Origin of the sequence: Corallococcus sp. AB011P, from assembly GCF_003611605.1 — a bacterium.
Taxonomy (GTDB): domain Bacteria; phylum Myxococcota; class Myxococcia; order Myxococcales; family Myxococcaceae; genus Corallococcus; species Corallococcus coralloides.
This window is the reverse complement of sequence record NZ_RAVX01000013.1, coordinates 1-115,343: the sequence shown is the minus strand read 5'-3', so window position 1 is coordinate 115,343 and position 115,343 is coordinate 1. Positions and strand designations below refer to the sequence as shown.

The 115,343-nt window shown below is 69.3% G+C and carries 87 protein-coding genes and 1 other RNA gene (1 of these 88 running past the window's edge); 36 read left to right on the top strand and 52 right to left on the bottom strand.

The annotated features are described in order from the left end of the window. Both D7X30_RS27645 and D7X30_RS27640 read left to right on the top strand, forming a co-directional pair. Positions 1 to 757: the 3' portion of a bifunctional oligoribonuclease/PAP phosphatase NrnA gene (locus D7X30_RS27645; protein WP_120565969.1), read on the top strand. It extends 365 nt beyond the left edge of the window; the window shows 757 of its 1,122 coding nt (coding positions 366-1,122); its start codon lies off the left edge, out of view; the stop codon is at positions 755 to 757. Beyond that, positions 754 to 1,896, top strand: coding sequence for a cysteine desulfurase family protein (locus tag D7X30_RS27640; RefSeq protein ID WP_120565968.1), 1,143 nt, complete (start codon positions 754 to 756; stop codon positions 1,894 to 1,896). The genes D7X30_RS27645 and D7X30_RS27640 overlap by 4 nt, the downstream gene beginning before the upstream one ends. Here the strand turns inward: D7X30_RS27640 and D7X30_RS42410 are convergent, their stop codons facing one another. From D7X30_RS42410 to D7X30_RS27625, 3 genes are all read right to left on the bottom strand, one after another. Beyond that, positions 1,897 to 2,070, bottom strand: a complete 174-nt coding sequence (locus tag D7X30_RS42410) for a hypothetical protein (RefSeq protein WP_199724561.1) — start codon at positions 2,068 to 2,070, stop codon at positions 1,897 to 1,899. It lies immediately after the preceding gene. A gap of 108 nt (positions 2,071 to 2,178) precedes the next feature. Continuing rightward, positions 2,179 to 3,171 carry a serine/threonine-protein kinase gene (locus D7X30_RS27630; protein ID WP_120565966.1) on the bottom strand — a complete coding sequence of 331 codons (993 nt, stop codon included), beginning with the start codon at positions 3,169 to 3,171 and terminating at the stop codon, positions 2,179 to 2,181. Beyond that, complete coding sequence (locus D7X30_RS27625; protein ID WP_120565965.1) at positions 3,168 to 4,082, bottom strand: type IV pilus biogenesis/stability protein PilW; 915 nt, start codon at positions 4,080 to 4,082, stop codon at positions 3,168 to 3,170. Before D7X30_RS27625 ends, D7X30_RS27630 begins: the two co-directional genes overlap by 4 nt. A gap of 236 nt (positions 4,083 to 4,318) precedes the next feature. Here D7X30_RS27625 and ssrS point away from each other — a divergent pair. From ssrS to tyrS, 3 genes are all read left to right on the top strand, one after another. Further along, positions 4,319 to 4,511, top strand: a non-coding RNA gene (gene ssrS / locus D7X30_RS27620) — 6S RNA. Positions 4,512 to 4,530: 19 nt separating this feature from the next. Beyond that, on the top strand, positions 4,531 to 5,163 hold the full coding sequence (locus tag D7X30_RS27615) for a 5-formyltetrahydrofolate cyclo-ligase (RefSeq protein WP_199724560.1): 633 nt from the start codon (positions 4,531 to 4,533) through the stop codon (positions 5,161 to 5,163). A 103-nt stretch (positions 5,164 to 5,266) separates the two neighbouring features. Further along, positions 5,267 to 6,529: a tyrosine--tRNA ligase gene (gene tyrS, locus D7X30_RS27610; RefSeq protein WP_120565964.1), complete on the top strand. Its 1,263-nt coding sequence runs from the start codon at positions 5,267 to 5,269 to the stop codon at positions 6,527 to 6,529. Between the two features lie 31 nt (positions 6,530 to 6,560). Here tyrS and D7X30_RS27605 read toward each other — a convergent pair whose 3' ends face one another. Next, positions 6,561 to 7,385 (bottom strand): SDR family oxidoreductase, encoded by an 825-nt coding sequence (locus D7X30_RS27605; RefSeq protein ID WP_120565963.1) that lies wholly within the window; start codon positions 7,383 to 7,385, stop codon positions 6,561 to 6,563. An 85-nt stretch (positions 7,386 to 7,470) separates the two neighbouring features. Here D7X30_RS27605 and D7X30_RS27600 point away from each other — a divergent pair, with 85 nt between their 5' ends. Beyond that, the gene (locus D7X30_RS27600) at positions 7,471 to 8,637 is read left to right on the top strand and encodes an EndoU domain-containing protein (RefSeq protein ID WP_120565962.1); all 1,167 of its coding nucleotides are present in this window, start codon (positions 7,471 to 7,473) and stop codon (positions 8,635 to 8,637) included. 46 nt (positions 8,638 to 8,683) lie between these two features. On the opposite strand, the gene D7X30_RS27595 is transcribed toward D7X30_RS27600, so the two are convergent. Continuing rightward, on the bottom strand, positions 8,684 to 14,743 hold the full coding sequence (locus D7X30_RS27595) for an alpha-2-macroglobulin (protein ID WP_120565961.1): 6,060 nt from the start codon (positions 14,741 to 14,743) through the stop codon (positions 8,684 to 8,686). A 51-nt stretch (positions 14,744 to 14,794) separates the two neighbouring features. Next, positions 14,795 to 15,436 (bottom strand): RlmE family RNA methyltransferase, encoded by a 642-nt coding sequence (locus D7X30_RS27590; RefSeq protein ID WP_120565960.1) that lies wholly within the window; start codon positions 15,434 to 15,436, stop codon positions 14,795 to 14,797. Positions 15,437 to 15,516: 80 nt separating this feature from the next. Between D7X30_RS27590 and D7X30_RS27585 the strand changes: the two genes are divergently transcribed. Together D7X30_RS27585 and D7X30_RS27580 are read left to right on the top strand one after the other, a co-directional pair. Beyond that, positions 15,517 to 15,924 (top strand): hypothetical protein, encoded by a 408-nt coding sequence (locus D7X30_RS27585; RefSeq protein ID WP_120565959.1) that lies wholly within the window; start codon positions 15,517 to 15,519, stop codon positions 15,922 to 15,924. A gap of 51 nt (positions 15,925 to 15,975) precedes the next feature. After that, complete coding sequence (locus tag D7X30_RS27580; RefSeq protein WP_120565958.1) at positions 15,976 to 16,263, top strand: hypothetical protein; 288 nt, start codon at positions 15,976 to 15,978, stop codon at positions 16,261 to 16,263. Here the strand turns inward: D7X30_RS27580 and D7X30_RS27575 are convergent, their stop codons facing one another. Beyond that, complete coding sequence (locus tag D7X30_RS27575; RefSeq protein ID WP_120565957.1) at positions 16,264 to 17,403, bottom strand: acyl-CoA dehydrogenase family protein; 1,140 nt, start codon at positions 17,401 to 17,403, stop codon at positions 16,264 to 16,266. Positions 17,404 to 17,735: 332 nt separating this feature from the next. Here D7X30_RS27575 and D7X30_RS27570 point away from each other — a divergent pair, with 332 nt between their 5' ends. From D7X30_RS27570 to D7X30_RS27555, 4 genes are read left to right on the top strand one after another with little or no spacing between them, the layout of a single operon-like run. After that, positions 17,736 to 18,836, top strand: a complete 1,101-nt coding sequence (locus D7X30_RS27570; RefSeq protein ID WP_120565956.1) for an efflux RND transporter periplasmic adaptor subunit — start codon at positions 17,736 to 17,738, stop codon at positions 18,834 to 18,836. A gap of 36 nt (positions 18,837 to 18,872) precedes the next feature. After that, positions 18,873 to 22,022, top strand: coding sequence for an efflux RND transporter permease subunit (locus tag D7X30_RS27565; protein ID WP_120565955.1), 3,150 nt, complete (start codon positions 18,873 to 18,875; stop codon positions 22,020 to 22,022). Then, complete coding sequence (locus tag D7X30_RS27560) at positions 22,022 to 22,585, top strand: MarR family winged helix-turn-helix transcriptional regulator (RefSeq protein ID WP_120565954.1); 564 nt, start codon at positions 22,022 to 22,024, stop codon at positions 22,583 to 22,585. The genes D7X30_RS27565 and D7X30_RS27560 overlap by 1 nt, the downstream gene beginning before the upstream one ends. 53 nt (positions 22,586 to 22,638) lie before the next feature. Further along, positions 22,639 to 23,748, top strand: a complete 1,110-nt coding sequence (locus tag D7X30_RS27555) for a hypothetical protein (protein ID WP_120565953.1) — start codon at positions 22,639 to 22,641, stop codon at positions 23,746 to 23,748. A 30-nt stretch (positions 23,749 to 23,778) separates the two neighbouring features. On the opposite strand, the gene D7X30_RS27550 is transcribed toward D7X30_RS27555, so the two are convergent. From D7X30_RS27550 to D7X30_RS27510, 9 genes are all read right to left on the bottom strand, one after another. Next, the gene (locus tag D7X30_RS27550; protein WP_120565952.1) at positions 23,779 to 25,530 is read right to left on the bottom strand and encodes an AMP-binding protein; all 1,752 of its coding nucleotides are present in this window, start codon (positions 25,528 to 25,530) and stop codon (positions 23,779 to 23,781) included. 36 nt (positions 25,531 to 25,566) lie between these two features. Further along, positions 25,567 to 26,484, bottom strand: a complete 918-nt coding sequence (locus D7X30_RS27545) for an alpha/beta fold hydrolase (RefSeq protein ID WP_120565951.1) — start codon at positions 26,482 to 26,484, stop codon at positions 25,567 to 25,569. Next, positions 26,481 to 26,927 carry a thioesterase family protein gene (locus tag D7X30_RS27540; RefSeq protein ID WP_120565950.1) on the bottom strand — a complete coding sequence of 149 codons (447 nt, stop codon included), beginning with the start codon at positions 26,925 to 26,927 and terminating at the stop codon, positions 26,481 to 26,483. The genes D7X30_RS27545 and D7X30_RS27540 overlap by 4 nt, the downstream gene beginning before the upstream one ends. Before the next feature lie 40 nt (positions 26,928 to 26,967). Then, complete coding sequence (locus D7X30_RS27535) at positions 26,968 to 27,333, bottom strand: holo-ACP synthase (protein ID WP_120565949.1); 366 nt, start codon at positions 27,331 to 27,333, stop codon at positions 26,968 to 26,970. Continuing rightward, positions 27,333 to 28,292, bottom strand: coding sequence for a ferritin-like domain-containing protein (locus tag D7X30_RS27530; protein WP_120565948.1), 960 nt, complete (start codon positions 28,290 to 28,292; stop codon positions 27,333 to 27,335). Before D7X30_RS27530 ends, D7X30_RS27535 begins: the two co-directional genes overlap by 1 nt. Continuing rightward, entirely contained in the window at positions 28,289 to 28,585 is a 297-nt protein-coding gene (locus D7X30_RS27525) for a hypothetical protein (protein WP_120565947.1), read from the bottom strand. The genes D7X30_RS27530 and D7X30_RS27525 overlap by 4 nt, the downstream gene beginning before the upstream one ends. A gap of 146 nt (positions 28,586 to 28,731) precedes the next feature. After that, on the bottom strand, positions 28,732 to 29,910 hold the full coding sequence (locus D7X30_RS27520; RefSeq protein ID WP_120565946.1) for a CaiB/BaiF CoA-transferase family protein: 1,179 nt from the start codon (positions 29,908 to 29,910) through the stop codon (positions 28,732 to 28,734). 91 nt (positions 29,911 to 30,001) lie between these two features. Continuing rightward, entirely contained in the window at positions 30,002 to 30,331 is a 330-nt protein-coding gene (locus D7X30_RS27515) for an SCP2 sterol-binding domain-containing protein (RefSeq protein WP_120565945.1), read from the bottom strand. 99 nt (positions 30,332 to 30,430) lie between these two features. Continuing rightward, on the bottom strand, positions 30,431 to 30,805 hold the full coding sequence (locus D7X30_RS27510; protein WP_120565944.1) for a response regulator: 375 nt from the start codon (positions 30,803 to 30,805) through the stop codon (positions 30,431 to 30,433). 208 nt (positions 30,806 to 31,013) lie between these two features. On the opposite strand from D7X30_RS27510, the gene D7X30_RS27505 reads away from it, so the two are divergent. After that, positions 31,014 to 32,063 carry a sensor histidine kinase KdpD gene (locus D7X30_RS27505; protein ID WP_120565943.1) on the top strand — a complete coding sequence of 350 codons (1,050 nt, stop codon included), beginning with the start codon at positions 31,014 to 31,016 and terminating at the stop codon, positions 32,061 to 32,063. 78 nt (positions 32,064 to 32,141) lie between these two features. Further along, positions 32,142 to 32,378: a twin-arginine translocase TatA/TatE family subunit gene (locus D7X30_RS27500; protein ID WP_120565942.1), complete on the top strand. Its 237-nt coding sequence runs from the start codon at positions 32,142 to 32,144 to the stop codon at positions 32,376 to 32,378. 131 nt (positions 32,379 to 32,509) lie between these two features. Here the strand turns inward: D7X30_RS27500 and D7X30_RS27495 are convergent, their stop codons facing one another. The 5 genes from D7X30_RS27495 to folE all read right to left on the bottom strand — a co-directional run bounded on the left by D7X30_RS27495 (position 32,510) and on the right by folE (position 38,227). Further along, on the bottom strand, positions 32,510 to 34,378 hold the full coding sequence (locus D7X30_RS27495; protein WP_120565941.1) for a long-chain fatty acid--CoA ligase: 1,869 nt from the start codon (positions 34,376 to 34,378) through the stop codon (positions 32,510 to 32,512). Next, the gene (locus tag D7X30_RS27490; protein WP_120565940.1) at positions 34,375 to 35,115 is read right to left on the bottom strand and encodes a tetratricopeptide repeat protein; all 741 of its coding nucleotides are present in this window, start codon (positions 35,113 to 35,115) and stop codon (positions 34,375 to 34,377) included. Before D7X30_RS27490 ends, D7X30_RS27495 begins: the two co-directional genes overlap by 4 nt. 147 nt (positions 35,116 to 35,262) lie before the next feature. Beyond that, positions 35,263 to 36,003, bottom strand: a complete 741-nt coding sequence (locus D7X30_RS27485) for an RNA polymerase sigma factor RpoD/SigA (protein WP_120565939.1) — start codon at positions 36,001 to 36,003, stop codon at positions 35,263 to 35,265. Between the two features lie 230 nt (positions 36,004 to 36,233). Continuing rightward, complete coding sequence (locus D7X30_RS27480; RefSeq protein WP_120566060.1) at positions 36,234 to 37,661, bottom strand: FAD-binding oxidoreductase; 1,428 nt, start codon at positions 37,659 to 37,661, stop codon at positions 36,234 to 36,236. Continuing rightward, positions 37,658 to 38,227 (bottom strand): GTP cyclohydrolase I, encoded by a 570-nt coding sequence (folE, locus tag D7X30_RS27475; protein WP_370051717.1) that lies wholly within the window; start codon positions 38,225 to 38,227, stop codon positions 37,658 to 37,660. The genes D7X30_RS27480 and folE overlap by 4 nt, the downstream gene beginning before the upstream one ends. Positions 38,228 to 38,484: 257 nt before the next feature. On the opposite strand from folE, the gene D7X30_RS27470 reads away from it, so the two are divergent. The 6 genes from D7X30_RS27470 to D7X30_RS27445 all read left to right on the top strand — a co-directional run bounded on the left by D7X30_RS27470 (position 38,485) and on the right by D7X30_RS27445 (position 43,836). Next, on the top strand, positions 38,485 to 38,904 hold the full coding sequence (locus D7X30_RS27470; RefSeq protein WP_120565937.1) for a hypothetical protein: 420 nt from the start codon (positions 38,485 to 38,487) through the stop codon (positions 38,902 to 38,904). Between the two features lie 101 nt (positions 38,905 to 39,005). Further along, positions 39,006 to 40,364 carry a zinc-regulated TonB-dependent outer membrane receptor gene (locus tag D7X30_RS27465; RefSeq protein ID WP_120565936.1) on the top strand — a complete coding sequence of 453 codons (1,359 nt, stop codon included), beginning with the start codon at positions 39,006 to 39,008 and terminating at the stop codon, positions 40,362 to 40,364. 22 nt (positions 40,365 to 40,386) lie between these two features. Further along, a complete protein-coding gene (locus tag D7X30_RS27460; RefSeq protein ID WP_120566059.1) occupies positions 40,387 to 41,310 on the top strand; it encodes a metal ABC transporter solute-binding protein, Zn/Mn family in 924 nt (307 codons plus the stop codon). Between the two features lie 4 nt (positions 41,311 to 41,314). Then, a complete protein-coding gene (locus D7X30_RS27455; protein WP_120565935.1) occupies positions 41,315 to 42,175 on the top strand; it encodes a hypothetical protein in 861 nt (286 codons plus the stop codon). A gap of 13 nt (positions 42,176 to 42,188) precedes the next feature. After that, on the top strand, positions 42,189 to 42,983 hold the full coding sequence (locus D7X30_RS27450; RefSeq protein WP_120566058.1) for a metal ABC transporter ATP-binding protein: 795 nt from the start codon (positions 42,189 to 42,191) through the stop codon (positions 42,981 to 42,983). Beyond that, positions 42,964 to 43,836: a metal ABC transporter permease gene (locus tag D7X30_RS27445; RefSeq protein WP_120565934.1), complete on the top strand. Its 873-nt coding sequence runs from the start codon at positions 42,964 to 42,966 to the stop codon at positions 43,834 to 43,836. The genes D7X30_RS27450 and D7X30_RS27445 overlap by 20 nt, the downstream gene beginning before the upstream one ends. A 24-nt stretch (positions 43,837 to 43,860) precedes the next feature. Here D7X30_RS27445 and D7X30_RS27440 read toward each other — a convergent pair whose 3' ends face one another. The 6 genes from D7X30_RS27440 to D7X30_RS27415 form a co-directional block, all read right to left on the bottom strand. Next, positions 43,861 to 44,409, bottom strand: a complete 549-nt coding sequence (locus D7X30_RS27440; protein ID WP_120565933.1) for an isochorismatase family protein — start codon at positions 44,407 to 44,409, stop codon at positions 43,861 to 43,863. Positions 44,410 to 44,482: 73 nt separating this feature from the next. After that, positions 44,483 to 46,225: a hypothetical protein gene (locus D7X30_RS27435; protein ID WP_120565932.1), complete on the bottom strand. Its 1,743-nt coding sequence runs from the start codon at positions 46,223 to 46,225 to the stop codon at positions 44,483 to 44,485. A 10-nt stretch (positions 46,226 to 46,235) separates the two neighbouring features. Further along, a complete protein-coding gene (locus D7X30_RS27430) occupies positions 46,236 to 46,847 on the bottom strand; it encodes a hypothetical protein (RefSeq protein WP_120565931.1) in 612 nt (203 codons plus the stop codon). A gap of 18 nt (positions 46,848 to 46,865) precedes the next feature. Then, a complete protein-coding gene (locus D7X30_RS27425) occupies positions 46,866 to 47,243 on the bottom strand; it encodes a hypothetical protein (RefSeq protein WP_120565930.1) in 378 nt (125 codons plus the stop codon). Positions 47,244 to 47,267: 24 nt separating this feature from the next. Beyond that, positions 47,268 to 47,759: a hypothetical protein gene (locus D7X30_RS27420; protein ID WP_120565929.1), complete on the bottom strand. Its 492-nt coding sequence runs from the start codon at positions 47,757 to 47,759 to the stop codon at positions 47,268 to 47,270. 282 nt (positions 47,760 to 48,041) lie between these two features. Then, entirely contained in the window at positions 48,042 to 48,482 is a 441-nt protein-coding gene (locus D7X30_RS27415; protein WP_337459942.1) for a hypothetical protein, read from the bottom strand. 180 nt (positions 48,483 to 48,662) lie between these two features. Here D7X30_RS27415 and D7X30_RS27410 point away from each other — a divergent pair, with 180 nt between their 5' ends. Beyond that, positions 48,663 to 50,120: a hypothetical protein gene (locus tag D7X30_RS27410; protein ID WP_370051715.1), complete on the top strand. Its 1,458-nt coding sequence runs from the start codon at positions 48,663 to 48,665 to the stop codon at positions 50,118 to 50,120. 74 nt (positions 50,121 to 50,194) lie between these two features. Next, a complete protein-coding gene (locus D7X30_RS27405; RefSeq protein WP_120565927.1) occupies positions 50,195 to 50,911 on the top strand; it encodes a Bax inhibitor-1/YccA family protein in 717 nt (238 codons plus the stop codon). A gap of 60 nt (positions 50,912 to 50,971) precedes the next feature. On the opposite strand, the gene D7X30_RS27400 is transcribed toward D7X30_RS27405, so the two are convergent. Next, positions 50,972 to 51,307, bottom strand: a complete 336-nt coding sequence (locus tag D7X30_RS27400) for a ferredoxin (RefSeq protein ID WP_120530529.1) — start codon at positions 51,305 to 51,307, stop codon at positions 50,972 to 50,974. A 582-nt stretch (positions 51,308 to 51,889) separates the two neighbouring features. On the opposite strand from D7X30_RS27400, the gene D7X30_RS27395 reads away from it, so the two are divergent. Further along, entirely contained in the window at positions 51,890 to 54,694 is a 2,805-nt protein-coding gene (locus D7X30_RS27395; RefSeq protein WP_120565926.1) for a vitamin B12-dependent ribonucleotide reductase, read from the top strand. A gap of 88 nt (positions 54,695 to 54,782) precedes the next feature. On the opposite strand, the gene D7X30_RS43675 is transcribed toward D7X30_RS27395, so the two are convergent. The 4 genes from D7X30_RS43675 to D7X30_RS27375 form a co-directional block, all read right to left on the bottom strand. Beyond that, on the bottom strand, positions 54,783 to 58,952 hold the full coding sequence (locus tag D7X30_RS43675) for a hypothetical protein (protein WP_120565925.1): 4,170 nt from the start codon (positions 58,950 to 58,952) through the stop codon (positions 54,783 to 54,785). Positions 58,953 to 59,105: 153 nt separating this feature from the next. Next, positions 59,106 to 61,478, bottom strand: coding sequence for a kelch repeat-containing protein (locus tag D7X30_RS27385; protein ID WP_120565924.1), 2,373 nt, complete (start codon positions 61,476 to 61,478; stop codon positions 59,106 to 59,108). Positions 61,479 to 61,526: 48 nt separating this feature from the next. Further along, positions 61,527 to 62,921 (bottom strand): undecaprenyl-phosphate glucose phosphotransferase, encoded by a 1,395-nt coding sequence (locus D7X30_RS27380; RefSeq protein ID WP_120565923.1) that lies wholly within the window; start codon positions 62,919 to 62,921, stop codon positions 61,527 to 61,529. Positions 62,922 to 63,139: 218 nt separating this feature from the next. Next, positions 63,140 to 64,270: a glycosyltransferase gene (locus D7X30_RS27375; protein ID WP_120565922.1), complete on the bottom strand. Its 1,131-nt coding sequence runs from the start codon at positions 64,268 to 64,270 to the stop codon at positions 63,140 to 63,142. 92 nt (positions 64,271 to 64,362) lie between these two features. On the opposite strand from D7X30_RS27375, the gene D7X30_RS27370 reads away from it, so the two are divergent. From D7X30_RS27370 to D7X30_RS27360, 3 genes are all read left to right on the top strand, one after another. Next, positions 64,363 to 65,439, top strand: a complete 1,077-nt coding sequence (locus D7X30_RS27370; protein ID WP_233591820.1) for a glycosyltransferase family 1 protein — start codon at positions 64,363 to 64,365, stop codon at positions 65,437 to 65,439. Positions 65,440 to 65,668: 229 nt separating this feature from the next. Beyond that, positions 65,669 to 67,999 (top strand): GGDEF domain-containing protein, encoded by a 2,331-nt coding sequence (locus tag D7X30_RS27365; protein WP_120566057.1) that lies wholly within the window; start codon positions 65,669 to 65,671, stop codon positions 67,997 to 67,999. 279 nt (positions 68,000 to 68,278) lie between these two features. Beyond that, positions 68,279 to 70,456, top strand: coding sequence for a patatin-like phospholipase family protein (locus tag D7X30_RS27360; RefSeq protein WP_233591808.1), 2,178 nt, complete (start codon positions 68,279 to 68,281; stop codon positions 70,454 to 70,456). 12 nt (positions 70,457 to 70,468) lie between these two features. Here D7X30_RS27360 and D7X30_RS27355 read toward each other — a convergent pair whose 3' ends face one another. Next, positions 70,469 to 71,653 (bottom strand): MFS transporter, encoded by a 1,185-nt coding sequence (locus tag D7X30_RS27355; protein WP_120565920.1) that lies wholly within the window; start codon positions 71,651 to 71,653, stop codon positions 70,469 to 70,471. A 122-nt stretch (positions 71,654 to 71,775) separates the two neighbouring features. On the opposite strand from D7X30_RS27355, the gene D7X30_RS27350 reads away from it, so the two are divergent. Next, positions 71,776 to 72,684, top strand: coding sequence for a LysR substrate-binding domain-containing protein (locus D7X30_RS27350; protein ID WP_120565919.1), 909 nt, complete (start codon positions 71,776 to 71,778; stop codon positions 72,682 to 72,684). A gap of 150 nt (positions 72,685 to 72,834) precedes the next feature. After that, on the top strand, positions 72,835 to 74,007 hold the full coding sequence (locus D7X30_RS27345) for a hypothetical protein (protein WP_120565918.1): 1,173 nt from the start codon (positions 72,835 to 72,837) through the stop codon (positions 74,005 to 74,007). 39 nt (positions 74,008 to 74,046) lie between these two features. On the opposite strand, the gene D7X30_RS27340 is transcribed toward D7X30_RS27345, so the two are convergent. The 3 genes from D7X30_RS27340 to D7X30_RS27330 all read right to left on the bottom strand — a co-directional run bounded on the left by D7X30_RS27340 (position 74,047) and on the right by D7X30_RS27330 (position 77,631). Further along, on the bottom strand, positions 74,047 to 74,913 hold the full coding sequence (locus D7X30_RS27340) for a GNAT family N-acetyltransferase (protein ID WP_120566056.1): 867 nt from the start codon (positions 74,911 to 74,913) through the stop codon (positions 74,047 to 74,049). A 60-nt stretch (positions 74,914 to 74,973) separates the two neighbouring features. After that, positions 74,974 to 75,837, bottom strand: coding sequence for a hypothetical protein (locus D7X30_RS27335; protein WP_147443333.1), 864 nt, complete (start codon positions 75,835 to 75,837; stop codon positions 74,974 to 74,976). A 540-nt stretch (positions 75,838 to 76,377) separates the two neighbouring features. Further along, the gene (locus D7X30_RS27330) at positions 76,378 to 77,631 is read right to left on the bottom strand and encodes an O-antigen ligase (RefSeq protein ID WP_120565916.1); all 1,254 of its coding nucleotides are present in this window, start codon (positions 77,629 to 77,631) and stop codon (positions 76,378 to 76,380) included. Positions 77,632 to 77,810: 179 nt separating this feature from the next. Between D7X30_RS27330 and D7X30_RS27325 the strand changes: the two genes are divergently transcribed. Beyond that, a complete protein-coding gene (locus D7X30_RS27325; protein WP_120565915.1) occupies positions 77,811 to 79,280 on the top strand; it encodes an MDR family MFS transporter in 1,470 nt (489 codons plus the stop codon). Between the two features lie 15 nt (positions 79,281 to 79,295). On the opposite strand, the gene D7X30_RS27320 is transcribed toward D7X30_RS27325, so the two are convergent. Then, a complete protein-coding gene (locus D7X30_RS27320; RefSeq protein ID WP_199724558.1) occupies positions 79,296 to 80,765 on the bottom strand; it encodes an ELWxxDGT repeat protein in 1,470 nt (489 codons plus the stop codon). A 234-nt stretch (positions 80,766 to 80,999) separates the two neighbouring features. Between D7X30_RS27320 and D7X30_RS27315 the strand changes: the two genes are divergently transcribed. Together D7X30_RS27315 and D7X30_RS27310 are read left to right on the top strand one after the other, a co-directional pair. Then, entirely contained in the window at positions 81,000 to 83,360 is a 2,361-nt protein-coding gene (locus D7X30_RS27315; RefSeq protein ID WP_120565914.1) for a phosphoketolase, read from the top strand. Next, positions 83,357 to 84,532 carry an acetate/propionate family kinase gene (locus D7X30_RS27310; RefSeq protein ID WP_120565913.1) on the top strand — a complete coding sequence of 392 codons (1,176 nt, stop codon included), beginning with the start codon at positions 83,357 to 83,359 and terminating at the stop codon, positions 84,530 to 84,532. Before D7X30_RS27315 ends, D7X30_RS27310 begins: the two co-directional genes overlap by 4 nt. Before the next feature lie 639 nt (positions 84,533 to 85,171). Here D7X30_RS27310 and D7X30_RS27305 read toward each other — a convergent pair. The 12 genes from D7X30_RS27305 to D7X30_RS27245 all read right to left on the bottom strand — a co-directional run bounded on the left by D7X30_RS27305 (position 85,172) and on the right by D7X30_RS27245 (position 103,910). Then, on the bottom strand, positions 85,172 to 86,290 hold the full coding sequence (locus tag D7X30_RS27305) for an LptF/LptG family permease (RefSeq protein WP_120565912.1): 1,119 nt from the start codon (positions 86,288 to 86,290) through the stop codon (positions 85,172 to 85,174). After that, positions 86,287 to 87,399, bottom strand: coding sequence for an LptF/LptG family permease (locus tag D7X30_RS27300; protein ID WP_120565911.1), 1,113 nt, complete (start codon positions 87,397 to 87,399; stop codon positions 86,287 to 86,289). Before D7X30_RS27300 ends, D7X30_RS27305 begins: the two co-directional genes overlap by 4 nt. Further along, positions 87,396 to 88,655 carry a phosphoribosylamine--glycine ligase gene (gene purD, locus D7X30_RS27295; protein WP_120565910.1) on the bottom strand — a complete coding sequence of 420 codons (1,260 nt, stop codon included), beginning with the start codon at positions 88,653 to 88,655 and terminating at the stop codon, positions 87,396 to 87,398. Before purD ends, D7X30_RS27300 begins: the two co-directional genes overlap by 4 nt. Before the next feature lies 1 nt (position 88,656). Further along, positions 88,657 to 91,635, bottom strand: a complete 2,979-nt coding sequence (locus D7X30_RS43670; RefSeq protein WP_120565909.1) for a zinc-ribbon domain-containing protein — start codon at positions 91,633 to 91,635, stop codon at positions 88,657 to 88,659. A gap of 4 nt (positions 91,636 to 91,639) precedes the next feature. Continuing rightward, a complete protein-coding gene (gene purH, locus D7X30_RS27285) occupies positions 91,640 to 93,184 on the bottom strand; it encodes a bifunctional phosphoribosylaminoimidazolecarboxamide formyltransferase/IMP cyclohydrolase (protein WP_120565908.1) in 1,545 nt (514 codons plus the stop codon). Between the two features lie 106 nt (positions 93,185 to 93,290). Then, positions 93,291 to 93,782 carry a sigma factor-like helix-turn-helix DNA-binding protein gene (locus D7X30_RS27280; protein WP_014397952.1) on the bottom strand — a complete coding sequence of 164 codons (492 nt, stop codon included), beginning with the start codon at positions 93,780 to 93,782 and terminating at the stop codon, positions 93,291 to 93,293. A 57-nt stretch (positions 93,783 to 93,839) separates the two neighbouring features. Beyond that, positions 93,840 to 94,364, bottom strand: coding sequence for a MerR family transcriptional regulator (locus D7X30_RS27275; RefSeq protein WP_014397953.1), 525 nt, complete (start codon positions 94,362 to 94,364; stop codon positions 93,840 to 93,842). 159 nt (positions 94,365 to 94,523) lie between these two features. After that, entirely contained in the window at positions 94,524 to 96,611 is a 2,088-nt protein-coding gene (locus tag D7X30_RS27270; protein WP_120566055.1) for a serine/threonine-protein kinase, read from the bottom strand. A gap of 20 nt (positions 96,612 to 96,631) precedes the next feature. Further along, complete coding sequence (locus D7X30_RS42045) at positions 96,632 to 99,481, bottom strand: serine/threonine-protein kinase (protein ID WP_158619405.1); 2,850 nt, start codon at positions 99,479 to 99,481, stop codon at positions 96,632 to 96,634. A 100-nt stretch (positions 99,482 to 99,581) separates the two neighbouring features. Beyond that, positions 99,582 to 99,890, bottom strand: coding sequence for a hypothetical protein (locus D7X30_RS27255; protein ID WP_120565907.1), 309 nt, complete (start codon positions 99,888 to 99,890; stop codon positions 99,582 to 99,584). Positions 99,891 to 100,095: 205 nt separating this feature from the next. Further along, complete coding sequence (locus D7X30_RS27250) at positions 100,096 to 103,050, bottom strand: choice-of-anchor D domain-containing protein (protein WP_120565906.1); 2,955 nt, start codon at positions 103,048 to 103,050, stop codon at positions 100,096 to 100,098. A 206-nt stretch (positions 103,051 to 103,256) separates the two neighbouring features. After that, positions 103,257 to 103,910, bottom strand: coding sequence for a phosphatidylcholine/phosphatidylserine synthase (locus D7X30_RS27245; protein WP_120565905.1), 654 nt, complete (start codon positions 103,908 to 103,910; stop codon positions 103,257 to 103,259). A gap of 239 nt (positions 103,911 to 104,149) precedes the next feature. Between D7X30_RS27245 and D7X30_RS27240 the strand changes: the two genes are divergently transcribed. After that, positions 104,150 to 106,618 (top strand): penicillin acylase family protein, encoded by a 2,469-nt coding sequence (locus D7X30_RS27240; protein WP_304984724.1) that lies wholly within the window; start codon positions 104,150 to 104,152, stop codon positions 106,616 to 106,618. Positions 106,619 to 106,988: 370 nt separating this feature from the next. Then, a complete protein-coding gene (locus D7X30_RS27235) occupies positions 106,989 to 107,441 on the top strand; it encodes a hypothetical protein (protein ID WP_014397960.1) in 453 nt (150 codons plus the stop codon). 74 nt (positions 107,442 to 107,515) lie between these two features. On the opposite strand, the gene D7X30_RS27230 is transcribed toward D7X30_RS27235, so the two are convergent. Both D7X30_RS27230 and D7X30_RS27225 read right to left on the bottom strand, forming a co-directional pair. Beyond that, a complete protein-coding gene (locus tag D7X30_RS27230) occupies positions 107,516 to 108,349 on the bottom strand; it encodes a ThiF family adenylyltransferase (RefSeq protein ID WP_120565903.1) in 834 nt (277 codons plus the stop codon). Positions 108,350 to 108,360: 11 nt separating this feature from the next. After that, positions 108,361 to 109,077: a class I SAM-dependent methyltransferase gene (locus D7X30_RS27225; protein ID WP_120565902.1), complete on the bottom strand. Its 717-nt coding sequence runs from the start codon at positions 109,075 to 109,077 to the stop codon at positions 108,361 to 108,363. A gap of 440 nt (positions 109,078 to 109,517) precedes the next feature. Between D7X30_RS27225 and D7X30_RS27220 the strand changes: the two genes are divergently transcribed. Beyond that, positions 109,518 to 110,894 carry a hypothetical protein gene (locus D7X30_RS27220; protein WP_120565901.1) on the top strand — a complete coding sequence of 459 codons (1,377 nt, stop codon included), beginning with the start codon at positions 109,518 to 109,520 and terminating at the stop codon, positions 110,892 to 110,894. 21 nt (positions 110,895 to 110,915) lie between these two features. Here D7X30_RS27220 and D7X30_RS27215 read toward each other — a convergent pair whose 3' ends face one another. Further along, positions 110,916 to 112,709 (bottom strand): sigma 54-interacting transcriptional regulator, encoded by a 1,794-nt coding sequence (locus D7X30_RS27215; protein ID WP_120566054.1) that lies wholly within the window; start codon positions 112,707 to 112,709, stop codon positions 110,916 to 110,918. Between the two features lie 621 nt (positions 112,710 to 113,330). Between D7X30_RS27215 and D7X30_RS27210 the strand changes: the two genes are divergently transcribed. Then, positions 113,331 to 114,560 carry a heparin lyase I family protein gene (locus D7X30_RS27210; protein ID WP_120565900.1) on the top strand — a complete coding sequence of 410 codons (1,230 nt, stop codon included), beginning with the start codon at positions 113,331 to 113,333 and terminating at the stop codon, positions 114,558 to 114,560. 79 nt (positions 114,561 to 114,639) lie between these two features. Further along, positions 114,640 to 115,209, top strand: coding sequence for a hypothetical protein (locus D7X30_RS27205; protein WP_120565899.1), 570 nt, complete (start codon positions 114,640 to 114,642; stop codon positions 115,207 to 115,209). Positions 115,210 to 115,343 lie beyond the last annotated feature (134 nt).

Here is a 115,343-nt window from a genome sequence, read left to right as displayed (position 1 = left end):
GGACACGCAGCCGCCGGTGCGCAACCACTCGCTGCCGGCGCGCTACCGCGCGGACCTGGTGGTGGACCACCACCCGCTGCGCGAGGAGAGCCTGCTGGCCCCCTTCGCGGACGTGGGCGGCGACTTCGGCGCCACCTCCACCATGCTGGCGGAGTACCTGCGGGCCGCCCGGCTGGAGCCGTCCGTCGAAATCGCCACCGCGCTCTTCTACGGCATCAAGGCGGACACGCGGGACCTGGGCCGTGAGACGACCCAGACGGACGTGGACAGCTACCTGTGGCTGTTCCCCCGCTGTGACAAGCAACTGCTGGGACAGATTGAGCACCCGGAGCTGCCGGCGCGCTTCTTCCAGCTGTTCCACACGTCCATCGAGAAGGCCAAGGTCTACGGCACCGCCATCATCACCGACCTGGAGGAGGTCTACTCCCCGGACATGGTCGCGGAGGTGGCCGAGCGGATGATGTACCTGGAAGGGATGAAGTGGTCCCTGGCGTACGGGACGTTCCGCAACCAGCTCTTCCTGAGCCTGCGGGTGAAGGACCGGCGCATGAACGCGGGCCGCCTCATCCGCGAGCTGTGCGAGGACCTGGGTGGTTCGTCCGGCGGCCACGGCAGCATGGCGGGCGCGCGGCTGCCCCTGTCCGGCAGCGCGGCCAAGCGCAAGGCGCTCAAGCGCGAGGTGGTGTCGCGCTTCCTCGAAGCCTTTGGGGTCTCCGAGGAGCGGCCGGTGTCGCTGCTGTCCGCGCAGGACACGTGATCTACTGGGACCACAACGCCGCCGCGCCGGTGCGCGCGGAGGTCGGCGCGCTGCTCGCCAGGGCCTTCACGGAGGGCGGCTTCGGCAACGCATCCAGCGTGCACGGTGGCGGGCGCGAGGCCCGGGCCCGGCTGGACGCGGCGCGAGCGAAGGTGGCGCGCGTCCTGGGCTGCGAGCCGAAGGAGCTCACCTTCACCGCGTCGGGCAGCGAGGCGGATGCGCTCGCGCTGATGGGGGCGTACGCGGCCCGCCCGCTGAAGGACCGCCGCCGCGTGGTGTCCACCACGGTGGAGCACCCGTCGGCGCTGGGCGCGCTCGCGCAGCTGGAGAAGGACGGCGCCCAGGTGGTGCGGCTGTCCCCTGATTCCAACGGCCGGGTGCCGCTGGAGGCCGTGCTGGAGGCGCTCACGCCGGACACCGCGCTGTGTTCGCTGATGTGGGCCAACAACGAGACGGGCGTGCTGCAGCCGGTGGCGGAGGCCGCGCGCGCGTGCCGTCAGCGCGGCATCCTCTTCCACACTGACGCCGTGCAGGCCGCGGGCAAGGTGCCGCTCACCTTGCGCGAAGTGGACGCGGACCTCCTCTCCCTCTCCGCGCACAAGTTCGGGGGCCCCCAGGGCGTGGGCGTGCTCGTGGTGCGCAAGGGCGTGGACGTGCGGGCGCTGACGCCCGGACACCAGGAGGGAGGCCGGCGCGGAGGCACGCAGAACGTGCCCTACGCCGAGGCCCTGGCCCTGGCCCTGGAGCTGGCCGCCGCGGATCAGCCCAGCACCGCCGCGAGGGTGACGGCCCTGCGCGACACCTTCGAGGAGCAGGTGCTCCAGCGGCTGCCCGGCGTGACGGTGAACGGCGCTGGCGCGCCCCGGGTGCCCAACACCAGCAACCTGCGCTTCGACGGAGTGGAGGGGGAGGCGCTGCTGATGGCGCTGGACCTGGAGGACATCCGCGTCTCGTCGGGTGCGGCCTGCGCGTCCGGCACGCTGTCCCCGTCCCACGTGCTTCGCGCCATGGGCCTCTCCCCCGCCGAGGCGCGCGGCAGCCTGCGCTTCAGCCTGGGCCCCACCACCACACCGGCGGAGGTGGAGCGCGTGGTGGAAGCGCTCTGTACCCACGTTCCCCGCGTGCGCGCGCTGGGCTGATCACCACTTCTGGTCCGGCAGGTTCTTCTCGCGGACCTCCGGATCCGGCTGCCCGTATCCGGGGATGCCCTCCTTGGCCTCGTCAGGCTTGGGCGGAAGCCGCTCGTCGCCCCGCCTTGTCTCTCGGGTGGGGTGGTCCTGTTCGGGCTGTTGCTGCTTTCGCTCGGTCGCCATGGATTCCTCCCGGTGCATGTTCGCGGGAGGAAAGGTCATCATCCGGGGCAGGCGCCGCAGCGGGCTCCACCGGCTGGGAGCCCACGCGACAGGGCCCTGCCCGCCCGGCTACCCGTTGTCGTCGGAGGGGCCGTTGGGCGGCGAGCCCCGGTACGCGGGCATCTCGTCCGTGGTGCCGAACAGACCGCGCACCACCGCCGCGATGGCCAGCGGCGTCCCCACGTTCTCGTCGAAGTGCGGCGACAGGGCCTTCGCGTACTCCTCCGCGGACGGGAAGCGGTCCTCGGGGTTCTCCGCGAACGCGCGCGCCAGCACGTCGTCCAGCGCCTGCGGGATGTCCGGACGCACCGAGCGCAGGAGCCGGTACTTGCGCGACAGGATGCCCGCGAAGACCTCTTCCGGCGTCGAGCCCACGAAGGGCCGGCCCAGCGTGAGCAGCTCGTAGAGCACCACGCTCGCGGCCCACAGGTCCGCCTCCGGCGTGACGGCGCCCTGCAGCGACTCCGGGGACAGGTAGTACGGCTTGCCCAGCACCTCGCCGCCCTGGAGCTTGCCGTCCACCAGCACGCGCGACACGCCGAAGTCGCCCAGCTTGATCTCCCCCACGCGGGAGATGAACAGGTTGGACGGGGACACGTCGCAGTGGACGATGCCCAGCGGCTTCCCGTCCGGGCCGGTGGCGGTGTGCGCGTACGCGAGCGCCTCCAGCAGCACCTTCGCCAGGTACACCGCGAAGTCGACGGGGAGCGGAATCCCGCGCGCCTTGCACCGGCGCAGGATGTGGCCCAGGTCGCGCCCGTCCACCAAGTCCATCACCAGGAAGGACACGTCGTCCAGCATCCCGGCGTCCAGCACCTTCACGATGTTCGGGTGGTCCAGCTGGCGCGACAGCTGCGCCTCGCGGCGGAACAGGTCCACCGACGCCGGGTCACGGGTGAGCGCGGGCAACAGCCGCTTGAGCGCGACCGTCCAGCCTTCGTAGGGACCGGAGCGCACGCGCGCGCGGTACACCTCGGCCATGCCGCCCTTGCCCAGCAGCGACTGGATTTCGTAGTTGCCGAAGACGCGGATGGGCTTCGACACGGGAGTCGGCGCGTTCACGGGCTGGCGCTGCCAGCTCCTTGCGGATCACGGCCCTGGACCCGCTTACGACCGCGGGCCTGCTTCACCTGCGCCTCGTACAACGTTCCCTCATTGGCGAACTGCTGGAGCTCGCGCTCCACCAGCGCGTTGCCCTCCGGCGGGGACCACCCCTCCGCCAGCGCACGCCGCAGCGCGACCTGGGCGAACCCCGACTCCTGCGCCGCCCGCTTCACGCACGCCGTCCAGAAGAAGGCCTCCGCCTTGGCCGCGCCGCTGCCCACGTTGCGCGCCTGCTCCAGGTACTTGAGCGCCTCCGGCTGCTGCTTGCGCAGGTAGTGCGACACGCCCATGCCCGTCAGCGCCCAGGCGTTGTTCTTCTCCTTCTCCTGGGACAGCACCAGTTGGAACTGCTGCGACGCCGCGATGGGGTTCTGGGCCAGCAGCGACTGCCCCAGCTTCAGGGTGGCCGCCACGTCCAGCGGCTCCAACCGGCGCTGCGCCGCCACCTGCGCGGCCCCACCGGACGGAGGAGGAGGCACGGGAGCCTGCGCCTGGCGCTGCTCCGGGGCCTGCGCCGTCGCGGGCGTCAGCGAGGCCCCCTGCTCCGCCGCCCGGAGCACCAGCATCCGGCTCTTGGGCAGCGCCGGGGACTCGCAGCTGTCCTCGAGCTTCACCACGCCACCCAGCGCCCGCTCCTCCACGTTGTAGACGAGCATCACCGGGAAGCTGCGGGACGGGGTGCAGGTGTCGCCCGTCTGACAGAGCGTAAGCTCCCCCAGGAAGACGTTGCCCTGGAAGTCCCCCGTCAGGATCTGCTCGGCGACCGGGCGCTGGCAGGGCCCCCCGGCCGGCGCCGTGCCGACGAGGTGTTCCCCGTCCGAGCGCAACTCGATGGGGCCGAAGGCATCTGCCTGATAGGTACTGTTCATCTGCGGACCCGCCCAGGCGAATCCGGAGGTGAGGCAGGCTACCGCCGCGAGAGCCAATGTTGGGGTCGGGAGCGACATGTCGGGGACCCGGGCATCATAGAAGTCCACGGGGCGGCTTGTAAACGCGCGAGGACGGCTTGACCGCACGCTTCTCCATCCTTATCATTTTCCCAGAACGCCCTGGGATTTTCCCAGTGATTCTAAGGACTTGCAGCAGGATTTGAGTGGTAAAGGTCTGTTCCCTGCGGGGTGCGTGATGCCCAGCAGAAATTCGAACCGATACGTCCATTCCGGGGTCCGTTTCGGTCGCCATGTGCAAGCCCTCCCCCTTCACCGGGGATGAGGGAAGCCTGCGGTGACATGATTTCGGTCCCCACCTGGCTTCTAAGGGTTCAATGGACGCTGGACACACGGCTCGGCGGGGGACTCTTTCTTTGGAGCGGCGGCGGTGAGCGAGACGGCGGCGGATACGGTGGCGGCGGCGGCGGAAAAGAAGGTAACGCTTCGTGAGGAACTGACGGCGCGCCGCAAGGCGATGACCAATGACCTCATCGACGAGCGTGGCCTCAAGGTCCAGTCTCGATTCCTGGCATCGCCCTACTATCAGAATGCGCGGACGGTAGCGCTCTACGCCCCCATCCGGGGCGAGGTGCCTACCCGGGACATCCTCATCGCGGCGTTGCAGGACGAGAAGATCGTCTGCTACCCGCTGTCCCACGTGCACGGGCGCATCCTGGCCTTCCGGGCCATCAAGTCGGAGAGCGAGCTGGAGCCGGGACGCCTGGGCGTCCGTGAGCCCACGAACTCCTCGGACCTGATTCCGGTGGACCAAATCGACCTGTTCGTGGTGCCCGGTCTGGGCTTCAGCCCGGACGGCAAGCGGCTGGGGCGCGGCGGTGGCTACTACGACGCCACCCTCAAGGCGGCCAGTTCGCGCAGCCGCCGGGTGGGTCTGGCCTTCAACGACCAGATCGTCCAGGTGCTGCCCACGACGATCGACGACGTGGACATGGACCAGGTCGTCACGGAGAGCCAGACGCTGCGCGGCCTGTGCCGCAGCTTCGACTTCCTGGACACCTGAGCGGGGCCTGAGCCTCGGGGAGCCGGGCGAACATCCACGGGTGGGGCGGACATGGAAGTCCCGCCCTGCCCGTCGTCTTTTTTGGGCTAGTGTCCGCGGCGCCATGAACCCGGACGCACTGCGCAAGGCGACCCCCGAAGAACAGTTCGAAGAAGTCACTCGCGGCACCGTGGATTTGCACGTGCCGGAGGACCTGAAGAAGAAGCTCCAGCGCTCGTATGACAAGGGCAAGCCGCTCGTCATCAAGGCGGGCTTCGACCCCAGCCGTCCCGACCTGCACCTGGGCCACACGCTGCTGCTCACGCGCATGCGGCGCTTCCAGGAGTTCGGCCACACGGTGGTGTTCCTCATCGGTGACTTCACCGCCCTCATCGGGGACCCGTCCGGCAAGAACGCGGCCCGGCCTCCGCTCACGCGCGAGCAGGTGAAGGTCAACTCGGAGACGTACAAGCAGCAGGTCTTCAAGGTCCTGGACCCGGACAAGACGGTGGTGAAGTTCAACTCGGAGTGGCTCGACGCGCTGGGCACCGAGGGGATGATCCGCCTGGCGGCGCGCTACTCCGTGCAGCGCATGCTGGAGCGCGACGACTTCAAGAAGCGCTACCGGGAGAACACCTCCATCGCCATCCACGAGTTCCTCTACCCGCTCTTGCAGGGCTACGACTCCGTGGCGCTGAAGGCGGACGTGGAGCTGGGCGCGACGGATCAGCTCTTCAACCTGCTCGTCGGCCGTCAGCTGATGAAGGAAGAGGGCATGGAGCCGCAGGTCATCATGACCGGCCCCATCCTGGAGGGCCTGGACGCGAAGCTGGTGGACGGCGTCATCACCGGCTCCAAGATGTCCAAGAGCCTGGACAACTACGTGGGCATCGACGAGCCGGCGGACAACATCTTCGGCAAGTTGATGAGCATCACGGACGACCTGATGTGGCGGTACTACAAGCTGCTCTCCGCCATGCCGCTCAAGCAGGTGCTGGAGCTGGAGGAGCAGACGAAGTCCGGCGCGGCGCACCCCAAGGCCGCGAAGGTCGCCTTCGCGCAGGAGATGGCCGCGCGCTTCCAGGGTGAGGAGGCCGGCCGCAAGGCGGCGGAGGACTTCGAGAAGCGCTTCGCCAAGAAGGAGCTGTCCACGGAGGACCTGCCGCTCGTGGAGGTGTCGCTCGCGGGCGCGGAGAAGCTGCTCGTCACGAAGCTGCTGCCGGAGACGAAGTTCGTCGCCTCCGCCACCGAGGCTCGCAAGATGATGGGCCAGGGCGGCGTGAAGGTGAACGGTGAGAAGGTCACCGACCCCAAGGCGGAGCTGGGGGCCGGCGAGTACACCGTGCAGGTGGGCAAGCTGAAGGTCACGCGGGTGAAGCTGTCCTGAGCCGCCGCGACGGACGCCGCCCGGGCCTGATTCAGGGCGCGGGCGGCTCCTTCGGCAGCGCGCCTTCGTACAGCGCGGCCGAGCGCCCCATCATGAAGCCGTGGGGCAACAGCTTCATCATCGTCGCGAGGAAGCGGTTGAGGACGCCGGGCACGGAGAGCTCGCGGCGGTGCACGAACGCCTCCACGGCGGTGCGCGCGCAGGCCTCCGCGGACATGATGCCCACGTCGCCCGCCTTGAACTTCCGGTCCAGGCCGGACACCGACAGCATCTCCGTGGCGATGCCGCCGGGCGCGAAGACGGTGACGGACACGCCCGCCTTGCGCAGCTCGTAGGCCAGGCCGCGTCCGTAGCTGATGACGAACGACTTCGTGGCCGCGTAGGCCGTCTGGTACGGCAGCGGCGCGAAGCCCGCCGTGCTGGCGACGAGCATCAGCGCCCCGCCCCCGTCCTGCTTCGCGAAGTGCGCGCCGAAGAGCTGGGACATGCGCACCACGCTGGTGATGTTGGTGGCGAGCATCGCGTCGAAGGACTCGGGCTGCTGCTCCAGCGCGTGGCCGAAGTAGGTGACGCCTGCGTTGAGGATGACGCCGTCGACGGTGCGGCCGGACGTGGCGGTCTCGAAGACGCGCGCGGCGTCGCCGGGCCGGGTGAGGTCCGCGGAGAGGGGCAGCACCTGCACGCCGTGCGCGGACTCCAGCTCCGCCTTGAGCGCGGTGAGCCGGTCCTCGCGGCGGGCGACGGCGATGATGTGGGCGCCGTGCTCCTTCGCGAGCAGGCGGGCCATCTCCAGCCCCAGGCCGGACGACGCGCCGGTAATGAGCACCCAGCGGCCTCGGAAATTCATCGGTTTCATATCGGGCGCGTTTATTTCGCGGTGTGGCGCCGGGCGCAACCGGGGAACAGCGGGCTTCGGGCACCCCTGTTAGAGTCCGGCCACCATGCGCCTCTCCGGGTCGCTCGCCTGCTTCTTCCTGGCCCTCTCCACTGCCCCCGTCGCCTTCGCGGGGAGCGGCGTTTTCGTCACCGAAGAGGCCGTGGACGCGGTGGACCAGCCCGAGTCCTCCAAGGTCGTCTTCTCCGTGCAGCCGGGCGTGTCCTATCCGCTCATGAAGAAGGGAGGCCCCGACCGCGCGTGGTGCAAGCTCCAGGGGCCCAAGGCGGAGGGCTGGGTGCTCTGCGATGGCACGCCCACGGATGCCGTCCAGAAGGCACCGGGCACGGACGCGCTCGTGCGCGCGGACCATGAGAACACGCGCCAGCAGCAGGCGTCGCGAGGGGGTGGAGTGTCCCTCGCGGAGGCGAAGCCCATCGGGAGCGGAGCCGGTGCGGGTGCTCCCGCGGCGGAGCCGGACGACGAGGAGGAAGTCACCGTGGCGGTGCGCGCACCCGCGAGCCGCGCTCCGGCTCCGGGCGACGCGGCGGCTTGCGCGAACACGTGTGATCAACCGCCCCTCTTCGCCAAGGCCCCGGCGCTGTCCGCGATGGACCGCGAGGTGCTGGACCTGTGCCCCGCGCGTCCCGACGCGAGCGTGAGCGCCGGAGACGTGCAGCGCTTCTTCGCGAAGCACTACGACGACGCGCGGGTGCAGCGCGCGCTGTCCGCGGCGGGCCGTCCGGGCTCGCGGCAGGCGAACATCGAATGGCTCACGAGCCTGTGGGTGAGCACCGGCCCGCGCAACGCGTTCACGCACGTCTTCTGCGGGGACGACTGGCAGCGCGGCCCGATTGGCGGCCTCCACTTCCTGCCCCGCTACGCGCAGCTCGAGGCGGAGGGAAAGGTCTGCTACCAGGGCCCGGTCAGGGGTGAGGACGCGGTGCGCGGCGAGCAGTACCTCATCCGCTTCAAGGGCCTGTCCCCGTGGTCCTGCGGCGTGAAGCGGACGGGCGGCTTCTCGACGTCGCAGGACGCGGTCTCCATCGCCGCCATCGGAACCCGGGCGTTCGCGCGCTGCTGTGCGCGCGGCGGGGCGAAGAAGGAAGGCGGCGTGTACTCGGCGCCGGACGTGGGTGGCGGCAACTGGCGCATCTGGTGCGGCACGCGCAACGGCACCTACGGCATCGCCACGCTGCACCCCACCGACGAAGCCGCCACCTGCGCGGAGTAGCGGACCGGCGCCACGACGGAGCGCCGGTCCCCTGCCCTGCTGAAACCTACTGCGCCTTGTCCACGGTGAGCACCGTGCCCGTGGAGTAGGCGGTGAACTCCGGCGCGTACATGGACTGCACCGTCGCCGGGCCCACGCGGAAGGTGCCCGCCATGTTCGCGCGCAGCCGGTACTTGAAGTTGTACTCACCGGCCGGCAGCGACTCGAAGAAGAAGTTCGTCCCCGAGTCGCGCGTCTCCTCGTACCAGACGATGCCCAGGTCCCACTTGTGGCGGGACTGCGCGTTCTCCGGCTCCAGGCCCGCGGCGCGCGGGTCCCTCAGGTGCACGTACTCCGCCGCGTGCTTCGTGCGCAGCGACAGCTGCACCTCCACCTCGTCGCCGGGGCGCAGCCTCGCGCCGTCCGACAGTGGGCGCAGCAGCGTCTGGTTGCCTTCGCGGATCCGCACGAAGTAACGGCGCGACACCTGGAAGAAGTCACCGCGCTCCTCCTTGGGCAGCTGCTCCGTGGAGAAGTGCCACGTGGCGGACGCGATGGCGAAGCCCGGCGTCGTCTTCTCCACCACCGTGGTCGCCGTGGTCGCGTTCACCTCCGGGCCGGGGACGACCACCTGGTTCTTCTTCCCCGTGTACACGTCCGGCGAGAAGCGCATGGTCACCGCCTTGGAGCCCACCGTCACCTTCAGCTCCTCGTGCGCGGACAGCGAACCCTCCGCCTCCATGTAGTTGACGAGCGCGTAGAGCGCCTCCGCCGTGGCGCGCGTGGACTTCCAGTGGTTCACCTTCTTGTCCAGGAGCAGGTACTGCACCAGGCCCGCGCGCCGGGGGTCCTTCGGGCGCAGCTCCGACAGCGTGCGCAGCGCGAAGGCGTGCGTCTCCGTGGAGTCGTTGTACCAGAGCCAGCTCCGGTCCTCCGGCTGCCAGTACGTGCCCAGGTCCTGCGTCGTCTTCGCGGAGTCCATCACGCTGTCCCAGACCTTCTGCGCGTCCTTCGTGCGCTTCGACCGGTTCAACGTGAGCGCCAGGTACCCCTTGAGGTACGGCGAGTGCTCCCTCCAGTGCTTGAAGGAGAAGTCGAGCATGCGCTGCCGCTCGGCGGCCGTGAGCGCCTCGCCCGTGTAGCGCGCATCCGGATACGCCGACGCCACGAAGTTGAGGAACGTGAGGAATTCCCAGCCCAGGTCCTTCTTCATCAGCCGGTTCGCGTAGTCGTCCCGGAAGTGCTTCGCCAGGTAGCCCCACGCGGGCTCCGTCATGGAGGGAGACACCTCCACCCCGTGCTCCATGGCGCGCGACAGGCCATGCAGGATGTAGAGCGTCATGTACGGCGACGACGGGCCGCCCGGCCACCAGGGGAAACCACCGTCCGCGTTCTGCGCCTTGCGCAGCTTCGCCTGCGAGGACACGCGCTGGGCCTGGGCCACCTTCGGATCCAACACGCGCAGGAGCGCCTGGTCGGACTCCGCCCCGCCCTTCGCCTCGTTGAGCCAGGGCGTCTCCTCCAGCGTCATCTTCCGGTTCGGATCCACGTCGTCGAAGGTCTCGAAGCGAGTGCTGCGCTCGCTCAGGTCCTTGGCCACCTTCGCCACCGCCGGATACTTGTTGAAGAGGCTGGAGACGATGCCCGTGGACACGAAGCGGTTGAGCGTCTGCTCCGTGCACTCATAGGGGTAGTCCACCAGGTACGGCAGCGCCTGGAGCACGGAGTAGAAGAGCTGCGCGTCCACCGTCACGACGAGCTGCTCGTTCACCCGCGTGGGGTCGTCCGACTTCTTCAGGTCATCGAACGTCAGTGTCCGGCGGTCATTGTTGTTCAGCATGGCGAAGCGCGACTGCGACAGGTGCATGCGGCCGGGCAGCACCGGCAGGGGCCGCAGCTCGCCGTCACTGAACGCGCCCGTCTTCGCGACGACGCGGAAGGCCACCGGCCCCACCCGCGCGGGCGTGGTGATGGGGAAGCGCAGGTTCGTGCCCTTCCCCGCCGCCACCGTGAAGGCCTGCGAGGCCGTCTTCACGCCGAACTCCGAGAGCAGGCTCTTCTGCGTGTCCGGATCCACGATGTCGAACGTGAGCTGGCCCTGCTGCGTCTGGGCCCCCGCGTTGTTCACCACGACCTCCAGCTCCGCGCGGTCGCCCTCGCGCAGGAAGCGCGGCAGGTACGGGCGCACCATCAGCTCCTTCACGCTGCGGGTGGAGCGCTGCGTGGAGCCCCCACGCAAGTCCCTCGTGAGCGCGTGCACCCAGACGTCCCACGCCGTCACCGAGTCCGGCACCGTGAACTCCAGCACCGCCGCTCCATCCGGTCCGGTGAGCAGCTGCGGAATCCAGAACGCCGTCTCCGCGAAGTTGGAGCGCAGCGGCTCCTCCGACCCTTCCCCCGGTTCCGGGGGGCCGGGTTCCCCCTTGATGATCTGGATGATCTCTCGCCGCTTCTGCTCCAGCACCCGGCCGGGCTTCGGCGCGGATTCCGCGGCGGACGGCGCGGGCGACGGCGGTGGTGGCGGAGGCGGTGCAGCGTCAGCTTCCCGCCGGACGGCCCCGGGCTTCATCGCGCGCAGGCGTTGGCCGCCGTAGTAATTGCGGTAGCCCGGACCGCCCAGCCCGTAGCCGTCCTCGAACTTCAGCGTGTCGTCGCTGAGCTCCGGCGCGGAGGGTCCCTCCCGGACGAACTCATCGAAGAGCCAGTCCGCGCCGAAGACGCCACCGGATGCCCGGAAGTCCACGTACACCGTCTGCTGCGGATACAGCTGTGCCACCTGCGGCGGCGTGTGCGGTCCGAAGACGTTGAGTGACTGATCGTACATGTACGCGAGCAGCTCCGCGGCCCCCGCCTCCAGCTTCGCGCCCTTCGGCCCCTTCACCGTCACGCGGAAGGTCTCCTTCGCGCCGGGCCGCAGCGTGTCGCGGAACGTGGCGAACTCCAGGCTGAGCTCCTTGTCATCGAAGGGCACGGCCACCGTCTGCTGGAAGCTCAGCGTCTGCCAGTCGCGCACCATCGAGAGCACCACCGTGAAGCCGCCACGCAGGGACTCCGTCACCGGAAGCTCCACCACCGCGCGCCCCTGCCCCGCCGTCAGCTGGCGGTGCTCGACGCGCTGGTGCCCCTGGTACACGTCCATCACCAGCGGCTGGCCCTCGAAGCCGGAGGCCACCATCAGCCGCGCCACCTCGCCCACGCGCACCGAAGCGCGCTCCGCCGCCAGCACCGCGGGCAACCCCGCCGGGGCGTGGGCCCCCGCCACCACGAAGTCCCGTTGCGCGGTGGCCTTCTGGCCGAACGCATCCGTCGTCTCGTAGCGCAGGCGGTACGTCCCCGCGCGCAGCGCCGGCAGCTTCACGGTGGCGACACCGTCCGCGCCATGCGTCACGGCCGCCTGCGCCACCTCCGCGCCGTCGTCCCAGCGTCGCAGCGTCTGCTCCACGTCGTAGTTCGTGTCCCAGCGGCCCCTCTGCGCGTCACCCGGCGTGGGCGAGGCCTCCTTGAGCGACTGCACGTCCGCGTCCAGGGGCTTGGGATTCTCCACCGGAACCTCCGACGGCATCAGCGGACGGCTCGGAGCCTTCAAGGCGATGAGCCGCCAGCGGCCCGCTCCAGCCTGCGGCGCGCCATCCAGGTTCGAGCGCACGAGCCGCACCTCCGACGGGAAGTCCTCGCGGACGAAGCCCACGTCGGAGTCCACGCGGCCCTCCACCGACACGAAGCCCAGGCGGAAGGAACGGCTCGCGGAGCGCGTCTCGCCGCCCTCGTCCGTCAGGTCCGCCTCCACGCGGTAGCGCCACGACATGCCCTGCGCCTTCGCGAGCCGCTCGTCCGCTTCCGGGGTGAACGCCACGGTGAAGCCGCCGTCCTCACCCACCGTGGCCGTACCGGAGGCCACCAGCTCCGTGGTGGCCGGGATGCGCTCCCAGAACCACCAGCGCGGCAGCACCGGCTCGCGCGACACGCGCCACTTCACCGCGCCGCGCGTCACCGGCAGGCCGAAGTAGTAGCGGGCCTCGCCCTTGAACGTCGCACGCCGGTTGAGCCGCAGCGCTTCCGGCGCGTCCTTCAGCGTCACCTCGAAGGTGGGCCGCTTGTACTCCTCCACACGCACGCTCGCGTAGCCGTTGGGGCGCGTGCGAACCGTCCACTGGCCCAGGGGCCGCCCCGAGGGAATGTCGAACTCGCCCGCCACCGACCCGAACGTGTTGGTGCGGGCCTCGCGCTTGGCCACCTCCTGGCCGTTGGGGTCGACGAGCGACACCGTCACCGCCGAATCCGGCAGGACGCGGTAGCGCTTCGACGCCTCCTCCGGACGGTAGGCCACCACCTTCCACAGCAGCTTCTGCTGGGGACGGTAGACGGCGCGGTCCGTGTAGATGAGCGTCTGGTCCTGCGGGGTCGACTCATAGAGGGGGGACAGGTACACCGAGCCCGGGAGCACCATCACGCCCTTGCCCCGGCCCAACACCAACTGCATGTCCTCGTAGCGGTTGGCGTCCGTGCCCTTGAGCAACAGGTCGCCGTTCGCGTCCGTGCGGCGGCTGACGACGTTGAAGCGGCGGGTGCCGTAGTCCGACCTCACCAACCGCACCTCCACGTTCGGAGCGGCCGCCCCCGTGGCGCCGTCCACCACGTGGACCTCCGCCAGGTTGGGGTTCGCCTTGCGCACCGTCACCGCCCAGGGCGACACGGACATCGGCAGGGAGAGGATCCGGCTGTTCTTCTTCGCGAAGTCCTCTCGCGTGGACATGACGATGGTGTACGCGCCCGCCTTGAGCGCCGGCGGCGTCACGAACGTCTGGTGCCGCTGGAAGTCCGGCGTGGGCGGCAGCGCCATGCTCCACGCGGCCTCCGGCTTGCGCGATGCCACCATGCGGAGCATCTCCGCGGTGGAGGGGAGCAGCGACAGGTCCTCGTCGGGCTTCGCGAGCCGTGCCTCCACATCCAGCGCGTACGCCCGGAAGTACACCGTGCCCACGTTGCGGTGGCCCACCAGGATGGAGCGCTTGCCCGGCCCGTCCACCTGCATCCCGGTCGCGTACAGCTCCGGCGCCTCCAGCCTCGCCACCAGCGCCGCGCACTGCATGCCGCCCACCGACTTCGGCCACGCCTCCGCGCCCGCCTTCGCCAGGGCATGCGCGGTGATGGCGCGGCCCCCCTGTGCCTCCATCTCCGCCAGCTGGTTCTGCCCCTTGGACCACCACGGCACGTCCCGGAAGCCCTTCAGGTGCGCGGCCAGGTGCTCCCGGATGCGCCGCTTGTCCGCGGCTTCGGTGAACGACGCTGACAGCACTTCGTAGCGCCGCAGCCGCGCCTCCAGCGCCGCCTCACGCCGGCCCGCCGCCAGGTGCCACGCCTCCAGGTCCCCCAGCACCGCCACCACCTTCATCAGCGGGTGCACGGAAGGGTCCTTCAGCTCCACCTTCGGCGTGCTGTCCAGGAGCGCGCCCAGGTCCAGCCGGTACACGCCCTGCTCCTGCTCCGGCCGCCACAGGCCCGTGTCGTCCAGCGAGCCCACCCACAGGTACGTCACCGCGTCGCGCACCGTGGAGCGGATGCCCTCCGGATACGTGTTGGGCTGGATGTACTCGGACAGCCCCTTCACCGGCTCGGTGCCGAACTTCTGCCGCGACTCCCAGACGCTGGCGTACGTGCGCTGGATCTCCGCTGAAATCTGATCCTTCGTCCACGCCTTCAGGTCCACCGGCCCCGTGGACACCACCTGCTCGCGCTGGCCAATCTCGTAGCTGTACGACCGCTGGTAGTTCGCGAGCACCGCCGCGTAGAACAGGTGGAGCGTGGCCTGCTGCCGCAACCCCTGCGGCCAGGGCTGTTCACGCAGGAAGCGCACCGTCGTCTCATAGCCATGCAGCCGCGTGCGCAGCTGCACCGTGCGGATCAGCGCGCGCGTCCACTCGTCGGCGTCACCCTGGGCCTTCGCCGCGGCGAGCCGGGCCTCGGCTCCCTGCGCGGCGGACTCGACCTTGTCGTCCTCGACGAGCGCGTCGATGGCCTTCCACGTCGGGGGCGCCTTCGCGGGCGCCGCCACGGACACGGAGGACAGCACCAGGGACAGCAGGCACAACACGACGACGGAAGCACGCGAGCGTGGTGGAGAAGACATAGGGGCGGCACTCTAGACGCCGCCCGCGTCCCTGGCGTTCCCTTCTCTGTTTCAAGTGGCCGAGGGCGCCGGGGCCCGGCGCCGCAGACCCACCACGTAGACCTCCATGCTGGCGCCGCGCGTGGCCTCCGGACGGACGATCTTCACCTCTTCGAAGTGCTGCCGCACCTCGTCACGGAAGGCCTCGAAGTCGCCCCCCATGAAGACCTTGGCCACGAACGTGCCGCCGGGCCGGCCGCGCGTGGCGGCCACCTCCAGCGCCTTGCCCGCGAGCCGCAGGCTGCGCGCCTCGTCCGTGCCCTTGATGCCGGACGTCTTGGGCGCCATGTCGGAGATGACCGCGTCGTAGGGGCCGTCGTACAGCGCGGCCAGCTTCGCGTCGAAGTCGTCCGCGAGCACGTCCAGCACCGCCGTCGTCACCCACTTCTGGGAGAAGGGACGGATGGCCGAGATGTCCACGCCGATGACGCGCCCGTGCATCCCCACCGCGTCCGCCAATATCTGGAGGAACCCGCCGGGCGCCGCGCCCAGATCCAGCACCGCCGCGCCCTTCTTCACGGACGAGGGGAAGCGCTTGAGGATCTCATCGACCTTGAACGCGGAACGCGCTCGCAGTCCCTCTTGCTTGGCTTTCTGGAAATAGTGGTCTTTAGGACGGTAGGGCTTGCCCATGTCAGAAGCCGTCCCTAGCATCCGCTACTGTCTTCGGAAAGCCGGAGCAGTCGCGGCCTGTCGGCTGGCCGCGCCCACGGATTTGCCGGAGGGTTGGTGGCATGGGCACCCGGAGCGTGACAGCGGCCTTGTGCATCTCCCTGCTCTTCGCGGGTGGGGCGGCGTTCTGCTACGCGCGCGCCGAGGCCCTGCAGGCGGAGGGGCGCTGGCTGATGGCCCGGGGCAGCGCCCAGGCCTCCGACTTCGCCCAGAAGCTGGACGGCACCTCCGTGGACGCCCAGCTGAAGACCTTCAAGGAACGCCGCGGCGTGATGGAGAAGGCCCACCGCTGGCAGCGCGGCATGCTGCTGGGCATCATGGCCGCCGTCCTGTCCGGCCTGTCCGCCTACGTCCTCTTCCTCCTCAAGCGGCTGGACGACCAGCTCCTGGACGCCACCGGCGAGCTGCGCCGGCCCCAGGAAGCCTCCTCCCTGCCCACCCCGGCGTTCGCACCCAGCGTCCAGCGTTAAACCGGACTCTGGCAGGATGCCCCCGTTACCGTCCTGACGGGGAGGACCGCCATGCCCGGCTGCGCGCACTGCGGACACGCACTCGACATCATCGCGAATCAAGTCGGCCGGCGCGACACGTGTCCCGGCTGTGAGGAGGACCTGCGCTCGTGCCGCAACTGCCGGCACTTCGACGAGTCCGTGGCCAAGGCCTGCAAGGAGCCCTTCGCGGAGGCGCCCCGCGACAAGGACGAGGCCAACTTCTGCGAACTCTTCCAGCTGGGCGAAGGCGGCCTGCACCAGAAGGCCTCACGCGACGCGATGCTCAGCGCCGCGGAGGCCCTCTTCGGCAGGAAGTAGCTAGAAGCCGTACAGCTTGGAGATGATCTCCTTCATCACCTCGGACGTGCCGCCGCCGATGGTGATGAGCCGCACGTCGCGCCACATGCGCGCGATGGGCGTCTCCTCGATGTAGCCCATGCCGCCGAAGAACTGCTGGCAGTCGTAGGCCACGCGCTGGGCCAGGTCTCCGGCGAACAGCTTCGCCATGGAGATCTCCTTCACCGGGTTCTCCTTCCGGTCGTAGAGGTCCACCGCGTAGTAGTTGAGCCGCCGCGCCGCCTCCACCGCCGTCAGGTGCTCCACGAACTTGTGGCGCCACACCTGGAACTTGATGAGCGGCCGGCCGAACGCCTCGCGCTCGTTGCCGTACTGGAGGGCGTCCTCCAGCATCCGGTCCATGCCACCCACCGTGGTGATGGCGCCCACCAGGCGCTCACCCTGGAAGTTGGTCATGATGTGGTAGAAGCCCTGGTTCTCCTCGCCCAGCACGTAGCGCGCGGGGATGCGGCAGTCCTCGAAGTAGAGGATGGCCGTGTCCGAGGACAGGTTGCCAATCTTGTCCAGCTTCTTGGAGACGCCGAACCCCTTCACATCCGTGGGGAACGTCACCAGCGAGATGCCGCCGTAGCCATCCTCACCGGTGCGCACCGCCAGCGTGATGAAGTCCGCGCGCGTGCCGTTGGTGATCCACATCTTGGAGCCGTTGATGACGTAGTCGTCGCCGTCCCTGCGCGCCGTCGTCTTGATGCTCGCCACGTCCGAGCCGCACCCCGGCTCGCTCACGCCCAGCGCCGCGATGCGGTCACCCTTGAGCGCGGGCTCCAGGAACTCGCGCTTCTGCTCGTCGGTGCCGATCTCGTTGATGATGGGCGTGGCCATCTGGCTCTGCACCAGCAGCGCCATGTTCACGCCCGCGTTGCGGCTGCGCGACAGCTCCTCCGCGAACGCCGTCACGTACCAGTAGTCCAGGCCGCTGCCGCCGAACTTCGGGTCGTGGTTGATGCCCAGGAAGCCCAGCTCGCCGCACTTCTTGAACAGCTCGCGGGGGAAGATGCCTGCCCGGTCCCACTCCAGACCGTAGGGCGCCATCTCCTTCTCCACGAAGGCGCGCACCGTCCTGCGAAACGCCTCGTGCTCCTCGGTGAACGGGTTGAGCATCGCGAGTCCTTGGGGGTTGTCCCGCTGCGGGTTGATTCGCGAGTCAATAACAGGCGCCCGCCGTCAGCCACAAGCGACGCGCCCCGTCCCCTCCCTGCCCGGCGCCCGCCTTCCTGGTGACGCAGCGCGCTGGCCCCGGTGTTGTGAAGAAGATTGAAGGCCTGGAGGGCAGGCGGCCAACCCCGCGGGATGACTGGGGAGTGGATAGTCCGCACTCCGGAGTATCCTCTTGACAGATAATCGAGCGTCGGTAATTTCTAGCCCACAAAGAATTAGCCGGAGCAGGTGCCAGGGCGGGTGTCCCGCCGGCGACCCGGCAGGAGTTCGGACGCGTGAATCAGCGAATCTTGGCTGCCGTGGTGGCCGTGGCGGTGTCGACGGCGGGGTGCTCGAAGGCGGGCGCGGAGAAGGCGCAGCTTCCGACTCAGCAGGAAGGCTCCAACGCGCTGGGCGTCAAGGCGATCACCCCGGCCACGGAGCTGGAGCAGAACGTGACGCGCGTGACGGGCCAGGTCCGCTCCAAGCAGGAGGCCGTGCTGGGCCCCCAGGCAACGGGCACGCTCGCGAAGGTGAACGTCCGGGTGGGCGACAAGGTGAAGAAGGGCGACGTGCTGGCGCAGCTGGACACGTCCAACGTGTCCATCGCGGTGGACCAGGCGAAGGCGGCCAAGGACATGGCGGAGGCCGCGCTGCAGCTGGCCACCAGCAACCTGGAGCGCACGCGCAAGGTGGCCGAGTCCGGCGGCGTCGCGGCCAACGCGCTGGAGCAGGTGGAGATCGGCCAGAAGCAGGCCGCGGCCCAGGCGGCGCAGGCCGGCGCGGCGTACCGGCTGGCGGTGGAGAACCTGCGCGACCACAGCATCATCGCGCCCTTCAACGGCATCATCACCGCGCGCACGAAGAACGTGGGTGACTCGGTGGCGATGACGCCCTCCACCCCGGTGTTCTCCATCGTGGACACGGACGGGCTGGAGATCCGGATGATGGTGCCGGAGTCCGTCATCGACAACGTGACGCCGGGCATCGTGACGCCGGGCACCGTGAACCCCAGCGGCATGCGCTTCGAGGCGAAGGTGGCCAACGTGGGCGCCGTCATCGACGCGCAGAGCCGCACGGTGGAGGTGCTGGCGGACGTGACGGGCAAGACGGAGCACCCGCTGCGCCCCGGCGCGCTGGTGGAGATGGACTTCTCCAAGGCCGCGGGCGACGCGGGCAACGGCCTGTTCCTGCCGGCGCAGGCCGTCAGCAGCAAGGGCCAGGACGGCTTCGTGTGGGTGGTGCAGGACGGCACCGTGCGCAAGCGCGACGTGCGCGTGCAGCGCGTGCTGCCCGGTTACGTGAAGGTGCTGCAGGGCCTGACGGCGGAGGAGCGCGTGCTCGCCGACGCCTCGCTGGACGTCAAGGAGGGGACCGCCGTGCGCGTCGCGCAGTAGCGGTCCCTCCTCCCCTCTTCTTCCCTGGGTACCTGAATGCTCAAGACCTTCATTTCACGGCCCATCTTCACCGCCATGCTGATGCTGGCGGTGGTGGTGTTCGGCCTGTTCGCCTATCCGAAGATCGGCGTGGACCAGTTCCCCGACGTCGACTTCCCCGTCGTCACCGTGACGACCATCCTCCCGGGCGCGGACCCGGAGACCATCGAGAAGAACGTCTCCGACCCGCTGGAGGAGGCGCTCAACACGCTCAACGGCGTGGACACGCTCAAGTCCATCAACGTCGAAAGCGTTTCGCAGATCGTCGTGCAGTTCAAGCTGTCCACCAAGGTGGACATCGCGGCGCAGGATGTGCGCGACCGCGTGCAGGCCACGTTGAGCAAGCTGCCGGACGAGGTGGAGACGCCCGTCGTGGAGAAGTTCGACATCGGCGCGGCCCCCATCATCACGCTGGCGCTCGCGGGCGCCCTGCCGGTGGAGGAGCTGACGCGCGTCGCGGATGACATCGTGAAGCCGGCCCTCCAGCGTCAGCAGGGCGTGGGCAGCATCGACATCGTCGGTGGCCGGGAGCGGGAGATCCAGCTCGTGGTGGACCCGAACCGGCTGCGCGGCTTTGGCCTGGCCATCAGCGACGTCAGCCAGGCGCTCAAGGCCCAGAGCCTGGACGTCCCCGGCGGCCGCAGCATGGACAGCGGCCGTGAGCGCATCGTGCGCCTCACGTCCGAAGCGAAGAGCGTGGACGACATCCGGAACATCATCATCACCAGCACGGGCGGCTCTCCCATCCGCGTGCGCGACATCGCGGAGGTGGTGGACGGCCCCGCGGAGCAGCGCTCGGGCGCGAAGAGCGGCGAGCGCAGCGCGGTGGCGCTGGTGGTGCGCAAGCAGTCCGGCTCCAACACGGTGCAGGTGGCGGACCTGGTGCAGGAGTCGCTGGCGGACATCAACAAGTCGCTGCCCGCCGGCGTCCAGGTGGAGACGGTGACGGACAACGCGCGGTTCATCCGCTCGTCCATCCACGCCGTGCAGGAGGACCTCATCCTGGGCGGCGTGCTCGCCGTCCTCATCGTGCTGGTGTTCCTGCGCAACCTGCGCTCCACCATCGTGGCGGCCATCGCGCTGCCGGTGTCCGTGGTCGGCACGTTCGCGGTGATGGCGGCGCTGGGCTTCACCTTCAACATGATCACGATGCTCGCGCTGACCCTGTCCATCGGTCTGCTCATCGACGACGCCATCGTGGTCATCGAGAACATCGTCCGTCACATGGAAGAGGGCGCCTCGCCCATGCAGGCCGCGCTGGAGGGCGCCGGACAGATTGCCCTCGCGGTGCTCGCGGTGACGCTGGCCATCGTGGCGGTGTTCATCCCGGTGGCCTTCATGGACGGCATGATCGGCAAGTTCTTCTACCAGTTCGGCGTCACGGTGGCGGTGGCCACGCTCATCTCCTACGTGGTGTCCATGACGCTCACGCCGATGCTGTCCTCGCGCCTGTTGCGTGAGCACGGGCACCCGACGGGCATCTCCGCCGCGGTGGAGAAGGTGCTGGTGGGCATGGAGAACGGCTACCGGAAGATCCTGGGTGGCATCCTCCGTCACCGCGCCCTGACGATGCTCGTCGCGGTGGTGGTGCTCTTCGCGACCTTCGGCCTGGCCCGCTTCCTCAAGTTCACGTTCATCCCGGAGCAGGACAACGGCAACATCAAGCTGACGGTGGAGCTGCCCATCGGGTCCACCATCCAAGAGACCCAGACGCAGCTGGACACCTTCGCGGCCCAGGTCCGGGCGCTGCCGGGCATCTCCTCCACGTTCACCACCGCGGGCGGCGGCGTGCAGGAAGAGGTCCACAAGGGCGAGGTCCTCATCAACCTGATGCCGGTGAAGGACCGCGCCTTCAAGCAGAGCGAGCTCAAGGCCTACCTGCGCCAGAACATCCACCCGCCCAAGGGCATCACCGTGGCGGTGCAGGACGTGACCGCGGTGTCCGGTGGTGGCGCGCGCTCGCAGCAGGTGCAGTTCAACCTGCGCGGCGACAACTGGAAGGAGCTGACCGAGTCCGCGGAGAAGATGCGCCAGGCGATGCTCCAGAACCCGGGCCTCACCGACGTGGACATGACGTACCGCTCCGGCAAGCCGCAGTACGACGTGCAGGTGGACCGCGACCGCGCGGCCACGCTGGGCGTGCCGGCCGCGTCCCTGGGCGCCACCCTGCGCTCCTACCTGGGCCGCGACAAGGTGCTGGACTACCGCGAGGGCGGTGAGACGTACGAGGTGAAGCTGCGCCTGCCTCCGGAGACGCTGGCCTCCGCGGACGCGCTCGGTCAGCTGGCCGTGCGCGCCCCCACGGGGCAGCTGGTGGAGCTGCGCAACCTGGCCCGCATCGTCCCCGCGGAGGGGCCGGTGCAGATTGACCGGCAGGCGCAGAAGCGGCAGGTCACCATGCTGGCGAACCTGAAGGAGGGCTACGCGCTCTCCGACGCCATCACCTACATGCAGGGCTACGCCGCCAAGGAGCTGCCCAAGAGCGTCACGGGCGAGCTGGAAGGCAACGCGAAGGAGCTGGGCAAGTCCGTGGCCGCGTTCGGAACCGCGCTGCTCCTGGGCATCATCCTCATCTACATGATCCTCGCGGCGCAGTTCGAAAGCCTCATCCACCCGTTCACGATCATGCTGTCCCTGCCCTTCGCCTTCATCGGAGCGATTGGCGGCTTGCTCATCACCGGCCAGTACATGTCCATGTTCGCCCTCATCGGCGTCATCATGCTCATGGGTCTGGTGGTGAAGAACGGCATCCTCCTGGTGGACTTCACGCTGCAGGTCCGTGAGAAGGGCCGCACGGCGCACGAGGCGCTCCTCGAGGCCGCTCCGGTGCGTCTGCGCCCGATTCTGATGACGACCATCGCGATGATCGCCGGCATGATCCCGGTGGCCATCGCCAAGGGCGACGGCGCGGAGACGCGCGCGCCCATGGCCATCACCATCATCGGCGGCCTCATCACCTCCACGTTCCTCACGCTGGGCGTGGTGCCGGTGGTGTACTCGCTGCTGGATCAGCTGGCCGCGCGCTTCAAGCGCAACAAGGGCAGCGACCCCGGCTTCGCGGGTGGCTCCGGCACGGCGCACGGTCCGTCCAACCAGGACCGTGAGCGGGAGGCCGCGGCGGCCGCGGCCCGAGTGGAGACGGCCTGATGCGCCGCCCCACCTCCATCACCTCCCCCTCGGAGTCCGAAGTGCGCTCCGAGGGGAAGGACGAGGCCGCCGACGAGAAGGCCGTGATGGAGCGCCTGCTCCAGGAAGGGGACCAGTCCACGCCGGACTCACGCCGCTTCATGGGGCTCATCCGGGAGCTGGCCCACTTCCGCTCCCTGAGAGATCCGCTGGCGAGCCTCTGCGACGACATGCGGCTGACCCCCACCCAGGTGCACGCGCTTGGGTGGCTGGGCATGGACGGCCCCATCCAGGTGGGGGTGCTGGCCCAGCGCATCGGCATCACCAAGAAGACCATCACCGGCGTGGTGGACCGCCTGGAGGACATGGGCATGGTGGAGCGCGGCCGGGACGCGGAGGACCGCCGCGCCGTCACCGCGAAGCTCACCGACCGGGGCTGTGAAATCTACAAGGTCATCCAGCTGATGACGGACGCGGGCATCCGGCGGTTGATGGGCCTGCTTCCCGACGATGACCGCGAGGCGCTGTTCGGCATCATCGAGCGGATGCTCGCCCGGATGAAGGCCGCCGCTCCGCCGCGCTGAAAAGGGCGCCACAGGTGCGTGGATGGGCGCGGGCTGCGACACTGCCCGCGCCCATGCTCCCCTCCTTCGTGGCCCTGCTCGGGCTTGGCCTGAGCGCCGCTCCCCCGCCCTCCCCCGCTGCCCCTTCCGCGTCCGCGGTGCTCCACGCGCAGTGCCGCACGCACGCGTCGGATGCGTCCAGACCCTGGGCGCTCGCGCACGGCATGGACCTGGACGGCAAGGCCTTCCGCGCGCGGGATGGCCGCGCGGCCTCGGACGCCATCGTCGCCGGGTTCCTGCGCCGCGACGCGCCCGACGCGGGAGGCACGGCCCGCTACTTCTTCGACGCCTTCACCCCGGACGGCACGCCCGTGGAGCCCCACCCGGCGCTCCAGGTGAAGACCTTCCTGCTCGCGGGATACCCGCGCTCGCAGGTGTTCCCCACCGCGTGGGGCAAGGTGACGCTGCGGGAGTTGGTGGCATCACTCCAGCACGACTTCCGCCCCGCGCTCGCCGCGTCGCCGGACGGAGCGTGGGCGCTGGACGCGCTGTCGCATGTGCTGGAGCCCGGGGGCTCGTTCGTCAACGGCGCGGGGGAGACGGTGCGCATGGACGCGGTGATGGACACCGCGCTCGCCACGCTGGAGTCCGCGAACGCGGAGCTGCTCCGGGGCATGAAGGCGGGCCTTCCCCAGGTGCCCAAGAACAAGCAGGGCATCTACGCGCACCCGTGTGGCGGGCTCCACTTCTTCCAGGCCGTCGCGGGCTGGGCGCGCTTCCCCGCGGTGCGCAAGGCGTGGGGCCCGCGGCTGGACGCGCAGGTGGACGTGCTGGTGTACCGGCTGGGTTCGGAGGCGAAGCAGTACGAGGCCGCGCTCACCGCGGCGCCCGCGTACCGCGTCCCGGTGCTGGTGCAGATGGTGAAGTTCTACGGCCACTTCCTGGAGGCGCTGGGGCGCTACCGGGACCAGACGGGCTGGAGGCCCACGCCCGCGCAGGCCCGGGCGGTGGCGGAGGCGAAGGCCGCGCTGGAGCACGCCACGCTCCGCCTGGAGGCCACGGGCGCCTTCCGCGACACGGAGGCGCTGTCCCGGACGCAGCCCCAGCTCGCCCTGGACCTGGTGGGCGATGCGTGCCACGCGGCGCGCGGCTGGGACCTGTGGGCCTCCACGAAGGTCCGTTGAGGCCCGAGGCTCCCGAGGCTCGGAACCCGCTCAGGGCCCGTCCTGACGCTGGCCTCCCGGCCGGAGCCGCCGGAGTCCCGCGGAGAGCGCCGCCTTCCCGGAGGCCATCCACCGGCGGCCCCGCTGCCGCGCGACCATCACCGAGCCCAGCACGAGCCGCTGCGCGCGCATCTGGAGCAGGTCCGCGCGCAGCTCCATGGGCGTCACGGTGCGGATGCGGCCCTGCTCGTAGGCCTCCGTGATGGCGCGGCGCTGGAGCTTGCCGCTGCTCGTCTTCTGGAGTTGGCCGTAACGGATGAAGAGGACGTCCTCTTTCGGGAGCGTCACGCCTACCGTCTCCAACACCGACTGGCAGACCTGCTTGCGGCTGTCCTCCAGACGCTCCAACGCGGCCGGGTGGTTCACCTCCGCCAGCACCACGAGACGGCCCTTCACCTGGATGACGGCGGTGCGGCCCGGGCGGATGAAGCCCAGCCGCTCCACGGCCTGCTCGAAGTCCGCGGAGAAGAAGCTCTGGCCGTTCACCTTGATGCGGTCGTTGATCCGCCCGGTGATGAAGAGCTCGCCCTCCTTCTGGAAGCCCAGATCGCCCGTGGCGTAGTAGCCGTCGTCGCCGCGCAGGGGCCGGTCATCCAGGAAGTACGACGGCGCCAGGCTGCCGCCGCGCAGCTCGATTTCTCCCAGCTCGCCCTCGCCGCACAACCGGCCGTCCTCCGCGCGCAGCCGCACCTCGAACTCCGTCAGCGGGCGGCCCACGGAGATGGCCGGCTGACCGTTGGGCGCGGTGATGACGCGCACCGTCTGGCGCGGCGGCACGCTCGCGACCATCAGCACCGTCTCCGCCATGCCGTAGCAGGGCATGAACACGTCGCGCCGCAGACCGCACGGGGCGAGGATGTCCAGGAACTGCTCCAGGTTGGGGATGTTGATGGGCTCGCTGCCCAGGTAGATGCTCTGCACGCGCGACAGGTCCAACCGCTTCAGGTCAGCCGCGTCCGCCGACTTGAGCGACTTCAGTGCGTAGTCGATGGCGAAGTTGGGGATGACGGAGCCCATCACCTTCTCGGAGGAGATGAGCTCCAGCCAGCCCATGGGGTCCATCAGGAACGACGCGGGCTGGGCCAACAGCAGATCATTGCCCACCGTGATGCAGGTGAGCAGCCCGCCGATGAGCCCCATGTCGTGGTACAGCGGCAGCCAGCTCGTCACCCGGTCCTCGGACGTGCGGCTGTCGTGCCGGATGATCATCCGCAGGTTCGCGGCCAGGTTCTCCTGGGTGATGGGCACGCCCTTGGGGAACGACGTGGACCCCGACGAGAACTGCACGAACGCCAGCTCCCCGGGAGCCACCTCGCGCAGCTTCACACCGGGACGCTTCGCGCCCGTGGGCGGCCGCGGCAGGCGCTCCAGGGGCAGCTCCAGTCCAGCAATGCTGGGCACGTCCAGCACGAGCAGCGCGCCATAGCGCTCGCGGATGCGCGCGAGGAAGTCCCGGTAGGGCCCCTTCGGAGTGCTCAGGATGTACGGCTTCACGGACAGGGGCACCGCGCCCAGCTCCATCAGCCCCAGGAAGGCGAAGATGACGGACGAGGAGGTTTCGAAGGGCAGCACCACGCGCGTGCCCGGCGCCACGCCGTGCGCACGGAAGTGCTCCGCCGCCCCGGCCACCCGGGAGGCGAACTCCCGGTAGGGCACGAACTCCGGCGGCCCGACGAAGTCGTCGTAGAGAAACAGGCCGCGCCGCGGATCCACCGCTTCCAGTCGCTGGATGATGTCGAGCATGTGAAAAGCCTCCCCTCCTCCGGGTCCTTCAGTCCTTCAGTGTGAGGGCGCCACCTGGCGCATCCACGCGAGCACGCGAGGCAGCACCTCCGCGCGGGCGCGCTCTCCGCGCACCACGTCGAAGTGGCCCGCGTCCCAGCTCAGCCCCTGCGCGCGCCCCAGGACGAACAAATCCTTGCGGGCACTGCCCAGGTGGGCCACCAGCTTCTGCGCGCGCTGCGGTGACGCATGGAACACGTCCGCCGCGCCCACGCCCGCGAACACCGGCAGCGTCACGTTGCCCAGCGCGCTCCAGTAGTTCGTCGCGCCATCCGTGCTCCGGAACGCGCCCGTGGGCGCCCAGTCCGTGAACTGCCGCATCACGCCCGCCGGTTCGTCCCAGGGCCCCTGCTTCAGCGCCTTCGCCGGGAAGCGTCCCAACATCCCCGCCACCGTGGACGAGAAGCCCAGCTGGAAGCGCTTCTTGAACCCGCCGTCGCTGTAGTCGTTCACCGCCGACGACAGCGTGCACACGCCGGACAGCGACGCCTGGAGCGAGGGGTCCACCCCCAGCGCCGCCAGCACCGCGTAGCCCGCCATGCTGTGGGCCAGGATGAACAACGGCCCGGTGTGACGCGCGCGCACGGCCCGCACCAGGTCCGGGATGTCGTGGCGCACGTACGTATCGAAGCTCCAGTCGTACGCGCGCTTCGCGGGCCAGCGGCTCTTGCCATGCCCGCGCAGGGACGCGACGTACGACACACAGCCCGCGTCCACGAACGTGCGCGCGAACCCATCCCCCTGCCCGCCCAGGAAGAAGCGGCCGTCGGAGAACAGCCCCGGCACGAAGAGGATGCCGGGCGCGGAGTCCGGCGTCCCGGACAGGCGCGCCTCCACGACGTGCAGCGCGTGCTCCTGGGATGTGGGCACCCAGAACTCCAGCGACGCGAGCTCCGGCTTCACGTTCGTGCTCATGGGCGCGGATCCTCGACAGGGGCCACCGGGGCGCGCGCGGCGTCCAGGAACTGCTGCAGCGACGCGAGCGACCGGGCCCGCGCGTCCAGGAAGGCCACGCTCACCAGCGCCTCCACCGCCACCGGCCCGCCCACCGTCAGGAACACGCGCTGACGGAACCGCGCGCGGTAGTTGATGCCGTCCGGCTCCAGCTCGTCCGCCGCGGGCGACTCCAACTCCGTGTGCACCACCACGTCCCCCGGGGGAATCTCCCGGCGGTAGTCCACCTCCACGCGCGACACCACCGCCACCACCGGCCCCCCGCGCGTCAGCCCCTGCCGCTCCAGCCAGGCCCAACGGCCGGCCTCCAGGTACTCCAGCGTGGTGGCGTTGTTCACGTGCCCCAGGATGTCCAGGTCATTGGGACGCACGCGCAGCGTGAGCGACGACTCTTCGAAGTGCACGGGGGGATGTCCTTCGGCTGCCGGGGGGATGACAGCGACTTCAGGGGGACGGAGCGCGCGTCACGATGACCACTGTCGAGACGAACCCTCCGCTATGCGACAGCGAAACAGAGACCTGCAGGCCCTCGCGCGCCAGGTGCTCCGCGAGCGTGCCGTGAAACAGGAAGCGCGGCGCGTGCCGGGCGTCGTGGACGAGCTCTGCGTCCGTCCAGAACCAACCCGCGACCGCGGGCAGCGCCTTGAAGAGGGCCTCCTTCGCGCTGAAGCCCGCCGCCAGGCTCTGCACCGGATCCGCCGCGCGCTCGAAGTGGGCGAGCTCCGCGGCGGTGAAGAAGACGTCCGGCTCCCGCAGGGCCCGGGCGGCCTCCAGCTCCGAGATGGCCTGGAGGTCGTGGCCCAGGCCCATCAGCACCCGACGAGGTCCATCCAGGTGTCCTCCAGCTCCTCTCGCGACGCCACCGTGATGCCGGTGATGCGCTTGAGGGCGTGGAAGATGAGCTGCTCCTTCTTGCGCAGCGCGTCCGGGGCGTAGAAGCCCTCGCGGTGCTCCAGCCGATCCCACCAGTTGACGTGGGTATCGCGGCTCTCCACGCGCTCGCGCTTGCTGCCGTGCACCTCGCCTCCGTCGCGCAGGAAGAGGTGCGCCACCGCGAACGCCTCCTTCGCATTGTACGCGCCGCTGTCCACCAGCGCCTTGGCGAAGGCGATGAAGTAGTTCATGTGCTGCACTTCGTCCGCCGCCACCTGCTTGAACAGCGCGCGCAGGCCCGGGTCCTGGACCATCTGCGAGCACTGGCCGTAGTCCACCGCCGCCACCACCTCGGAGATGGACAGCAGCGTGAGCGTGCGCAGCATGTCGTCGTCGGGGAAGACCTTGCGGAACTCGATGAAGGTGGCGTCGGAGATGACCTCCAGCCCCAGCACCGAGGACAGGCGGTTGAACGCCGTCTCGTGGTGCGCCTCCTCCTCGTTCCAGTAGCGGCTCCACGTGCCGCACGCCTGCATGATGGCGGCGACGGTGGGGTTCTTCTCCTGCCACCGGCGGCACTCCTGATCCGCCAGCCGCTCCAGCCGGTCCGCGCCCGGCTTCGTCGTCAGCTCCGCCCGCCCCGCGTTCCACACCAGGTGCCGGTCGGCTTCACCCACGTGCGCGACGTCCACGTGGGAGAGCAGCTCCACCACGCTCCAGCGCCGCGACTCGTGCAGCCGCTGCTGCTCCCAGGTGATGTCCACCAGGGACTGCCCCCGCTGGGTGAGGGCTTCGTACAGCTCCGCCTGGATGGCCGGGCGGCCTTCGGGCGAGAGGGCCTTGGGGGGGACGACGGTCGCTTCTTCGTGCTCGAGGCCGCGCGCGAGGACGCTCATGCCGACTTCCGCTCTGGGTTCGTGACTTCACCCATGAAGACCGCCAGGACCTTGGACACGGTCGTATCGAGGGACAGCGCCGGCAGGCGAACCCTCAGTCCATAATCCTTGCGCAACCCGTTGGAAGTGCGGGCAAAGGCTTCCATCAAGTCGACGCTGTTGGTCATGCGCTCGGAGCGTGTAATCAACGCCGCGAGTGTGAGGTCTTCGGAAAACAACTCTCCTTCCGTGAGACCCACGTTTTCCGCGAATTTTCGTCGGATATATGACTCGAGCTCCTGTGCGTCGGGCACGGGGGACCTTCCTTCTCAGGGCTTGAAAGTCGATTTCCCAGTCTAAAACAGGAAAGACTAACTGTGGCTCCAGACCTGTCAATCATCAACGGGTCACTTTGGATCCGCGTACGAACCCACCCTCTTGGGTTCTTTTCACGCGTCATTCATGCAATCAGGCGCGAGATTTCTTCGGGCGTGAAACCTGCGTCTTCCAGGATGACGCGCGAGTGCTGTCCGAGCGTGGGCGGTGGACGCAGTGCGACGTCGCCCATGCGCAGCGGCGTGAGCAGGTGCGTGACGCGGATGCCGCGCTGCGCATCGTCCGTCTCCGCGAAGAGGCCACGCGCGCGCAGCTGCGGATCCGCGAGCACCTCGTCGCCTTCCGCCACCGGCTCCACGCAGAACTCCGCGCCGGAGAGCTGCTCACGCCAGTGCGCCAGGGGCTGGCTCGCGAAGATGCGGGTGAGCTCCGCCTTCACGCGCGCGCCGTCTTCGCCACCCGAGTACGCGTCATCCAGCAGCTCCGGGCGGCCCAGCTTCGCGCAGAGCGCGCCAAAGAACCTGGGCTCCAGCGCGCCCACCGCGAGCCAGCGGTCGTCCGCGGTGCGGTACAGGCCATAGCTGGGATAGCCGCCGTTGAGCGGCTCGGTTCCGCGCTGGAGCGGCGCGCCCTCCTTCCCCATGAACAGGCGCGAGGCCAGGTGCAGGTGGAGGAACGCCAGCGCGCCGTCCGTCATGGACACGTCCACGAAGCGGCCCACGCCGGTGCGCTCACGCTCGTGCAGCGCGGCCAGGATGCCCACCAGAGCGAAGAGGCTGCCTCCGCCGATGTCCGCCACCTGCACGCCCGGGAACGCGGGCGCGCCACCTGCTTCGCCGCCGTAACCCAGCAGGCCCGCGCGGGCCACGTAGTTGAGGTCATGCCCCGCCTTGAGCCGGTCCGGCCCCGTCTGGCCGTAGCCGGAGATGCCGCAGTAGATGAGCCGCGGGTTCTTCTGGCGCAGCACCGCCTCGCCCACGCCCAGCTTGTCCATCACGCCGGGGCGGAAGCTCTCCACCAGCACGTCGTAGTGGGACACGAGCCGCAGCAGCGCGTCACGCCCTTCAGGCGTCTTGAGGTTCAGCGTGAGCGAGCGCTTGTTGCGGTGCAGCCCGTAGTAGAGCGCGCCCTCCCCGTCGCGGTGCGGCGGCATGTGGCGGGTGGCGTCCCCCACGTCCGGGTCCTCCACGGTGTCCACGGTGGCGCCCAGGTCGGCGAGCACCAGCGTCGCGTACGGGCCGGGCAACAGGCGTGACAGGTCCAGCACCCGCAGGCCCGCGAGGGGGGAAGACGGCTCGGACATGAAGGGGGGCTCCAGGGGGAAGTGGAGACATGCAGACGGCGCGTCCCCGCCAGGGGTGACGCGCCGTCGGTGCGACACGATACGGAGAGGCTCAGGCCAGCAGCTTCGCCAGCTTCATGGCGAGGCCCATGTCCATCGGCTTGAACTTGAGCTTGCCCTGCATGGCGGCCATCTGCGGGTTCAGCTTGCCCTCGCGGATCTTCACGAAGTCGTCGTTGCTGACGGTGACCGTCATCTTCGACGCACCGTTGAGACCCTCGGACACCCAGCCTTCCGACTTGGTGGTGTCCAGCGTCCACTTGCCGCCGCCGTCACCGGAGACGTCGAAGTGGATGATGGCGTTGATGTCCTTCGCCAGCTCCGGCTTCTCCTGCAGCTTGCCGGGAATCTGCGTCTCGATGATGTCCTTCGCGGTCGCCATGACTCGCTCCTTAGCGTTCAGCGTTGACTGGTGAATCAAGCCTGCGCGGACCGTAGTGGCGCCCCACCGTCGGGTCAAGCACGGCCACGGGCGCCGTGCTCAGACGCGCGAGGTGTCCGCCGAGGGGCTGAGGGACTGTCGCACCATCGACAGCAGGTCGTTGAGCTCGAAGGGCTTGGCCAGGTGGCCCATGGCGCCAATGTCCTTCGCCTTGCTGCCGACGTTGCGGTCCGCGCTGAGGACGATGATGGGGATGCCCGCGAAGTCCGGCTTCTGGCGCATGCGCTGGGCGAACTCCCAGCCGTCCATCACCGGCATCATCAGGTCCAGGAGGATGAGGTGCGGAGGGTCCGGCTCCAGGCGCTCCAGGGCTTCCTTGCCGTTGCGGGCACGGCGGATCTCGAAGCCCTCGGCCTCCAGGATCTCCGAGAGCGCCTCCAGGATGTCGGGATCATCGTCCACGACGAGCACCACGGGTGCGTCAGCATGCTGTGCGTTGAGCGAGGTCAGAGGTGTCTCCTCGATACCGCTTCCGGAGATGGATCTTCCACCATCACTGGCCCCCCGGGTGCAAGAAATCAAGGGGCCCGCGGACGGAGCCGGTGCCCGTTGCAAAACCGACAGTCACTGCCCACCCTTCCGTTGATTCGAGGCACGGCCAGGGGAGGTCCGCGTGACGTGGATGGGGGAGACGCCTGGAGTCAACGAAACCGCGCCGGGGCTCGCGCTGCTGCCCCGTCAGGGGACACCCCGCCTGCTCGGTCCCCTGCTCCTGGACTACCTGGGGCTGGAGGCCCTGCCTCCCATGCCAGCCGTGACGGGCATCGACGGGCTGATGGCCGCCGTGGGCTTCCGCCGCAAGGACGGCGAGCGCAACCTGTGGGAGCGCCAGGACCGCACCCTGCTGGTGGGTGAAGAGTCGCTGGAGGACGGCGGACGCCTGCTCTGGGCGCTGCCGGTGCCCTGGAGCACGGAAACGGCTTCACCCCAGGTGCCTCAGGCTTCACCGCCAGGCGAGCGCGTGGAGGACCGCGTGCGCTTCCTGTCGCTCGCGTCGCACGATTTGCGCGGGTCGCTGGCCAACATCCGCTCGTACGCGGCGCTGCTGCTCAACGGGCGCATCCCGCTGGAGCCCAAGGCGCAGCGCGGGCTGGAGACCATCCTGCGCAACGCGGACCGGGCGCTCTCCTTCGCCCAGGACTTCTTCGACTCCAGCCGCGCGGACCTGGGCGCGCTGGCGTGTGAGCGCGAGCGCCAGCCGCTCCTGCCCATCCTGGATGCCGCGGTGGAGCGCACGCGGGCCGCGGCGTCCGCCGCCAACGTGGGGCTGGAGCTGGACACGCTGCCGGAGCTGCCCGACGTGACGGTGGACGCGGGCCGCATCCAGCACGCGGTGGAGGCCTTCGTGCACCACCTGCTGGCGCGCGCGCAGCCGGGCGAAGCGCTCCACGTGCGCGCCGAGCGCCTGGGTCACCAGGTGCGGGTGGAGGTGCGCCGCGATGGCGCGGCCGTTCCGGAAGAGGACATCACCGCTGTCTTCCAGTGCGAGGAGCGCGCCTTCCGCGAGCGCAAGCTGGAGGATCCGCTGCGCGTCTTCCTGGCCCGGCAGGAGGTGGAGGCCCACGGTGGCCAGGTGGGCGCCCAGGCGGACGCGGGCGGCACCACCCTCTTCCTCACGCTGCCCTTATCGCTGCCAGCGGAACTCGGGCATCCAGCGGGCTGGCAGGCGTGAGTCCCGGCCGCTGGAGTTGCTAGCGCGACCCACCTCCCACCGGTATGCTCCCCCGCGTATTTCGTGAGGAGCGAAGCCATGGGATTGAAGCTTCCTGAGATTCTTCTGATTTTCGCGGCGCTGCTGCTGCTGTTTGGCGGTTCGCGGTTGCCGCAGCTCGGCTCGTCCCTGGGCAGCGCGCTCCGCAACTTCAAGCGCGGCTTCTCCAGCGACGACGAGAAGGACGACGCTGGCGACAAGAAGCCCGGCACGCTGTCCGCGTCCACCACCGTGGACAAGGACGTCGCCGCCAAGTCGCCCAGCCACAACGCCTGATTGCGGGTCCGTCCGGGTGGGCCCGGGAAGGCCCCGCCCCTGACGTCAAGACATCGCTGAACGTTCACCCGTGACGCCCGTACCGTGACCGCTCGAAAGCGGCCAGGGACGGGCGTCGGGCTTTTGGTGCGTCAGTCCATGACCTTCGCGCCTTCGTACATGGCGTCGATGGTCTTGATGTACTTCTGGCTGGCGACCTTGCGCTTCACCTTGAGGGTGGGCGTGAGCTCACCGGACTCCTGCGTGAAGTCCGCGTCCATCACCGCGATCTTCTTGATGCTGGAGTACGGGGGGATCTCCGCGTTCACCTTCTTGATGATCTCCTCGACGGCCGCCTTGATCTCCGGCCGCTGGGAGTTCTGCGCGTAGGTGCCCACCGCGATGCCCTTGTCCTCCAGCAGCTTGCGCGCCGGGTCCTCGGACACGGTGATCAGCGCCACCAGGAACGGCCGCTTGTCGCCGTACACCATGGCCTGGCTGATGAGCGGGAAGGTCTTGAGCGTGTTCTCGATGTTCTGAGGCGCCACGTTCTTGCCGCCCGCGGTGACGATGATGTCCTTCTTGCGGTCGGTGATGCGCAGGTAGTTGTCGGAGTCCACCTCGCCGATGTCACCGGTGTGGAACCAACCGTCCGGATCCAGCACCTCCGCGGTGGCGGCGGGGTTCTTGTAGTAGCCCTTCATCACGCAGGGGCCACGCACCAGAATCTCACCGTCCGCGGCGATCTTGATCTCCGTGCCCGGCACCGGCGGGCCCACGGTGCCGATCTTGATCTTCTCCACGCGGTTGGCGTTGCACGGGGCGCTCGTCTCCGTGAGGCCGTAGCCCTCCAGCACCTTGAGGTCGAGCAGGTCGAAGAAGTACGCGATCTTCCGGGACAGCGGCGCGCCGCCGGAGATGAAGATGCGCATGTTGCCGCCCAGCTTCTCGTCCAGGGTCTTGCGCACCTTGGAGAACACCAGCTTCTTCGCCAGGCTGAACTGGAGCGAGCTGTACTCGCGGCCCTGGCTCTTGGCCTCGGAGTACTCGTCGAACAGGCCGAAGGCCCACTTGAAGAGCTTGCCCTTCACGCCGGGCGCCGCCGAGCCGTTGGCCACGACGTTGTTGTAGACCTTCTCGAACACGCGCGGCACGGACGGCAGCACCGTGGGGCGCGTCTCCGCCAGGTTCGCGAGCAGCTTGTCCACCGACTCCGCGATGATGAGGCGGAAGCCCATGGACAGCCACGCGGCCTTCACCACCTGGGCGAACACGTGCGCCAGGGGCAGGAAGAGCATGACGGAGTCTTCCGGCTTCATCATCCCCATGGCCTGGGTGGCCTTCGCTTCATAGGCCCAGTTGCCGTGGGTGAGGATGACGCCCTTGGGGTCGCCCGTGGTGCCGGAGGTGTAGACGAGCATGTTGGTCTCGTCCAACTTCACCTGCCCCACGCGCTCGGTGAACGCGGACTCGGCGGCCTGGGGGATGCCCTTGCCGGAGGCCACCATGTCCGCGAGCGAGATCTCCTTGTCGCCGGAGATGGGGCCTTCGAAGACGACGATCTTCTGCAGCGTGGGGATGTCCCCCAGCTTGGAGCGCACGCGGGACAGGCGGCCCGCCTGCTTGGCGTCCTTCTCGTCGTTGTCGACGAGCAGCAGCTTCGTCTCCGAGTGGTTCAGGACGTAGCGGCACTCATCCGGCGTGTTGGAGCCATAGATGGGCACCGTGATGGCCTGGGCCGCGCTGATGGCCAGGTCCGCGATGATCCACTGCAAGCTGGTGTTGGCGAAAATGGCGACCCGGTCCCCGGGCTGAACGCCCTGGGCGATGAGGCCCGCCGCCTGCGCCTTCACGTCCTCCAGTACCTGCGCGAACGTGACGTCCTGCCAGCGCCCGTCCTTCTTGTGCGTCACGCCTACCTTGGAGGCGTTCTGAGCCCGCTGAACGAGCAACTGGACGAGGTTCTGCTCCTGCGTCCCGCCCGCCGCGGGAGCCGTCGTGACCTGACTCTCTGCCCTCACTTGAGCTCCTCCTGGATGTCGGCATCCACCTTCTTGGCCCACTGCTGCACGCGCTGCCCCTCAGCGGGGTTGTACGCGGTGCTTCCCTGCTTGACCTTCTCGATTGCCGCGCTCGCGTCCTTCGCCTTGCCGTCCTTCAGCAACGTCTCGGCCAGGTAGTAGTGCGCGCGCAGCGACTGCGGAAACTTGGCGATGGCCTTCTGGTAGTACTCGACGGACTTGCCCAGGTCGCGCTTCGGCCAGGGCAACTCATAGAAATAACGCCCCTTCACCAGCCAGGGACCACCGTACTCGTACGTGGCGTCGAGCTTCAGCGCGGTGTCCAGGCGCTCGTTGAACTTGCCCTCCAGCCCGTCGCCCAGCGCCTTCATGATGCCCACGGCCTGCGAATAGGAGCCGATGCCGCACGCGGCGAAGTAGTAGCCCTCCACGCGCGCCGGCTGGAGCTTGGAGGCCTTGTCCCCGGCCTCCCAGGTCTGCTTGCCCAGGACCATCTTGAGCTTCTTCTCCGTGGCGCCGTCCGCCTGCCACTGGAGGATGCGCGCCTTGCGCCACGCCAGGTCGAAGTCGTCCGGCGCGGCCTTCAGCGCCTCGGACACTTCCTTGTCCAGCGCCTTCACGGACTCCGCGTCACTGCGCTTCGCGTACAACGCGTCGAGTTGGTCGAGCAGCGCGGGATCCGCGGCGTTTGCCGGGATGGCCCAAAGCACCCAAAGGGCAAGCAATTTCAAGCGCATCGAAAAGCCTTAGCACGCACGCTCGCCTACCATCAACCGAACGTACCAGACGCAGCGCGGCAAAAACGAAGACGGGACCGGCAAGGTGCGAACACCCCGTCAGGTCCCGTCAGCGATGCAACAGATGCTGCCTTTTGCCCTTCCGCTTCAGGCCGCGTCGGCCGTGGCGGTGTGCTCCTCGTTCTCGTTGAACGCGATGAGGTAGCGCTCCAGGAAGTTCTTCGTCTTCAGCTCCACCTGGCGCACGCGCTCGCGCGACACGCCCCAGCGCTGGCCCAGCTCCTCCAGCGTCAGCGGCTTGTCCTGCGTGAGGCGCTCCTGGAGGATGTCCCAGCCCAGGTCGCCAATGCGCTTGCGCACCTTGGACAGGGCATCCTGGATTTCGGTGTCCTGCTCGCGGGAGAGGAACGTCTCCTGCGGGGAGGGACCGCCGTCCTCCAGCCGGTCGAGGAAGGTCGTCTCGCCCTCCTCGTCGATGGTGGCGTCCAGCGAGAAGTCCACCATGCTGCCGCGCTCCGCCTCACCGCCGCGCACCTGGCTGCGGTTGTCCTTCAGATAGCGGGTGATGTAGGCGCGGATCCACCACACGGCATAGGTGGCGAAGCGCACGTTCTTCTTCGGGTCGAAGTGCTCGATGGCCTTCATGAGGCCGACGTTGCCTTCCTGGATGAGGTCGTCCAGGCGGGCCCCGCGGTTGGCGAACTTCTTCGCCACGGCGACCACGAAAGCGAGGTTGGAGCTGGCGAGCGTCTGTCGGGCGCTCTCGTCACCCTTGCGGGCCTGGCGGGCCAGCTCGTACTCCTGTTCACGCGTGAGCTGCTGGTGGCCGCCCAGGTGACGCAGGTAATGCGAAAGGCCCTCTGCCGCGAACTTCGTCGAGTTGGCCATGATTTCCCGTCCTTCCGTTCGAAACTGCCGGACGCGATGAATCCCCCGACGAACCGCGTCCACCTGTCACTAGGACGCGCAACGGCGGAAAGGGTTTCTCATTCCTTCCAAGAAGGGCGTTTCGCCCTCCTCCCCTTGTCAAAAGCCCGTCACGCACTCGCACTTCCGGGCCCTTGGCAGCGCGCGACGCGACGGGTGGGACAGCACCTACGTTTCCGGTCACGAAGTCTTCAACGCTTGGGAGCGGGGAAGATTTTCTCGGGATTGAGCAGACCTGATGGATCGAAAAAGTCCTTCAGGCGGCGCTGCAGGTCCAGCAGCGCGGGCGCCTGCTCCAGCGCCAGATATTCCCGCTTCGCGTGCCCCACGCCGTGCTCACCGGTGATGGTGCCTCCCAGCTCAACGGTGAGCACCAGCATGCGGCGCAGCGCCTCGTCCACGAGGGGGCGCTGGCTGGCACCTTCGTACAGGATGTTGGCGTGCAGGTTGCCGTCGCCCGCGTGGCCATACGTGGCCACGGTGAGCCCCAGCTCCTCGCCCATCTTCTTCAGCCGCTCGATGATCTCGGGAATTTTCGAGCGGGGCACCACGATGTCTTCGGAAATCTTGGCGGGCTTGAGCGCGCGCAGCGCCGGGGAGATCACCCGCCGCGCCGCCCACAGCTTCTCGCGCTGACTTTCGTCCTGGGCCACCAGGGTCTGGGTGGCTCCGTGCTGATTGCAGATGTCCCCCAACAGTTGGAGCTCCGCGAGCACGCCTTCGGGCGTGTTGCCGTCGACCTCGGCGATGAGGGCGGCGCCTGCGTCCGGAGGGAACTGGAAGCTGCCCCGGTGCACGATGGCCTGGACGGCGACCTCGTCAATGAGCTCCAGGCAGCGCGGCAGGAGGCCGGCGGCGAGCACCGCGGAGACGCCTCGCGCCGCGTCCAGCACGGAGGGGAACACCACCAGCGCGGTCATCACCTGACGGGGCAGTGGAATCAGCTGCACCGTGATTTCGGTGGCCACGCCGAGCGTGCCCTCGGAGCCCACGAAGAGCCCCACCAGGTCATAGCCGGCCACGCCCTTGATGGTGCGCCGGCCCACGCGCAGCACCTCGCCGTCCGGCATCACCCACTCCAGGCCGATGACGTAGTCGCGCGTGACGCCGTACTTCAGGGCGCGCGGGCCGCCGGCGTTCTCCGCCACGTTGCCGCCCAGCGTGCAGAACTCCCAGGAGTTCGGATCCGGCGGATAGAAGAGCCCTTGCGCCTCCACGGCCTTCATCAGGTCGCCCGTCACCACGCCGGGCTCCACCACCGCGGTGAGGTCCTCCTTGGAGATGGAGCGGATCCGGCTCATGCGCTCCAGGCTGACCGCCATGCCGCCCTTCAGGGGCAGCGAGCCGCCGCTCTTTCCGCTGCGCGCGCCGCAGGGGGTGAAGGGCACGCCGTGCGCCTGGCACGCCTTGAAGATGGCGGACACCTGCGCGGTGGTCTCCGGCAGGAGGACGGCGTCGGGCCGGTACACACCGCTGTCGGACTCGTCGCGCGCGTAGGCGTCGAGCGTGGCCTCGTCGCGCTTCACCTGGCCTTCGGACAGCACGTCCGCCAGGGCCTCCAGCACCTTCGCCACGCGCTCGGGCGCTACCCGCTCGAAGGTCTGGGAGGCCGGGTTCATCGGCCCGCCCCCGAGCGAGCCCCCAGGCGGGCCCACAGCTCGCGGCGCAGGGGGCCGTCGCGGCGCAGGCGTCCTTCGTAGGCCTCCGCGTGGGTGACGGCGTCGCGCTGGTGGTCGGCCCTCAACCGCAGACACGCCTGCTCCGCCTCCAGGATGCAGGCGGTGGCGGGACTGTCGAGCACGCGGGCGAGCGAGCGCGCCACCTGCCGCGCCAGGTCCTCCTGGAGGATGAGCCGGTGCGCGAAGAGATCCACCAGCGCGCCGATGCGCCCGAAGCCCACCACGCGCGAACCCGGCACGTAGGCCACGTGGGCGCGGCCGGTGAAGGGCAGCAGGTGGTGCGGGCACATGGAGTGGAAGCGCAGGTCCGTCACGACGACCAGTTCGCCGGAGGAGTCCGCGGGCGCGGGGTAGGTCTTCCCGAGCGCTTCCTCGGGCGTGCGGCCGTAGCCGTCGAGGAAGCCGTTCGCCCACACGTCGGCCACGCGCGTGGGCGTGTCCACCAGGTTCACGTCCTGGAGGTCGAGCCCCGCGGCGGTGAGGAAGTCGCGGACCGCCCGGGCCATGCCGGCGGGGTCGGGGCGCACGGCGCGAGGGGCCGGGGCCTTGGCGGCGGGGGCGCGGCGACGGGAACGGGAGGGGGGCACGGGCGACGGAACTCCTGGCGCGAAGGGGCGTGACGCTGGCTCGCCCAACCTAACCGATGCGGCCAGGAGGGACGTCCGGAATGAAAACAACGTTCCCTTGTCGTCGTGTTTCGGCGGTGCACCCTGCCTGCCTTGACACTCCCGGGGGCCGACAGTAAGCCAGCCGGGACCCTCAGATGCTCTCGCGCGCCCACACCCTTGCCCGCCTCACCGCGATGCTGCTCGTCGCGCTCTGGGGTGCCCAGCCGCTGGGTCTGGCGCTGCACGAAGAGCAGCACGCGCACCGGTTCTGTCCGCAGCACCAGACGTTCGAAGAGGACGCGCGGCGCGCGAACCCCGCGCTGTCCCGCTTCAGCGAGCGCGCCCCCGTCGTCGCCTCCGTCCCGCCCGCCGTGGCGGACGCGACGGGCCTCAACCACGAGACGTGCCCGCTGCTCACGGCCGCCCCGCAGGTGGGGCTCCTTCCGGGCGCTGACGTCGTTTCCGCTTCGGCGTGCGTGGAGAGCAACCACCCGGCCACCGCGCCGCCCCGCTCCTTCGCGCCGCTCGCCGTCCTCGACACCGCGCCCAAGGCCTCGCCTCCGACGCACGCGTAGTTCCGCGTGTCGTGTCGTGAAGCAGGTCATCAGGTCGACGGTCGTCGCGGGGTGCGCATGCGCATGCTCCACGGCCGGCCGGTTCCGAGGAGCCAACATCCGTGTCATCCCTTCCGCGCAGGAATCCCCGCGCCCTCGCCGTCGTGCTCGCCGCGCAGCTGTCCGCGAGCGCGGCGTGGGCCCAGCAGTCATCGCCGCCCTCCACCGCGTCCCCCCCACCTTCCGAGTCCCCTGCCCCCTCCGAGGACACACCCGCGCTGAGCCCGGAGGAGATGGAGGAGATCGAGAAGGCGCTGGGCACGGACACGAGCACACGCGCGCGTCCGTCCGGCGACACGTCTCCGGTGTCACCCACCGCGACGAACGACTCCGGCGTGACGCCGCTCAAGCTGCCCAACGCCATCTCCGGCGGCACCAACTTCCTCAACCTGAGCTTCATCCTGGACATGGCCCTGGCGGCCTTCTCCAACAAGGAGCCCCTGCAGGGCGGCGCGCACGACCCGACGAAGAACGGCTTCAACCTCCAGCAACTGGAGCTGTCCATCGGCTCCGTGGTGGACCCGTACTTCCGCTTCGACAGCAACATCGTCTTCAGCCAGTTCGGCGTGGAGATTGAAGAGGCGTACGTCACCACGTTGGACCTGCCCGCCAACCTCCAGGTGCGCGCGGGCCAGTTCCTCACCCGCTTCGGCCGGATCAACGCCACGCACCCGCACGCGTGGGACTTCGTGGATCAACCCTTCGTCATGAGCCGCTTCTTCGGCGCGGAGGGCAACCGCGGCCTGGGCGTGGAGGGCTCGTGGCTCACGCCGCTGCCCTGGTACGTGGAGGTGATTGGCAGCGCCACCGACGCCACGGGCGAGGCCACCGCGCGCAGCTTCTTCGGCGCCTCCGCCGAGCGCGTGCTGTCACCGCTGGACTTCCAGCTCACGGGCGCGGTGAAGCAGTTCTTCCCGGTGTCGGACGACCTGTCGCTGTTGTGGGGCCTGTCCGCCGCCACGGGTCCCAACCCCACGGGCTACCGCAACTACACCAGCATCTACGGCACGGACGTGTACCTGAAGTTCCGGCCCATCACGTCGCAGAGCTCGCAGCAGCTGGTGCTCCAGGCGGAGGTGCTCTACCGCCGCAGGCAGGTGCCGGAGGACGTGCTGTCCGACTGGGGCGGCTACGCGCAGACGGTGTGGCGCTTCTCCAACCGCTGGGCCACGGGCGTGCGCTACGAGTTCGGCACGGCCGCGAAGACGCTGGAGGGCCGCGTGGCGAATGATCCGCTCGACCCCGAATGGATTTCCGACCGCCAGCGCATCACCGCGGCGGTGACGTTCTGGCCCACGGAGTTCTCCCGCCTGCGCCTGCAGGCCGCCACGGACCTCGTGGGCTGGCGCGAGACGCCGGACTACTCGGCCTTCCTCGCCCTTGAAGTCGTGACCGGCGCCCACGGTGCCCATGCGTTCTGACACCTTCTTCCGGAGCCCCTCCATGCGTTCCCTTCGCCTGTTCGCGGCCCTGTGCGCCGCCGTCGTCAGCCTCACCGCCGTTCCCGCTCGCGCGGACCTGAAGGTCGTCGCCACCCTCCCGGACCTGGCCGCGCTGGCCAAGGCCGTGGGCGGGGACAAGGTGGGCGTCACCGCGCTCGCGCTGCCCACGCAGGACCCGCACTTCGTGGACGCCAAGCCGAACCTGGCGCTCGCGCTCAACCGCGCGGACCTGCTCATCGCCGCGGGCCTGGACCTGGAGATCGGCTGGCTGCCCACGCTCCAGCTGGGCGCGCGCAACAGCCGCATCCAGACGGGCAACGCGGGCTACCTGGACGCGTCGCGGTTCGTGAGCCTCCAGGAGGTCCCCGCCGGGCAGGTGGACCGCAGCCAGGGCGACGTGCACCCCGGCGGCAACCCGCACTACCTCTATGATCCGCGGCAGGCCCTCAAGGTGGCGGCCGCCATCGAAGCGCGCATGTCGCAGTTGGATGAGAAGAACGCCGCCACCTACAAGGCCAACCTCGCGAAGTTCACGCAGGAGCTGCAGGCGGCGCAGGCGGGCTGGGAGAAGCGGATCGCGGGCTTCAAGGGCGTGCCCGTCATCGCGTACCACCGCACGACGGCGTACCTGCAGGACTGGCTGGGCTTCAAGACCATCGCCTTCCTGGAGCCCAAGCCGGGCATCCCGCCGAACCCGTCCCACGTCGCGCAGGTGCTGGCGCAGGGCAAGGCCAACAAGGTGAAGCTGGTGCTCAAGGAGGACTACTACCCGGACAACATCGCGAAGCTCGTGGCGTCGAAGATTCCCGCCGCGCTCGTTGCGCTGCCCGGCGGCACCGACTTCCGTTCCAGCCAGACGTACGTGCAGCGCCTGGAGCTGATGGTGGGCCGGCTGGAGCAGGGCCTCGCCGGGAAGGGGGAATGACGCCATGAGGCGCTTTCCAACCCAGGCGTGGTTGCTCCCCGTCGCGCTGCTGTCCGGGTGCGCGTTCGACGCGGGCGAGGGCTTCGCGGTGCTCGAGCCCTCCGTCGCTGTCGCGTACACGCCGGTGTCCGGGCGCAACGCGGGTGACGGCTACCAGGCGCTCGCGTCCGACTTCCAGCTGCGCATGGACACCGGCACGGTGAGCCTGGGCAGCATCGACCTGATGGCCTCTTCTGGTGGAGGAGGTTCCACGACGTTCGACCCGTCCTCGCCGCCGCCGGGCTACTCTCTGTGCCACAACGGGCACTGCCACAGCGACTCCGGGGCGCTCGTGGACTACGAGGACATCCAGGCGGAGCTGGGCGGCGGTGGCAGCACCACCGTCACCGTGGCCAACCTGCCGGTGGACGCGGAGCTGGACCTGCTGGCGCCCGCGACCCGCGACCTCACCTGCGAGCCCGCCTGCGAGCTGGGCAAGACGACGCTGTCCCGCGGGCGCTGGGCTGTTACGGGCCTGCGGATGACGGGCAGCGTGCGCGATGGCCGCGTCCCTGCGCGCTTCGCGGGCGCCCTGCCCTTCCGATTCACCGCGACGGTGACGGGCACGGAGGCCACGCCGGTCGCGGTGCTCACCGGCGACCTGGACGTGCCATCCGACCGTGAGAATGACCCGCGCGTGGCGTTGGGCCTGAAGCTGGAGCTGACGCCGGCCCTCTTCGACGCGGTGGACTGGTCCGCCGTGCCGCCTGGCGCCGACGGCGTGGTGGACCTGGATGATCCCAAGAACGCGGCGGTGCGCGCCGCGCTCCTGGAGAAGGTGGCCGCGCTGAGCCCCACCGCGGAGGTGAACCGTGGCTCACGGTGATCACGAGACGGAGCTGGACCGGGGCCACCGCGCCGCGCCGCCGCCGGAGCCGGGCGAGCCGCTGCTGAAGTGCGAGCAGCTCGTCATCGGCTACGGGGGCAAGGACATCCTGCCGCCCATGGACCTGGTGGTGCGCCGCCACCAGTTCGTGGCGGTGGTGGGCCGCAACGGCTCTGGCAAGAGCACCTGGTTCAAGACGCTGCTCGGGCTGATTCCCCCGGTGTCCGGCCGCATCACCCTGGGCGCGCCGCACATCCGCAGCGCGTACGTGCCGCAGATGTCCGCCATCGACTCGCTCTTGCCCGTGCACACGCGGGAGCTGACCGGGTGGGGACGGCTGTCCGGGTGGAACTTCCTGCGGCCCTTCCCCAGCAAGACGGACAGGCAGAAGGTGGAGGCGGCGCTCGACACTGCGGGCGCGCGCGGCATCGCGAAGCGGCCCTTCCGCGACCTGTCCGGCGGCGAGAAGCAGCGCGCGCTGCTGGCGCGGGTCATCGCCACCGAGGCGGACGTGGTGCTGCTGGATGAACCCACCGCCGCGATGGACGCGGTGGCGGAGAAGCAGACGATGCTGCGGCTGTGCGCGCTCGCGCATGACCGCGGACTGGGCGTGGTGGTGGTGAGCCACGACCTGTCCGTCGCCGCCGAGCACGCCGACGTCATCCTCTTCGTGGACCGCGAGCACCGCTGCTTCGTCATGGGCGATGCGCGCACCGTGTTCTGCCACCCGGCCTTCCGCCGCCAGTACGGCGACGACTACTGCCACACCGCGCCCCAGGGACCCCACCGTGGAAACAACCCTGCTTGAGCCTTCGAAGTGGGAACAGTTCCAGGCGGGCTGGGAACTGTTCCGCGACCCCATCCTCTGCGCGCTCATCGCCGGGTGCGTGCTGGGCTTCCTCAGCGTCTACGTCGTGCTGCGGCGCATGGTGTTCGTCAGCGCGGCGGTGACGAACACCGCGGGCCTGGGCGTGGCGCTGGCCTTCTTCGCGGAGATCCACCTGGGCGTGCATGTGGATCCGCTGGTGGGCGCGGTGGTGCTGTCCGTCGCGGCCACGCTGATCCTGATGATTGAACCCGCGCGGCTGCGGCTGTCGCGGGAGAGCCTGCTGGGGTGCGCGTTCGCCTTCGCGGGCGGAGCGGCCATCCTGGTGGGTGACCGCATCGCGCAGGAGGCGCACGACATCCAGGGCATCCTCTTCGGCACCGCGGTGCTGGTGACGCCGGATCAACTCCAGGCGGTGACGGTGGCCGGCGCGGTGCTGATGGTGCTGCACCTGTGGTGGTTCCGAGGCATCGCCTTCGTGAGCTTCGACCGCATTGGCGCCACCGTGCAGGGGCTGCCGGTGAAGCTGCTGGACACGGTGTTGATGGTGTCCATCGGCATCATGGTGGGCGTGTGCGCGCGAGCCCTGGGCGCCCTGCCCGTCTTCGCGTTCTCCACGCTGTCGGCCATCGCCGCGCTGGTGCTGGACCTGCGGCTGCCGTGGACGTTCTTCACGGCGACCCTGCTGGGCGGCATCGCGGGCGCGGGCGGGTACCTGTTCGCGTACTTCTACGACTTCCCGGTGGGCGGTTCGCAGACCGTCCTGTCCGGGGTGCTGGTGCTGATGATGATGCTCGTGCGCCTGGTGCGCGAGCCCTTCACGCGCCGGGCGTGAGCGGTGGCCGCCGTCGTCCCTTCTTCAGCGGACGGCGGCGGACACCTTCTTGAACTCGGGCGTGCCCGCGCGGCCCAGCATGTCGAACAGGGCCGACTCCACGGTGAGGATGCGCGCGCCCGCGTCGCGGCACAGCTCCAGCCCCACGCGGCGGTCCTCCTCCGAGCGCGACAGCACCGCGTCCGCGAGCAGGCACGGCTCCCGGCCGCTGTCCGCCAGGTCGCGCGCCGTCTGGAAGACGCAGATGTGCGCCTCCATGCCGGTGATCAGCACCTGCTTGCGGTCCCCCAGCACGGAGAGCACGTCCGGCGTGGCTGCGGAGAAGTCCATCTTCTCCAGCGGCTTGAACTCACCCAGGCGCAGCTTGAGCAGCGAGTGCGTGCGGCCCAGCCCCTGCGGGTACTGCTCCGTGACGATGACGGGCAGGCCCAGGGCGCGCGCGCCCTCCACGGCGGCGCCCGTGCGCGCGAGCATGCGGTCCAGGGCGTCGCGGTCCATCGCGGCGCACAGGCGCTCCTGGATGTCGACGACGAGCAGCGCGGCCTGCTCGGGCTTCAGGCGGAACGACGGCATGGGGCAGCTCCTTGGAGGATGACCCCTAGTGACGCGAAGGCCGCGCCTGCGTCAAGCGCGGCGGCGTGCGGGCTCAGGCTCCGTGAACGGTCCAGGGCGCTCCTCCACCCCGAGGGACGGGCGCGGTGTCCACCGAGGCCACGTCCGGCACCCGGCGGAGCGCGGTGCGGCCGCGGTGGCCTCGGGCCGCGAAGCCCCGTGCGCGTTGCAGGCCCGGCAGGTGCGGATCCGCGTCGCGCCACAGATCCAACACCACGGCGAAGTCGTGCGCTGCCTCGGTCATGCACTCGCAGGCGACGTGGGCCTCCGCGACCAGGAGCATGCAGTGGCCGCAGCCGGGCCGCTCCCCTGCCCGCTCCAGCGCCAGCTCCAGGGCCTTCTCCTCACGGCCGGAGCGCAGGCGGATGCGGGCCAGCGTCTCACGGGGTGGCCGGCAGAAGAGCGCGGGGCCCACGGGACGCAGACGGCGCTCCAGGCGCAGCGCCCGCGTGAGCGCGGCCTCCGCCCGGCCTGAGTCTCCCCGACGCCCATCCAGCGTGCCCCGCAGCTCCTGCGCGGCGACCTCCACCGTGCGCGCCACGTCACGAGCGCACAGGGCGCGGCCCTCTGAGCGCGGCGCTTCCGACAGGGTGAGCACCAGCGCATCCAGCGTGCCGCACGCGCGCGCCACGTCGCCCAGCCGTCCTGTCTCCAGGGCACAGACGCCTTTCGCGTACAGGCGCACGGCGTCGCGCAGTCCCGCCTCCGCGACGGTGGCGGCGTCTCCCAGCTCCATGGGGACCTCCGCCGCCGCGCGGCTGAAGCCGAAGCGCAGGTGCGCGGCGACGAGCGTGGTGGCGGCGAAGAGCACCGCCTGCGGCTGGCCTCCTGAAGCCTCCACGCGCTGCCGCAGCTTGCGCGCCCAGACCTGTGCGCCCCGGTACTGCCCCACTTCCACGCAGCCTTCGCTGAGCAGGCGCAGGGCGGTGTCGGCGCTCGGCGCCACGTCCAGGGGCAGCGACTCACGCGCGAGGTACGCGTCGTCCGCCGTCACCGCGGCCTCCAGGATGCGGTTCGCCTCCACCGCCTTGCCCATGCGCAGCAGCAGGCGTCCGGCGGCGAGCAGCGCGGGGCTTCCCGAGGGCACCAGCGACGGAAGCAGCTCCGCGCTCTCCAACGCCGTCTCCGGCCGGGCGCTGGGCAGCCACGCCTGCACCCAGGCCACGTGCACGCCCGCGTGGTGCGGGTGCGTGCGCAACAGGTCGCGCAGGATCAACTGCGCGTACGGCTGGCCCTGCCCGGGGCGCCCGTCGGATTCGTACCCGTCCAGCAGGAAGCCCGCGAGCAGCAGGCGCGGCTCGGGCTCCTGGGGGAAACGGTCGATGAGGCACTCCATCTCCCGCACGAAGGCATGTCTGCCATTGGCGGGTCCCTTGTCCGCGAGGAGGCTGGCCGCGACGACCAGCCGCTGCTCCATGTCGGTGGTGCCCTCCGCCAACGTCAGCGCCTTGCGGATGGCCTCCGCGCGGTCCGCGGTGAAGCGCTGTCCCGCGCCCCGGGCGAGCGCGAGCCCCCACCACGCCATGGCGAGGGTTGGGTCCTGCCGCGCGGCCTCCGCGAACGCGCGCCGGGCCTCCAGCGCCCAGCCCAGGTGAAGCAGGCGCAGTCCCTGATCGAAGTACGCCTGCGCCAGGGGAACCTGCGTCGTCACCTGGAGGTGTGCGTCTCCCAGTCCGTCCTGGAGCGGCGGCGTGGGAAGGGCTTCGTCCGGCAGGTCCTCCCACGCGACGTGGGAGTGGACCGACGGGGCATCGGCTCTGAACAGACGTGCCAGCATGGTGTCCTCCTCACGCTCCGGTCATCGGAGCGGCATGGTGTTGCACGACGGCGTCGGTCGCGCGCACGCGCACGGCCAGCCGCCTCCAGGCGGTGGACAGCTCTTCGGCGGGAATGGGAGACGCCTTGCGCCGCGCCGCCAGGCACTCGCGCCGCCAGGCCAGGCCCACGTCGCGGGCCACCCACGCCTCGTACTCCGCGAGCCAGTCCGCCAGCCGCGCGAGCCCCGCCCGCGCCGCCCTGCGCTCCGGCCCGGTGGCCGCGTCGCGCCGGACTCCCACGTCCTCCACCCGGAAGGCCGAGCCGCGCGCTTCCTCCACCCACCGGGGCATGAAGCCATCGCGCGGCACGAAGATGGCGGCGCCGCACGACTCGCACAGCGCGCCGAAGCCCCACAGCGTGAGGCGCCCCCCGTCCAAGAGCCGCCCCTGGTACGCGCTCTGTCCCTCCACGCCCGGCGGACGCGCTTCACGCACCAGCCCGTGCCGGAGCAGCACGTTGCCGTCCGGGCAACGTACGTCCTGGCCCAGGCACCACATGGCCACGTCGAACAGACGGTCGCCGTCGCGGCGCACGTCGCAGGGAAGCAGGGAACCGGCACTGCCAGAAGAACTCTTGGACATGGGGCGCCTCTCGGTCCGCTACGAAGCGGCCTTCTTCACGGTGGGACCCACGCGCGCGGGCACGTCGCCGAAGAGCGCCTTCGCATCCACGGCCGTAGCGCCCGCCTTGGTGAGCAACGCGTTGACGGCGCGCACCAGCTTGGAGCGCACGCGCGGAGACAACGGCTTGTCCTCGCGCGCGGCGGTGAGCTGCTGCTCGCTCAGGCCCCGGCCGCTGCGCGGCCTGCCCAGGCCCAGCTCCGCGTACGGCTTCTGCTCCTTGTCACGGCGGCGCGTGGAGCGCTTGCGCTCGAGGACGCGGTCCTCCTCCGTGCGCGCTTCGAGCTGCTGGGAGCGGCGCAGCAACACCGCGGGGGAGAGCTTCTGACTGTCGAGGAACTGCTGGAAGGTACCCATGGGGAACTCCGGTGAATGAGGGGGTCAGTGGTCGTGGTCGTGCTCGCCCGACTCCTCGATGACGAGCGACACCGAGGACAGGGTCGAAGGACCGAAGGTGAGCGTGTGCGTGCCCACGGTGAGCGGCACGACGTGGCGGCCCTTGATGTCCGTGCAGAGCGAGGAACTGGTCGCGCTCTCCTCGATCTCCACGGCCGCGCCGCTGCCGTTGGTGACCGTCACCGGCACCGGGGCGCTCATGTAGAGGACGTAGTCGGTGGCCTCGGAGACGGCGAAGGACACCGCGCCGCCCTTGCCGCCAGCGACGTCCACCAGCGCGATGTCGTAGCGCTTGTGGTCGTTGCTCACGGCCGGGCCCGTGCCGCTGACGGCGGCGGTGACGGCGGCAGCGGGGCCTTCCTGCAGGTGCTCGCAGCCCTCTTCGTCGACGTGGCCTTCCGCTTCATCGTCACCACCGCAACCGGCGGCGAGGAGGGCGGTGGACAGCAGCAGAACGGACAGAAGCTTCTTCTTCATGATGGGGACTCCAGGGACACGGGGATGGACTGCGGGAACTCCAGCCGCACGGGCCGCACGCGCACCGCTCCCCGGAAGGAGCGACGGCGAAGGACCGGACGGGACTGGAAGGAGGGACCGCGGCACGAAGCGCGCACCCGTGCGCGTGGCCGGAAGCTCCATGCGCGTGCGGCGGATCCGTTCAGCGAACGGGAACGCGCAGGCCCAGGACTCCGGTGGCCACGGCACACCCCGGCCCACGAAGACACGAGGGGCCAGGACGGCGGGCTACGACGGCGGAGACTAGGCGCGCGGCGGCGACGACTTGGGCGCGAGCCTCAACAGCGCGACGGGCGCCGCGTGGAAGCGGAACACCGCCAGCGCCGGGCTGGAGCGCGTGGAGACCGCGGCCAGGACGGGCACGGACTCGGCCGGAGGCGGTGCCTCGCGGCGGAAGAAGGCGTGGTGGCAGTGGGCCTCACCACCGTGGGGCGTGGCCTTCGACTCCGGCGCCCGGGCCACGCGCGCATCGTCGAAGGAGAGCGCCTCCTCCAACGGGCCGTCGTGGGACGACGCCTCGCCCACGTGCATCACGTCCCCGTGCTCCAGGCACGTGGTGTGCTGCACGAGTGCGAAGTGGAGCACGCTGCCCACATACACCAGCACGCACACGAGCACCCACGGCAGCGCCATCAGGCGCGGCAGGGAGCGACTCGTGCTGGGGTGGCGTCGGAGGCGGCTCACGTCCACTCGGTCTCGAAAAGCAACTGAGTTGTTTTAAGCGACCTCCCTGCCCGGTGCAAGCCGGGACGCCCTGGCCCCGGGCCGGAGGGCGAGGTGGCGGACACCGGGAACCGCGACGGGGGTCGCGGGTTGTGGACCCACGAGCCCCTGGGGTCGTAGGTTCCGCGCGTGCACGAGCTCATGGATGTCCTGCGCAGGCAGGCACACTATTTCGGACCGGAGCTGGCGAAGACCGCCTACCAGCGCGGCCTCGCGGTGACGAAGCAGGATGGCAGCACCCAGCCCATCCCCATCACCGCCACGCCGGTCATCCTGGAAGCCGAGGAGATCAAGCGCCGCTCGCTCCTGTCCGCGAAGCTGGCCTCCGCCACGATGAAGATGGCGCGCGCCGTCCTGGGCGGCCCGGACGCGGAGCTGCTGCTGGGCGCGCTGTCGCCGCTGGAGCGCCGCATGGCGGAGGCCACCTGGGAGGTGAGCCGCAAGCTCGCCACCACGCGCGTGGACTACTTCGTGTCCGGTGGCCGGCCCTGGGCGCTGGAGGTGAACGCCACCATCCCGGCCATGCAGGGCTATTCGGACATCGCGGCACGCACCTTCATCGAAGTGGTCGCGCGGCACGTGCGCTATCCGGAGAAGGCGCTCGCGTCGCTGCTCACGCTCAACGGCAACAACGCGCTGGCGCTCTACCGCGCGCTGCTGGACGGCTACGCGGCCGAGCGCAACGGACAGATGCCGGACACGGTGGCGCTGCTCTGCCGCAAGAACGACGCGCAGATTACGGAGCTGCGCTGGCTGTGCGAGCGCTTCCGCGAGTTCGGCGCGGACGCGGACGTGGTGCATCCGGAGGACGTGTCCGGAGACGACACCTTCACGGTGAACGGCAAGAAGTACGACCTGGTCTACCGCCACCTCTTCGTGCGCCGGCTGGAGCAGAACCCCGCCCCCTGGGTGGAGGACTTCCTCTCCGTCGTCCCGGGCAAGAAGGCCGTGTTCTTGAACCCGCCCGCCTCGCAGGTGGAGGTGAAGATGACGTTCGCGCTCCTGTCGCAGGCGGTGACGGACGCGGCGCTCGCGGAACGCGCGGGCCTCACGCCGGAGGAGCTGGAGGCGGTGCGCGAGTCGGTGCCATGGACGCGCCCCTTTCGCCATGGGCCCGGCGTGGACCCGGACGGCGCGAAGGTGGACGACATCGTGGCCCGCGTGGCCCGGGAGCCCGCGAGATTCGTGCTCAAGCGTTCGTGGGACTACGGCGGCAAGGCCGTCTTCCTCGGCCGCTCCGTGGGCACCGTGCCCTACGAGGAGCGCGTGAAGGGTGCCTACGGCGAATCCAAGACGTGGGAACAGCTGTGCGAGCGCGCAGCGACGGACACGCAGGGCGGCGGCTTCGTGGTGCAGGAGGTAGTGGACACACAGCCGGAGGAGCACCTGCTCTGCGGGACGAACCAGGTGCTGCCTACCTCCTTCTTCGTGGATTACTCGGCCTACGCCTCTGTTGGGCTCGCGAAGCAGCCCGCGTGGGGCGGGGTGTGCCGTGGGTCCATGTCGGAGATCGTCAACATCGTGGGCGGCGGTGGCGTGCTGCCCCTCATCACGACGGAAGTTGCGTCAAAGCTTTTGCTGGCCTGGAAGGCCCTTTAAGGCGTCCTTCAAGGGTCCTCGTTAAAGAGAGGCCGGGACTGAAGCGGTCCCCGGCCCGAAAGGAAACGAAACACATGGCGTGGGAATCTTCAGGTGGCTGGCAGGGCGGGCAGGCAGGCGCGGTGGACGACGTCCTGGTGCAGGAGTCGCAGCGCGCGTTCATGTCGCGCGTGCACGGTTGGATGTTCGCGGGTCTGGCGCTCACCGGCGTGATGGCGATGGTGACGCTGGCCAATGAGGCGCTGCTCCGCGTGGCGGTGCAGAACCGGATGGCCCTGTTCCTGGTGCAGCTGGGCGTGGTGTTCGGCCTGTCCATCCTTGCGCCCCGGCTGTCCGGCCCGGTGGCCGCGGTCATGTTCGCGGGCTACGCGGCGCTCACCGGCGTGACGATGTCCGTCATCTTCCTCATCTACACGGCCAGCTCCATCGGCCAGGTGTTCTTCATCACCGCCGCGACCTACGGCGCGATGGCCGTCTACGGCACCGTCACGAAGAAGGACCTGAGCAGCTGGGGCACGTTCCTCTTCATGGGGCTCATCGGCATCGTCATCGCCAGCGTGGTGAACCTCTTCATCAAGAGCAGCGCCGTGTCGTTCGTGATGGCCTGCGCGGGCGTGCTCGTGTTCGCGGGCCTCACCGCCTACGACGTGCAGAAGCTGCGCGAGTTCCACGCGGGCACGGGCTTCAAGAGCGCGACCTCGGTGGCCATCGTGGGCGCGCTCACCCTCTACCTGGACTTCATCAACCTGTTCCTGTCGCTGCTGCGCCTGCTGGGCAACCGCCGCGACTAGCTCCAGGCGGTAGGATTCAACGCGGTTCCCCAGGGCGGGGCGCGAGGCGGGTCACCGCCTTCAGCGCTCCGCCTTCTTGTTGAAGGGCATCAGCAGCCGCTCCACCGGGCGCCCCTGCACCAGGTGCTCCTCCACGATGGTGGGCACGTCCTCCACCTTCACGCCGCCGTACCAGGTGCCCTCCGGGTAGACGACCACGGAGACGCCGAAGGCGCACGTGTCCACGCAGCCCGCCGCGTTGGCGCGCATGCTGCGCTTGAGCCCGCGCTTGTCGAGCTCCTCCTTGAAGGCGGCCCGCACCTCCTCGCCTCCCTTGGTGGCGCAGCACCCCTTGGGGTGGCCGTCCGGACGACGGTTGGTGCAGACGAAGACGTGGCGTTCGAAGGGAGGCGGCATGGTCCGCCTCCTAACGCGCCCGGGCGGCGAAATCGACGGCGCCGTTCAGCAGGCGACCGTCCAGGCCCGCCCCGCCCGGCCCCCTTGTCGCGGGGGCTCCAAAGCGCCCCTACGCTCGGCGCACGGACTGCCAGCAAACATCCGTCAGTGATCACAAGCGCTTGGACAGGCGCCCTTCCCCTCCTGTCCGATTTCGCATGGTCATGGCCATACATTGCCAGCCACAGCAGCCGTTGCCACCGAGGCAAGGGTTATTAGATCAACCTTGGGAGGCAGATCAGCGCACCTCGGAACGACCACCAAATGAAGTGTGTAAGAGGCGCCCTGACACTAGGTATAGGGGAGCAGGGGATGTTGACGGACCCCACCAGCGATCATATGGATCCGCCCGCCCGGCGGGTGGGCAGTCAGGCCCGGGCCCGGAATCCAGCGGTGGGCCCGCTGGATTCTGCCCATCCCGGACCATCCCAACGCTGCCGTCCCCGTGCCTGGAAGTGATCATCGGATCCCCTGGGATCTCGCGGCGTTGGCTATTTTGCAAATTTTGCATCAGCACTCTCAGTGGATCTGGAGGCGGGCGGCATGGAGAAGGAACTGAGTGGGAAGCCGGTGGTGGGTGGCAGGGAGTCGCGGCGTGGCGGCCGTGCGAAGGGCAAGGCCGCGGTGGCCTCCACGGGGCTGACCGTGGAGCGCTTCTTCACGACGCCCGGGGTGGATCCGGCGGACGAGCTGGCGTGGGAGTACCGCAGCGCGAGCATCAAGGGCGAGGACGGCAAGGTCGTCTTCGATCAGAAGGACATCGAGGTCCCCAAGTCCTGGTCGATGCTGGCGACGAACGTCGTGGCGTCGAAGTACTTCCGGGGCACGCCCGGCACGCCCGAGCGTGAGACGAGCGTGCGCAAGCTGGTGGCGCGCGTGGTGGACACCCTCACCCGCTGGGGTGAAGAGGGGCACTACTTCGCGTCGGTGGTGGACCGCGAGGCGTTCCACGCGGAGCTGACGCACCTGCTCTTGCGCCAGAAGGCGGCGTTCAACTCGCCCGTCTGGTTCAACGTGGGCGTGGAGGAGCACCCGCAGTGTTCGGCGTGCTTCATCAACAGCGTGGACGACAACATGGAGTCCATCCTGGGGTTGGCGCGCACGGAGGGCATGCTCTTCAAGTACGGCAGCGGCACGGGCTCCAACCTGTCCAGCATCCGCGGCAGCAAGGAGCTGCTGGCGGGCGGCGGCACCGCGTCCGGCCCGGTGTCGTTCATGCGCGGCTTCGACGCGTTCGCGGGCGTCATCAAGAGCGGCGGCAAGACGCGGCGCGCGGCGAAGATGGTCATCCTCAACGCCGAGCACCCGGACATCCTCGAGTTCATCCGCTGCAAGTCGAACGAGGAGAAGAAGGCCTGGGCGCTGATTGAGGCGGGCTACGACCCGTCCTTCAACGGCGAGGCCTACGGGTCGGTGTTCTTCCAGAACTCCAACAACTCCGTGCGCGTCACCGACGACTTCATGAAGGCGGTGGTGAACGACGGTCCGTGGCAGACGCGCGCGGTGCGCGACGGCCAGGTGCTGGAGACCTACAAGGCCCGTGAGCTGTTCCGTGAAATCGCGGAGGCGGCGCACCTGTGCGGCGACCCGGGCCTCCAGTACGACACCACGGTGAACGCGTGGCACACGTGCTCCGGCACGGCGCGCATCAACGCGTCCAACCCCTGCTCCGAGTACATGTTCCTGGATGACTCGGCCTGCAACCTGGCGTCGCTGAACCTGATGCACTTCCGCACGCTGGAGGGTGGCTTCGACGTGGCCGCCTTCAAGCACGCGGTGAACGTGGTGCTGCTGGCGCAGGAGATCATCGTCGGCTTCAGCCGCTACCCCACCGAGCGCATCGCGAAGAACAGCCACGACTACCGTCCCCTGGGCCTGGGCTACGCGAACCTGGGCGCGCTGCTGATGGCGTCCGGACTTCCGTACGACTCCCCTGCCGGCCGCAACCTGGCGGGGGCGATTACCTCGCTGATGTGCGGCGAGGCGTACGCGACGAGCGCGCGCATCGCGGAGAAGCAGGGCGCGTTCGCGGGCTACGGCAACAACGCGGAGCCCATGCTGGGGGTCATCCGCAAGCACCGCAAGGCGGCGTACCAGCTGCCCGCGGACGGCGTGAGCGCGGAGCTGCACGCGGCGCAGAAGGAGTCGTGGGACGACGCGCTGGCGCGCGGCATGGAGCACGGCTACCGCAACAGCCAGGTGACGGTGCTGGCGCCCACGGGGACCATCGGCTTCATGATGGACTGCGACACCACCGGCATCGAGCCGGACATCGCGCTGATCAAATACAAGAAGCTGGTCGGCGGCGGCATGCTGAAGATCGTCAACCAGACGGTGCCGCTGGCGCTGGAGAAGCTGGGTTACCCGCAGACTCAGACGCAGGACATCATCGCGTACCTGGACAAGCACGACACCATCGAGGGCGCTCCGCACCTGAAGCCGGAGCACCTGGCGGTGTTCGACTGCGCGTTCAAGCCGTCCAAGGGCCAGCGCAGCATCCACTGGATGGGCCACATCGAGATGATGTCCGCGGCGCAGCCGTTCCTCTCCGGCGCCATCTCCAAGACGGTGAACCTGCCGAATGACGCCTCGGTGGAGGACATCGAGAAGGCGTACATCGAGGCGTGGCGCAGCGGCCTGAAGGCCGTCGCGGTGTACCGCGATGGGTGCAAGCGCACGCAGCCGCTCAACACGTCGCAGGACAAGGCCCCGGAGGCGAAGCGCGTGGTGGCGGAGCCCGCCCCCGCCGTGACGCCCGAGCCCAAGGCGCTGCGCCGCCGGCTGCCGGACGAGCGGCAGTCCATCACGCACAAGTTCTCCATCGGCGGCCACGAGGGCTACCTGACGGTGGGCATGTACGAGGACGGCAAGCCGGGTGAGCTCTTCGTCGTCATGGCGAAGGAGGGCTCGGTGGTGAGCGGCCTGATGGACAGCTTCGCCACCAGCGTGTCCCTGGCGCTCCAGTACGGCGTGCCGCTGCAGGTGCTGGCGGACAAGTTCTGCCACACCCGCTACGAGCCGAGCGGCTTCACGGGCAACCCGGCCATCCCCATCGCCAAGTCCATCACCGACTACATCTTCCGGTGGCTGTCGCTGAAGTTCCTGCCCACGGAGCCCTGCGCGGACGACGTGGAGGTGACGCCGGTGGAGGAGGCCCGTCCGGAGCCGGTGACGCAGGCGGCGGTGCCGGCCCAGGTGGGGACGCTGCAGCTGTCCGCGATGAACTCGCGCAGCACGTACTTGAACCAGGCGGACGCCCCGCCCTGCCACCAGTGCGGCGCCATCACCGTGCGCAGCGGCGCCTGCTACAAGTGCACGAACTGCGGCACGACGACGGGCTGCAGCTGAGCGCCGCGGCTGTCTTGAGCTGAAGTGAGAAAGGGCTCCGGGGCTTCAAGCTCCGGAGCCCTTCGTGTTTCAGGGGGCGCTTCGTGTTTCAGGGGAAGCGATGGAGGCGGGTGCAGATCTCCACGGCCCTGTCCGCGATGCGGCCCATTTCCTCCAGCATGGCGACCTCCAGGGGCGCGGGGCCGTGCTCGGCGACGAAGAAGGCCACGGGCTGGCCGCGCGAGTGCAGCGGGAAGACGAGCAGGTGGGACTCGGACTCGCCGCACAGCGCGGAGAAGATGGCCTCGTCCTGAGGGACCTGCGGGGCGCTGAAGACGCTGGGGCTGGGGCCGTTCAGCGCGGAGGTGAAGAGGGACGGCGTGTCCAGGTCCACCTTGAGCGCGGTGACCTCCGGACGGTCGCTGCCCGGGCCCCAGGCACGGCCCACGCGCGCGAGCCCGAAGCTGTCACCCAGGAGGAAGGCCCGGCGGAAGCGGCCCGCGCTGTAGGCCAGCAGCACCTTGCCGACCATGCCCTGCGAGTCCGCGGTGTCGAGCGCGGAGAGGACCTGTTCGGCGGTGACGGCGGGGCCGTCCGGCGGCGTGTCGGTGGAGGCGCTGGCGGCGGCGAGCAGGGCCTGGGCGGGATCGACCTCCGCGGCGGCCTGCGGCTGCCAAGGCTGCTGCATGAACTCCCACGCGGAGGCCAGGGCCACGCCGTCCTCGGGGGCGGCGGGCGCGGCGGCGGGGACGTCCAGGTCCACGACGCGGTCCGCCCAGGTGGTCTCCGGGCTGTGGCCCACGGCGCCCTCCCCTTCCCCGCCGCCCTGCCAGCCCACGAACTCCCACGTGGAGGCGAGCTGCATGGGTTCCTCGGAGGAGGTGGGCAGGTCGTCGAGCGCGATGGGCGTCCGGTCGCGGGCGGGCGCCGGGGGCGCGCCCACGAGGCGCGGCTTCGGCAGGGCCACGGGCTCTTCAGCGGCCGTGAGGCTGGGGGCTTCCGCCTGTGGGGCAGCGGGTTCGGGTGCCGCTTCCGCGGGGGAGACGAGGGCGACTTCGAACTCCGGGGGTACTTCGGCTCGATGCTCCTCGGTGGGCGCGGGGTTGGGGACCTCCGCCGGAGGAGCGGGGATCGCGGCGTCGGACTTCGGAGCGGCGGCGACCTGCCAGGACTCGGAGGATTCGGCTTCCGGGGATGCGGCGGGCTTCTGCGAGTCTCCCGCGAGGCTGAACTCGAGCGCGTCGGCTTCGGCGTCCTGCGTGGCGGGGGCGGCAATGACAGACGTGTCCGATGCCTCCGATTCAGGAGAAGGTTCCGTGGAGACGGACACCTCCGTGGGGAGGCTCTCCGGCTTCGAGGCTTCGATGGCGACGGGCGCTTCCGGGACAGCCTCGAGCTCCGTCGCTTCGAACAGCCCGCCATCCTTCGGAGCGTCAGCGGCGGCAGGTGCGGGGACCGGGTCCAGCGCGGGTGCTTCCTTCGCGCCAGCCGTGGATGCGTCGGGCGCGGCGTCCCAGATGGGTTCCGCCTCGGGAATGGCCTGGGGCTCGTGCGGCTCGGCGGACATCACCTCTGCGACTTCGAGGACGTCCGGAGCTTCGGCGGCCTGGGGCTTGTGCGGGTCGGCGGACATCACGTCCTCGACGTCGAGGACATCCGCGACTTCGGCGGCCTGCGGCTCGGCGGACAGCACCTCTTCGACGTCGAGGACGTCCGCGGCTGCGACGGCCTGCGGCTCGGCGGACATCACCTCTTCGACTTCGAGGATGTCCGCGACGGCGGCGGCCTGCGGCTCGGCGGACATCACCTCTGCGACTTCGAGGACGTCCGGAGCTTCGGCGACCGGCGCCTCTTGCGGCTCGGCGGACATCACGTCCTCGACGTCGAGGACGCCCGCGGCTTCCGTGGCGGTCGCGACGGGCGGCTCCGCGGACACGGCGTCCACGTCTTCGAGGATGGCGTCGGAGAGCTCATCCCCGGTCAGGACCGCCGCGGGCTCGGGCGTCATCTCGGGGGCGGCTGCGACAGGTGCGACGTCGAGCGGCTCAGAACTCGGACTGACGTCGGCGTCGACGAGAAGCTCGGCGTCCAGCACCAGCTCGGACAATGACGAGCTCGGAGAGGGTTTGGCGGCGTCGGCCTTCAACGATGCATCCGAGACGACCTGCTTCGAAGAAGAGGCGTCCGCGAATGCATCCCCCCACGCTCCTCCGAGGTCCGGCACCGAGTCGCTGGCGGCCAGGACTTCCTCGACGGAGGCCACCACGGGAGCCGCGTCCACAACGGCCGCCGTGATGGTTCGGTTCACTCCGGACGGACGTCGAGCCGCTGGGGGCTGGGCTCCACCGGAAGACGGCTCCATGACAGGAATTGAGACACCCGCCACGTCCTGGCCAATCCCTGCCAGCGCAGTCCCCTCTGGGGAAGTCGCAACGGGCGAAGCCTGGGCCGTTTGCGCGCCCACGGGGGCACTCGCGTCCCCAGACAGACCTTGAGGCGCGATGGCCGGCGCACTGCCTTGAGAGACATTCGCTACGCCAGACAGGCCCTGGGCTCCATTCGCCGGGCCAGACGCCCCTTGAGCCGCCGTCGCCGACGACAGGCTTCCGGGCGGCACACTCGTCGCTCCCTGGGCCATCGCGGCCGGAGTTCCCGGCGGAGGCACGGCGACAGGACCTGGAGCACCTGGACGAGACGGCGGAACAAACGCCGGAGCACCAGGAGGAGGCACGGCGACACCCGGCGCGCCAGCTGCAACCGGAGGCACGGCTCCGGATGGAGGCCCTTGCCGCGGCGGCGCACCCGGAGGAAGGGGCTGGCCACCCGCGACGACAGGACGTCCCTGCACGGCATTCGGCGGCATGGCACCCGGAGGCACCATCGGACGCGCACCCGGAGGAGCCCCGACACCGGGAACTCCAGGCGCGGTCGGAGGCCGCTGTCCCGGAGGAACAGGCCCCGGGCCACCTGGAGTCATCATCACCGGAGGGGGCGCGCCCGGCGGGGGCCGAGGCGCCGCTCCCGGAGGCATGCCCGGAACTCCCGGCGGAGGCCCTGCGCGGACCATGCCCGGCGGCATCGGCGCGCCCGGAGGCCCCACCGGTCGCGGCCCCGGCGCACCGGGAGCGGCGGGACGCATGCCCGGAGGCGGAGTCTTCGGTACAGCGGGAATCCCCGTCGCAGAAGGCCGAACCGCCGGAGGCACGGGACCCGCCCGCCCGATCATCCCGGGAGGCTGGGCTCCCGGCGGAGGTGCCGCACGCGGAGGCATTCCGGCACCCGGCGGAACCGCCCCGGGCGCAACTCCCACCGGCGGAACCGCCCCGGGCGCAACTCCCACCGGCGGAACCGCTCCAGGCGCGACTCCCATCGGCGCAACCACAGGCACTCCAGGAGCCATCGCCACCGGCCCGGGCGCCGGCATCCCCGGAGCCGCTGGCGGAAGCCCGCCCGCCGCACCCTGCCGGGCCACCATGCCCGGAGGCTGTGCCACCAGCCGCGGCGGCGCGGCCGGAGGACCCCCAGCGGGCCGAGCCATCTCTATGACCGGAGGAGCCCGCACCGGCTCACCCACCACGATGTCCGGAAGCTCCTCGCCGACAATGGCCGCTTCGGCGAGGTCCGCGTCGGACTCCTGCTCCTCCGAGTCATCACTGAGGAACTGTCCCGGCGCGAGCCCGCCGAACATCCCCGCGACCTCGGGCTCCGCGCGCACGGGCGCGGGCGGAGGCGGCATGGCCGGCGGCGGCACGACCACCGGCGCCGCCATGGCGACAGGCGCCACCGCCGCCATGGATACCGAACGGCGCGCGGGCAGCGGAATGGCCGGCTTCAGCGGGCGCGTCGGCCGGTCGATGTCGTAGCGCAGGCTCAGGTAGTGGAACAGCCGCAGCTCCGGCACCACGTACGGGACAATGCGCATGCCGGTGATGAACCCGAGCGCATCCGTGGTCTGCAGGTCCAGCGGGTTGGCCATCGCGACCTTCAGCCGCCGGCCCTCCACCGCGAGCGGGAACGCCTGGTGCTTCTCCGCCTGATCCGCGTTGAGCAGCTTCAGCGTCGCGTCGGTGACGGCGTCGAAGTCCGCCTCCATCGCGACGGGCAACCGGGTCAACTCCCCCAGCACCATGCCCACCGTCTCGATGTCGAGGAACCCCAGCTCCACGAGCCGGGAGCCCAACCGGCCTCCGTGCACGAGCTGCGCGCTCATGCCCTGGTCGAGCTGCGCCTGCGTCAGGAGGCCCTTGCGGACCAGCGTCAATCCCAGCTTGTCGCCCATGTCGGCCCGCAGTCTAAACGGCTTCGCGGTGCCAATGAGAGGGTGCGCGCGAATACGACCTGCGCGCCCGCCCTGAACGCCTGCCTGCCTTGGACGCGGGACCCAGGCCCCGGTGCGGGCACACCCGGGCCCGCGGGTTGGGAGGGAACGCCCCTACTCCGTGTAGAGCTCCGCGGAGCTGTAGGTGGCGCCGTAGTAGCCGCCCGCCACCAGCACCTTGCCCGTGGACAGCAGGGTCGCCGAGTGACCTTGACGCTGGATGAGCATGTTGGCCGTGCGCGTCCAGGTGCCCAGGGCCGGGTCGAAGATCTCCGCGATGTTCGTGTGGTAGGAGCCGTTGGTGATGTAGGCGAACCCACCGGCGATGAGCACCCGGCCCGAGGGCAGCACCGTCGCGGTGTGGTCCACGCGGCCGAAGGCCAGGTTTCCCGCGCTGCTCCACTGCCCCGTGGCCGGCGTGTAGAGCTCGGCCGTCGTCGTCCAGCCCGTGCCCGAGGGGGACCCGTACCCGCTCGTGACCAGCACGCGGCCGTCCGGAAGCGTCGTCTGCGCGTGAAAGCGGCGGCTCACGGCCATGGAGCCCGTGGGCCTCCAGGTGCCGGTAGAGGGCGTGTACAGCTCCGCGGTCGCGGAATATCCCCCGGTGGGGCTCTCCCCTCCCGACACCAGCACCTGCCCCGAAGGCAGCAACGACGCGGCGGCGAAGTAGCGCGGGATGGTGAGACTTCCGGTGGGGAGCCACTTGTTGGTGGCGACGTCATACAGCTCCGCGCTGGCGAGCTTCGTCCGGTTGCCGCCCAGCCACTGCTCGCCGCCCAGCACCAGCACCCGGCCCGTTTCCAGCAGGAGGGCGTAGTGGTAGTCGCGTGCGGCGCCCATGCTGGCGGCGACGGTCCACGTCCCCGTCTCCGGGTCATACAGCTCCGCGGAGGCAAGCGAGTTGGTGGTGCTGTTGGCGACGAGCTGCCCCCCCGTCACGAGCACACGGCCATCCGGCAGCAGCGTCGCGGTGTGCTGGGTGCGAGGCACGACCATGCCGCCGGTGGGCTGCCACGTGCCCGTGACCGGGTCATAGATCTCCGCCGAGGCCAGGGCGTCCTTCGTGGGCGTCGAGTTGTTGAAGCCGCCGGCCACGAGCACCCGGCCGTCCTGGAGCACCGTGGCGGTGTGCTTCAACCGCGCGAACGCCATGTGCGCCGTGCTGCTCCAGCCCATGGGACCGCATTCCGCCAGGCCCGTGAGCGCGAACTGCGTGGACGTGGTCAGGCCCAGGCCGTTGCGCACCGAGACGGTGATGAGGGGCTGCTGGCCCCACGCGAGGCAGCTCGGGGACGTCCAGGGGACCTCGCTGGTGGTGGAGGTGTGGATGGGCGTGCCCAGCGTGCCGGCGCCGGCCGTCCACGTGAAGGTCAGCGGGCTGTTCTGCCCGTCTCGCGCCGTCACCCGGAACGTCATCGCGGGCAGCACGGGCACGCTGGCGGCGGCGGGCGAGGTGCTGACGATTTCGGGGCGGAAGAGCAGAGGTCGAGGCGATCCAATGCACAGACGCAGGGTGCCCTTCGCGACGCCGCCCCGGCCATCGGTGACGCTGACCGTGACGGGGCAGCGACCGCAGGCGGGCTCGTTGTAGACGGGCCTCTCATGGGGGATGAAGGTCGCGGTGGCGGACGTGGCGTTTGTCCATTCCCCCGGGCAGGCGGCGGTCCACGCATAGGAGAGCGGGTCCCCGTCCGACTCGGTGACCGTCGCTGTCAGCTCCGTGGGCTCGAACACCTCCACCTGCGAGCGCGACGCGGAGATGTTCGTCACCTGCGGCCAGGTGTTGAGGCTCGCGGTGAGGACGGCGCTCCCCTGACCGGACGTCACCGTGAGCGTGAAGGAAATCGACGCGGAAGCGCCGTGCGAATCCGTCACCGTGAACGTGAACGAAACGGGGCCCTCGGTGTCGGGGGCCGTCCAGGACGTCGCGACCTGTGTTGGCGCGGAGAAGGTGCCGGCCTGCGCGCTCCAGGCATACGTAAGCGTGCCGACGGCATTGTCGCTGACGCTGGCGGTGAGCTGGACGGTGCCCCCCGGCGCCACGGTGCTGACCGACGCGATGATGGAGTGGATGCCGGGCACCGTGTTGTCAAAGGGCGGCGGCTTTGTCACCGGCTGGAGCGTCAACGCCACGGCGGCCGGCTGCCCTCCGGAGATGGTGACGTCCTGGGCCTGGCCCTCGAAGCGCTTCACGCCGGACGCGTCGAACGCCTGCGCGGTGAAGAGGCGCAGGGAGCCCACGGGAATGGCGGCGAGTGTGCCGCTCCAGTTCCCGTCCTCGCCCTTCGCCAGCGCGCCGGAAATGGCCGCCATGTCCGGAGCCGTCACGCTGACGGTCACCTGAGTGATGGACTCCGCGCCCACCGCCCCCTGAACCATCGCCACCAGCTGCGCGCTGCCCGTGGACGGCTCCGAGCCGCAGCCCGCGAGCACCGCCCAGAGTCCCAGCAGCAGAAAGAGCCCCCGCCTCTTCCAGATGTCTTGCATTCAACGGACGCTAGCCGAGCAGGCGTCCGGGCACCAATGCCCCTGGGTTCAGTACGCGTTCTTCGACAGGAAGCCACCCAGCGCGGTGCGCAGGAGGATCTTCAGGTCCATCAGGAGCGACCAGTTCTCGATGTAATAGAGGTCGTACTCAATGCGCTTCTGGATGGACGTCTGGCCGCGCAGGCCGTTGATCTGCGCCCAGCCGGTGATGCCCGCCTTCACCTTGTGGCGCAGGTGGTAGCGCGGAATCTGGCGCTTGAACTCCTCGATGAAGACGGGCCGCTCCGGGCGCGGGCCCACGAGGCTCATGTCGCCCCGGAGCACGTTGAAGAACTGGGGCAGCTCATCCAGCGAGTACTTGCGCAGGAACGTGCCCACCGGCGTGCGGCGCGCGTCCACGGCGCTGGCCATGGTGGCGCCCTGGGCCTCCGCGTCCACGCGCATGGTGCGGAACTTGAGGATGTGGAAGGTCCGCCCGTCCATGCCCATCCGCTCCTGGCGGTAGAGGATGGGGCCCTTGCTGGTGAGGCGCACCAGCAGGGCGGTGAACACCATCATCGGCGCGCTGACGGCGATGGCCACCAGGGAGAAGAGCACGTCGAACACGCGCTTGGCCACGCGGCTCCAGCCGTCCATGGGGTCGCCCTGGAGGCTGATGATGGGCAGGCCGCCGAACTCCTCCAGGCCGCCGTACAGGGTGATGTACTGGTACAGGTCCGGCACCACCTTGACGTCCACGGTGCGCAGCGCCAGCTGTTCCATCAGCGGCTTCACGCGCGCCTGGTCCTCCAGCGGCACGGCGATGATGACCTGATCCACGGGGTGGGCATCCAGGTAGGCCTCCACCTCGCCCACGTGGCCCACCACGCGCACGCCGCCCACCCACTGGCCGACCTTCTCCTCCTTCAGCGACAGCACGCCCGTCACGCGGAAGCCCAGCTCGCGGTGGCTCTCCACGGTCTCGATGGTGCGCAGCCCCAGCTCCTCCTCGCCGATGACGAGGATGGACTTGAGGTTGTAGCCGCGGCGGCGCACCTCGCTGAGCAGGTGGCGCATGACCATGCGCGATACGGCGATGAGCGTGAAGGCGTAGACGACGAAGATGGCCAGCGTGAGGCGCGAATAGCGCTCGCGGATGAAGTACGTCACCGCCACCAGGACGAGCGTCGCGGTGATGGTGGCCTTGAAGAGCTCGAACAGCTCCCCCATGTGCGAGCGCGCGCGGTTGGTCGCGTACAGCCGCGCCCGCTGGAACGTCATCGGGAAGATGACCAGCACCATCACCAGGGAGACGAACGTCTCGGCCGGGGGCGGGACGCCCTCGGTGATGGGGAACACGCCGCTGAAGCGGGTGAAGTACGCGAGCACGAACGCCACACCGAGCATCCCCGCGTCGGCGGCGACCTTGATGGACGTGTAGAAGCGCTGCAGGCGACCAAACACCGCGGTGACTCCTGACGGGGGACGAGGACCGTCCGTCGGATGCAAGACACGCACCCTGAGCCCCGGGAGCCCTCAAGCGCCCGGGCCCCTCCCCCGGCGCGGCGTCCTATCACGGGTTTTTCCGTGAAACCAAGGGGTTGCACCGGAGGGCAGCGGACACAAGACATCCCGCCGGGCAGGCAAGCCTCGGGAAACTGGGGAGGGCGCGGACAGCGTTGTCACACCGCTGGGGAGGACGGGGGCATGCCCAGCAGGGCCTCCACCTCCGCCTGGATGGCCTGCTGGAAGCGGGCGCGGCTGAAGCGCTCGGCCTGGGCTCGGGCGTCCTGGGGGCGGAAGGACTGCTCCCAGGCGCCGAACTGGCGCACGGCGGCGGCGAGGGACGCGGGGGTCTGCTCCGGGAAGAAGAGACCCGTCCTGGGAGTGACGGTCTCCAGGGCGCCGCCCTTGCCGAAGGCGATGACGGGGCGGCCGGTGGCCTGGGCCTCCAGGGGGGTGATGCCGAAGTCCTCCTCGGGGGTGAAGAGGAGCGCGCGGGCGTCGCGGTAGAGGGCGGGGAGCGCGCTGTCGGGCACGTTGCCGAGGAACCGGATGTGGGGCGGAAGCGGCCCGGACGTGAGGCGGGAAGCCTCCTGCCCCGTGCCCACGACCCACAGGGGGGTGTCCAGGGTGCGGAAGGCCTCCAGGGCGACGTCCAGGCGCTTGTAGGGGGCGAAGGCGCCGAGCCACAGGAAGTAGCCGCCCTGCCCTCCCCCTTCGAGCGGCACCTGGGTGAAGCGCTCGAGTTCCACGGGGGGCGGGACGACGGAGGCGTCGCGGTCCCAGAAGCGGCGGATCTTCCCGGCGATGTGCTGGGAGTTGGCGACGAGGCGGTCCACGCGCTGGGTGGAGGTGCGGTCCCAGTGCTGGAGGTAGGGGCGCACGGCGAGGGCGGCGGCGCGCACGGGGAGGCGGGTGCGGCCGGGGCCGAAGTACTCGTCGAACAGGTCCCACATGTACCGCATGGGCGCGTGGACGTAGCTCAGGTGGGGCACGCCGGGAGGGGCGTGGATGCCCTTGGCGACGCAGTGGCTGGAGGACAGGACCAGGTCGTAGTCGCCGGTGATGCGCAGGGCTTCGATGGCGCGGGGGAACAGCGGCAGGAAGTGCCGGTAGCGCGAGTGGATGCCGGGGATGTGCTGGAGGAACGACGTGGTGATGCGCCGGTCCTCGATGCGCGGGGACTGGCTGCCCGGCTGGTGGATGAGGGTGTAGAGGTCCGCGCGGGGGAACAGCTCGCAGAGGGCGTCGAGGACGCGTTCTCCGCCGCGGTGGGTGACGAGCCAGTCGTGGACGAGGGCGACCTTCACGGGAGGGCCTTCTAGCACTGGCGCGGCGGTGCGGGGGCAAGCCAGCGTGTGGTAGGCCAGGGAGCGTGCCTTCTGTCCTGCTCGACTTGAGAATGGTGCGCGGTCAGCTCCACGGCATCGCGAGGTACGCGCTGGAGCTGGCGCGCCGGCTGCCCGCCCTGGCCCCGGACCTGGAGTTCTCCGCGCTGGTGCCGGCGAAGGGCCTGCCGGACGACCTGGGCGAATTGACGCCGACGATTCCACTGCACCGCTCCAGGGCCGGGTACCTGTCCCCGACTGAGCAGCCGTTGTTGGCGTACGAGCTGACGAAGCTGAAGCCGGACCTGTTCCACGCGACGTCGTTCTCGTTGCCCCTGTTCTGGCCGGGCAGATTGGTGGCCACGTTGCACGACGCGAACCACCTGGCGCTGGCGGACCAGTACACGCCGGTGCAGGCCATCTATTACAAGGCCGTGGTGGGACCGCGGGCGCGGCTGGCGACTGCGTTGATTACCGTGTCTGACTTCTCCCGGGAGGAGCTGGGGAAGTACCTGAAGATGTCGCCCTATCGGTTCCAGGTGATCCACAACGGCGTGGATTCAAGGTTCCAGCCGCCCTCTGTGAGCGAAGCGAAGGCGTTCCGGGAGCGGCACGAGTTGCCGGAGCGATACATCTCGGTCGTGGGCAACGCGAAGCCGTTCAAGAACCTGGCAATGCTGGGGAAGTTCGCGCCGGACCTGCCGGTGCCCCTGGTGCTGCTCGCGGGCAGGGGCGCGGTGGCGCACGAAGTGGGGCTTCACGAGAACGTGATCGACCTGGAGCAGCTGCCTGAGTCGGAGATGCCGTTGTTCTATGGGGCCGCCACGGCGCTGCTGTTGCCCTCGAAGTACGAGGGCTTTGGATTGCCTGCATTGGAAGCCATGGCGTCCGGATGCCCTGTCATCGCAGCGGACACGACGGCATTGCCGGAAGTCGTAGGGGACGCAGCGCTGCGAGTCCCTCCCGACGACGTGAAGTCCTGGCATGAAACAACGCTACGAGTTCTCAGGGACGAGAACCTGCGCCGGAGTCTGATGGAGTTGGGTCGAGAGCGAGCGGCCCGGTTCACCTGGGACCGATGCGCCCAACAGACCCTCGGCGTCTTCAAGCGAGCCCTTCAGGGAAGAAACCGTGCTCCAAACTCCATATAAAAACTTGTCAAGAACTACTCCTCTGCATATTGAACAAAGCGTCCATCTGGGGCCCCATCCACAATAAACACTCTACCCCGTCCCAAAGCGATGCATTAAATCAACCTCTGGCGCCCCCACTACGACATTTACCGGAAGCCACTAGCACACCCTGCAGCCACTACAGTCCACTCAACCGCCCGACACAGTCCATATCAGATCCACCCAACCCCAAAACACGAGCAATAAAATGCAAACCGAACGTTTCCAGCTATTCATAAGCGAATTAAAGAACGACCTCCAAGGCGATGAGTCCCCCCCGAGCCTCCTCGCATTTCGCCTACACGGAACTACCTGGATAGAGGAAGAAACCGGGGAACAGGCTGACGCCACTACCTTGGCTGGCATTACTGAGACCCAGAGGAGCGGAAGCAATTGGCGAGCCACCAGCAGCGCCGTAACATTCTTCCCCATTGCCTCCCTCAACGCCATTGTCATAGTCGAATTCTCGACTGTGCCAAAGGCTTCAACCCGCACCTACTTTGCCCAGCGAATAGAGAGATGTCTACGGCATTCCGAAAACGAATACAGGGCGCTGTATGACACCACAACCGGCCTTCTAAGCAGGGCTGGATTAGAAGCAGAGGTCAGGAGTCTGCTTCCCGAGGTCTCCTCCTCAAGCAAGGCTGTGACCACGAGCATGGGGGAGCCTAGTTCGGCAATATGGGTGCTCGCGCTTGACATCGACCACTTCAAGCAAATCAACGACACCTTTGGACACCTATATGGAGACGCAGTACTGAAATGCTTCGCGCAGCGAGTCCTTGACGAAGCACAGAAGACAGAATCAACCACAAGCCCAGACTTGCGCATTCGTGTTGCACGGTCGGGCGGCGAAGAGTTCTTTGTCGTAGTATCAGGAACTGCAGTCCCCAATGAAATTGAAAACTTCGCCGAATCTCTAAGAAGGGTAATTGCGGAGTCTCCACTACCTACCGAACTTGAGTGGCAGGGCGTGTCAGAAGGTACGGCAGCAGGACTATCCCTCCCCCATCCAAGCGAGCGCAAGGTTACTGTCAGCATTGGCGTCTCCTCCGGCGTATACCCTAAGGATAAGTCGGGCGTTCAGTTTATTGAACAGTTGAAGAACGAGGCGGATGCCGCTCTCTACCGGGCTAAGACTTCTGGCAGAAACACCGTGCGGTGGTTCTCTGGGATACTTCAGAGCGGCGGACGAGTCTTGGAGCACCATCAAGACACCGGCGTTGTTGCAATAGACATTGGCAGACAAGTCAAGGTGCGCGTCGGCCAGGAATTTTTCGTCTACCATCCAGACTTCTCCGGCTCTACCCCATTTGTCTTTAGCGACGGACGCACAAAGAAGCGCATCGGCACGTACCCCAAGATCCACTCGGGCAGAATAATTGCATTCGACTCGCAGCAAGAAATGTCTTTCTGCTCAGTTGCAGAGGCACGTGGCGTCAAGACATTTCCTCCCGGATCAGTATTGGAGGCTATCCCTCTCGGCTCCATTACACATTTGCTGCCCTCATCAACACTTAATCCGATTCCAGCAACAGACCTCAGCTCCGCAGAGAGACTCTCATCTGTCATTGAGGAACTTTCAACCTCCAAGTCCGCCTTCTCTGTCGTTGTTTTCTCCCTCGAAAATGCGGAATCACTTAGCGACTCGCGAGGCAGCGTTTTCATAAATGCATCCCTCGCGCGCATGTATGACTCGATTCGACAGACATTCCCAAGCACATCAACCATCGCGCAAATCCAACCCACGCAGTTTGCCATCGCCGCAACTGGCATAGCGTCAACACAAGCACTGCGTGAATTGACAGAGAAGACTCTGAGTCAGTCGACAAGTGCCAGTCAGGGATTGACGCTATTCGGGGCTGGAGCATTCACGCTGGGCGAAGACCCACAAACCCATCAACTCCCAGCTAAAAACGCACTTGAGTTTGCCCGCTATGCCGTCTCACCAGGCATGCGCGGCAAAGAGAAGTTGGCGTTCTTCTTGCCCCAAGAAGCATGGAAGGTCATACAGACGTCAAGAGAAGCTGGCCTTCAGCCAAAGGGAATAGCAGACTACCACAAACTCAAGGAACTGGGCGTCCAAGACGCGAAACTTGAGAATCAAGCCGCAGCCTGCGCAATAGAAATCTGGCCGCCGATTCCTGAACTGTCCCTGAGCGCATCTCAGAATGCAGTTGCACTAGACCCAAGGCACGGCATGTATTGGGCAAACAGGGCGATCGCAGAGTTCTTTTTCGGCGATCGCTCTCGCGCATATGACGCATTTCTTCAGGCTCCCGAAATCACCAAAATCATCGAAACGCCTAAACTTTCGCCATTACCCAAAGGAAAGCGCTTTGAATTCTACACCATTCCCTACGCCCTATCGATGTATGGAAAATACAAGCAAAGCGCTGACAGCGTCGATATCGAAAAACTGACCCGCTGCCTCGGAAACGCATTAGGGCCCGGAGTCGGCTTGGGACCCTTGACTCGACCATTCCGTCAAGAGATTGAAACTGCATTGAACGAACTTACTGGACTGACAGCTCAATAGCAGTCCGAGGCCGAGGCTGTCTGCATACCAGAACAACCTCGCTCCTTCCCTTGACTGCTTTCACGGTGGAACTGGGGCGGTGACACACAAAAACTCTTCGCAAATTCACTGGCAGCCACTCTGGCAAGACAAAAATTATTTAGGAACAGCCCTGTGAAGTTGCGCAAGTGCCAGTCTTTAGTCACGGTGGTTCACGGCCTCGCCTGTGTTCTACTCCTCATCGATTCAGGGGCGAATGCTCAGGCCCCGACTACTTCCTATACTGCGTCTCCCAACGCCGTGTCGCTCACCGTGAGTGGCGGTGTGTCCCTGGGCACGTATGAGGCCGGGTTCCTCTACTACTCAGGAACGTCCTCTCAGGGAGAACGCGCCGTGGACCTGCGGCTCGTGACGGGCGCGTCAGCGGGCAGCCTCAACGCCTTGCTGGCGATCATGGCGACCTGTGGCGTGGATGCGTCCACGCCCGGCCAATCCCTGTTCTGGGACATCTGGGTTCCCATCGGGTTCAACGACCTCTTCATCCCGACATCGACGACGCCGCTCGGTGTCTTCTCCCGCGACGCGCTGGAACGCCGCGCCTCCCATATCGAGCAGGCCTGGAACCGTGGCCTGGACCGCTCCTGCGACGTGGTGCTCGGAGTTTCGACGACGCGCCTTTCGCCTCGTGCCCTTCAGGCTGCGAATGGACGGCTCGACCTGCCTCGCCTCGAAGAGAAGTTTGCCATCCTCATCCAGGGACGTGGGCCCGGACGACTCCCTCGCGCGACCAACTACACCACCCGCGAGGGCCGACGCCTGGAGTTGTTGCTTGAGACGGACGAGCAGGGAGAAATCCCCTTCGCGAATCTGCGCGAACTCCTCCTCGCGTCCATGTCCTTCCCCATCGCGTTCCCGCCCCAGCCCCTGCGGACCTGCGCGCCGAAGGCCTCCGCGAAGCCGGGGGGTTGTCTGCCTTCGGAGGCGAGACGCGAGTTCTTCATCGACGGCGGCGTCTTCGACAACACGCCCCTGCGTCTGGCCGTGGGGCTCGCCCGTGATGGCCTTCGCGAAACCGCGGACGGCAAGCTGGAGTGGCGTCCGATTCCTCAGCCCGACACGCGCACGACGCCTCCCGGTATCGCGTTTGCCTTCATCGACCCGGACGCGACGGAATACCCCATCGCGCCACCTTCTCAGGAGGGCACCAAGCCAGTGTCGCTGCCGGGAACACTCGCGGAGATCCTGGCGGCCTTCGTGGACACGGCGCGGTCCAAGGAACTGGCCATGCTGCTGGAGGAGGAGCCGGAGATCGCCAAGCGCCTCACCCTGCCCCGCCGGCACTTTCCCGCAGCCGGTGCGCCCCTCTTCGCGTTCCTGGGCTTCTTCGAAAGAAGCTTCCGTGTCTTCGATTTCTACCTGGGCATGTATGACGCCCGGCAGATGATGGATGACGCGTTCCGGGAAGGTCGGACGCAGGCAGAGCGGCCTCAAGCGGCGGCGATGGATGGCATTGGAGGATGGCAGCCCTTCGCCTGCATGAGCGCCGTCTATGACTCCTTGCCGAGCGCTGAGCAGGCCTGTCAGGGCGAAGCGCTCGAGGACTTCCGGGCGCTGCTGCAGATGTCCTTGGACCAGCTCTACGACGCATGCAGCAAGTCCGCCGGCACCGTTCCCCCGGGCACCTGGCGCAACGCGCACTGTGACCGCGCCATCGCGGGCCAGCCACCGCCCCATGTCCCGGGCCTCCAGCCCAATGAATGGCCGGACTGGAAGCAGAGCAAGGACGAGTCGGAGTTGGCGTACTCGATGCGGCTCCTGGGAGCCTATGGCTTCGGGTTCCAGGACCTGGGCGTCCCAAAGGGCCAAGGAGATCAGGCCGTCCTGCGCATCCGCCATGCGCTCGGGAACGCCGCCCACCGGCTCGCGGCGGTGCAACCCGCCGCGGACAAGCCCACGGTCCGCTTCGCCAGCAAGCTCGCAGTGGACAGCATTATCTACGAGCCCCAGCGCCTGTCACTGCACATCACGATGGGCCCCACCGCGAGCGAGATCGGCCTGAGCGTCGGAGCCTCCGCGATGCCGCTGTCCTCCGGGCTCAGGTTCGCGGGTGCGCTTGGCTTCCGTGGGCTCGAGGACGTCCTCTCCTCCGGCAGCAGCAGCGATCCGTTTGGCGTGGCGCTGACGGGAGGACTCGAGTTCCAGCGCCGCTCAGGACAGACCTTCCTCTCACAGAGCCGCCTGGCCCTTCGCGCGGGATGGTTGTTCAGCTCGAACGACCATTACGGCACGAGCAGCTGCCCGGCGGGAGGCGCGAGCTACGTGACCGCGTGCTCACGTCCGGTGGTCCAGGGGCTCGTGGGCATCACCTTCCTGGAGTTCCTCCGCGCCCAACTGGTCGGCGAGTGGTACCCGAGCACAGAGGGCCGGAAGACGCTCTGGTCCGTGGCCCCGGGCATTGGCCTGGAGCTGGGGCTCTAACGTTCGTCAGTTTCAGCAGCGCGCCGGGAGCGGCGTGACCACACGGGCCTCGCGGCGAACCAGCAACAAGACCAGGATGAGTCCTGCTCCCGCCATCGCCGCCCCGGCCAGAGCCACGGCCGGATAGCCGAGGTCGAGGCCAATGACCGCCCCACCAAGGGCCGCGCCAGTGGCGTTGCCCAGGTTGAAGGCCCCGATGTTCATGGCCGAAGCCAGGTTCGGCGCGTCGCTGGCGACGGTCATCACCCGCATCTGCAGCGGTGGCACCAGCGCGAAGCTCGCCACGCCCCAGAGGAAGATCACCCCGGCGGCGGGCACCTGCCACGGCATGATCCCAGCGAAGACCACCAGCAGCGTGGCGAGTCCCGCCAGGGTGACAATCAACGTCCGGTCCACCGACCTGTCGGCGAAGCGGCCTCCCAGCCAGTTGCCGATCGTCAGCCCCAGTCCATAGGTCACCAGCATGGCGGTGACGAAACCGGCCGAGGCCCGGGTCTGCTCCTTCAGGATCGGAGCGATGTAGGTGAAGACGGTGAACATGGCGCTGGAGCCGATGACCGTCAGGGCCAGGGCGGCCAGGACAGGGCCGCGGCGGAGCACCGCCAACTCGGCCTTCATGGCACCGCTGTCGGACGAGCGCTCGACCTGGCCGTGCGGCACGGTCAAGCGAAGCGCGATCATCGCCAGGGCGCCCAGCCCTGCGATGCCCCAGAAGGAGGCGCGCCAGCCCAGGCTCTCGCCGGCCCACGCGGCCAAGGGAACGCCGGTGATGTTGGCGACCGTCAGGCCCATGAACATGGCCGCGACAGCGCCGGCCCGCCTGTTGGGCGCGACCACGCTGGCCGCGACGATGGCGCCCACCCCGAAGAACGCGCCGTGGTTGAACGACGTCACCACCCGGGCCGCCATCAGCGTCCAGTACTCCGGCGCGAGCGCGGACAGCAGATTGCCCAGGGTGAAGATGCCCATCAGGCCGACCAGCAGGGTCCGGCGCGGCACCCGGCCGGTCGTCAAGGTCATCACCGGCGCGCCGACCAGGACCCCGAAGGCGTAGGCGCTGACCAACAAACCCGCCGCCGGGATGGAGACGCCGAGGTCCGCGGCGATCACAGGCAGCATGCCCATGGGCGCGAACTCCGTGACGCCGATGCCGAAAGCGCCGACCGCCAGAGCAAGAAGAGGAGCATTGGGCTTCATCCGCGGGAACCTTTCTCTCCCCCGCGGCGACGGTGCGCGACAGGGTGCGTTGTTCTGTGCGCGCAAAGATGGCTGGGAGGCCGCACGCGCGTTAGAGCCCTTGAAAGCCAAGGATTCTTGAGATGAACGCAAAGGTGCAGCCGGGCGGCGCGGATCGGGCGCATGAGATGGCCGTCTTCTCGGCCGTGGTGGCGACCGGCAGTTTTTCGGCGGCCGGGCGTGAGCTGGACCTGAGCCCGTCGGCTGTCAGCCGGACCCTCGACCGTATCGAGGCACGTCTGGGGGTACGCCTGATGCTGCGCACGACCCGGGCCCTGACCCTGACGCCCGAGGGACACGCCTATCTGCGCGCGGCGCGGCGCATCCTGGCGGAGCTGGACGACGCGGAGCAGGCCATCGCCGATCTGGGCGCGCCGCGCGGACGGCTGAGGGTGAGCGCGGCCCAATCGCATGGGCGACTGTGCGTGGTGCCCCTGCTGGGCGACTTCACGGCGCGATACCCCCACATCCTGGTGGACATCAACCTGACAGACAGGGTGGTCGACATCGCGGCGGGTGAGGCGGACGTCGCCATCCGCTTCGGCCCGCTCGCGGACAGCGGCTTGACCGCGCGCAAGCTTGGCGAGAGTCCGCGTGTGATCGTGGCATCACCCGACTACCTGGCCCGGCGCGGGACGCCGAGGGTTCCAGAGGACCTGCACCACCATCACTGCCTGAACTTCAATTTTCGTCGAGCCGAAGCGCTCTGGCCCTTCGTGCGCGACGGGCACGAATACAGTCTGTCCGTGAGGGGCTGCATCGAAGCCAATAACGGAGAGACCCTGGGCCAGCTGGCCGCGGCCAGCGTGGGGGTGACGCGGGTCGGCGCATTCAGCGTCGAGGAAGAGCTCCGCTCGGGCCGCCTGGTTCCGCTGCTGGAGCAATACAATCCAGGCGACGTGGAGAACATTCACGCCGTCTTTGTCGGCGGCGCCAACCTGCCCGCGCGCGTCAGGGTGTTCGTCGACTACCTGGCCGACGCCTTGCGCTGAGTCGCGAGGAGAGGCCCCTGCTCTCTCTTCCCGCACTCTCTACGCGCGCCGACTCCTCGGCCTGGAGCTTGGACGCTGACGAGTCCTCGCGAAAGACCAGGACGGGAACTCCCTGAGATCCGTGACGCGGGCGTAAAGTCACGTACATTCATGATCTCCATTCGTTCCATCGCTCTCTCCTGCGTCATCGTGCTCGGCATCTTCGCTGCCTGCAGTGACGATTCCCCCAACGAACCCGGCGGGACACCCGACGCGTCCGTGCCCGACGCGTCCGTGCCCGACGCGTCCGTGCCTGACGCGTCCGTGCCTGACGCGTCCGTGCCCGATGCGTCCGTGTCTGACGCATCTGTGGAGATATGCACTGAGGCTGGAACCACACTGTGCGGCGACACCTGCGTCAGTACCGACAGCGACCCGGCTCACTGCGGAGGCTGCGACCAGGCCTGCACGAGCATCGAGGCCTGTGAGTCCGGCGCCTGCGTCTCGGTCTGTCGGATCGACGGCCAGCAGATCGCGGCCGGGACTTTGAACGCGGCGAACGCGTGCGAGCAGTGTGTGCCCGCGACGTCCGCGACCACGTGGACCCCGCTCGCGGACGGGGCTGCGTGCGGCTCGGCACAGGTCTGCTCGACCGGCGCGTGCAGCCCGAAGTGCTTCATCAACGGCACGATCTACGACGAAGGAACGCCGAACCCGGCGAATGCCTGCGAAGTCTGCACGCCAGCGACGTCGACGACTTCGTGGTCCCCGCGTGAGGCCATTCCTCTGCTGGTCGGCGGCACCGACATCGTGGCGCAGGGCTGGACGACGATCTCACAGGCGCCGAGCACGCTCACGTACGGTGAGGACTATGTCCGCCTCGCGACGTCAACGGAAAGCGGCGGTCGAACGAGCGGTCAGTTGCTCATCGCGCGGCCAAACGCGTTTGATGGAACTCAGCCGTTCAAGCTCCGCGTGACGATGCAGGTTGAATCGGTGAGCAGGCACAATCAGCTCGACAGCGGCGCGGCCATCCTGGGGAGCTTCACCAGCCCGGCCGGCAACTCAACGGATCGATCGCAGATGATCTACCTGGACAGCGCGGCGATTGGCTGGGCGGATGACACGCAGTCCTCGGCGTTCGCCGTGACCGATGGCGCGTACCACGTCTATGAACTCGCGGTGGATGCCGCCAAGGTAGCAACGGTGAGCGTCGACGGTGTCGCCAAGCTCACGCGGAACAACTTCGCGGCGAGCGGCACCATCGCCATCGGAGACCAGACCAACGATCCGAACGTCGACGGCGTGGTGCGGATCAAGTCGGTCGAGAAGCTCTGCCAGTAAGGCCCTCTTCTGTCCCCATGGGTTGGCATGGGGACAGAATCACGTGTGGGCCATGATCGGGAACCGGTGGGCCTCTGGTGAGAGCCGGAGGCCCCGCACGAACAGGTCGGCCTCCGTGTCTTCACCGGCCTCCACGGCACCGGGCCAGTAACGCTCCGGAGTGAACCCGAAGCGGATGGACCGGATGGGCCGGTCAATCAACCGGGGGATCCAGGCTCGCAGGTCGAAGTGGTCGCGGGCGAAGACGTCGTCGAGGTAGAGCGTGTCTCCCTCGACGCCCGCGAACACCCAGGCCTCCGAGCCCAGCTGACGCAAGGGCCTCGCAAAACCATTGGCCACGGGCCAGCTCGCCACCGTCCCGTAGCCACGCGCGCCAAAGCGCTCCGTTGACGGATGCCCCTCGCCGGAAAGCGCGGCGAGTCCGGCACGCACTTCCGCGTCATCCAGTGACAGCGTTGGCGCGGGCGGACCTTCTGGCACTGCATCGTACGTGGCGGCGAACAGCATCTGCTTCCACGGTTGGAACCCGAAGCGCGGATAGAACTGGCGCACCTTGGGGTTGGCGAAGAGCAACACCGGTGCATCCCCGCACGCGTCCAGCGCGGCGTTCATGACCACCCGTGCCAGTCCCCGTCCACGATGCGACGGCACGCAGCCCACGGCGCCCAGTTGGAAGGCCGTCACCTCGCGCCCTTCCAATAGCAGGCGCATCCGCATCACGGAGGTATTGGCCACCACGCGGCCGGCCTCCAGCAGAGAGAACGCCCGATAGGCGTCGTCCCACTCTCCCCATGCGCGCCAACGACGGAAATCCGCGCGGCGGAATACCTGGGGCACGTAGTCACAGAACAAATCCTGGAGGTCTTTGTCCTGTGACCCGATCCGGGTGACATCAAGTGCGTCCATCATCCGCCTCCGCGTTCAGGGGCGATGCTAATGAGGGTGGCGATGGTGCGCGTTGACAGCTCAGCTCGCGGCCGGATTGGTTACCTTCAAGTCGCCGCCCAGCGAGCGCACGGCGTCGTAGACTTCCACCCCAAGTATTCCAATATCAATAACCACTGACGCAGCCGTTCCCGCCCCGGGTAAGGCACCAGCGACCGTGCTCCCCAGCCCCATCCATGTCTTGGGATCATTGGGCTTTGACGCGATGGCGCCCAGGTCCGTCAGACCGACCAGGACTGTGCCAATGGCAGGGATCTTTCTGCCCACCATCTTCGCGAGCATCCCATTGCGGGATTTCTCCGGGATGGCGTCCAGCATTGACTTGACCAATCGAGGGGCAAACTTCTTCGAGAGGGTCGGATTCTCGGAGAGCGACTTCGTCACCCCCTTCAGTCCATCAAAGAAATCCTTGCCGTCGCCTCGCATGAGACCTGCAACCGCCTTCATGCCATCCCCAGCGCCAGCCTCAGCCAGGACCCCGACGAACGGACCAATCTTCGAGCCCGCGACGCTGCTCGCGACCTTGGTCGCCATCCGGTTGCGTGTTGCTTCGGGGAGCGTGTTCCAGCCCGAGCCCACCGCCTCTGCCAGGGACGCAGTCGAGGCGCGATAGTCTCCCTTCGCAGCCTCGTTGTAGGACGTGGTCAGGCTCCTCAACGTGGCCATACCCTCGTTTGACTGGCCCAGGTAGCCAATCAGCTTCCCGGTCTCGGCGGAGGAGCCACCCGTGACAGCGCCGATGAACTCCGTGAACTTCTGGATCTTCTCGATGCCCAACTTCTGGGTGATCGTGATGATCTCAGGGAGCGCCGTGGCAAAAGAGGCGCGCTCCGGATTCGCCCGCATCTGTGGCTGTCGCGGGTCGTCAAAACCGTCTTGCTTCAACCGCGTCAGGAGATCAGACGGACGGCTTGAGGACACATCACACTGCTTGGCTGATGGCTGACGCGAAGGGACGGGACGTGCGCCTCGGGTGGTTGGCGACGGCTGTGGCGGCACACGCGATTGGAGAGGCCCGACACCCATGGCAAATACCCCGACTGGCTGGTTTCCCTACTTCTTCCGGTTCTTACACCAGCCTTGCATTGGCTGCACAGGCCTGAGGCGCGGAGCGTTTACCTGCCGACTGCGCTAGCAAGGAAACCCGTCTGCCTACCGAGCTGGCAGCCTGCCTGGCTACGATTGTGACTTTCCTGGGCAGCCATCCCGCGTGAGGTGCCCGGTCGGGTCAGGGATCACATGGGAAGACGACGACGCGATCCTTCCGGCTGCTCTATGCGGTAACCACCCGGTGGTATCCCTCGGGGTCCTTGGAGAGCGTGGACTCATTGGAGCAGCGGAGATCGTCATTCCCGATGCGCGCGAAGCCGTCAGACACGTCCCGGACCGGCATCGACTTCGCGAAGATCATCCAGGGCAGCCTGATCAATCCCTTCCATCCGCACACAGCCCCAGGCCCCAGATGAGCATGAACGACAGGTGCACGCTGGGGTGGAACGGCAGGTAGTGCACCAGGGCCAGGACGTGGAAGCCCACGAAGGACAGCAGCGCTCCCGTGGCCGGAATCGAACCGGCCCGGTGTCTTCGCACCAGCGCCCTCGCCAGCAGGAAGTGCATCGTCGCCAGCAGCACCAGCCCCACGAGCCCCGTCTCCGCCCAGGCCGTCAGCCAGAGGTTGTGTGAGTCCGTGGCCAGCAGGTCCGTGATGCCCGTCTCCGCCTGTGTCGCCAGGGCCGCGGGTTTGTGATTGCCGAAGCCCACGCCCACCCACGGGTGCTCCCGCACCAGCCTCCAGCCCACGGACATCGCGAGCGAGCGCTCTCCGCTGCCGAAGAGGTTATCCACCGCCTTGCCGAACCGCTCCCGCCACGCGGGCGTCAGCAGCACCACGGCCACCAGCGCCACCGCCACTCCGAGCCCTGCCTTCCGCGCCGTTCCCCGCAGCAACAGCAGCAGCGCCAGCACGCACACGCCCAGCGCCGCTCCCAGCGCCGCTCTCGCGAACGCGCCGTAGATGGACAGCAGCAGCCCCAGCACCATCACCCCGGCCAGCACCCGCCGCCGTGTCACCTTGGACCGGCCAATCACCGCCAGCGCCGGGCCCAGCACGGCAATCGCTCCGTGCGCGAACCGCAGACGGTGGAAGAAGAAACCTCCCGCCGCGTACCTCGGGTTCTCCTCCGTCCCGAAGTTCTCGTGCAGGCGCGCCAGGTTCAGCTTCGTGAACTTCGGCGGCTCCCAGGGCCACGGCACGCGGTGCTGGAAGAAGCCCAGCGCCGCCGCCAGCAGCCAGCCTCCCGCGATGAGGCTCCCCAGCATCAGCCACGGCACTCCCAGCGTCCCGATGCACGCGACCGCCGCTCCCGCCACCGTGTCCAGCGCCTGGCCGTACCTCGCGCCCCGAGGCCACTTCGCCGCGGCTCCCGTCAGCAGCGCCACCGCTGGGGACAGCAGCTGCCAGGCGCACAGGGCGACGCTCGCCAGCACGAACGCCCTTACGTCCTTCTCCAGCCGCAGCCGCTTCGTCACCGCCAGTGCCAGGGCCAGCGCGGTGGCCAGGATGGCTCCGGCCTGGAGCACCGCCTCCGCCAGCACCAGCCCCACCGCGTAGAGCCCCAACACCGCGGCGACCGCCGTCTTCCAGCGCCCTGACTCGACCGTCTTCGTATCCGTGCCCATGCCGTGCGCCTCGAACTCGCGAGGCCGGTGGACCCTATCCCACCTCGTGCTCCCCTGCCCTTCCCGACTGGCCCCGGAATCCCCAGCGATGGGCTCCGTCACTCCTTTTCACGCGCTTGACGTTGGCGCTCCGGGCAGGCACGCGTTACCCAGGGTTCTTTTCCGGGCCCCCTTCCGACATGCGCACCACCCATCGACCGTTCACCACCCTGGCTCTGGCGCTGTGCCTCTTCGTGGCCGCGCTGGAGATGACCGTCGTCTCCACCGCCATGCCCACGGTGGTCAGCGACCTCGGCGGCATCCAGCACTACGCGTGGGTCTTCACCGCGTACATGCTGTCCTCCACCATCACCGTCCCCATCTACGGGAAGCTCGCGGACCTCTACGGCCGCAAGCCCATCATCCTCTTCGGCTCCACCCTGTTCCTGCTGTCGTCCCTGGCGTGCGGGTTCTCCACGTCCATGAACATGCTCATCGCGTTCCGCGTCCTCCAGGGTCTGGGCGCCGGCGCCATGCAGCCCATCGCGCTCACCATCATCGGGGACATCTACACGCTGGAGCAGCGCGGGAAGGTCCAGGGCGCGTTCAGCGCCGTGTGGGGCATCGCCGGGCTCGCGGGCCCCCTCACCGGTGGCCTCATCGTGAAGTACCTCACCTGGCACTGGATCTTCTTCATCAACATCCCCATCGGCATCGCCTCCATGGTGCTGCTCGTCGCGTTCTTCCACGAGCAGCTCAAGCCCAAGGTGCGTGCCCGGCTCGACTACGCGGGCGCGGCGCTGCTGTCCTCGGGCGTCGTGGCGCTGCTGTTCGGCGTGCAGGGCTCCGGGCGGACACTGCTCGCCCTTCCCCTCGCCGCGGTGCTCCTCACCGCGTTCGTGTTCGTGGAGCTTCGCGCCGCCGAGCCCATCATCCCGATGAGCATCTTCAAGATTCCCACCATCGCCATCTCCAACCTGGCCGGCGCCCTCTTCTCCGCCGCCCAGTTCGGCGCGACCACCTACGTGCCCCTGTACGTGCAGGGCGTGCTCGGTGGCTCCGCCACGATGGCGGGCGGGATGATCACCCCCATGATCGTCGGCTGGCCGCTGGCGAGCCTCATCGGCGGCAGGCTCATGGTCCGCACCGGCTTCCGGCCGCTCATCGTCGGCGGGTTGGGGCTGGCCTCCATTGGCACCGTGCTGATGGCGCTGCTGCTCAAGCCCGGGGCTTCGATGCTGGTGCCGCAGATCGCCATGGGGTTGTTTGGCATTGGCCTGGGCTTCGCCGCCATGGCGACCATGGTGGCCGTCCAGACCACCGTGGGCTGGGAGCTGCGCGGCGTGGCCACCGCGAGCAGCATGTTCTTCCGCACCATCGGTGGGTCGCTGGGCGTGGGCGTGATGGGCGGCGTGTTGGTGTCGCAGCTCATGAAGGACCCCAACGTCCCCGTCAGCGCGGCCACGGAGCTGCTCGGCCCCGAGCACGGACGCGGGCTGGCTCCCGCCGTCCTCGAGACGCTCGGCGGCGCGCTGAACACCGGGCTGTCCATCAACTTCTGGATCATGTGCTCGGCGATGATCGCCGCGTTCACGGCGGGGCTGTTCTTCCCCAAGGTGAAGCGCGTCACCACGCCCGTGAACATGTCCGACGTCTCCGCCTCCCACTGACGCCCGGCGGACTTGTCACTTCGCGCTGGCGCTCAGCGGCGTGCACCTCACATTGGCGGGCACGGACCACAACGCATCCCCGTGGACGCCGGAGTACCCCCGGAAGTAGATGGTGTTGCCCACGCGGGTGAACTCCTCGGGCGTGCCGCCTCCCGGGCTGGAGGTGGTGACGAGGCCCGTGCCCGCGGGCGTGCCGTTCGTGACCTGTGGCGCGATCCCCATGCCGCCATCCCCCGAGCTGAAGAGCAGCGTGCCGGTGCCCGTGTCGAACAGGGGCGAGCTGCGGATATCGGACGTGATGAGCCGCTGGCTGAGCTGCTGGGTGCCTCCCGCCGTGCCGTCCGTCACCCACAGGCTGACCTGGCGAGCCGCGGGGCCCGGAGAGCTGATCCACTCGGAGAAGTAGAGCTTTCCGCCCGCCTCGCTCGAATCCTGGACGGAGGGCTCGTTGAAGGGCTGGCCCTCAAAGGGGTTGGGCAGCGTCGTCACCGTCGCCTTCCCGTCCCCCGCCAACAACAGGCGGTACAGCTTCAAGTGCTCGTTGTCCGCGGTGCGCGCGGCCACGACGACGTACGGCCCCACCGACCCCAGCAACGTCACCAGCTTGCCGAAGGTGTCCAGGCGCACGGTGCCCGCCGCCGTCCCATCCGTCCGCCACACCTCCGTCCCGGAGGTGTCCTCCAACGTGAACAGCCCCAGGCCGGTATAGCTCGGCCGCGCGGACGTCACGGGCGGCTGGCCCGCGTCCAGACGCTTGACGACGCGGGTTCCCACCGCGGTGCCATCCGTCCGCCACAGGCGCGTGCCGTGGACCGCGTCCTGGAGGAAGAACAGCAGCGCGCCATGCGTCCGCAACGTGGGGAAGGCCATGGACTCCTCGGGCCCGAAGGAGACCACCCGGTAGGTCCCCGCCGCCGTCCCGTTCGAGCGCCACAGCTCCATCCCGCTCGCCGTCGTGAGGAAGAAGCTCAGCTCGCCCCTCAGGGAGGTGAGATTCGACAGGGAGGAGCTCTCGATGCCCGGCGTGATGTCCTTCACCAGCCGCGTCCCCGCCGCCGTCCCGTCCGTCACCCACAATTCCCGGCCGACCACCGGGTCGTTCATCGTGAAGAAGAGGCGCGAGCCCACGGCGGTGAAGGAGGCGAACTCGCGGAAGGTCAGCCCCTCGGAGGGGAACTCCTTGAACGGCGCGGTGCCCGCCGAGGTGCCGTCACTGCGCCACAGGGCCGCCGGCCCCTGGTAGGGATCCGCGGAGAAGAACAGCGTGCCCGCGACGTTCGTCAGCCCCGCCGGAATCGGCCGGAACGGTGAAGGGAGCGGAGCATCCGGGGGGAGGATGTCCTTCACCTTGGTGGCGGCCAGCGCGGGCGTGCACGCCTGGGCCTGGACCTGTCGCTCCTCCGCCGCGGGCGCCTCCGCGTCCTGGATTCCGCCACACCCCATGAGGCACAGCCCCACCAGACCCACCATCCATCGCTTGCGCATCGCCCGCCTCCTTGTCAGTCCAAGGCACGGGACAGTGGGACGCGGGCAGGTGACCGCCAATGTGTCCCGAGGGGACCAGGGCGTGTGGTGCATCCGACGGGCGCCCGATACTCCTGCCGCTGTCGGGAAACCGACGCGCCCCACTTTTCCCATCGCAGACATTGCATGGCGTGGGTCAGCTGGAGTCCCATCCCTCTCCGGGGGATGCACGGCCTTCACCTCGGGAGATGAAAGATGGCGGGTCCGCTGAGTGACGACGAGCTTGGAAAGATTGACGCCTACTGGCGCGCGGCGAACTACCTGTCCATCGGGCAGATCTACCTCAAGGACAACCCGCTGCTGGAGCGGCCCCTCACCCGCGAGGACATCAAGCCCCGGCTGCTCGGGCACTTCGGCACCACGCCCGGCCTCAACTTCATCTACGTGCACCTGAACCGCATCATCCGGAACCACCGGGCCAACATGATGTATCTCATTGGCCCCGGCCACGGCGCGCCCGGCATCATCGCGAACACGTTCCTCGAGGGCTCCTACACGGAGCTGTATCCCAACATCGAGCGCAACCGCGACGGCATGAAGCGCCTGTTCCGCCAGTTCTCCTGGCCCTACGGCGTCCCCAGCCACGACGCGCCCGAGGTCCCCGGCTCCATCAGCGAGGGCGGCGAGCTGGGCTACTCGCTGCTCCACGCGTACGGCGCCGTGCTGGACAACCCGGACCTCATCGTCCCGTGCGTCGTCGGTGACGGCGAGGCGGAGACGGGCGCGCTCGCCGCGAGCTGGCACTCCAACAAGTTCATCAACCCCATCACCGACGGCGCGGTGCTGCCCATCCTGCACCTCAACGGGTACAAGATCGCCAACCCCACGGTGCTCGCCCGCATCGACGCAGACGAGCTGGAGGCCCTCTTCAAGGGCTACGGCTACACGCCCTACTTCCTGGAGGGCGACGACCCCAAGGACATGCACCAGCGGATGGCGCAGGTGCTGGACACGCTCTACGCCGAAATCACGCGCATCCAGCGCCACGCCCGCGAGAAGAACGACCCCACCCGCCCGCGCTGGCCCATGCTCGTGCTGCGCACCCCCAAGGGGTGGACCGGCCCGAAGGTGGTGGACGGCAAGCCCGTGGAGGGCACGTGGCGCGCCCACCAGGTCCCTCTGGAGGAGGTGCGCGACAACCCCGAGCACCTGAAGATTCTGGAAGCGTGGCTCCACAGCTACCGGCCCCGCGAGCTGTTCGACGCGAACGGCACCTTCCGCGAGGAGCTGGCGGACATCGCGCCCAAGGGCCGGCTGCGCATGGGCGTCAACGTGCACTCGAACGGCGGCCAGCTGCTGGTGCCGCTCGTGCTGCCGGGCTTCCGCGACTACGCGGTCGACCCGGGCGTCCCGGGTTCCAAGCAGGTCAGCGCCACCAAGGTGCTGGGCGGCTACCTGCGGGACGTGATGCGCCACAACCTGGCGGCGAAGAACTTCCGCATGTTCGCCCCGGACGAGAACGCGTCCAACCGGCTCCAGGACGTGTATGCCGTCAGCGGCAAGAGCTGGGACGCGAAGCAGGAGCCCACGGACGAGAACCTCTCCGTCGACGGCCGCGTGATGGAGGTCCTGAGCGAGCACCTCTGCCAGGGCTGGCTGGAGGGGTACCTGCTCACCGGACGCCACGGCTTCTTCTCCTGCTACGAGGCGTTCATCCACATCATCGATTCGATGTTCAACCAGCACGCCAAGTGGATCAAGAGCGCCAAGGAGCTGCCGTGGCGCAAGCCCATCGCGTCGCTGAACTACCTGCTCAGCTCGCACGTGTGGCGGCAGGACCACAACGGGTTCTCTCACCAGGACCCGGGCTTCATCGACCACGTGGCCAACAAGAAGGCGGACACGGTGCGCATCTACCTGCCGCCGGACGCGAACACGCTGTTGTCGGTGGCGGATCACTGCCTGCGCTCGAAGAACTACGTGAACCTCATCATCGCGGGGAAGCAGCTGTCGCCGGTGTGGCTGGACATGGCGAGCGCCGTGCGCCACTGCTCGGCGGGCATTGGCGCGTGGGACTGGGCGGGTAACGACGACGGCGACCCGGACGTGGTGATGGCCTGCGCGGGCGACGTGCCCACCATGGAGACGCTGGCCGCGGTGACGCTGCTGCGCGAGTGGGCCCCGGAGCTCAAGGTGCGCGTGGTCAACGTGGTGGATGTCTTCACGCTCGCGCCCGTGCACGTCCATCCGCACGGGCTCAACGAGGAGGACTTCAACCGCCTGTTCACCACGGACAAGCCCGTGGTGTTCGCGTTCCACGGTTATCCCACGCTCGTGCACAAGCTCACGTACAACCGGGCCAACCACGGCAACATCCACGTGCACGGGTACAAGGAAGAGGGCACCACGACGACGCCGTTCGACATGACGGTGCTCAACGACATGGACCGCTTCACCCTGGCGCTGGATGCCATCCGGCACTCGAAGGCCGCGCGGCACCGGCTGGGCGACGCGGAGCAGCGCTTCTCCGAGGTGCGCCAGCGGCACAAGCTCTACGTGTCCGAGCACGGCGAGGACATGCCCGAGGTGGCCAACTGGAAGTGGACCACGCGATGAGCGACCCGGGCGCGGTGCTGGTCATCAACAGCGGCTCGTCGTCGCTGAAGTTCGGCCTCTACGTCGAACAGGGCGGCCAGGAGTCAGTGCGGTTCAAGGGAAGCGCGACCCGCATCGGCGCGGAGCAGGGCCGGCTGGTCGTGAAGGACGGCGCGGGGAAGCAGGTGCGCGCGGTGGACGTGCGGCATCCGTCGCAGGAGGACGCGTTCCGCGAGGCCGTGCGGCACCTGGAGGAGCTGGGTGGAGAGCGGCCCCGCGCCATCGGGCACCGCGTGGTGCATGGCGGTCCCCTCCTGCGCGAGCACCAGGCCCTGACGCCGGAGGTGATGAAGGCGCTGGAGAAGGCGACGCACTTCGCGCCGCTGCACATCCCTCCGGCGCTGCGGCTCATCCGCGCCACCGAGCGGCAGTACCCGGGCGTGCCGCAGTTCGTCTGCTTCGACACGGCCTTCCACGCGACGCTGCCCGAGGTCGCGTCGACGCTCCCCCTGCCCCGCTCCGTAAGGGACCAGGGCGTGCAGCGGTACGGCTTCCACGGCCTGTCGTATGAGTCCATCGTGGCGAGGCTCGAGCCCCAGGTGCCCGCGCGCACCGTGGTGGCCCACCTGGGCAACGGCGCGAGCCTCGCGGCGCTGGAGCGCGGGCGCTCCGTGGACACCTCCATGGGCTTCACGCCCACCGGTGGCATTCCCAGCGGCACCCGGACGGGCGACCTGGATCCGGGCGTGCTGCTGTTCCTGATGCGCACGGGCGGAATGGACGCGGATGCGCTGGAGACGCTGGTGACCCACGACGCCGGGCTTCGGGGCTTGTCGGAGGGGACCAGCGACATGCAGGCCCTCACGCGTGACGAGGCGGCGGGCAATGCCGCGGCGGCGCTGGCGGTGGACGTCTTCACACGAAGCATCGCGAAGACGGTGGGTGCCTACGCGGCGGTGCTCGGCGGCCTGGACCTGCTCGTATTCACGGGCGGCATCGGGGAGAACAGCGCGCGGGTTCGCGAGGGCGTGTGCGGGAGGTTGGGCCACCTGGGCATCCAGTTGGACGCGCAGCGGAACGAGGCGGGCGCGGCGGTCATCACGACCGATGCGTCATCGTGTCTGGTGCGTGTGCTGCCAAGCGATGAGGAGGTTCAGCTCGCCCGTCACACGCGCCGGCTCCTCCGAGGATGAAGCCCCCTGCCCCTCCGGGCCCGAATTCCACTCGTACTGCGGGGAAGTGAGAACCCCGCAGCCCCCCTTCGGCGGGCGGCGACACGCTCGAACCTGTCCGACAGTCGGACAGGTTTTGGAACTCCTCGGCCGCCCGGGGCCTCCGCGACGCCCGGGCCGCGGAAACCTGTCCGACAGGCTTGGAGTCCCTGGACGGGCGGGATGCCCGCGAGGTCGGACCGCGGAAACTTGTCCGACTGTCCGACAGGTTTTGGGGTTCCTGGACCGGCGGGGGCCCGCGAAGTCGGACCGCGGCAACCTGTCCGACTGTCCGACAGGTTTTGGAACTCCTCGGCCGCCCTGGGGTCTGCGCGACGCCCGGGCCGCGGAAAGCTGTCCGACTGTCCGACAGGTTTTGGACGTCCACAGCCGGGAGCATCCATGGCATCCGGGCCCCCGACGCCGGTCTGACAGTCGGACAGGTTTTGAATGCCCGTAGCCGGAGGGGCGCCGCGCCAACTGGGTCCCGGAAACCGGTCCTACTGTCGGACAGGTTTTGGATGTCCTCGGATGGAGGATCCGCGACAGCCGGCCCGCGGAAACCTGTCCGACTGTCCGACAGGTTTTGGGGTTCCTGGACCGGCGGGGTGCCTGCCGGGCTCAGGCCTGCCGCGTCACGCTTCGGCGCGGGAAGTGCAACAGGCCTTCGCGGCGCAGCCACAGGGCCGCCGCCACCACGGTCAGCAGCGTCGTGGGCATCCAGGCCGCCACTGCGGGCGCCAGACGCTCGGTGAGCACCAGCGTGCGGGACACCACCATCAGGCCCCACATCGCCACGGCGATGAGCAGCCCCTCCACCACCGCCGCCGTCAGGTGCCCGCGCCGGTTCGTCCGCAGCGCCAGGCCCACCGCGAGCAACGCCGCGGGCAGCCCCGCCAGCGGATACGCGAAGCGGTTGTGCCACGCGAGCTGGAAGGCCTTCGTCGCGAGCCCCACCTCCGCTCTGGCGACAATCTGTTCGCCCAGCTCTCCCAGGCGCATCTGCTCCGGACGGCCCGGCCGGATGCGGAACGTCGTCGCGCCCACGCCCAGCTCGTACTCCGCGGTGGGCTGCTGCGTCACGGACGTGCGCCCGTCCTCCGTGAACGTGCGCTCCACCACGTCCGTCAGCTCCCAGCGCGTACCCTCCACCGGGCGCATCCGCCCCGCGTCAACGCGCCGTCGCAGCTTGAACTCCGGCGTCAGCGTGAAGATGGAGACATTCTCGAAGCCCTCCTGCGGGTTGCCGCCTCGCAGGAAGAAGATGGAGTCCCCCCGCCGGAACCACTGCTTCGGCGTGTAGTACATCCGCCAGTCGCCCCAGCGGTTGAAGCGCTGCGTGGTGATTTCATCCACGCGCCGGCCCGCTCGCGCGGCCACCGTCTCGTCGAACGCCACCAGTCCCACGCACGCCACCAGCGCGCAAATGCCCACCGGCAGGTACAGCGACGCCGGCCCGAAGGTGAGCGCCCGGAGCGCCGTGACCTCCCCCTTCTTGCGCAGCGCCGACACCGTGGTGCCCGCCGCCAACAAGAGCGCCGCCGGCCCCAATTGCTGCACCGTCACCAGCGCCTTGTAGCCATAGAGCTTGAGCACATCCAGCACCCAGCCCTCGCCGCCGTAGGCCTTCGCGCGGTCCACGAAGTCCACCACCAGGAACACCGCCACCACGCCCGCCAGGATGCCCAGCGTGTAGCGCACGTACGCGCCCACCACGTACCGGAAGAGGGTGCCCTTCATCGCACCGTCCCCGAACGCGTCACGCGGTACAGCGCGAACGCCCCCACCACCATGAAGAGCACGTTCGCCAGCTGCCCCGCGACGAACACCGGCATCTGGCCCTTCTGTCCCATCTGCTCGAAGGCGCGGCTCAAGAGGTAGTAGAGGACGTAGCCGCCCAGCGTCAGCAGGTAGCCCCACGCGCGGCCCGACTGCCTGCGGCCAATCGCCAGCGGCGTGCCCAGGAGCGCGAACGCCACCGGCGCCACCGCGTTGCCCATCCGGCTGTGCAGCGCCATCAGGAAGGGCCGAGAATCCTCCCGCCGCTCCTCCGCGTCCTTCGCCGCCGCCAGGAGCTCCACCGGCGTCAGCTCCTCCTTCGGCGAGCGGAACCGGTTGCGCCGCGACAGCGACCCGCCCAGCCCCACGTTGATCTCCGCCTTCTCGAAGGCGACGACGCTCGCGTCCACCGAGGAGCGGTTGGCGCGGTGCACCTCGCCTTCCTTCAATTCAATCCGCAGCGCCTCGCCCCGCTCGGACGTGCCCACGCTGCCCTTGTGCGCCAGCACCAGCAGCGGCGAACTGGGGTCGCGGTCGTCGTGCAAGAGCACGTTCGTCCACCCGCCGCCCTTGGGCGCCACCTTCTGCGCGTACAGCGTCAGGTCGCTCAGGTCCTCGTAGAAGACGCCGGACTTCACGTCGCCCGCGACGTTCTTCTGGATGACCTCGCCCACCAGGTCCTTCACGCCCGTGAGGCCCCACGGCTCCACCGTGGACGTGAGCAGCACCATGAACGCGCTCAGCGCGATGCCCACGCCCAGCGGCGCCGCCAGCAACTGGAGCGGGCTGATGCCCAGGGCCTGAAGAGACGTGAGCTCCCGGTCCTCGCCCAGCCGCCCCAGGCCCAGCAGGATGGCCAGCAGGAACGCGATGGGCAGCGCCATCACCAGGAAGTGCGGCGCCAGGTACGCGATGAGCCGGCTCAGGTCGACCAGCGTCACCGCCGAACCCAGCAGCACGTCCGTGCCGCGCAGGAACTGCATCACGAACAGCAGCAGGAACATGAACGCCACCCAGACACCCAGGGGGACGAGCAGCTCCTTGAGCAGATAGCGCGCCAGCAGCTTCACGGCCGCGCCCGCAGCCCCCGCGCGCCAATGTCCCGGCGGAAGTGCTTGCCCTCGAAGCGCACGGCGTCCGCCGACTCCAGGGCCCGCTCGCGCGCCGTCGCCAGGCTGTCGCCCCGAGCGCACACCGTCAGCACCCGGCCGCCCGCCGTCACCAGCGCGCCGTCCTGCTTCGCCACGCCCGCCAGGAACACGGGAGCGTTCGACGCCACCGCGTCCAGCCCTTCAATGCGCTGGCCCTTCTTCGGCGCCTCCGGGTAGCCCTCCGCCGCCAGCACCACGCCCACCGACGCGCCCGGGAACTGCTTCAGCGGCCGGGGCTCCAGCGTCCCCTTCGCGCACGCCTCCATCAGCGGCAGCAGGTCCTCGTCCACCTGCATCATCAGGACCTGCGTCTCCGGGTCGCCGAAGCGCGCGTTGAACTCCAGCACCTTCGGGCCGGACGCCGTGAGCATCAGCCCCGCGTACAGCACCCCGCGCAGCGGCGTGCCGCGCTTCTTGAGCACCGCCAGCGTGGGCGCGATGACCTGCTCGCCCACCTGGGCCAGCTGCGCCGGCGTGAGGAACGGCGCCGGGCAGTACGCGCCCATGCCGCCGGTGTTGGGTCCCGTGTCGCCCTCGCCCACGCGCTTGTGGTCCTGCGACAGCGGCAGGAGCACGTAGCGCTCGCCGTCGCACAGGGCCATCAGCGACACCTCCTCGCCCTCCAGCAGCTCCTCCAGCACCATCCGCTGGCCCGCCTGCCCCATCTCCGCCACGGCGCGCACGGCGTCGCGCGCGGCCTGAGCGTCCGGCGCGACGATGACGCCCTTGCCCGCGGCCAGGCCGTCCGCCTTCACCACGATGCGGCCCTGCGCCACGGCGTACGCCTCCGCCTCCGCCGCGTCGGTGAAGACGCGGAAGGCCGCGGTGGGCACGCCCGCCTCCGCCATGATTTCCTTGGCGAAGGCCTTGGAGCCCTCGATGCGCGCGGCCGCCGCGACGGGGCCGAAGCACGGGATGTCCACCTGCGCCAGCGCGTCCGCGACGCCCGCGACGAGCGGCGCCTCCGGGCCCACCACCACCAGGTCCACGCGCTCGCGGCGCGCCAGCGACACCACCGCCTCCGGCGAGTCCGCCTGCAAGGGCACGTTGGTGCCCCACCGCGCCGTGCCCGGGTTGCCCGGGCCGACGAGGAGCCGCGAGAGACGAGGACTCTGGGCCAGCTTCCACGCGAGCGCGTGCTCGCGGCCGCCCGACCCCAGCAACAGGACCTTCACGTCAACCTCGCTCGTCCAGTTTGAAGAGCAGCTTCTTCGCCGGGAAGTAGGACGGGTCCAACCCCACCACCTTCTCCAGCACCGCGCGCGCCTCCTGCGGCTTCGACGTCACCAGCAGTTCCGCCAGCTTCGTCTGCGCGGACAGCATCTTCGGCGCCACGTCCAACGCGGACTGCAACGTGCGCATCGCGCCCGCCACGTCCCCGGCCGACGCCTGCGCGAGCCCCAGCGACAGGCGCGCCACCGGCAGGCCGCGCTCGACACCCACCGCGCGCTCCGCCAGGTTCCGGGCCTGCGGCCCCTTCGTGTCCAGCGCGATGAGCGCCCGGTACGCCTGCGCACCGCCGCTGTTCGCGTTCACGTCCACCACGGAGCTCAAGAGCCGCTCGGCCGTCTGCCGGTCCCCCTGATGGAAGCGCACCAGGGCCTCGTAGAGCAGGGGCTGCACGTCCTCCGCGCGGTCGCCCAGGGACTTCACCACGTTCTCCACGCCCACCAGCGTGTCGCCCGGCCGCAGCCAGAAGCGCGACAGCGCGGGCCGAGGCGCCAGCCGCAGCGGGTCCCACACGCGCGCCTCCAGCACCGGGTAGAACAGGCGGAAGGCCTCGTCGCGCTTCTTCGCGCTCGCCGCCGCCACGCCCTCCAGCAGCTTCGCGTCCATGCGGCGGTCGTCCAGCCGCACCGCCTGCTGGAAGCGCTCCTGGGCTCCGGCCACGTCGCCTTCCAGCAGGTGCACGCGCCCTTCCAGCACCTTCTCCAGCGCCGCGTCCTGCAGCCGGCCCTGGAAGCCCTTCAGGTGCTCGCGGGCCAGCGCCGCGTCCTTCTGCGCCAGCGCCACCAGGAACCACTGCAGGTGGGCCTCCGGCATCGCCGGCACCGCCTTCAGGGCCGCCGCCGCCGCGCTCGCCGCACCGGCGTCATTGCCCGCGGTGCGCTCCGCCGCGGCCAGGTGGCTGAAGATTTCGGAGGCGTCACGCGGGCCGTAGCGGGACGCGTTCTTCGTCAGGTCCTTCAGGGCGCGCACGGCTTCGCGCGCGTTGCCCTCCGCCTGGTAGCGCAGCACCGCCAGCGCCAGGGAGGCGCGCACGTCGCCCGCCTTCGCCTTCAGCCGGTCCTCGTACAGCTTGCGCGCGCGGGCGGTCTCCCCCACCTCCACGTAGATGCGGGCGGCGGCCTCCAGGCTGTTCCAGTCCTGCGGATCCAACTCCATCCGCTGGCGCAGCTGCTTGAGCGCCAGCCCGTACTGGCCAGCCTGCTCGTGCGCGAGCGCGCTGTAGTAGTCCACGCGCTGGAGGTTCGGCGCCAGCTTCCGCGCGGCGTCGAACTCCTGGTTCGCCAGCTCGCGTGACGTGGCCACCTGGGAGCGGCCCAGCACCAGGTGCGCCTCCGCCTTGTAGGCGTCAGCGGCCTTCGGCTGGGACAGGACCTCCGTCGCCAGCCGCGCCGCCTCCTCCAGGTTGCCGGCCTGACGCGAGCGCGCCAGCAGCAGGTTCGCGTGCGCGACGAGCAGCGCGGGCGTCTCGCCGGCCATGCCCGTCGCGGCCTGGATGAGCTCGCGCGCCTCCTGGAAGGAGTTGTCGTCCATGCCCGGACCGCGCCCAAGCGCCAGCGCCTGCACGTACCCGGCGATGGCGTCCGCGCTGTGGAGGTCGAGCAGCAGCGCCTGCTGGAAGGATTCCTCGGCTTCCGTGTAGGCGATGCGCTGGTCCATCGCGAGCTGCTTCTGGCCGGCGGCCAGGTGCTCCGCGCTGGTGCCCTCCAGCTCCAGGAACTGGAGCTTCCACCGGCCCACCGCGGCCAGCACCTCCGGAGGCACCGCGGCCGGAGCGGGCGGCTGCGCGTCCCGGATCCGCTGCTCCTGCTGGGGCTTGTGCACGAGGAAGTAGTAGCCCGCGCCACCGGCCCCGAGGACCGCCAGCGTCAGCAGGCCGAAGACTCCCGCACGGCTGCCGCCGCTTCCACCACGCTGCGCGCTGCGGACCGGCGCGGCCGTGATGTGCGACGTGCGAGCGGGCTTCACCGAGCTCACGCGGGAGTCCAGCGCCAGCGCGGTGGCACCCTCGGAGAGGGGTTCGTCCCCGGACGAGGTGCCGTCCAGGCCGCTCATCACGGGCAGATCCACCAGGGCGCCGCCGCCGGTCGGAGGCGGCGCCGCCTCGGGCGCCACCACCACGGAGGACTCCCGGGGGAACGCGGACTCGCGCTGCTTGCAGGCCTCGCAGATGCCCAGGGCCTGGTCGAAGGGGTCCGTCAGGTCCTTGCCGCACGAGCGGCAGTTCTTGTGCGTCTCCGCCTTCGGGACGACCGGCGCGGGCGCGCGGGCGGACATGCGGCCCAGGGACACCGCCCCGGCGGGAGGCGAGGAGCCCCGTCCGGGCGTGGGCGCCGGCGCGGCTTCCGGCTCCAGGCCCGCGGGCGCCGGGCCCAGGAAGTCGAGCAGCGGGTCTTCCGGAACGGCTGGCGTCGCGGGAGCCGCCACCGCGGGCGCGGCGGGCACGGGAGGAGCGGGCCTCGCGGCGGGCGCCGCCTTGGAAGCGGCCGGCGGAACCGACGGGCCCGGATTGGCGAACGGGTCCGCGGGAAGGCCCCTTGAAACCTGCGACGCGGGCGGCCCCAGGTCCGCGAACGGGTCCACGCTCCCCGGCGGCCCCAGCTCCGGCATCTCGCCGAAGTCCCCGAAGAGGTCCGACTTCGCGGCCGACTTCGGCGCGGCCAGAGGCTCCGGCGGTTTCGCCGCGGCGGCCGGATTGCTCCGGGGCTCGCGTGCGACCGGAGGCGCCGGTGCGGCCGCGGGCGGCTTCGGCTCGGCGGCGGGAGGCACGGCCCCTTCAGCGGGAGCCGTCACGGACGCGGCCGAGGCCTCCCGCTTCACGAGCTGGAGGTGACGGCAGCGGGGACACTGCGCGCGGACGCCCTTGGTCGTGATCAACCGATCGTCGATCGCGTAGGCCGCCGCGCATTTCTGGCAGACGATGCGCATGAAGTTAGTGGCGGAAGTGTCGCACTCCCGTCACCACCATGGCCATCCCATGTTCATCCGCGGCGGCAATCACCTCCGCATCCCGGACAGACCCGCCCGGTTGGATGACCGCCGTCGCCCCCGCCCGGGCCGCCTCGTCCAGCCCGTCCCGGAAGGGGAAGAAGGCGTCCGAGGCCACTGCGCTACCCTTGAGGGCCTCGCCACCCCGCGTCATGGCGATGCGCACGGAGTCCACCCGGTTCGTCTGCCCGCCGCCCTGGGCCAGAAGCTGCGCCGGCGCCGCGAAGACGATGGCGTTGCTCTTCACGTGCTTGCACACCTTCCAGGCGAAGCGAAGGGCCCGCTCCTCCTCCGGCGTGGGGGCGCGCTTGGACACCACCTTCCACTCCAGGGGCGGCTCCACCGCGTCCCGGTCCATGAGCAGCATTCCCCCGGACACGCTGCGCGCGTCCACCTGGGGCCGGGGCGCCGCCGTGGCGGACGCCAGCGCGGGGCCCGCCTCCAAGAGGCGCAGGTTCTTCTTCCCGGCCAGCACCTGGAGCGCCACCGCCGAGTACGACGGCGCGATGACCGCCTCCAGGAACGTCTCCGCCATGGCCTTCGCCGTGGCCTCGTCGACTTCCCGGTTGAAGGCGACGATGCCGCCAAAGGCGCTCACCTCGTCCACCGCGCGGGCGGTGCGGTAGGCCTTCTCCAGCGCGTCGTCCACCGCCACGCCGCACGGGGTGTTGTGCTTGATGACCACCGCGCAGGGCTTCTCCGGAAACTCCAGGACGAGCCCCAGGGCCGCGTCCAGGTCCAGGATGTTGTTGTACGAGAGTTCCTTGCCCTGGAGCACCTTCGCGAAGGCGACGGACGGCTCCTTGGGCGCGGCGTATTCCTTGTAGAAGGCGCCGCGCTGGTGCGGGTTCTCCCCGTAGCGCAGGCCCTGCACCTTGCGGAACGCGAGCGACAGCTCCTCGGGGAAGGGCTCCTGGGCCTCGCCGGACAGCCACCCGGAGATGGACGCGTCGTAGGCCGCCGTGTGCGCGAACGCCTTGCGCATCAGCCGGCGCCGCGTCTCCAGGCCCACCGACTTCTGGCCCTCAATCTCCGCGAGCACCGGCGCGTAGTCGTCCGGGTCCACCACGATGGCCACGTGCTTGAAGTTCTTCGCGGACGCGCGGACCATCGCCGGCCCGCCGATGTCGATGTTCTCGATGACGTCGTCCTCGCCCGCGCCGGACGCCACCGTCTGGCGGAACGGGTAGAGGTTCACCACCACCAGCGAGATGGGCTCGATGTGGTTCGCCGCCATCTCCGCCTTGTCGCTGTCCAGGTCGGGACGGCCGAGGATGCCACCGTGGATGCGGGGGTGGAGCGTCTTCACGCGGCCGCCGAGGATTTCGGGGCTCTGCGTGTGCTCGGACACCTGGGTGGCGGGGATGCTGGCGGCCTTCAGGGCCTCCAGGGTGCCGCCCGTGGAGAGCAGCCGGTAACCCAGCCGCACCAGGCCCTGGGCAAAGGGGACCAGACCGCGCTTGTCGGAAACGCTCAGGAGAGCCAGCACGTGTGCGCCTCGCAATGGGTGGGGGTGGCGCGGGTCCTAGCAACCACCCCCTGGGGTGTCAACGCAACACGTCACCCCAGGCCCGGCGCGAAACAGTGCCCTGCCCTCAGGGCTTGCGGGCAGACACGGGAGGCTCGGCCTCCGTGGCCTCGCGCAGCTTCATCAGGCCGCGCGTCTCCACCTGGCGGATGCGCTCGCGGGTGAGGTTCATGATTTCCCCCACCTCTTCCAGGGTGATGCCGCCCTTCTCCGCCACGTCCAGGGCGCAGGTGTGCTCCAACTCCGTGATTTCCTTGTCCGGGAAGTTGAGCTTGATGGAGCCCGTCTCCGGGTTCACGTCCAGGTAGAGGTTGTGCTTGCAGGACACGAAGAGGCACGGGCGCGGGCCGTTGATGCAGTCCGCGCGGGTGCGCGGCCGCTGCTCGTCCACGAGCTTGAGGGTCTCCGCCTCTTCCGGGTCCAGCTGACCGGCGAGCCTGCGCCGGCGCAGGTCGCGCGCCATCTCCTTGCGCGACATCGTCTTGGAGCGCCGGCGTTCCGCGGGCTGCTCCTCCTCATTCCCCCCCTCGCCCTCCTGCAGCTGCTTCACTTCCGACATGTTTCGTCCTCCAGATGCGCGGAGTCTAGCCGGTTCAACAGGACCCTGGGGGGCATCCTATTGTGGCCGGAGCGTTTCGTCTTCACGCGCCGTGACGGCGCTGCCCAACCGGGCGACATCGCGGACCAGATCCTGCGCCCGTTGCCTGAGCGTTGCCAACTGGGCTTCAAGTGACCTCCTGCGTTCTCCTCCCAGGGGCCGTCCTCCCAGCTCCTCCTGGAACCCGTCCAGTACTTCCGACAGGTCCCTCTGGAGCTGGTCGATGTGGTTGCGGTGGAACACGAAGGAGCGGCGGATGTCCTCCAGGGTGTGTCCTTCGGCCATCATCTTCTTGATGACGTTGATGCGCCGCACCGCTTCCACCGGGTAGAGGCCCAGGCTGCCCTGGTGCTTCCCCTTGCGGCCCACACGGCGGCTGCGGGGGAGCAGACCGGCCTGGACGTACTTCCGGAACGTCGCCTCCGAGAGCCTCACGCCCCGGGGCCGGAAGATTTCCAGGATCGCGTTCGCGGGAAGCCCGCCCGCGTTTTCGCGCTCGATGCGCTCGAGTTCCTCGGGCGCGAGCAGGTCCATCGATTCCATTGAATAGAGGCTACTGAATGGACGCCATAGGTGCCAGATTCGCGCGTCATTCGTCAAGGAAGACGAGCAGGCGGGCGGACGGACGTCGTCCGGCCGACGCTCCGCGCCGGCTGCCGGGGGCTTCAGGTGATGGAGGGAACGGAAGGGGGCTGCTTCAGCTCAGCGACCGCGGGGCGCGCGGAACTCCTGAATCACGGTGCCGTCGGCGGGGACGACGACGGTGAACGTCTTCTTGCTGGTCGGATGCTGGAAGGTCACGGTGTACGTGCCGGCCGGCACCTTGTAGGTCGCGCGGCCCTGCACGTCCCCGAGCCGCTTCGCGCCCAGGTAGACGGTGGCGTAGGGGGTGGCCTTCACCTGGAGCGTGCCCATGGCCTTCGCCGAGTCCGCGGCGGGCGGCGCCGTGGCGGGGTCCGCCGTGGGCGTCGTTGCGGGGGCGGCCGGTTCGGTGGACGGAGGCGGAGTCAGGGCGGCTTCTTCGCGCCGCTGCCCTTCCAGCTCCGCGTCGACGGTCTCCGCGGCCGGCGTGCGGGCGGGCTCGGCCGGGGGCACCGGGGTGGTGGCTGGAGGCGGGTTCGCCGCCGGGGCCGTGGCCTGCGCGGGCGGGCTCCCCTGCCCCGCGTCCCGAGCACCCGTGTTCGAGCGGGCCACGGCGAGGACACCCACGAGGCCCGCGAGCCCCACCGCGGTAGCCGCGGCCCACAGGGCGCGCTTGCGGTTCGGCGCGACGGGGGGCCCCGGCTCGGTGGCGGAGACCGTGTCGAGCTCGCGGTCGTCGGCGCCGGAGAGGTCTTCCGCGAGAGGTGCGACCCGGCGCGCGGAGGAGGTGTCGGCCTTGCCAGCGGAACCGGCCCGGCGCGCGGAGGCGGTGTCTGGCTTGCGGCTCGAGGACTCCTCCCGACGGCGCGCGGAGGCGGATGACCGCGAGCCTCCGCCCCCGGGACGGTCTGCGGACGCACCGGCGTCGTCATCGGCGGAGCCGGTCCAGGCCATGGAGTTCTCGTCGCTCGGGGACTCAGCCCTGGCGGCGGGGAACTCGCGGGATTCGCTGCGCCTGGCGAGCGGCGCTTCCCTTCCCATGGACTCCAACGGCATCTGCGGCGTGGGCTGCGGAGGACGGCCGTTCGGAGCCGGTTCTTCTCGCGACAGCACCAGCGTCGTCCCGTGGCGGTCCTCATCCGGCGAAGCGCCCCGCTTCGCTCCCGAGGCGTGCTCGCGCGACGGCATCACCGCCGTGGGTTCGCGGGGCGGCGCTCCGGCGGCGGGCAGCGCTCCATCCGCCAGCGCGGTGCGCTCCGGGAGCGCGGGCAGCGCCTGGTTGCTGGCCGCGATGGGGAACAGCGGCCGGACGAACGCGCCCACGTCGGTGTCATCGACGGAGCGGGCGTGGTTCAACACGCACTGCGCCAGCGCGCGCTCCAGCTCGCCCGCGGTCTGGAAGCGCTTGGACAGGTCGCGCTCCAGCGCGCGGCAGATGGCGGCGTCCAGGTCCGGCGGCACGTCCGGGTTGAGGCGCGCGGGCGGCACGATGGAGCTCTCCTGCACCGCGCGCAGGACGGCGATCTCCGAGTCCCCCTGGAACAGGCGCCCGCCGGTGAGCAGCTCCCACAGCACCACGCCCAGCGCGAAGACGTCGGTGCGCACGTCCACGTTCTCGCCCCGGGCCTGCTCGGGCGACATGTACGCGAACTTGCCCTTGAGCACGCCGGGGTTCGTCAGCTTGTTGCCCGCCTTCGCGATGCCGAAGTCGGTGAGCTTCACCGCGCCGTCGTAGGACACGAGCACGTTGTGCGGCGTGACGTCCCGGTGCACCAGGTTCAAGAGCTCGCCGTTCACCCGCAGGCGGTGGGCGTAGTGCAGTCCGCGCGCGACCTCCGCGCCGATGTGCGCCACCAGCACGGGCGGCATCGGCGTCATCGACTCCTTGCTCCGCTTGCGCAGCTCCCACAGCGAGCAGCCGCGCACGTACTCCATCGCCAGGTAGTAGGTATCCTCGTGCTTGTCGAAGTCGAAGATCTGCACCACGTTGGCGTGGTTGAGCCGCGAGGCCAGCCGCGCCTCCGCGATGAACATCTGCACGAAGTCCGGGTCGCTCGCGAGGAACGCCCGCACGCGCTTGATGACGACCTCCTTCTCGAACCCCTCCGGCCCGCGCGCGGTGCACAGGAAGATCTCCGCCATGCCCCCTTCGGCGAGCTTGCGGCGCACGACGTACTTGCCGACGTGGGTGCCTGCCTCGAGCGTCACGGAAGGGTCCAAGGCCACGCCTACTCGAACTTGACCGTCACCACGTTGAGGTCGATGGGACGCACCTCGATGCGGCGGCTGACAGTGCGTTTCAGTTCGGGGTTGGTGAACTTGCAGTCATAGAGGCCCACCCCCAGCTTCACCGGCTGGAAGGGCGTCTCCCCCAGCTTGCGGCCGTTGCACGACACCTCCGCCCAGGGCGTCACCACGAAGCTCACCGACGCGGACCGCTCCGCGGCACGGGCGGTGTCACGCACCTCCGCGGTGGGCACCACCGTGGCCGCGGTGGCGACGGGCGCCTTCGCCGCCGGAGCCTGGGCGCCAGGGGACTCCTGGGCCTGCTTCACTTCGGGGCTCGAGGCGTCCGGCTCACGGGGACCGGCCACGCCGGAAGGTCCGACGCCGGGCTCCGGTGTCGTGGGAGCCTGAGGAGCCGGGGGCGCGGTCGCGGGCGGCTCCGTGCCGGGCTTGCCGGACGACGGCATCGGCACGAGCTTCAGCGGCCCCACGTCCAGCCGGCCGGACGGCGGGATGACAATCTGCGTGCGCAGCTCGCGGTAGCCTTCCTTGATCAGCACGACCCAGTAGCGGCCGGGCTTCACCGTCGGCAGCGTCAGCGGCGTGCGCTCCGGGAGCACCCGGTCCTCGAAGACGACGCGCGCGCCCGCGGGCTCGGACTCCACGTGCACGCCGCTGGCGCCCGGGCCCAGGCTCCACACGATGCCGACGCCCACCAGGATCGCGACGAGCACGATGGCGCCGTACAGGAGCCCGCGGCGCTTCGGCCGCTCCACGGCGGACTGCTCGGTGAGCGTGCCGGTGCGGGCCGGCGGCACCCACGCGTTGGGCATGGGCGCGCGGGACGCGGAGCGCGGCGCGGTGGACGCGGTCATCTCCTCGATGGTCGCGTGCGGAGCGGGCACCGGGAGCCGGTGGCCGCGGTGTTCGCCGGACGGCGTGGGCCCGCCCGGACGGGGGACTGGAATCTCGGAGCGCGGCACGGCGCGCAGGTCCTGCGTGGGGCCCTCGTCCAAATCGGCGCGGGAGACAGCGCGCATGTCCAGGGTCGAGTCGTCCTCGTCATCCTGGGTCAGCGTCGCCGTCAGGGAGCGATGATCCAGCGTGGGACCGTCCTCCTCCACCTGGAACCCGCGGGAGAGCTTCCCCTGCGTGTCCACCATCGCGAGCGTGGGACCGTCCTCCTCCACCTGGAACCCGCCGGAGAGCTTCCCCTGCGTGTCCACCATCGCGAGCGTGGGACCGTCCTCCTCCACCTGGAACCCGCCGGAGAGCTTCCTCTGCGTGTCCACCATCGCGAGCGTGGGACCGTCCTCGTCCTGCGTCACCGTCGGGAGGGAAGGCTCCTCCAGGCGCACCGGCCGGGTGCTCCGCGAGGGAGGTGACTCCAGGGCCCGCCGCGAGCCAGTCATGCCCCGAGGGGCCTCGGCGCGCGGGTCGGCGTTGCGAACCTCGGAGCGGGGCTCCGGCCGGGCGTCCACGGACCGCGCATCCACGCGCGGGTCGGCGTTGCGAACGTCCGAACGGGGCTCCGGCCGGGCATCGACGGAGCGGGCATCCACGCGCGGGTCGACGTTGCGGACCTCCGAACGGGGCTCCGGCCTGGCATCGACGGAGCGGGCTTCCGCGCCCCGGGCCTCCGCGTTGCGCGCATCCACCCGCGCCTCCGCGTTGCGGCCCTCCGGACGGGTGTCCGGGCCCCGGACCTCCGAGCGCGCCCCATCCGCCTCCCCGTCCTCGCGGCGGGCCTCCACCTTCCCACTGGGACGGCTCGGCCGGTTCGGACGCAGCGTGGTGGTGGGCTCGTTCTCCGTGCGCGCTGGCGCCGTCGCGGGCCGCATCACCGAACGGCGCGGCGCGGGCGGCGAAGCCACCCCCGCCTCGTCGTCCGTCACCTGCACCTCGCCGGAGCGCGCCTCCTCCGTCAGGCGGTCCGCGTACAGCTCCCCCATGTACCCGGCCAGGTCCGCTGACGTGCCACAAGGCTGCGGCTGCGACGCGAGCCACCCCTCCAGCGCCCGCTGCAGCTCCTGCGCGTGCTGGTAGCGCGCGTCCGGCTCCTTCGCGAGCGCCTTGAGCACGATGGTGTCCAGCTCCGCCGGCACCCGGGGCGCCACGTGCGACGGCACCGGTACGTTGCACTCCGCCACCGCCGACAGCGTCAGCATGTCACTGGCGCGCTTGAAGAGCCGGCCCCCCGTCAGCAGCTCATGCAGCACCACGCCCAGCGCGAACACGTCCGAACGGCGGTCCACGCGCTGCCCGGCGGCCTGCTCCGGCGACATGTACGAATACTTGCCCTTGAGCACCCCGGAGCGCGTCACGGTGGCCTGATCCGCCGCCTTCGCGATGCCGAAGTCCACCACCTTCACGCCACCGTCGAACGTCACCAGGATGTTCTGCGGTGACACGTCCCGGTGAACGATGCCCAGCGGGCGCCCCGCCGCGTCCGTCTTCTTGTGCGCGTAGTCCAGCCCCGCGCACGCCTCCAGGAGGATGCGGCAGACGAGGGGCACCGGCAGCGGACGCCCCGCCGTCTCCGAGCGCTTCCAGAGCCGGCGCGCGTCCACGCCATGGATGTACTCCATGGCGATGAAGAAGGTGTCCCCCTCCGCGCCCAGGTCGTAGATCTGCACGACGTTGGGGTGGGCGAGCCGGGCCGCGATCCGCGCCTCGTCCAGGAACATCCGGACGAACTCGTCGTTCTCCGACAGGTGCGGGAGGATCCGCTTCAACACCAGCAGCTTGTCCGGAGCATCCGAACCCGGCCGGCGTGCGAGGTAGATCTGCGCCATGCCGCCCGTGGCGAGGCGCTTCAGGAGCTGGTAGCTGCCGTAGGTTTCGATGGACACGGCCGGACGCGAGGAGGCGAGCCCCAAGCGTAAGCGGCCGGGCCAGGGGAATCAAACATCGAATCCCCCTGGGCTTTTCCCGGTTCCACCGGGCGTGCGCCTAACGCCGGGCGGCCCGGACCTCGCGGGTCTCCCGCATCAGGGCCTCCAGTTCGTCCAGGTGCCGCTTGAGCACCGGCATCAGCACCGGGGCCGCGTCCACCCGGTCGAACAGGTCCAGGACCCGGTCCACCTTGCGCTCGATCTCCTGCGCCCTCACGGGGCTGATGCGCCTGAGCAGCATGTCCGCCCCGGCCTCCATCAGCACCCGCGCCACCGCGTTCCGGTCCGCCAGCGGTTCCTGCTTGCGCTGCCCTTCCCCGCGGATGACCCGCAGCCCCGGCGCACCGGCGCGCGGAGAGGACTTCATGGGCTCATCAGGGGTCCAGGTGTTCACAGCGCCTCCAGGGCAACAGCGTGCAGACGCTCCGCAGGGTACACACCGAGGGAGCGCCTCCAATTTTCTGGTCATCCGCACAGGCAGATGCAGTGCTGTAGCACCGGGGTCTGACAACCCCGTTCGGGGCCGGATGGCCGGCCCGTCACGGGGTCCACACCCACAGCTTCTTCACCGTTCAGTCGTTGGCGCAGGCGCGGCGGTAGGTGATGGCCACCTTGGAGCCCGGCGGCGGCACCACGCTGAACACCACGCTGTTGGACGCGGCGTCGTAGGACCACCCGCTGGTGGTTTCAGTGCCGTTGACGGTCACCACCACCGTGCCCGCGTCGGGCTCCTCGCTCAGCGGGAAGCGGTCCTGCGCGCTGAACGCCTTGTTGGCCACCTGCCGGAGCAGCGGCGCGTAGTCCGCCGCGCAGACGTTGAGCACCTCGCCGCCCGTCTGCGCCGCCGCGTCCGCGTACCGGGTGCCGGTGCCGCCCGCCGTGGCGCAGGACGTCTTGGTGGGCGCGATGGCGAAGAAGGTGGCCCGCTGCGGCTGGTTCTCCCCCTTGCGCTGCTGCGCCCACTGCACGTACGTGGCGACCGCGTCCGGCGAGTGGTCGTCCTCGTCACCCACGAACACCACCACCAGCGCCGCGGAGTCGCGCAGGAAGCCCGCGTTGCCGTCGTTGGCCAGCGGCGTGCGCGGATCATCCACGTTGTTCACCAGCGGAGAGGTGAGCGCGCGGCGCATCGCTTCAAAGCCCTGCTCCACCTGGGCGCACTGGCCCACCTGCACGTTCTGCTGGAGCACCTGCGCCACGTCGGGCGTGGCCAGGGTGAGGATGCGCTGGCGGCTGTTGTCCGCCGGGAAGAAGCGGCCGGCCTCGCCGCCCAGCGCGCCGCCCGGGCACGCGCCGGACACCGCGGAGATGCCCGTCGTCGTCACCGCCATGTTCACGTCCACCGCCTTGTTGCGCGCGGCGTCCACGAACGCGGGGATGGCGGACACGAGCTTCGGGTGCTCCTCCACCATGGACGCCGTGTTGTCCACGACGAACAGCACGTCCACCTTGCTCACGTCCTGCTGCACGAAGTTGTCCGTCTTGTCCGTCTTCTTCGACGACTCACCGATGAGCGGCACCATCAGCGGGATGGGCAGGTCGCTGGAGTCCACGAAGAGCGGCGACAGGTTCATGCCCGTCACCTGCGCCAGGTAGTCCACGCCCACCGTGAAGGACTCGCCCGGCTGGAGCTGGAACGCGGGCGGCGCCGGGTGGTCCAACAGCGCGAACTCCGTGTCCGTCGTGCCCGGCCCGATGAAGACGTTGGAGATGGTGACGGGCGTGGTGCACGCGTTGAGGTAGTTCACCTCACGCGGCGCCGGGCGGCAGTCCTTGCGGCCCAGGCCGAAGTCCAGGTACCAGGGCGACGCCACCAGGCACGTCTCCTGCGAGTTCGCCATCAGCGGCACCTGCCGCACCGGCGTCACCGGGTTGTACTGCTCCACCTGCAACTCCCCCGCGAAGCTGCCGCCGGTGAAGGGCGCCTGGAACGCCACCTGGAAGCTGAACCAGTCGCCCGGGTAGATGATGCCGCCGAAGAGCTCGCCGCCGGGCATCTTGAACACGCCGCCGCCGTCGTTGGCGATGCGGATGTTCTTCACGGGGCACAGGTCCGCGCCCTTGTTCTCCAGCTTCACGCCCAGCACCGCGCCGCGGCCCGGCGGGAGGGTGCCGAAGTCCACCAGCTCCGGCGTGACGGTCAAGTCACACGGCGCATGCGCCTTCGCGCTGCCGAAGAAGTCCAGCTGCACGGTGGCCGCGGAGAACGCGCTCGTGGTCATCACCAGCGCGCCGGACGCGCTGCCCTCGCGCATGGGCTCGTAGAAGACCTCCAGGTTCAGCTCGCCGTTGGCCGGCAGGGTGAACGGCAGCGGCACCGGCTTGTTGTTGAACTGGAGCTGGGCGCCCGTCGCGTCCGGCGTCCAGTCCAGCGTGTTGATGGTGAGCGGCCCCGCGTTGTCCGTGCCGCAGTTCTTCACGTTCACCACCACGCGCACCTTGGAGCCCAGCGGCTGCTCGCCGAAGTCGTGCATCATCGGCGACACGCAGAGTTCGGACGCGCCGCCGAAGCCGCGCAGCGGCACGGGCAGCGTGGGGTGGCGCTTGCTCACCACGGTGTAGACGGCGCGGTCCGTGGCCGCGCCCATGTGGCCGGGGCTGTAACGGATTTCGAAGGCGCGCACCTCGCCCGGCTGGAGCACCAGCGGCAGGCCCGTGTTGTTCTGGCTGAAGGACACGTCCGTGCCATCCAGCATGAGCGACGTCACCGTCACCGGCTCCGTGCTGATGTTGCGCAGGCTGGAGGCCTTGATGGCGTCGCGGTCCACCGGCACCGCGCCGAAGTCCAACACCTCCGGCTCCGCCACCACCGCGCGCTCCAGAGACTCCGCCGTCACCTGCACCGGCACGTCCGCGCACCCGTGGCAGGGCGAGATGGCCAGCGCAATCTGCTTCCTACCCACCCGCACCGGGTTGAAGGTGAGGGGCAGCTCCACGCGCTCGCCCGGGTTCACCGTCACCGGCGCCGCGACGAACTCATCCTTGTCCGCGCCCACCAGCTTGGGCGTCACCATCACCGGCAGTTCCGTGGGGTTGTCCAGCGTCACGCCCAGCGTCTTGGTGGAGTCCGCCTCGATGCGGCCGAAGTCCAGCGCGCGCGGTGTCACCCGCGCCCACGCGTCCACGCCCGCGCCGTTGAGGGGAATTCGCATCAGCGGTTCGATGCGCGTGTCCGAGCGCACCACCAGCACCGCGGGCAGACCGCCCTGCAAAAGCGGCGCGAAGCGCACCTTCAGCGTGCACTCGCTGCCCGGCACCAGGCTGTGAGGCCCCTCGTGGGTGAACTCCGCCTTGTAGGCGCCCTCCGGCCCCTCCACCCAGGCCTCGTCCACCGTGATGCGCGCGCGGCCCACGTTGCGCAGCGTCACCGTGGATTCGCGAGCGTCGAAGACCGCCACCCGCGCGAAGTCGACGCCACCCGGCGTCGCCGTCAGCCGGCCGTCCGCGAGCGATGAGCGCTCCCGGTCCGCGCAGCCCGACAGCAGTCCCACCACCACCAAACCCAGCAGGCCCCAGCGCCCCGTCATGGCACCCACCCTTCCCTCCCGCCTCGCCCAAAGCCTTGAAGCCGCGGCAGCGGCCACACCTTCCGGGTGTGGCCCTCGCGGATCAGGTGGCGAAGCTAGGCACCCACCCCGGGACTGCCAACCGCCTCACCGTGGGAAAAACAGGGGAATTGCCCTCCAGAACGTCCACTGGATGGCACCACCCGCGCCCTCCACGGCGGAAGACTTCAGAATTTCGGAATCCGCAACGTCTTGCTGATCATCGCGCTGCCGCTGGCCACGTAGAGCAGCGCCAGCGGGTGCAGCGTGAGCGGTCCCAGGTTCCACACCCCGCCCCACAGCGCGTCGCCAATGCGGCCCTGCCACGTGGCCGCCGCCAGCACCATCACCAGCAGCAGGCTGGTGGGGATGGGGGTGCCCTCGAAGTACTTCACCTTGCCGGTGCCGTCCGACAGCTCCGCGGACGTGACGTTGAAGCGCGCCAGGCGGCTGATGCCGCACGCGACGAAGTAGAGCAGCGCCGCCACGTCCAGGTTGCCGCGCAAGCCCACCGCGAACGCCAGCGCCGCGGGCGCCATGCCAAAGGAGATGACGTCCGCCAGCGAGTCCAGGTCCGCGCCCAGCGGCGACTTGCGGAAGCGCCACCGGGCGATGCGGCCGTCCGCCACGTCCATCGCCAGCGCCACCGGCATCAGGCAGAACGCCACCCACAGCCAGCGTGGGTTGTTCGTGGCCAGCGATTGCATGGCCGCCAGGATGGCCCCCGCGCCGGCGAAGCCGTTGCCGAGCGTGACGAAGTCCGCCAGCACGAAGGTGCGAATCATGGAGAAGTGGCGGCGCTGGCGGCGGGCCGCGGGCGACGACGAGGGCTCGGGCGTCATGGCTCCCGTGTAACACACACCGTCTTTCCGGCTTTCCCAAACCCACGACGCGACGCATCCGCGCGTTTCACCTCCATGGAAAAGTCAAATCCCAGAAACATTGACCGGCGAATCGCCACCTTCCTAGTCTCCGGGCCGCCATGCCCGAGAACATCCCCGATAATCTTCCTCCTCGCGGAGGGTTCCGTTCTGTCCGGACCCGCCGTCTTTCTCTTTCCCTGATCGCGTCCCTGGCGCTGGTGGCCACCACCACCGGCTGTGAGGATGATCCCAAGCCAGTCGATCCGGGGCCCACCCCGACGACCCCGAAGTACACGGCGAAGATCAAGCGCACCTCCTACGGCATTCCGCACATCACCGCGGACAGCTACGCCAGCCTGGGCTTCGGCCAGGGCTATGCCTTCGCGCAGGACCACGTCTGTACGCTGGCGGATCAGATCCTCAAGGTGCGCGGCGAGCGCGCGCGCTTCCTGGGTCAGGGCGCGGGCAACCGGCACGTGGGCTCTGACATCGCGTACCGGGCCATGGACCTGATGGGGCGCGCGGAAGCCGCCTTCCCCACCCTGTCGCAGGAAGTGCAGGACATGGTCACGGGCTACGTGGCCGGCTACAACAAGTACCTGGAGGACGTGCCCGCGGACGCCCGTCCCGCCGAGTGCGCCAACGCGGCCTGGGTCCGGCCCATCAGCACCGTGGACCTGCTGGCGTACAACACGGACCTGACGCTGCTGGCGGGCATCAACGCGCTGGCGCTCACCATCCCGTCCGCCACCCCCCCCACCGTGGGCGCGCAGTCCGTGGACCCGAAGCAGGCCGCGCTGCGCCCGCAGATGCCGTCGCTGGAGGAGCTGCAGCGGCTGAAGCTGGCGGACTTCGGCAGCAACGGCTGGGCCATTGGCGGTGAGCGCACCGACAACGGCAAGGGCATGGTCATGGCCAACCCGCACTTCCCCTGGGAAGGCGAGCTGCGCCTGTGGGAGAGCCAGCTGACCGTGCCGGGCCAGATGAACGTCTACGGCGTGGGCCTGATGGGCGTGCCGGCGGTGCTCATCGGCTTCAACGAGAACGTGGGCTGGACGCACACGTTCTCCTCCGGCCAGCGCGCGACGATGTACCAGCTGCAGCTCGTGGACGGGAAGCCGACCGTCTACAAGTACGGCAGCGAGGAGCGCCAGATGACCTCCAAGACCTTCACCGTCCTGGTGAAGCTGTCCGAAGGGTCGCTGACGAACTACTCGCAGACCGTCTGGTTCAGCCACTACGGCCCGATGATCGCCTTCCCGGACTCGGCCGCGCCGAGCTTCCCCCCCGGCACGCTGGGCTGGAACACCAAGACGGCGCTCACGCTGCGCGACGCCAACATCGACAACACCAAGTTCCTGGACCAGTTCCACGGCATGAACAAGGCCAAGTCCCTGGCCGAGTTCAAGGACGTCTACAACACCCAGCAGGGCCTGCCCTGGGTGAACACCATGTTCGCCGACAAGGACGGCAACGCCTGGTACACGGACGCCACGCCCACGCCCAACCTCTCCAAGGACGCGTACACGAAGTGGCTCACCGAGGCGACCACGGGCTCCAACCCCCTCACCGCCGGCATCTTCCAGGGCCTGGGCTTCGTGATGCTCAACGGCAGCGACCCGGCCAATGAGTGGCAGGTGGAGCCGGGCTCGCGCAGCCCCGGCCTCGTGCCCTTCGCCAAGGTGCCGCAGCTGGACCGCAAGGACTTCGTCTTCAACGCGAACGACAGCTACTGGCTGGCCAACCCCGCCGCGCCGCTCACCGGCTTCTCCCCGCTGCACGGCCTGGAGAACTTCCCCCAGTCGCCGCGCACGCGCATGAACGCCACGGTCCTCACGGAGGTCAGCGAGACCGGCGCCTCCGGCGCGGACGGCAAGTTCAGCCACGAGGAGCTCAAGGCGGCCGTGTTCAGCAACCGCAGCAGCATGGCGGAGCTGCTGCTCGCGTCCGTGGTGGAGCGCTGCACGGGCAAGACGACGGTGACCTACAACAACACCGCCGTGGACATCAGCCAAGCCTGCGCGCTGCTGACTGGCTGGAACGGCCGCTACGACGTGGACCAGAAGGGCGCGTTCGTGTTCCGCGAGTTCCTGGGCGCGTACACCAACGGCAACCTCCAGAACGCGGGCCCGCTGTTCTCCGTGGGCTTCAACCCGGCCAGCCCCATCACCACGCCCAACACCCTGACGCCCGCGCCCGCCACGGGTGACGACCCGGTGCTGGTGAAGCTGGCGCAGGCCGTCTTCACCATCGGCCGCTCCACCAACGCGCTGGACAAGACGCTGGGCCAGGTGCAGTTCACCACCCGCGCGGGCGCCCCCATCCCCCTGCACGGCGGCATGCACCGCGAGGGCGTCACCAACGTGATGTCCTTCGGCGCCGCCCGCACCACGGTGTTCGACTTCGCCCAGCCCCACACGGCCTCGTACAACGCCAACACCCTGCTGGCGAAGGAGGGCTACCCCATCAACAACGGCAGCTCCTTCATCATGGCGCTCCAGTTCACCGACGCGGGCCCCACCGCCAGCGCCGTGCTGACCTACAGCCAGTCCGGCGACCGCAAGTCCCCGCACCACTCGGACCAGACCCGGCTGTACTCCCAGAAGCAGTGGCGCCCCATCCTGTTCACGGACGCGCAGATCAACGGCGACGCGAACCTGGTGGAGACCACCGTCTCCGGCGGGTAACCGCTTCCGTCTGACGGCCTGAAGCCTCTGGAAGGCCCCGGGAGCCACCGTGCTCCCGGGGCCTTCTTGTTTTCACGGGGAGTCGCCGTTGAAACTTGTCACATGGATTGAAATAGGCAGACAGGGCGGTCGGCCCTGGCGTCTGGGTTCAGCATCCGTTAGCGGACAACCCAGGGGACCTTTGAGGCGAACACACAGTCCGTGACGCCGTCAGGGCTGAGCGGATGTGTCGTCTCAGCAATGTCAGCCTTCAGGGCTAGTTTCTTGACCGCGGCTGAAGAGCAGGATGTCCCTCAGGCCCAGGGAGAAAGCCCGGACGCGTACCGACCGGGACGGCCGCTGGGTCCGACACGAAGGAGTCGCGAACGCCATGGCACTTCCGGTCTACAAGACAGACGTCATCGACAAGGTGTTCTTCCTGCGCTGGGACGCTCCACCGACGCCGGAAGAGATACAGGCGGTGTTCCAGAAGATGCAGGCCGCCTACCAGCAGCACCAGCAGCAGCCGCTGGTGCTGGTGACAATCGCGGGAGCGAAGTCCGCGGTCCCCAACAGCGAGCAGCGCCGGCACCTGTCCAACATGCTGTCGGACGCGCGGGCGCTGTTCTCCGAAATCCACGTCATCATCGAAGGCAACGAGCTACAGCACAACCTCCAGCGCGTCATCGTGTCGGGGATGCTCATCGTCACGCGCACGTATGACGACCAGTTCATCCGCGTGCACAAGAACGCGGACGGGGCGGCGGGCTTCATCGCCCGGCGGCTGGGCGTGGATGGCTCGCAGGTGGTGAACGAAGCGCGGTCGCGCGGCGTGGTGATGTAGTCCCCGGGGGGATTCGGGGGCCCTGCAGAGGGCCCCCGGCCCCGGAGAGAGAAGCCTTCTTAGCGGGCGACTTTTCAGCCCCTCGCGCCCTGCCCCACCGGGCGGGCCGGACGGGTGGCGCTGACGGAGCCGCGCACGTAGCGGTGGTCGAAGAGGTCCACGTAGAGGTACTCGGGCCAGGACACCATCGCGCGAGCCCCCAGCATCACGCCTCGCATGATTTCACTCACCATCAGCCCCGCGGCGGTGGTGGCGCCAATCACGCACGTGGGCGCGTGGCCCTTCCCCTGGTAGCAGGCATCCATGTACTCCTGGAGCATGTAGCTGCCCAGGTGCGGGATGATCTTCGGCAGGTCGATGCGGCCGTCCGGGAGGATGAAGAGCTCCTCGTAGAGCGGCGCGTCCGGCTGGAAGACGTGGAGCGCGGCACCAAAGCCCAGCATCAGCCCGGTCATGATGGGGATGCCCAGCTGCCGGCACGTCTGGTGGAGCGACTCCTTGGCGCGGGCCCCCGCGATGTCGATGACCTCCACCACGTAGTCCACCGGCGGCAGGCCGCCCAGGCCCTTGAGCACGTCCGCCACGTTGGCGTCGGTGATGCCCTCCTTCACCTTCTGCACGCGCAGGTCCGGGTGGATGTCCCGGCACATGCGCTCCACCACGTCCACCTTGTGCTGGCCCAGGGTGCTTTCGAAGCAGCCAATCTGCCGGTTGATGTTGTGGCGCTCGTACACGTCGAAGTCCGCGAGCGTCAGACAGCCGAAGCCCAGGCGCGCCAGGTCCACCGCGCACTGGCCTCCGGCGCCGCCCACGCCGGCGACGAGCACGTGGGTGCTGGCGAGCTTGTCCATGGTCTGCGGGTGGAGGACACCCAGGTTGCGCTGGAAACGGGGGTTCACGTTCGTCATGGAAGGGCTCCCTACTTGCGCATGCAGACGTAGAAGTTCTCGCCGTAGTAGTCGTCGCCGTCGGCCACCAGCGCCTCGCTGAAGCCCACCTTCTCCAGGAGCTTCACCGCCTGGTCCGTGTCCAGGAAGGTGACCATCTCGTTGGGATCCGTGGTGAGCTTCTGGGCGCAGGTGCGGTGGTGGTTCACCGCGCGCTGGAGGCTCTCCGTCCAGCGCCCCTGGGCCTCCCACTCCCGGATGGAGTTCTTCAGCACCAGCTCCAGGTCGGGCCGGGGCCGCTTGTTGCTCGTCATGCACAGGACGCCGCCGGGCTTCAGGTGCGTCCAGGCCTCGCGCAGCACGGCCTCCGGGTCCTTCACGTAGAAGAGGACGTTGTTCATCACCACCGCGTCCGCGGCCCCCTCCACCTCCAGGGGGAACTGCGTCACGTCTCCGGGCAACAGCGTCCAGCGGGCGCGCACCGCCTCCGGCTCCTTCGCGCGGCGGCGCACCGCCAGGGCCAGCATGGCCTGGTTGTTGTCGAAGCCGACGACGCGCTGCCCACGCCGTACCAGGGGCTCGCTCACGAGCCCCGTGCCACACCCCGCGTCGATGACGTAGGAGCGCTCCCGGGTGTCGCGGAGGATCTTCTCGCGCTGCCGCTGGTAGCACGGCAGCTCGGGGATCATCTGATCGTAGCTGTGCGCGAAGTCGTTCCAGATGTTGTCGACGAAGACGGTCTCGGGCATGGGTCCTCCCCCTCCGAGGGGAGTCAGGGTGAGACCCGTTGTTGTCTCCCGTCCCACCGCCCCCATGCGATTGCCCCGTCGTCTTCCCCTAACATCCAGGACTTGCCTGTTTCAGATGTATGTGTTGGATTGAATGAACCAACACACCCTGGCGGGCCGGCGGGGGGGCCGTTCAGTCCAAAGGGACCCGCACCATTCGTGGTCCGCATGTCTCAGTATTGAAGTACGCGGAGTCCTGCGTTTCTTCACTCGGAGGGTGCCGGGACAGGCGTCCGGCGACCTTCACCCGTGAAGCATGCCCTGCGGGGCAGCACCAATGAAATCAACCCCTTGGGGCCTGGCGCGGAAGGTGCTCTGGGAAGGCCTGCATCGGGAGGCACCGGGTGTCAGAGCCTGGCGCTTGTCTGCGTGGGGGACCCTCAATGCGAGCCGAGGTCGGTATGCGTGGGACGTTGAGCCTGTGGGTGGTGGTGGTGCTGTTCGTGGCGCTGCGCGCGAATCCGGGGGACGCGCACGAGGTGGCAGTCCAGGCGGATCCGTGGTCGCGGTCGCTGGTGTCGTCGGGCCTGATGGCCTCCAGCACGAAGCGCGAGGCGCTGGGTGGTGGGCTTGCGCACTACAGCTGGAAGGTGCGGGTGGGCGCGGGGAAGTACGACGCCATCACCGTGCACCGCGTGGTGCGCGAGTCCTACCCGTGGATTCCGGCGCGCAGCAGCCGGGCGGTGTTCATGGTGCACGGGGACCTGTGGGGCTTCGTGCCCGCGTTCCTCACCAACACCTGCGTGACGACGATGCCGGAGAACCGCTCCATGGCGGCGTACCTGGCGAGCCAGGACGTGGACGTGTGGGGCCTGGACCTGCGCTGGGTGGGCGTGCCGGAGGCGGAGACGAACTTCCAGTTCATGGAGGGCTGGAACATGCAGTCGCACGTGAAGGACTTGGGCACGGGCCTGGCGCTGGCGGACGTGGTGCGGCGGCTGGGCGGCAACGGCGGCAATGACCGGATGTTCCTCCTGGGCTGGAGCCGGGGCGCGACCATGGGGTACGCGTACCTGGACGGGGAGTCGCAGCTCCCGCGCGCCCTGCGCCGGGTGGACGGCTTCGTGCCCATGGACATGGTGCTGCGCTACGGGCCGGAGGCGGCCGAGCAGCGCCAGTGGGCGTGCCAGCGGTACGAGGCGCTCCAGGCCGCCCGCGACGAGGGCCGCACGGAAGGGGGCCTCTTGGGGCCCGCGCCGGGCATGCCGGTGAAGACCATTGGTGAGCTGGCGAACCGCGCTCCCAACGCTCCGTCCCCGCTGGCCCCGGCGGGCTTCGCGGGCCCGGTCCGGCCCACCAACCGGAAGTTCGCCGTCATCGCCGCCGGGCGGACCGGGGCGCTGCTGGCGCCGCTCCAGCCGATCACTCCGGGCTACCACCTGGCGGGCAGCGTGCCGGACACCGCCGGCCTCCCGGACCGGACGGCCTTCACGTCGGAGCCCACCCTGTTCGACTACCTCCAGCTGGCGGTGCCCTACCAGAGCCTCAACGAGGTGGTGGAGACGGAGAAGCAGCTGTGCGGCCTGGACGTGCCCTACGACGACCACCTCAAGGACGTGAAGGTGCCGGTGCTGTACGTGGGCGCGGCGGGCGGCGTGGGCCGCTACGGCGAGTACTCCACGCGCCTGTTGGGCAGCACGGACGTCACCCGCATCATCGTGCGCAGCCGCCCGGAGGAGGAGCGCGCGCATGACTTCGGCCACGCGGACCTGTTCCTCGCCCGGGACGCGCGAGTGCGCGTGTGGCAGCCCATCCTCCAGTGGATGCGGGCGCACTGACGGCGCGTGGAGGGCGGAGGGCTACTCCGCCTTCCACAACCCGTGGCGCCGGGCCCGGCGGCCCAACGTCACGGGGTCCATGCCCAGGGCCACGGCGGCGCGGCGCAGGACGCCGCCGTGGCGCTCCAGGGCCTCGCGGATGAGGTCGCGCTCCACCTGCTGGAGCCGGGCCCTCAGCGAGCCGTCCCCCGTGGGGTCCGCCCGGGGCACCGAGTTGTTGAGGAGCGCGGGCGGCAACAGGCGCCGGGTGAGCATCTCCCCGGGCCGGGACAGGAGCACCGCCCGCTCCACCACGTTGCGCAGCTCGCGCACGTTGCCCGGCCAGCCGTAGCCGTGCAGCACCTCGTCCGCGTCCGGGGCCACCCCCGTGGCGGAGCGCTTGAGGGTGCGGTTGAACTGCTCCACGAAGGAGCGGGCCAGCTCCGGGATGTCCTCCGGGCGCTCGCGCAGGGGCGGGATGTCGATGGTGAAGCTGTTGAGCCGGTAGAAGAGGTCCGCGCGGAAGCGGCCGGCGCGCACCTCCTCGCCCAGGTCCCGGTTGCTCGCGGCCACCACACGCACGTCCACGTGGCGCACCTGGGTGCCGCCCACCGGGCGGACGTCGCCGGTCTCCAGCACGCGCAGCAGCTTCGCCTGGAGGTTGGGCGTGGTGTTCTCAATCTCGTCCAGGAAGATGGTGCCGCCGTTGGCGAGCACGAAGAGGCCCGGGTGGTCCGACACCGCGCCGGTGAAGGCCCCCTTCACGTGGCCGAACAGCTCGCTCTCCAGCAGCGTCTCCGTGAGCGCGCCGCAGTCCTGGACGACGAGCGGCAGGTCCCCCCGGCCGGAGAGCCGGTGGAGGATGCGCGCCAGCACCTCCTTGCCGGTGCCCGTCTCGCCCTGCAGCAGCACCGCCACCCGGTGGGGGGCCACCAGGCGCACCATCTCCATCACCCGCTGCATGGGCGGGCTGCGAAAGCCCACGTCCTCCCCGTGGCGGCCTACGCCCACCACCGGCGTCTGGGCCAGCGCGCGCTCGCGCAGGAGGTTGCGCTCCAGCTCCAGCGCCATGCGCCACTGCTCCATGCGGAAGCCGTGCTCGCGCCCCGCCTGGAGCACCGCCTCGCGCATGGCTTCCGGGGCCGGCCAGGCCCCCGGCGCCCGGTAGATGCGGCCGGAGTTGAAGAGCGCCACCAGCCGCTCGGGGGCCGCCGGGGCGCAGTAGACGATGCGCGAGGCCAGGTCGCTGGGCGGCCCCGCCCCCGTGGGGTCCACCTCCTCGCGCAGCTCCGCCAGGGACTCCACCAGCGCGAGCGCCCGCGACTCGTCCTGGCCGCACACCAGCAGCACCGCCATGTCCCCGCGCGTGAGCAGCGCGTGCACGTCCTCCGCGGTGGCGGCGAAGTGCGGCGTGGCCACGCCGTCCAGGGCCTGGCGCACCGCGCGTGACTCGTCATCCGAGGCGAAGGCAGCCACCACCTGCAGGTGGGACGTGGCCAGGTAGCGCGCCAGCTTCACGCCGTCCGCCGCGTCGAAGGCGCCGAAGCTGATGCCCAGCGCCGCGACGGTGCCCCCGCCGCTCGCCGTGTCGTGGCGCCAGCGCACCGTGCCGTGCACCCGCACGTGCGCGCCCGTGTCCGGCAGCGAGAAGGCCATCTCCACCGGCTCGTTCTCGTGCGGGCCCTCGGAGGGGCGGCGCGGCGTGGCGATGAGCCCGATGCCCGTCTCGCTGATGTTCACGGACCAGCAGCCATGCAGCGCCGGCTGGGTCACCACCTTCACGTACAGCGGCTTGCGCTCGCTCCGGGGCACCTGCTCGGACGCGGGGCGCGACATGGGGTGCGTCACTCGACCGGCCTCATGGCCGCCGCGCGGCGGGCTTCCTGGAAAAATACGGACATCGCGGACGGGTTTCTGCCTGATTCTCCCGTCATCGCAAGTCGGCGGCAAAGAGGATGTCCCCACGGCACGTCGCAAGTGGACACGGGTCCAAAACGCCCTGCCCGAAACGACGGCTCGCGCGTTCCCACACCGCACCACAACCGACGGCACGACACGCCCGTGCTCCGGCGGTGCGCATCCCACGCGACGCGCCGTATCGCCCCTTCCGGTGTGTTGAAGGATTTCAACCGGGCCGTCTGAAATTGATGTCTGTCTTTCGGATTTGAACCTGCCCAGCGTGCAAGCGGGTTCAGCGTCGCTTGTGTTCGAAATAGAACTTCGATATTCGGTTTATCACCTTGGAGCACGGCAGGCTTTTCCCCCGCTGCCGGATGGAGCACCGAACACACGCCACATTGTCTTTCTCCTCCCGTCGACGCGGCCCTGTGGAACAGGTCCGGGAGCACGAGAGGGGATTGCCCCGCCGTAAAGCCAGACATCCCCCAGCCATGCCCCTGTCTCCTGTCGTTGGAGCATGGCCTTTCACTGCCTGTCCTTTCCCCCTGGGCCAACCCCTTGAAGAAAACCCTCCTCCTGGTTGAAACGTTGTTCGTCCTGGGCGCCGCTGGTTGTGGCGCTCCGGATGGTTCCCTTCCGGCGGAAGACCGCCAGCCGTCGCTCGAGTCGTCCGGCGAGGACCTCACCACCACCGGCTGCACGCAGCTCACCCCCACCAGCGTGAAGGCCAGCGGCGACGACGGCACCGGCAGCGTCGCGGCGAACACGCTGGATGATCAGCTCACCACGCGCTGGAGCAGCCTGGGCAAGGGCGAGTGGATTGACTACGACCTGGGCGCCACCAAGAGCGTGGGCGCGCTGGCCGTGGCCTGGCACGAGGGCCACAAGCGCGCGAACACGTTCACCATCTCCGTGTCGCCGGACGGCTACACCTATACGCAGGTGTACAGCGGCACGAGCAAGGGCACGACCACCGCGGCGGAGACGTACACCTTCACGCCGGTGAGCACGCGCCGGGTGCGTGTCACGGTGCAGGGCAACACCCTCAACGACTGGGCCAGCATCGCGGAGGCGCGCCCGTGCGCCGGCACCACGACGACGCCGCCTCCCACCACACCGGGAGGCATCGTGTGGCGGGGCGACTTCGAGTCCGGCAGCCGCAGCCAGTGGGACGGCACGCAGATGATGTCCGCGGACCGGCTCCAGGTGGTCTCGTCGCCGGTGCGCGAGGGCGGCTACGCCCTCAAGGCCACGGTGAAGCAGGGCGATGACCCCATCAACTCCAGCGGCAACCGCAACGAAATCTTCAAGCAGACGAAGGAGGCGGTGGGCTCCGAGTACTGGTACCGCTGGAGCACGCGCTTCGCGGCGGACTTCCCCAGCGTGAACACCTGGCAGCTCTTCACCCAGTGGCACCATGACGGGTGCTGCGGCTCGCCGCCGGTGGAGTTCTACGTCTACGGCGAGGAGATGCGGCTCAACATCGGCGGGTCCCCGGGCACCATCGTCTGGCGCACGCCGCTGGTGCGCAACACGTGGCACGACTTCGTCTTCCACGTGAAGTGGTCTCCCAACGCGAGCGTGGGCTTCGTGGAGCTGTACTACGACGGCCAGCTGGTGCTGCCCAAGCGCAACATCGCGACGCAGTACTCCGGGCAGCTCAACTACCTGAAGATCGGCCTGTACCGGAATGACACCATCGCGCCGGTGGGCGTCGTCTACCACGACGGTTGGGTGATGGGCCGGACGCAGGCGGACGTGCTGGATGCCAACTACAAGCTGAAGTGAGACACCGGCCGCGTGCCCCGGTAGGCGCCGGGGCACGCTCCGGGATAGGCTTCAGGAGTCCATCCCGAGGAGCCGCATCATGCGTCTGTGCGCCGCGCTGACCGCCTTGTCCCTGCTGGCGTCCTGCACCACGACCTACGCCATCCCCAAGCCTGAGCTGGCGCGGCTGGATGGCTTCCGGGACGAGAACGCGGCGCTGATGCGGGAGCTGGGCGACGTGATGCTCAACCGCGTCACGGAGCGCAAGCGCACGGTGCGGGACGTGGAGGGCCAGCCGCACCAGTTCACGTCCGACACACCGCTGGCGCTGGCGCGGGTCTCCGCCCAGGCGGACACGGAGTTCCAGCGCTTCATCGAGGTGGGCGTGGACGGCGACCGCTTCCGGGGCGTGCCCCTGGAGGGCTCCACCTCCAGCGTCTCCGCGCCCCCGGTCGTCGTCCCCCTTTCGGAGGTGGACCACGCCCGGCTGCGCGAGTTCAGCCTGGGCAAGACGCTGCTGTTGACGGGCACCATCGGCGCGGTGGTGATGGGATCGCTGGTGGTGGCGGCCATGTTCTTCAAGCCCACCACCGGCTCGGACCCGGACGACCGCGGCGGCGTCATCGACCTGGGCCCGACGCCCCGGCTGACCCAGAGCCTGGTGTTCTGACGTCCCGCTAGGGGCTGTCCCTGATTAGCGCAGCCAAAGAAGCATGGAGGCGACATGCAGGACGGCGAGGTAGCTGCTCGCCGTCTTGTCGTAACGGGTGGCGGCGGCGCGAAAACGCTTCAAGTCGTGGAAGA

Bases quoted from the DNA above. Each gene is read 5' to 3' on its own strand.
- D7X30_RS42410 (WP_199724561.1), bottom strand. From the start codon at position 2,070: ATGGCGACCGAGCGAAAGCAGCAACAGCCCGAACAGGACCACCCCACC.
- D7X30_RS27625 (WP_120565965.1), bottom strand. From the start codon at position 4,082: ATGAACAGTACCTATCAGGCAGATGCCTTCGGCCCCATCGAGTTGCGC.
- tyrS (WP_120565964.1), top strand. From the start codon at position 5,267: ATGAACCCGGACGCACTGCGCAAGGCGACCCCCGAAGAACAGTTCGAA.
- D7X30_RS27605 (WP_120565963.1), bottom strand. From the start codon at position 7,385: ATGAAACCGATGAATTTCCGAGGCCGCTGGGTGCTCATTACCGGCGCG.
- D7X30_RS27600 (WP_120565962.1), top strand. From the start codon at position 7,471: ATGCGCCTCTCCGGGTCGCTCGCCTGCTTCTTCCTGGCCCTCTCCACT.
- D7X30_RS27595 (WP_120565961.1), bottom strand. From the start codon at position 14,743: ATGTCTTCTCCACCACGCTCGCGTGCTTCCGTCGTCGTGTTGTGCCTG.
- D7X30_RS27590 (WP_120565960.1), bottom strand. From the start codon at position 15,436: ATGCTAGGGACGGCTTCTGACATGGGCAAGCCCTACCGTCCTAAAGAC.
- D7X30_RS27585 (WP_120565959.1), top strand. From the start codon at position 15,517: ATGGGCACCCGGAGCGTGACAGCGGCCTTGTGCATCTCCCTGCTCTTC.
- D7X30_RS27580 (WP_120565958.1), top strand. From the start codon at position 15,976: ATGCCCGGCTGCGCGCACTGCGGACACGCACTCGACATCATCGCGAAT.
- D7X30_RS27575 (WP_120565957.1), bottom strand. From the start codon at position 17,403: ATGCTCAACCCGTTCACCGAGGAGCACGAGGCGTTTCGCAGGACGGTG.
- D7X30_RS27565 (WP_120565955.1), top strand. From the start codon at position 18,873: ATGCTCAAGACCTTCATTTCACGGCCCATCTTCACCGCCATGCTGATG.
- D7X30_RS27560 (WP_120565954.1), top strand. From the start codon at position 22,022: ATGCGCCGCCCCACCTCCATCACCTCCCCCTCGGAGTCCGAAGTGCGC.
- D7X30_RS27555 (WP_120565953.1), top strand. From the start codon at position 22,639: ATGCTCCCCTCCTTCGTGGCCCTGCTCGGGCTTGGCCTGAGCGCCGCT.
- D7X30_RS27550 (WP_120565952.1), bottom strand. From the start codon at position 25,530: ATGCTCGACATCATCCAGCGACTGGAAGCGGTGGATCCGCGGCGCGGC.
- D7X30_RS27545 (WP_120565951.1), bottom strand. From the start codon at position 26,484: ATGAGCACGAACGTGAAGCCGGAGCTCGCGTCGCTGGAGTTCTGGGTG.
- D7X30_RS27535 (WP_120565949.1), bottom strand. From the start codon at position 27,333: ATGGGCCTGGGCCACGACCTCCAGGCCATCTCGGAGCTGGAGGCCGCC.
- D7X30_RS27530 (WP_120565948.1), bottom strand. From the start codon at position 28,292: ATGAGCGTCCTCGCGCGCGGCCTCGAGCACGAAGAAGCGACCGTCGTC.
- D7X30_RS27520 (WP_120565946.1), bottom strand. From the start codon at position 29,910: ATGTCCGAGCCGTCTTCCCCCCTCGCGGGCCTGCGGGTGCTGGACCTG.
- D7X30_RS27515 (WP_120565945.1), bottom strand. From the start codon at position 30,331: ATGGCGACCGCGAAGGACATCATCGAGACGCAGATTCCCGGCAAGCTG.
- D7X30_RS27505 (WP_120565943.1), top strand. From the start codon at position 31,014: ATGGGGGAGACGCCTGGAGTCAACGAAACCGCGCCGGGGCTCGCGCTG.
- D7X30_RS27500 (WP_120565942.1), top strand. From the start codon at position 32,142: ATGGGATTGAAGCTTCCTGAGATTCTTCTGATTTTCGCGGCGCTGCTG.
- D7X30_RS27490 (WP_120565940.1), bottom strand. From the start codon at position 35,115: ATGCGCTTGAAATTGCTTGCCCTTTGGGTGCTTTGGGCCATCCCGGCA.
- D7X30_RS27485 (WP_120565939.1), bottom strand. From the start codon at position 36,003: ATGGCCAACTCGACGAAGTTCGCGGCAGAGGGCCTTTCGCATTACCTG.
- D7X30_RS27480 (WP_120566060.1), bottom strand. From the start codon at position 37,661: ATGAACCCGGCCTCCCAGACCTTCGAGCGGGTAGCGCCCGAGCGCGTG.
- folE (WP_370051717.1), bottom strand. From the start codon at position 38,227: ATGGCCCGGGCGGTCCGCGACTTCCTCACCGCCGCGGGGCTCGACCTC.
- D7X30_RS27470 (WP_120565937.1), top strand. From the start codon at position 38,485: ATGCTCTCGCGCGCCCACACCCTTGCCCGCCTCACCGCGATGCTGCTC.
- D7X30_RS27460 (WP_120566059.1), top strand. From the start codon at position 40,387: ATGCGTTCCCTTCGCCTGTTCGCGGCCCTGTGCGCCGCCGTCGTCAGC.
- D7X30_RS27455 (WP_120565935.1), top strand. From the start codon at position 41,315: ATGAGGCGCTTTCCAACCCAGGCGTGGTTGCTCCCCGTCGCGCTGCTG.
- D7X30_RS27440 (WP_120565933.1), bottom strand. From the start codon at position 44,409: ATGCCGTCGTTCCGCCTGAAGCCCGAGCAGGCCGCGCTGCTCGTCGTC.
- D7X30_RS27435 (WP_120565932.1), bottom strand. From the start codon at position 46,225: ATGCTGGCACGTCTGTTCAGAGCCGATGCCCCGTCGGTCCACTCCCAC.
- D7X30_RS27430 (WP_120565931.1), bottom strand. From the start codon at position 46,847: ATGTCCAAGAGTTCTTCTGGCAGTGCCGGTTCCCTGCTTCCCTGCGAC.
- D7X30_RS27425 (WP_120565930.1), bottom strand. From the start codon at position 47,243: ATGGGTACCTTCCAGCAGTTCCTCGACAGTCAGAAGCTCTCCCCCGCG.
- D7X30_RS27420 (WP_120565929.1), bottom strand. From the start codon at position 47,759: ATGAAGAAGAAGCTTCTGTCCGTTCTGCTGCTGTCCACCGCCCTCCTC.
- D7X30_RS27410 (WP_370051715.1), top strand. From the start codon at position 48,663: ATGGATGTCCTGCGCAGGCAGGCACACTATTTCGGACCGGAGCTGGCG.
- D7X30_RS27405 (WP_120565927.1), top strand. From the start codon at position 50,195: ATGGCGTGGGAATCTTCAGGTGGCTGGCAGGGCGGGCAGGCAGGCGCG.
- D7X30_RS27400 (WP_120530529.1), bottom strand. From the start codon at position 51,307: ATGCCGCCTCCCTTCGAACGCCACGTCTTCGTCTGCACCAACCGTCGT.
- D7X30_RS27395 (WP_120565926.1), top strand. From the start codon at position 51,890: ATGGAGAAGGAACTGAGTGGGAAGCCGGTGGTGGGTGGCAGGGAGTCG.
- D7X30_RS43675 (WP_120565925.1), bottom strand. From the start codon at position 58,952: ATGGGCGACAAGCTGGGATTGACGCTGGTCCGCAAGGGCCTCCTGACG.
- D7X30_RS27385 (WP_120565924.1), bottom strand. From the start codon at position 61,478: ATGCAAGACATCTGGAAGAGGCGGGGGCTCTTTCTGCTGCTGGGACTC.
- D7X30_RS27370 (WP_233591820.1), top strand. From the start codon at position 64,363: ATGGTGCGCGGTCAGCTCCACGGCATCGCGAGGTACGCGCTGGAGCTG.
- D7X30_RS27365 (WP_120566057.1), top strand. From the start codon at position 65,669: ATGCAAACCGAACGTTTCCAGCTATTCATAAGCGAATTAAAGAACGAC.
- D7X30_RS27355 (WP_120565920.1), bottom strand. From the start codon at position 71,653: ATGAAGCCCAATGCTCCTCTTCTTGCTCTGGCGGTCGGCGCTTTCGGC.
- D7X30_RS27350 (WP_120565919.1), top strand. From the start codon at position 71,776: ATGAACGCAAAGGTGCAGCCGGGCGGCGCGGATCGGGCGCATGAGATG.
- D7X30_RS27345 (WP_120565918.1), top strand. From the start codon at position 72,835: ATGATCTCCATTCGTTCCATCGCTCTCTCCTGCGTCATCGTGCTCGGC.
- D7X30_RS27340 (WP_120566056.1), bottom strand. From the start codon at position 74,913: ATGGACGCACTTGATGTCACCCGGATCGGGTCACAGGACAAAGACCTC.
- D7X30_RS27330 (WP_120565916.1), bottom strand. From the start codon at position 77,631: ATGGGCACGGATACGAAGACGGTCGAGTCAGGGCGCTGGAAGACGGCG.
- D7X30_RS27325 (WP_120565915.1), top strand. From the start codon at position 77,811: ATGCGCACCACCCATCGACCGTTCACCACCCTGGCTCTGGCGCTGTGC.
- D7X30_RS27320 (WP_199724558.1), bottom strand. From the start codon at position 80,765: ATGCGCAAGCGATGGATGGTGGGTCTGGTGGGGCTGTGCCTCATGGGG.
- D7X30_RS27315 (WP_120565914.1), top strand. From the start codon at position 81,000: ATGGCGGGTCCGCTGAGTGACGACGAGCTTGGAAAGATTGACGCCTAC.
- D7X30_RS27310 (WP_120565913.1), top strand. From the start codon at position 83,357: ATGAGCGACCCGGGCGCGGTGCTGGTCATCAACAGCGGCTCGTCGTCG.
- D7X30_RS27305 (WP_120565912.1), bottom strand. From the start codon at position 86,290: ATGAAGGGCACCCTCTTCCGGTACGTGGTGGGCGCGTACGTGCGCTAC.
- D7X30_RS43670 (WP_120565909.1), bottom strand. From the start codon at position 91,635: ATGCGCATCGTCTGCCAGAAATGCGCGGCGGCCTACGCGATCGACGAT.
- D7X30_RS27280 (WP_014397952.1), bottom strand. From the start codon at position 93,782: ATGTCGGAAGTGAAGCAGCTGCAGGAGGGCGAGGGGGGGAATGAGGAG.
- D7X30_RS27275 (WP_014397953.1), bottom strand. From the start codon at position 94,364: ATGGAATCGATGGACCTGCTCGCGCCCGAGGAACTCGAGCGCATCGAG.
- D7X30_RS27255 (WP_120565907.1), bottom strand. From the start codon at position 99,890: ATGAAGTCCTCTCCGCGCGCCGGTGCGCCGGGGCTGCGGGTCATCCGC.
- D7X30_RS27250 (WP_120565906.1), bottom strand. From the start codon at position 103,050: ATGACGGGGCGCTGGGGCCTGCTGGGTTTGGTGGTGGTGGGACTGCTG.
- D7X30_RS27245 (WP_120565905.1), bottom strand. From the start codon at position 103,910: ATGACGCCCGAGCCCTCGTCGTCGCCCGCGGCCCGCCGCCAGCGCCGC.
- D7X30_RS27235 (WP_014397960.1), top strand. From the start codon at position 106,989: ATGGCACTTCCGGTCTACAAGACAGACGTCATCGACAAGGTGTTCTTC.
- D7X30_RS27230 (WP_120565903.1), bottom strand. From the start codon at position 108,349: ATGACGAACGTGAACCCCCGTTTCCAGCGCAACCTGGGTGTCCTCCAC.
- D7X30_RS27225 (WP_120565902.1), bottom strand. From the start codon at position 109,077: ATGCCCGAGACCGTCTTCGTCGACAACATCTGGAACGACTTCGCGCAC.
- D7X30_RS27220 (WP_120565901.1), top strand. From the start codon at position 109,518: ATGCGTGGGACGTTGAGCCTGTGGGTGGTGGTGGTGCTGTTCGTGGCG.
- D7X30_RS27215 (WP_120566054.1), bottom strand. From the start codon at position 112,709: ATGTCGCGCCCCGCGTCCGAGCAGGTGCCCCGGAGCGAGCGCAAGCCG.
- D7X30_RS27205 (WP_120565899.1), top strand. From the start codon at position 114,640: ATGCGTCTGTGCGCCGCGCTGACCGCCTTGTCCCTGCTGGCGTCCTGC.